Annotated in this window: 99 protein-coding genes, 1 tRNA gene and 2 pseudogenes (2 of these 102 only partly in view); 64 read left to right on the top strand and 38 right to left on the bottom strand. The window is 69.5% G+C overall.

Going from position 1 to position 115343, the window contains the following annotated elements:
- The 8 genes in view from KALB_RS37920 to KALB_RS37885 are tightly spaced (at most 7 nt apart) and all read left to right on the top strand, a layout consistent with a single transcriptional unit that may run on beyond the window.
- Positions 1–690, top strand: the 3' portion of a protein-coding gene (locus tag KALB_RS37920) for an MCE family protein (protein WP_025360901.1). 411 nt of this gene lie to the left of the window's left edge; only the last 690 of its 1101 coding nucleotides appear in the window; its start codon lies off the left edge, out of view; the stop codon is at positions 688–690.
- On the top strand, positions 687–1694 hold the full coding sequence (locus KALB_RS37915) for an MCE family protein (RefSeq protein ID WP_025360900.1): 1008 nt from the start codon (positions 687–689) through the stop codon (positions 1692–1694). Before KALB_RS37920 ends, KALB_RS37915 begins: the two co-directional genes overlap by 4 nt.
- A 7-nt stretch (positions 1695–1701) precedes the next feature.
- Entirely contained in the window at positions 1702–2688 is a 987-nt protein-coding gene (locus KALB_RS37910; RefSeq protein ID WP_051912844.1) for an MCE family protein, read from the top strand.
- Complete coding sequence (locus KALB_RS37905) at positions 2685–3809, top strand: MCE family protein (RefSeq protein ID WP_025360898.1); 1125 nt, start codon at positions 2685–2687, stop codon at positions 3807–3809. The genes KALB_RS37910 and KALB_RS37905 overlap by 4 nt, the downstream gene beginning before the upstream one ends.
- Positions 3806–4801, top strand: a complete 996-nt coding sequence (locus KALB_RS37900; protein ID WP_025360897.1) for an MCE family protein — start codon at positions 3806–3808, stop codon at positions 4799–4801. Before KALB_RS37905 ends, KALB_RS37900 begins: the two co-directional genes overlap by 4 nt.
- Position 4802: 1 nt before the next feature.
- A complete protein-coding gene (locus tag KALB_RS37895) occupies positions 4803–6056 on the top strand; it encodes an MCE family protein (RefSeq protein ID WP_025360896.1) in 1254 nt (417 codons plus the stop codon).
- Entirely contained in the window at positions 6032–6601 is a 570-nt protein-coding gene (locus KALB_RS37890; RefSeq protein WP_148309811.1) for an Rv1363c family protein, read from the top strand. The genes KALB_RS37895 and KALB_RS37890 overlap by 25 nt, the downstream gene beginning before the upstream one ends.
- A complete protein-coding gene (locus tag KALB_RS37885) occupies positions 6598–7080 on the top strand; it encodes an Rv1363c family protein (RefSeq protein ID WP_025360894.1) in 483 nt (160 codons plus the stop codon). Before KALB_RS37890 ends, KALB_RS37885 begins: the two co-directional genes overlap by 4 nt.
- Here KALB_RS37885 and KALB_RS37880 read toward each other — a convergent pair.
- On the bottom strand, positions 7025–8260 hold the full coding sequence (locus KALB_RS37880) for a Bcr/CflA family multidrug efflux MFS transporter (protein ID WP_025360893.1): 1236 nt from the start codon (positions 8258–8260) through the stop codon (positions 7025–7027). The two genes, KALB_RS37885 and KALB_RS37880, sit on opposite strands and share 56 nt — an antisense overlap.
- A 341-nt stretch (positions 8261–8601) precedes the next feature.
- The gene (locus KALB_RS37875; RefSeq protein WP_025360892.1) at positions 8602–9258 is read right to left on the bottom strand and encodes a PadR family transcriptional regulator; all 657 of its coding nucleotides are present in this window, start codon (positions 9256–9258) and stop codon (positions 8602–8604) included.
- Positions 9259–9445: 187 nt separating this feature from the next.
- Here KALB_RS37875 and KALB_RS37870 point away from each other — a divergent pair, with 187 nt between their 5' ends.
- The 12 genes from KALB_RS37870 to KALB_RS37815 all read left to right on the top strand — a co-directional run bounded on the left by KALB_RS37870 (position 9446) and on the right by KALB_RS37815 (position 23784).
- Positions 9446–10330, top strand: coding sequence for a hypothetical protein (locus KALB_RS37870; RefSeq protein ID WP_025360891.1), 885 nt, complete (start codon positions 9446–9448; stop codon positions 10328–10330).
- A gap of 5 nt (positions 10331–10335) precedes the next feature.
- The gene (locus KALB_RS37865; RefSeq protein ID WP_025360890.1) at positions 10336–12213 is read left to right on the top strand and encodes a HAMP domain-containing protein; all 1878 of its coding nucleotides are present in this window, start codon (positions 10336–10338) and stop codon (positions 12211–12213) included.
- Complete coding sequence (gene pgsB / locus KALB_RS37860) at positions 12213–13394, top strand: poly-gamma-glutamate synthase PgsB (RefSeq protein ID WP_025360889.1); 1182 nt, start codon at positions 12213–12215, stop codon at positions 13392–13394. Before KALB_RS37865 ends, pgsB begins: the two co-directional genes overlap by 1 nt.
- Positions 13388–13870, top strand: a complete 483-nt coding sequence (locus KALB_RS37855) for a poly-gamma-glutamate biosynthesis protein PgsC/CapC (protein ID WP_025360888.1) — start codon at positions 13388–13390, stop codon at positions 13868–13870. The genes pgsB and KALB_RS37855 overlap by 7 nt, the downstream gene beginning before the upstream one ends.
- 159 nt (positions 13871–14029) lie before the next feature.
- Complete coding sequence (scoE, locus tag KALB_RS37850; RefSeq protein ID WP_025360887.1) at positions 14030–14899, top strand: (3R)-3-[(carboxymethyl)amino]fatty acid oxygenase/decarboxylase; 870 nt, start codon at positions 14030–14032, stop codon at positions 14897–14899.
- Positions 14896–15378, top strand: a complete 483-nt coding sequence (locus KALB_RS37845) for an FcoT family thioesterase (RefSeq protein WP_025360886.1) — start codon at positions 14896–14898, stop codon at positions 15376–15378. Before scoE ends, KALB_RS37845 begins: the two co-directional genes overlap by 4 nt.
- A 5-nt stretch (positions 15379–15383) precedes the next feature.
- Positions 15384–16871 carry an AMP-binding protein gene (locus KALB_RS37840; protein ID WP_025360885.1) on the top strand — a complete coding sequence of 496 codons (1488 nt, stop codon included), beginning with the start codon at positions 15384–15386 and terminating at the stop codon, positions 16869–16871.
- A gap of 10 nt (positions 16872–16881) precedes the next feature.
- Positions 16882–17106 carry a phosphopantetheine-binding protein gene (locus tag KALB_RS37835; RefSeq protein ID WP_025360884.1) on the top strand — a complete coding sequence of 75 codons (225 nt, stop codon included), beginning with the start codon at positions 16882–16884 and terminating at the stop codon, positions 17104–17106.
- Positions 17099–20902 (top strand): AMP-binding protein, encoded by a 3804-nt coding sequence (locus KALB_RS37830; RefSeq protein WP_025360883.1) that lies wholly within the window; start codon positions 17099–17101, stop codon positions 20900–20902. Before KALB_RS37835 ends, KALB_RS37830 begins: the two co-directional genes overlap by 8 nt.
- A 20-nt stretch (positions 20903–20922) precedes the next feature.
- A complete protein-coding gene (locus tag KALB_RS37825; protein ID WP_025360882.1) occupies positions 20923–21975 on the top strand; it encodes an ABC transporter substrate-binding protein in 1053 nt (350 codons plus the stop codon).
- Positions 21976–21981: 6 nt separating this feature from the next.
- Positions 21982–23007, top strand: coding sequence for a FecCD family ABC transporter permease (locus KALB_RS37820; RefSeq protein ID WP_042221227.1), 1026 nt, complete (start codon positions 21982–21984; stop codon positions 23005–23007).
- A gap of 3 nt (positions 23008–23010) precedes the next feature.
- Complete coding sequence (locus KALB_RS37815) at positions 23011–23784, top strand: ABC transporter ATP-binding protein (RefSeq protein WP_025360880.1); 774 nt, start codon at positions 23011–23013, stop codon at positions 23782–23784.
- Positions 23785–23944: 160 nt separating this feature from the next.
- Here KALB_RS37815 and KALB_RS37810 read toward each other — a convergent pair whose 3' ends face one another.
- Positions 23945–24643, bottom strand: a complete 699-nt coding sequence (locus KALB_RS37810) for an NUDIX hydrolase (RefSeq protein ID WP_025360879.1) — start codon at positions 24641–24643, stop codon at positions 23945–23947.
- 83 nt (positions 24644–24726) lie between these two features.
- Between KALB_RS37810 and KALB_RS37805 the strand changes: the two genes are divergently transcribed.
- The 4 genes from KALB_RS37805 (at position 24727) to KALB_RS37790 (ending at position 28128) form a co-directional block, all read left to right on the top strand.
- Entirely contained in the window at positions 24727–25725 is a 999-nt protein-coding gene (locus KALB_RS37805; RefSeq protein WP_025360878.1) for an SPFH domain-containing protein, read from the top strand.
- Positions 25722–26603: an NAD(+)/NADH kinase gene (locus KALB_RS37800; RefSeq protein ID WP_025360877.1), complete on the top strand. Its 882-nt coding sequence runs from the start codon at positions 25722–25724 to the stop codon at positions 26601–26603. The genes KALB_RS37805 and KALB_RS37800 overlap by 4 nt, the downstream gene beginning before the upstream one ends.
- Positions 26604–26672: 69 nt before the next feature.
- Positions 26673–27224, top strand: a complete 552-nt coding sequence (locus KALB_RS37795; protein ID WP_025360876.1) for a cysteine hydrolase family protein — start codon at positions 26673–26675, stop codon at positions 27222–27224.
- A gap of 7 nt (positions 27225–27231) precedes the next feature.
- Positions 27232–28128 carry a GlxA family transcriptional regulator gene (locus KALB_RS37790; RefSeq protein ID WP_025360875.1) on the top strand — a complete coding sequence of 299 codons (897 nt, stop codon included), beginning with the start codon at positions 27232–27234 and terminating at the stop codon, positions 28126–28128.
- A 151-nt stretch (positions 28129–28279) separates the two neighbouring features.
- Here KALB_RS37790 and KALB_RS37785 read toward each other — a convergent pair whose 3' ends face one another.
- The 4 genes from KALB_RS37785 to KALB_RS37770 form a co-directional block, all read right to left on the bottom strand.
- Positions 28280–29128, bottom strand: coding sequence for an oxidoreductase (locus tag KALB_RS37785; protein ID WP_025360874.1), 849 nt, complete (start codon positions 29126–29128; stop codon positions 28280–28282).
- A gap of 97 nt (positions 29129–29225) precedes the next feature.
- Positions 29226–30302, bottom strand: a complete 1077-nt coding sequence (locus tag KALB_RS37780; RefSeq protein WP_025360873.1) for a C45 family peptidase — start codon at positions 30300–30302, stop codon at positions 29226–29228.
- 54 nt (positions 30303–30356) lie between these two features.
- Entirely contained in the window at positions 30357–33410 is a 3054-nt protein-coding gene (locus KALB_RS37775; protein ID WP_025360872.1) for an ATP-binding protein, read from the bottom strand.
- Between the two features lie 17 nt (positions 33411–33427).
- Complete coding sequence (locus KALB_RS37770; RefSeq protein WP_025360871.1) at positions 33428–34183, bottom strand: alpha/beta fold hydrolase; 756 nt, start codon at positions 34181–34183, stop codon at positions 33428–33430.
- Between the two features lie 94 nt (positions 34184–34277).
- Here KALB_RS37770 and KALB_RS37765 point away from each other — a divergent pair, with 94 nt between their 5' ends.
- The 3 genes from KALB_RS37765 to KALB_RS37745 all read left to right on the top strand — a co-directional run bounded on the left by KALB_RS37765 (position 34278) and on the right by KALB_RS37745 (position 42507).
- Positions 34278–35585, top strand: coding sequence for an aminotransferase-like domain-containing protein (locus KALB_RS37765; RefSeq protein ID WP_025360870.1), 1308 nt, complete (start codon positions 34278–34280; stop codon positions 35583–35585).
- A gap of 209 nt (positions 35586–35794) precedes the next feature.
- Positions 35795–41224: a hypothetical protein gene (locus tag KALB_RS37750; RefSeq protein WP_148309810.1), complete on the top strand. Its 5430-nt coding sequence runs from the start codon at positions 35795–35797 to the stop codon at positions 41222–41224.
- Positions 41225–41319: 95 nt separating this feature from the next.
- Entirely contained in the window at positions 41320–42507 is a 1188-nt protein-coding gene (locus KALB_RS37745) for a hypothetical protein (RefSeq protein ID WP_148309809.1), read from the top strand.
- Here the strand turns inward: KALB_RS37745 and KALB_RS37740 are convergent, their stop codons facing one another.
- Positions 42508–43455, bottom strand: coding sequence for a GlxA family transcriptional regulator (locus KALB_RS37740; RefSeq protein ID WP_025360865.1), 948 nt, complete (start codon positions 43453–43455; stop codon positions 42508–42510).
- Between the two features lie 92 nt (positions 43456–43547).
- Between KALB_RS37740 and KALB_RS37735 the strand changes: the two genes are divergently transcribed.
- Positions 43548–43988, top strand: a complete 441-nt coding sequence (locus tag KALB_RS37735; RefSeq protein ID WP_025360864.1) for a hypothetical protein — start codon at positions 43548–43550, stop codon at positions 43986–43988.
- Here KALB_RS37735 and KALB_RS37730 read toward each other — a convergent pair.
- Entirely contained in the window at positions 43974–44408 is a 435-nt protein-coding gene (locus tag KALB_RS37730; protein ID WP_025360863.1) for a MarR family winged helix-turn-helix transcriptional regulator, read from the bottom strand. The two genes, KALB_RS37735 and KALB_RS37730, sit on opposite strands and share 15 nt — an antisense overlap.
- A gap of 84 nt (positions 44409–44492) precedes the next feature.
- Between KALB_RS37730 and KALB_RS37725 the strand changes: the two genes are divergently transcribed.
- Positions 44493–44864: a nuclear transport factor 2 family protein gene (locus KALB_RS37725; RefSeq protein ID WP_025360862.1), complete on the top strand. Its 372-nt coding sequence runs from the start codon at positions 44493–44495 to the stop codon at positions 44862–44864.
- Positions 44861–45328, top strand: coding sequence for a hypothetical protein (locus KALB_RS37720; protein ID WP_025360861.1), 468 nt, complete (start codon positions 44861–44863; stop codon positions 45326–45328). Before KALB_RS37725 ends, KALB_RS37720 begins: the two co-directional genes overlap by 4 nt.
- 4 nt (positions 45329–45332) lie before the next feature.
- On the opposite strand, the gene KALB_RS37715 is transcribed toward KALB_RS37720, so the two are convergent.
- The gene (locus KALB_RS37715; protein WP_025360860.1) at positions 45333–47021 is read right to left on the bottom strand and encodes a S8 family serine peptidase; all 1689 of its coding nucleotides are present in this window, start codon (positions 47019–47021) and stop codon (positions 45333–45335) included.
- A gap of 258 nt (positions 47022–47279) precedes the next feature.
- On the opposite strand from KALB_RS37715, the gene KALB_RS37710 reads away from it, so the two are divergent.
- Together KALB_RS37710 and KALB_RS37705 are read left to right on the top strand one after the other, a co-directional pair.
- Positions 47280–48764, top strand: a complete 1485-nt coding sequence (locus tag KALB_RS37710; protein ID WP_025360859.1) for an AlkA N-terminal domain-containing protein — start codon at positions 47280–47282, stop codon at positions 48762–48764.
- Positions 48749–49252: a methylated-DNA--[protein]-cysteine S-methyltransferase gene (locus KALB_RS37705; protein ID WP_025360858.1), complete on the top strand. Its 504-nt coding sequence runs from the start codon at positions 48749–48751 to the stop codon at positions 49250–49252. The genes KALB_RS37710 and KALB_RS37705 overlap by 16 nt, the downstream gene beginning before the upstream one ends.
- On the opposite strand, the gene KALB_RS37700 is transcribed toward KALB_RS37705, so the two are convergent.
- From KALB_RS37700 to KALB_RS37690, 3 genes are read right to left on the bottom strand one after another with little or no spacing between them, the layout of a single operon-like run.
- Positions 49224–50114 (bottom strand): DMT family transporter, encoded by an 891-nt coding sequence (locus KALB_RS37700; RefSeq protein ID WP_025360857.1) that lies wholly within the window; start codon positions 50112–50114, stop codon positions 49224–49226. The two genes, KALB_RS37705 and KALB_RS37700, sit on opposite strands and share 29 nt — an antisense overlap.
- Positions 50115–50124: 10 nt before the next feature.
- Complete coding sequence (locus KALB_RS37695; protein WP_025360856.1) at positions 50125–50922, bottom strand: helix-turn-helix transcriptional regulator; 798 nt, start codon at positions 50920–50922, stop codon at positions 50125–50127.
- 41 nt (positions 50923–50963) lie between these two features.
- Positions 50964–51914: a helix-turn-helix transcriptional regulator gene (locus KALB_RS37690; protein ID WP_338033829.1), complete on the bottom strand. Its 951-nt coding sequence runs from the start codon at positions 51912–51914 to the stop codon at positions 50964–50966.
- On the opposite strand from KALB_RS37690, the gene KALB_RS37685 reads away from it, so the two are divergent.
- Positions 51913–52746, top strand: coding sequence for an NAD-dependent epimerase/dehydratase family protein (locus KALB_RS37685; RefSeq protein ID WP_025360854.1), 834 nt, complete (start codon positions 51913–51915; stop codon positions 52744–52746). The two genes, KALB_RS37690 and KALB_RS37685, sit on opposite strands and share 2 nt — an antisense overlap.
- 4 nt (positions 52747–52750) lie before the next feature.
- On the opposite strand, the gene KALB_RS37680 is transcribed toward KALB_RS37685, so the two are convergent.
- The 4 genes from KALB_RS37680 to KALB_RS37665 all read right to left on the bottom strand — a co-directional run bounded on the left by KALB_RS37680 (position 52751) and on the right by KALB_RS37665 (position 57946).
- Complete coding sequence (locus KALB_RS37680; protein WP_025360853.1) at positions 52751–53695, bottom strand: hypothetical protein; 945 nt, start codon at positions 53693–53695, stop codon at positions 52751–52753.
- Complete coding sequence (locus KALB_RS37675) at positions 53692–55980, bottom strand: ATP-binding protein (RefSeq protein ID WP_025360852.1); 2289 nt, start codon at positions 55978–55980, stop codon at positions 53692–53694. Before KALB_RS37675 ends, KALB_RS37680 begins: the two co-directional genes overlap by 4 nt.
- Positions 55977–57176: a hypothetical protein gene (locus KALB_RS44610; RefSeq protein ID WP_025360851.1), complete on the bottom strand. Its 1200-nt coding sequence runs from the start codon at positions 57174–57176 to the stop codon at positions 55977–55979. Before KALB_RS44610 ends, KALB_RS37675 begins: the two co-directional genes overlap by 4 nt.
- Positions 57177–57259: 83 nt before the next feature.
- The gene (locus KALB_RS37665; protein WP_025360850.1) at positions 57260–57946 is read right to left on the bottom strand and encodes a Crp/Fnr family transcriptional regulator; all 687 of its coding nucleotides are present in this window, start codon (positions 57944–57946) and stop codon (positions 57260–57262) included.
- A gap of 140 nt (positions 57947–58086) precedes the next feature.
- Between KALB_RS37665 and KALB_RS37660 the strand changes: the two genes are divergently transcribed.
- Positions 58087–58608: a Pycsar system effector family protein gene (locus KALB_RS37660; protein ID WP_025360849.1), complete on the top strand. Its 522-nt coding sequence runs from the start codon at positions 58087–58089 to the stop codon at positions 58606–58608.
- 4 nt (positions 58609–58612) lie between these two features.
- Here KALB_RS37660 and KALB_RS37655 read toward each other — a convergent pair whose 3' ends face one another.
- Together KALB_RS37655 and KALB_RS37650 are read right to left on the bottom strand one after the other, a co-directional pair.
- Positions 58613–59320: a Crp/Fnr family transcriptional regulator gene (locus KALB_RS37655; RefSeq protein WP_025360848.1), complete on the bottom strand. Its 708-nt coding sequence runs from the start codon at positions 59318–59320 to the stop codon at positions 58613–58615.
- Between the two features lie 78 nt (positions 59321–59398).
- On the bottom strand, positions 59399–60004 hold the full coding sequence (locus tag KALB_RS37650; RefSeq protein WP_025360847.1) for an SRPBCC family protein: 606 nt from the start codon (positions 60002–60004) through the stop codon (positions 59399–59401).
- A 111-nt stretch (positions 60005–60115) separates the two neighbouring features.
- On the opposite strand from KALB_RS37650, the gene KALB_RS37645 reads away from it, so the two are divergent.
- The gene (locus KALB_RS37645; protein ID WP_201772077.1) at positions 60116–61078 is read left to right on the top strand and encodes a D-2-hydroxyacid dehydrogenase family protein; all 963 of its coding nucleotides are present in this window, start codon (positions 60116–60118) and stop codon (positions 61076–61078) included.
- On the top strand, positions 61075–61740 hold the full coding sequence (locus KALB_RS37640; RefSeq protein WP_025360845.1) for an HAD-IA family hydrolase: 666 nt from the start codon (positions 61075–61077) through the stop codon (positions 61738–61740). The genes KALB_RS37645 and KALB_RS37640 overlap by 4 nt, the downstream gene beginning before the upstream one ends.
- On the opposite strand, the gene KALB_RS37635 is transcribed toward KALB_RS37640, so the two are convergent.
- On the bottom strand, positions 61703–64378 hold the full coding sequence (locus KALB_RS37635) for a helix-turn-helix transcriptional regulator (protein WP_025360844.1): 2676 nt from the start codon (positions 64376–64378) through the stop codon (positions 61703–61705). The two genes, KALB_RS37640 and KALB_RS37635, sit on opposite strands and share 38 nt — an antisense overlap.
- A gap of 100 nt (positions 64379–64478) precedes the next feature.
- Here KALB_RS37635 and KALB_RS37630 point away from each other — a divergent pair, with 100 nt between their 5' ends.
- Positions 64479–65252: an SDR family NAD(P)-dependent oxidoreductase gene (locus KALB_RS37630; protein ID WP_025360843.1), complete on the top strand. Its 774-nt coding sequence runs from the start codon at positions 64479–64481 to the stop codon at positions 65250–65252.
- A gap of 1 nt (position 65253) precedes the next feature.
- Here KALB_RS37630 and KALB_RS37625 read toward each other — a convergent pair whose 3' ends face one another.
- Positions 65254–66222: an aldo/keto reductase gene (locus tag KALB_RS37625; protein WP_025360842.1), complete on the bottom strand. Its 969-nt coding sequence runs from the start codon at positions 66220–66222 to the stop codon at positions 65254–65256.
- Between the two features lie 87 nt (positions 66223–66309).
- Between KALB_RS37625 and KALB_RS37620 the strand changes: the two genes are divergently transcribed.
- The 3 genes from KALB_RS37620 to KALB_RS47970 all read left to right on the top strand — a co-directional run bounded on the left by KALB_RS37620 (position 66310) and on the right by KALB_RS47970 (position 69002).
- Positions 66310–67170, top strand: a complete 861-nt coding sequence (locus KALB_RS37620) for a helix-turn-helix transcriptional regulator (protein ID WP_025360841.1) — start codon at positions 66310–66312, stop codon at positions 67168–67170.
- 564 nt (positions 67171–67734) lie between these two features.
- Positions 67735–68847, top strand: coding sequence for a Fic family protein (locus tag KALB_RS37615; protein ID WP_158510882.1), 1113 nt, complete (start codon positions 67735–67737; stop codon positions 68845–68847).
- A complete protein-coding gene (locus KALB_RS47970; RefSeq protein ID WP_158510881.1) occupies positions 68844–69002 on the top strand; it encodes a hypothetical protein in 159 nt (52 codons plus the stop codon). The genes KALB_RS37615 and KALB_RS47970 overlap by 4 nt, the downstream gene beginning before the upstream one ends.
- 9 nt (positions 69003–69011) lie before the next feature.
- Here the strand turns inward: KALB_RS47970 and KALB_RS47245 are convergent, their stop codons facing one another.
- The 3 genes from KALB_RS47245 to KALB_RS37600 all read right to left on the bottom strand — a co-directional run bounded on the left by KALB_RS47245 (position 69012) and on the right by KALB_RS37600 (position 74061).
- Complete coding sequence (locus KALB_RS47245; protein ID WP_148309808.1) at positions 69012–70196, bottom strand: tetratricopeptide repeat protein; 1185 nt, start codon at positions 70194–70196, stop codon at positions 69012–69014.
- Positions 70197–71467: 1271 nt separating this feature from the next.
- Positions 71468–72247, bottom strand: coding sequence for a transposase (locus KALB_RS37605; RefSeq protein ID WP_081789710.1), 780 nt, complete (start codon positions 72245–72247; stop codon positions 71468–71470).
- A 44-nt stretch (positions 72248–72291) separates the two neighbouring features.
- The gene (locus KALB_RS37600; RefSeq protein WP_338033828.1) at positions 72292–74061 is read right to left on the bottom strand and encodes a DNA/RNA helicase domain-containing protein; all 1770 of its coding nucleotides are present in this window, start codon (positions 74059–74061) and stop codon (positions 72292–72294) included.
- 238 nt (positions 74062–74299) lie between these two features.
- On the opposite strand from KALB_RS37600, the gene KALB_RS37595 reads away from it, so the two are divergent.
- Together KALB_RS37595 and KALB_RS37590 are read left to right on the top strand one after the other, a co-directional pair.
- Entirely contained in the window at positions 74300–75061 is a 762-nt protein-coding gene (locus tag KALB_RS37595) for a hypothetical protein (protein ID WP_025360836.1), read from the top strand.
- Positions 75058–76191, top strand: a complete 1134-nt coding sequence (locus KALB_RS37590; RefSeq protein ID WP_025360835.1) for an XRE family transcriptional regulator — start codon at positions 75058–75060, stop codon at positions 76189–76191. The genes KALB_RS37595 and KALB_RS37590 overlap by 4 nt, the downstream gene beginning before the upstream one ends.
- A gap of 814 nt (positions 76192–77005) precedes the next feature.
- Here the strand turns inward: KALB_RS37590 and KALB_RS46045 are convergent.
- A pseudogene (locus tag KALB_RS46045) lies at positions 77006–77819 on the bottom strand (IS5 family transposase).
- 824 nt (positions 77820–78643) lie between these two features.
- On the opposite strand from KALB_RS46045, the pseudogene KALB_RS50355 reads away from it, so the two are divergent.
- A pseudogene (locus KALB_RS50355) lies at positions 78644–79809 on the top strand (IS30 family transposase).
- 146 nt (positions 79810–79955) lie between these two features.
- Here KALB_RS50355 and KALB_RS37575 read toward each other — a convergent pair.
- The 7 genes from KALB_RS37575 to KALB_RS37545 form a co-directional block, all read right to left on the bottom strand.
- Positions 79956–80561 (bottom strand): hypothetical protein, encoded by a 606-nt coding sequence (locus KALB_RS37575; RefSeq protein ID WP_025360833.1) that lies wholly within the window; start codon positions 80559–80561, stop codon positions 79956–79958.
- A gap of 30 nt (positions 80562–80591) precedes the next feature.
- Positions 80592–81182, bottom strand: a complete 591-nt coding sequence (locus tag KALB_RS49660) for a very short patch repair endonuclease (RefSeq protein WP_420811815.1) — start codon at positions 81180–81182, stop codon at positions 80592–80594.
- A 140-nt stretch (positions 81183–81322) separates the two neighbouring features.
- Positions 81323–82630: a DNA cytosine methyltransferase gene (locus tag KALB_RS37565; RefSeq protein WP_081789708.1), complete on the bottom strand. Its 1308-nt coding sequence runs from the start codon at positions 82628–82630 to the stop codon at positions 81323–81325.
- 80 nt (positions 82631–82710) lie between these two features.
- Entirely contained in the window at positions 82711–85578 is a 2868-nt protein-coding gene (locus tag KALB_RS37560) for a Z1 domain-containing protein (RefSeq protein WP_025360830.1), read from the bottom strand.
- Positions 85575–86573, bottom strand: coding sequence for a PD-(D/E)XK motif protein (locus tag KALB_RS37555; protein ID WP_025360829.1), 999 nt, complete (start codon positions 86571–86573; stop codon positions 85575–85577). The genes KALB_RS37560 and KALB_RS37555 overlap by 4 nt, the downstream gene beginning before the upstream one ends.
- A complete protein-coding gene (locus KALB_RS37550; protein ID WP_025360828.1) occupies positions 86570–88075 on the bottom strand; it encodes an ATP-binding protein in 1506 nt (501 codons plus the stop codon). The genes KALB_RS37555 and KALB_RS37550 overlap by 4 nt, the downstream gene beginning before the upstream one ends.
- A gap of 322 nt (positions 88076–88397) precedes the next feature.
- Positions 88398–88472 (bottom strand) — tRNA-Arg (locus tag KALB_RS37545).
- 68 nt (positions 88473–88540) lie between these two features.
- Here KALB_RS37545 and KALB_RS37540 point away from each other — a divergent pair.
- The 3 genes from KALB_RS37540 (at position 88541) to KALB_RS37530 (ending at position 90908) form a co-directional block, all read left to right on the top strand.
- Positions 88541–89353, top strand: coding sequence for an alpha/beta fold hydrolase (locus KALB_RS37540; protein WP_025360827.1), 813 nt, complete (start codon positions 88541–88543; stop codon positions 89351–89353).
- Positions 89354–89457: 104 nt separating this feature from the next.
- On the top strand, positions 89458–90381 hold the full coding sequence (locus KALB_RS37535; RefSeq protein ID WP_025360826.1) for a cation diffusion facilitator family transporter: 924 nt from the start codon (positions 89458–89460) through the stop codon (positions 90379–90381).
- A 107-nt stretch (positions 90382–90488) separates the two neighbouring features.
- Entirely contained in the window at positions 90489–90908 is a 420-nt protein-coding gene (locus tag KALB_RS37530; protein ID WP_025360825.1) for an SsgA family sporulation/cell division regulator, read from the top strand.
- Here KALB_RS37530 and KALB_RS37525 read toward each other — a convergent pair.
- The gene (locus KALB_RS37525; RefSeq protein WP_025360824.1) at positions 90883–92301 is read right to left on the bottom strand and encodes an APC family permease; all 1419 of its coding nucleotides are present in this window, start codon (positions 92299–92301) and stop codon (positions 90883–90885) included. The genes KALB_RS37530 and KALB_RS37525 overlap by 26 nt on opposite strands.
- A 117-nt stretch (positions 92302–92418) precedes the next feature.
- Between KALB_RS37525 and KALB_RS37520 the strand changes: the two genes are divergently transcribed.
- Positions 92419–92724 carry a hypothetical protein gene (locus KALB_RS37520; RefSeq protein ID WP_025360823.1) on the top strand — a complete coding sequence of 102 codons (306 nt, stop codon included), beginning with the start codon at positions 92419–92421 and terminating at the stop codon, positions 92722–92724.
- 108 nt (positions 92725–92832) lie between these two features.
- A complete protein-coding gene (locus KALB_RS37515; protein WP_025360822.1) occupies positions 92833–94023 on the top strand; it encodes an ROK family transcriptional regulator in 1191 nt (396 codons plus the stop codon).
- Positions 94024–94396: 373 nt separating this feature from the next.
- Here the strand turns inward: KALB_RS37515 and KALB_RS37510 are convergent, their stop codons facing one another.
- Both KALB_RS37510 and KALB_RS37505 read right to left on the bottom strand, forming a co-directional pair.
- Positions 94397–95113, bottom strand: a complete 717-nt coding sequence (locus KALB_RS37510; RefSeq protein WP_025360821.1) for a DUF305 domain-containing protein — start codon at positions 95111–95113, stop codon at positions 94397–94399.
- A gap of 3 nt (positions 95114–95116) precedes the next feature.
- Entirely contained in the window at positions 95117–95959 is an 843-nt protein-coding gene (locus KALB_RS37505; protein WP_025360820.1) for a thioredoxin-like domain-containing protein, read from the bottom strand.
- Positions 95960–96118: 159 nt separating this feature from the next.
- Here KALB_RS37505 and argS point away from each other — a divergent pair, with 159 nt between their 5' ends.
- The 6 genes from argS (at position 96119) to rho (ending at position 104867) form a co-directional block, all read left to right on the top strand.
- The gene (argS, locus tag KALB_RS37500; RefSeq protein ID WP_025360819.1) at positions 96119–97786 is read left to right on the top strand and encodes an arginine--tRNA ligase; all 1668 of its coding nucleotides are present in this window, start codon (positions 96119–96121) and stop codon (positions 97784–97786) included.
- Between the two features lie 4 nt (positions 97787–97790).
- Complete coding sequence (gene lysA, locus KALB_RS37495; RefSeq protein ID WP_025360818.1) at positions 97791–99221, top strand: diaminopimelate decarboxylase; 1431 nt, start codon at positions 97791–97793, stop codon at positions 99219–99221.
- Positions 99218–100519, top strand: a complete 1302-nt coding sequence (locus KALB_RS37490; protein WP_025360817.1) for a homoserine dehydrogenase — start codon at positions 99218–99220, stop codon at positions 100517–100519. The genes lysA and KALB_RS37490 overlap by 4 nt, the downstream gene beginning before the upstream one ends.
- Positions 100516–101586: a threonine synthase gene (gene thrC, locus KALB_RS37485; protein WP_030110710.1), complete on the top strand. Its 1071-nt coding sequence runs from the start codon at positions 100516–100518 to the stop codon at positions 101584–101586. Before KALB_RS37490 ends, thrC begins: the two co-directional genes overlap by 4 nt.
- Positions 101583–102470 carry a homoserine kinase gene (gene thrB, locus KALB_RS37480; protein WP_025360815.1) on the top strand — a complete coding sequence of 296 codons (888 nt, stop codon included), beginning with the start codon at positions 101583–101585 and terminating at the stop codon, positions 102468–102470. Before thrC ends, thrB begins: the two co-directional genes overlap by 4 nt.
- Positions 102471–102830: 360 nt before the next feature.
- Complete coding sequence (gene rho, locus KALB_RS37475) at positions 102831–104867, top strand: transcription termination factor Rho (protein ID WP_025360814.1); 2037 nt, start codon at positions 102831–102833, stop codon at positions 104865–104867.
- A 126-nt stretch (positions 104868–104993) separates the two neighbouring features.
- Here rho and KALB_RS37470 read toward each other — a convergent pair whose 3' ends face one another.
- Both KALB_RS37470 and KALB_RS37465 read right to left on the bottom strand, forming a co-directional pair.
- Complete coding sequence (locus tag KALB_RS37470; RefSeq protein WP_025360813.1) at positions 104994–105488, bottom strand: hypothetical protein; 495 nt, start codon at positions 105486–105488, stop codon at positions 104994–104996.
- Between the two features lie 121 nt (positions 105489–105609).
- Positions 105610–106029 carry a hypothetical protein gene (locus KALB_RS37465; RefSeq protein WP_148309807.1) on the bottom strand — a complete coding sequence of 140 codons (420 nt, stop codon included), beginning with the start codon at positions 106027–106029 and terminating at the stop codon, positions 105610–105612.
- Positions 106030–106266: 237 nt separating this feature from the next.
- On the opposite strand from KALB_RS37465, the gene rpmE reads away from it, so the two are divergent.
- From rpmE to prmC, 5 genes are all read left to right on the top strand, one after another.
- Complete coding sequence (rpmE, locus tag KALB_RS37460) at positions 106267–106479, top strand: 50S ribosomal protein L31 (protein ID WP_025360811.1); 213 nt, start codon at positions 106267–106269, stop codon at positions 106477–106479.
- A gap of 416 nt (positions 106480–106895) precedes the next feature.
- Positions 106896–108236: a sensor histidine kinase gene (locus KALB_RS44605; protein WP_148309806.1), complete on the top strand. Its 1341-nt coding sequence runs from the start codon at positions 106896–106898 to the stop codon at positions 108234–108236.
- Positions 108233–108871 carry a response regulator transcription factor gene (locus KALB_RS37450; RefSeq protein WP_025360809.1) on the top strand — a complete coding sequence of 213 codons (639 nt, stop codon included), beginning with the start codon at positions 108233–108235 and terminating at the stop codon, positions 108869–108871. The genes KALB_RS44605 and KALB_RS37450 overlap by 4 nt, the downstream gene beginning before the upstream one ends.
- Positions 108872–108884: 13 nt before the next feature.
- The gene (gene prfA / locus KALB_RS37445; RefSeq protein WP_236650105.1) at positions 108885–109970 is read left to right on the top strand and encodes a peptide chain release factor 1; all 1086 of its coding nucleotides are present in this window, start codon (positions 108885–108887) and stop codon (positions 109968–109970) included.
- Positions 109963–110844, top strand: a complete 882-nt coding sequence (gene prmC / locus KALB_RS37440) for a peptide chain release factor N(5)-glutamine methyltransferase (RefSeq protein ID WP_025360807.1) — start codon at positions 109963–109965, stop codon at positions 110842–110844. The genes prfA and prmC overlap by 8 nt, the downstream gene beginning before the upstream one ends.
- A 160-nt stretch (positions 110845–111004) precedes the next feature.
- Here prmC and KALB_RS37435 read toward each other — a convergent pair whose 3' ends face one another.
- A complete protein-coding gene (locus tag KALB_RS37435; RefSeq protein WP_025360806.1) occupies positions 111005–111598 on the bottom strand; it encodes a serine/threonine kinase C-terminal domain-containing protein in 594 nt (197 codons plus the stop codon).
- Between the two features lie 64 nt (positions 111599–111662).
- Here KALB_RS37435 and KALB_RS37430 point away from each other — a divergent pair, with 64 nt between their 5' ends.
- The 5 genes from KALB_RS37430 to atpB all read left to right on the top strand — a co-directional run.
- Positions 111663–112490 (top strand): tetratricopeptide repeat protein, encoded by an 828-nt coding sequence (locus tag KALB_RS37430; RefSeq protein ID WP_025360805.1) that lies wholly within the window; start codon positions 111663–111665, stop codon positions 112488–112490.
- Positions 112491–112501: 11 nt separating this feature from the next.
- On the top strand, positions 112502–113149 hold the full coding sequence (locus KALB_RS37425; RefSeq protein ID WP_025360804.1) for an L-threonylcarbamoyladenylate synthase: 648 nt from the start codon (positions 112502–112504) through the stop codon (positions 113147–113149).
- Between the two features lie 181 nt (positions 113150–113330).
- The gene (locus tag KALB_RS37420; RefSeq protein WP_025360803.1) at positions 113331–114494 is read left to right on the top strand and encodes a glycosyltransferase family 4 protein; all 1164 of its coding nucleotides are present in this window, start codon (positions 113331–113333) and stop codon (positions 114492–114494) included.
- Entirely contained in the window at positions 114491–114955 is a 465-nt protein-coding gene (locus KALB_RS37415; RefSeq protein WP_025360802.1) for a Cg1360 family ATP-synthase-associated protein, read from the top strand. Before KALB_RS37420 ends, KALB_RS37415 begins: the two co-directional genes overlap by 4 nt.
- 334 nt (positions 114956–115289) lie before the next feature.
- Positions 115290–115343, top strand: the 5' end (the start) of a protein-coding gene (gene atpB, locus KALB_RS37410) for a F0F1 ATP synthase subunit A (protein ID WP_025360801.1). Its footprint extends 729 nt past the window's final position; 54 of the gene's 783 nt are visible here — the first part of the coding sequence; the start codon lies at positions 115290–115292; its stop codon lies off the right edge, out of view.

Below are 115343 nucleotides of genomic sequence, written 5' to 3'. Positions count from 1 at the left end.
GAGCACACCCTGGACCTGCTGCGCGCGGTCGAGCCCGCCAAGCTCGACTCGGCGCTGACCGCGGTCGCGGGTGCCTTGCGCGGCAACGGGTCCAAGCTCGGTACGGTGCTCACCGACCTGGACGGCTACCTCGGTCGGCTCACGCCCAGCCTGCCGCAGCTGCACCAGGACCTGGACGAATCGTTGCCAGTGCTGCGCACGTACACCGACATCACCCCCGACCTGCTGCGCATCGGCGGCAACCTCGGCGCCACCAGCGACACGCTCGTGGCCAAGCGGGCCCAGTTCGCCGCGTTCCTGGTGTCGCTGACCGAGTTCGGCGACCACACCGCCAAATTCCTTGGTTCTGTAGAACGTCCGTTCGTCAGTGCGTTGGATGTGCTGTCGCCGACCACGCGGCTGTTCGCCCGCTACTCCGCCATGTTCTCGTGCCTGTTCCAGGGACTGGACGTCAACCGCGCGCTACTGGAGAAGGCCGTCGACGACCGGGGCGTCAACGTGGTGCTCGCACCGAGCTTCGGCGCTGAGCCGTACCACTACCCCGACGACCTGCCCGTGGTGCGCGGCGGCACCGGCCCCGACTGCCACGGCCTGCCAGACAACCCCGTTGGCGGTCCGGAGATGTCGCGCCCCGCCGGTCCGCGCCCGCCGCTGGCCGAGATCCTGTTCGGCAAGGCGGTGCCGAGGTGAACACGGGCCTGAAGCTGGTCGCGTTCCTGTCCGTCACGGCACTGGCCACGGCGCTGGTCGGCGCCCTGCTCTCCGGCGCGGCCGTCACCGGGCCGGTCACCGGCTACCGGGCGGTGCTGTCCGACGCGGGCAACCTCGGGCCGGGCGACCGGGTGCGGGTCGCGGGCATCGACGTGGGCTCGGTGCAGGACCTGGCCGCGCGACCGGACAACTCGGTGCTGGTGGAGTTTACCGCGCTCAGTTCCTTCCCGCTGATGGTCGGCACCAGGGCGGCGGTCCGCTACAAGAACCTGGTCGGCGACAGGTACCTGGAGCTCGCACAGGGGGTCGGTCCCGACGAGCGGCTGCCTGCGGGCGGCACGATCCCGCTCGCGCAGACCACGCCCGCGGTGGACCTGGACACACTGTTCGACGGGTTCAAGCCGCTGCTCGCCGCGTTGTCCCCGGACCAGCTCAACGCCGTGTCCGGGGAACTGGTCGCTGTGCTGCAAGGACAGGGCGGCACCGTAGAGGCCCTGCTGGGCTCGATCGCCTCGGTCACCGCCACGCTGGCCGACCGCGACCAGGTGATCGGCCGGGTGATCGACAACCTGAACTCGGTGCTGGGCACGGTGCACCAGCGGGACGGGGAGCTGTCCCAGCTGATCGTCGACCTGCAACGGCTGGTCGGCGGCCTGGACGCCCAGCGGGACCAGATCGGCGCCGCGCTGTCCCACGTGGACGAGGCCAGTGCGCGGACCGCCGAGCTGCTGGCGCAGACCCGTCCCGCGCTGCGCGCCGACATCGACCAGCTGGGCAGGCTGGCCACCGGGCTCAACGCCAACCGGGACACGCTCAACTCGGTGCTGGCCCAGCTGCCCGAGGCCTACCGCGACCTGGCCAGGACAGGCGCCTGGGGCAGCTTCTTCAACGTGTACCTGTGCGGGTTGCGGATCAAGCTGGGCGACTCGCTCTACACGCCGATGATCAGCAGCGGGGTGCCCCGCTGCCAGCCGACGAGGTGAGGCGCGGGTGGTGAAGGCCTTCGGCGAGCGCGATCCGGTGCGGCTCGGAGTTGTCGGCACGATCGTGCTGATTGTTGTGCTGGCTCTGGCCCTGAGCGGAGTCGCCTGGCGCGGCGGCAGGCAGTACACGGCCCAGTTCGGCGAGGTCGGCGGCCTGCGGGCCGGTGACCCGGTGGTGGTCTCGGGCAGCAGGGTCGGCCGCGTGGACGAGCTGGTCCTGCGAGGAGACCACGTGGACGTCACGTTCTCGGTCACCGACGCGAGGGTCCGGCTCGGCGAGCAGACCGGCGCCGCGATCAAGGCCGTCACCGCGCTGGGGCGCAAGGAGTTGGCGCTGCGCCCGTCCGGTCCCGGCGAGCTGTCGGCGCCGATCCCGACCGCACGAACGATCGTGCCGTACGACCTCACTGAGGCCTTGTCCGATCTCACCAGCACCACGTCGAAGATCGACACCGGGCAGCTCGCCACCGCGCTGGACACCCTGGCCACGACCTTCCAGCACACCCCGGCTCCGTTGCGTGCCGCAATGGCTGGCCTGAGCCGCCTGTCCAGCACGATCAGCTCGCGGGACGGCTCGCTGCGTGAGCTGCTCACGCACGCCAACGGGGTCAGTTCCGTGCTGGCCCAGCGCAACGGCGAACTGGTCAAGGTGTTCGGCCAGGGCGCTACCCTGCTCGCCGAGCTGAACCGGCGCTCCGCCACGATCCGCTCCCTGCTGGCCGACTCGGTGGCCGTGTCGAACCAGGTGGTCGGGCTGGTGCAGGACAACAAGGCACAACTAGAGCCCTCGCTGCGCCAGCTGGACGACTTGCTCAAGTTGTTGCAGGACAACAGGGACCACGTCGACCAGATCCTCAAGCAGGCCGGGCCGGTGATCCGCGAGTTGGGCGAGTCGGTGGGCTCCGGCCCGTTCACCGACACCTACGTGCACAACATCATCCCGACCAACCTCGTGCCGCTGCTGCCCGAACTGCTGTCCCGGGGGAGCAGATGACCTTGTACCGGTTCACCGTGCTGGGCGTCGTGCTGTCCCTGCTGACGTCCACCGCCTACCTGGTGCTGCGCCCCCAACCAGCCAACACCGCCGCGCTGCACTTCGAACGAGCGGTCAACCTGCACCCCGGCGACGACGTACGCGTGCTCGGCGTGCGGATCGGCCAGGTCACCTCCGTGCGGCCGGAGGGCAGGCAGGTGCGGGTGGACGTCAGCTACGACGCACGGCAGCGCATCCCCGCGCAGGCCAAGGCGGTGATCGTGGCGCCGAGCCTGATCAGCGGGCGGTTCGTGCAGTTCGCCCCGGCCTACACCGGAGGACCGGCGCTGGCCGACGGCGCGGAGGTGCCCACCGCACGAACGGTCGTGCCAATCGAGTGGGACCAGGTGGAGCGCGAGCTGACCGGGCTGGCCCAGGCGCTCGGCCCGACCGGGGCCAACCAGGACGGGGCCCTGTCGCACGCGGTGGACACGGCAGCGGCGAACCTGTCCGGGCAGGGCGGCACCCTGCGCAAGACGATCACCGACCTGTCCGCCGCGGCGGCCACCCTGTCGGCCGGTGGCAAGGACTTGTTCGGCACCGTGCGCAACCTGAACTCCTTCGTCGGCGCCCTGAACGCCAGCAACCAGCAGGTGCGGTCCTTCGCCACGCAGGTGGCGGCCATCAGCAGGCTGCTGGACGAGAACAAGGCGCAGATCGCCGCCGCGATCAAGGCCGTGGACACCGCGATGGCCGCGATCACGCAGTTCCTGCACGACAACCACGACAGAATTAGCACGACCGTTCGTTCACTGGGCCAGGTGACCCAGGTGCTGGCCGAGGACCGCGAGCAGTTGGCGGCGATCCTGCACTCCGCGCCGACCGCGCTGGCCGACACGTACAACACCTACGACCCCGAGCTGAAGGCGTTCGCCGCCCGGCTGGCGCTCAACCAGACCCAGGACCTGGCGGGGTTCACCTGCACGCTGGTGTTCTCCCTCGGCGGCACGCCCGAGCAGTGCCGCTCCGCCCTGGACCCGTTGCTGCGCCTGCTGAACACGCCCACCGTCCCGGTCGCGGCCAACCCGCTGGCCAAGCCCGCGCAGGACCTCACCGGGCTGTTGCTGGGCGGTGCGCGGTGAGGCGGCCCGCGTTGCTGTGCGCCCTGCTGCTGCTCGGCGGCTGCGGACTGGGCGGCCCGCCGGAGACGACCGTGCTCGTGGAGTTCGGCGACGTGGCCAACCTGGTGGTCAACTCCGAGGTGAAGGTGGACGACGTCACGGTGGGCTCGGTGCGGCGCATCGAACTGGACGGCTGGCGCGCCAGGCTCACCCTCGGCCTGAGCACCGTGGCCGGTCTGCCGCGCAACGCCACCGCGAAGATCGGCCAGAAGAGCCTGCTCGGCGCCGAGTACGTGGAACTGGCCGCGCCCAGGGACGAGCCGCTGACCGGCACCCTGCGCGACGGGGACCTGATCCCGCTGGCCCGCACCACGCGCTACCCCGAGACCGAGGAACTGCTCGCCGGGCTCTCGCTGTGGCTCAACGGGGGCGGGCTCGGCAACATCAGGACGATCACCGCAGAGGTGGACAAGGCGTTGTCCGGGCGGGAGAAGAGCGCCAGGGACCTGCTCGACCAGGTGCGCCGCTTCGCCGATGGCCTGGACCAGCAGAAGGCGGCGATCGTGAAGGCCATCGAGGCCCTGGACGCCCTGAGCGCGCCGCTGGCCCAGCAGCGCGAGCAGCTCGGCGCGGCCCTGGACCACCTCACGCCCGGCGTGCGGGTGCTCGCCGAGCAGCGCGACCACCTCACCGACGCGCTCAACTCGCTCGCGAATCTGTCCACAGTGGCCACTCGGGTCGTCGGCGAGTCCAAACAGGACCTGGTCGACAATCTCACCGCGCTGCAACCGATCCTGACCAAGCTCGCCGACTCCGGGGACGCGCTGCCCCGCTCCCTCCAGGTGGCCGCCACCGTGCTCTACCCGTTGGACAAGCACAAGCAGGTGTTCCGCGGGGACTTCGCGAACCTGTTCGTGACCCTGGACCTGTCCCTGCCCACGCTGGGGCACAGCCTGCTCGGCGGGGCGTTGCAGGCGGTCAACCCGCTGCTGGCACCGATCGGAGGTCGGTGAGGTGTTCACCCGCTTGGTCAAGGCACAGCTCGCGGTGTTCTCCGTGCTGGCCGTCACTGCCGGTGTCGTGGTCGGCCAGGACTACCTGCGGTGGGGCGAGGACCAGTTCACCGTCACGGCCGACTTCGCCGACGCCACCGGCCTGCACGCCGACGCGCCGGTGACCTACCTGGGCGTGCAGGTCGGCCGGGTGCGCTCGCTGGAGCTGCGCGAGGACGGGGTGCGCGCGGTGTTGTCGATCGACGCGGGCGCCAAGATCCCCAGTGGTGCGCACGCGGCGATCCGCGGTCTGTCGGCGGTCGGCGAGAACTACCTGGACCTGAGCCCGGACGGTCCTGGGGAGGAGGATCTGGTCGAGGGCAGCCGGATCCCGATGGACAACACCAGCGCGCTGGCCTCCTCCGCCGAGCTGCTGTCCAGTTTGGACCGGCTCTCCGCCTCGGTGCCCGCCGACCGGCTGCGCACCGTGCTCACCGAGGTCAACGCCGCGTTCCAGGACTCCGGCGAGGACCTCGGCAGGCTGCTGGACTCCTCAACCCTGTTGCTGCACCAGGCAGCCGCGGACATCGGACCCACGCGCGGGCTGATCAACGGGCTCGGTCCGTTCCTGGTCAGCCAGCGCGGACTGGATGGCAGGCTGCGCTCCTTCACCAGGGACCTCGCCTCGTTCACCGACCAGCTCAGGCTCAGCGACGCCGACCTGCGTACGCTGATCGACAGCGGCCCGCCCCTGGCGGCGGAGTTCGGCCGGATCGAGGACCAGCTCGGCCCGACCCTGCCCGTGCTGCTGGCCAACCTGATCTCCTCCGGCCAGGTGGTGCGCACCTACCTGCCCGGTGTGGAACAGGTTCTCGTGCTGTACCCGGCGCTGTCGGCCGCCGTGCAGAGCGTGCTGCTGCCGCACCGCGACATCGGCGCGATCGGCAACGTGTTGCGGCTCAACGTCAACGACCCGCCGCCCTGCACCACTGGATACCTGCCCAACCCGCAGCGGCGCGATCCCGCCGACACGAGCAGGGTGGCCGCACCCACCGACCTGTACTGCAAGGCCGCACCTGGGGACCAGCGCGTGGTGCGCGGCGCGCGCAACACGCCCTGCCTCAACGCGCCCGGTCGGCGCGCGGCCAGCCCGGCCGACTGCCTCGCCGGATATGACAGCACGAACGGTCGTTTTCTTTCCCCCGACGGGTCAGCGCACCGGTTCGGGGAGCACCAGGGAGAGGAGTTGGGATGGCAGAGCCTGATGGTGAAGTAGCCCTGCAAGAACCCGAGACACCAGAACCCGAACCGCAGGACCCCGCACCGCGGGGCCGACCGAACTGGCGGGCGCGGGCCGCTTTGGCGGCGCTGTGCCTCGTGGTGGCCGGGCTGACCAGCCTGGGCACCGTGCTGTGGCTCCAGGTCGGTGACGCCAACGCGGCGGAGCAGACCCGGCTGGCCGCTGTGCAGGCGGCGCGCCAGGTCGCGGTGAACCTGACCACGGTCAGCAAGGACAGCGCCCAGCAGGACGTGCAGCGGCTGATGGACTCGGCCACCGGCTCGTTCCGCGACCAGTTCGGCGAGCAGGCCGAGGTGTTCCGCAAGGTGTTGCAGCAGGCCGACGTCACCTCGCAGGGCACCGTGCGGGAGGCCGGGGTGAGCAGTGCGGACGCCGACTCGGCGGTGGTGCTGGCCGCGGTCTCGGCCACCGTGAAGAACACCGACGCGCCGACCGGCGAGCAGCGCCAGTACCGGATGCGCATGCACCTGACCAAGGACGGGGACCGCTGGCTCGTCTCGGACCTGGAGTTCGTGCCGTGACCAAGAAGAGGTGGGCCGCCGCGGGCAGTGCCCTGCTGGTGACTGGGCTGTGCGCGGTGGTCGTGCTGCTCTACCAGCGCCAGGCCCAGGCCAGCGCACTGGACACGGCCCGCGACTCGGCGGCCGAGGCGGCCAAGACGCGGCTGCCGCAACTGCTGTCCTACGACTACCACACGGTCGACCACGATCTGGAGACCGCGCGGGCCGCCACGACTGGCAGCTTCAGCGCGGAGTTCGCGGCCCTGGCGAGCAAGGTCGTCGCCCCGGCAGCCAAGGACCAGCAGATCGTCACGAAGACCACCGTGTCGGACAGTTCGGTGATCAGTGCTCAGCCGGACCGCGTCGTGCTGCTGGTGTTCCTGGACCAGGTCACGCAGAGCAAGTCCGAGCAGGCGTCCCGTGTGGACGGTGCGCGGGTGCGCGTCACCCTGCAGCGGGCTGACGATCAGTGGCTGGTCGCCGAGCTGACCCCGGTGTGATCCGCCGACCACGGGCCAGCACCAGGAAGACCAGCACCGCCGCGGTGGCCAGCGAGGCCATCACCAGCGCCATCGGCAGGGCGCTCGCCGCACCGCCGGAGCCCACCAGCGGGGCGGCGAACCCGCCTGCCAGGAACTGGAGCACACCCAGCAGGGCCGAGGCGTTGCCCGCGGTCTCGGGGTGGTCGGCCAGGGCGAGGGCCGTGGCGTTCGGGAACACCACGCCGATCCCGCCGGACACCACGACCAGCGCGGGCAGCATGACCGGCAGCCCGATACCCGTCACGGCGGCAACCAGCACGCCGAGGCCGCCCAGCAACACCGTCACCAGCCCAGCGACGAGCAGCCGTCGTGCGGACTGGAAACGCACCAGCCAGGCGTTGACCTGGCCGAAGACGATGATCGCCACCGCGTTGCCGCCGAACACCAGGCTGAACAGCTGCGGGGACATGCCGTACACGTCCTGCAACACGAACGAGGAACCCGAGATGTAGGCGAACAACGCGGCGAAGGCCAGCGCGAGCGACAGGGCGTAACCGAGGAAGACCCTGTCCCGCAACAGGTCCCACATCGTGCGCAGGGTGGCGGTCAGGCTGCCGGGGCGCCTGCGTTGCGGGGCAAGGGTTTCCGGCAGGCCCAGCGCGCTGGCGACCAGCAGCACCAGGCCGATCGCGCCCAGCGTGACGAACACGCCCCGCCAGGACACCCAGGACAGCAGCTGGCCGCCGATCACCGGGGCCAGCACCGGAGCGGCCCCGTTGACCAGCATGAGCAGGGAGAAGAACCGGGCCAGCTCGGGCCCCTCGTACAGGTCACGGACGGCGGCGCGGGAGATCACGATGCCGGCCGCCCCGCCGAGCCCCTGCACCAGCCGCAGGGCGGACAGCGCCTCGGCCGAGGGGGCGACCGCGCAGAGCAGCGAGGTCAGGGTGAACACGGCCAGGCCGGTCAGCAGCGGGCGCCGCCGCCCCAGCGTGTCCGACAGGGGACCGGCGACGAGCTGGCCGAGCGCGAGGCCGAGGGTGCACGCGGTGAGCGTGAGTTGCACCTGGGACTGACCCGCGTGCAGTTCCCCCGCCATCGCGGGGAAAGCGGGCAGGTACATGTCGATCGACAGCGGTCCGAACCCGGACAGCGCACCGAGGATCAGCACGAACCTGGCCGTGCGCGCCCGTGACATGCCCACCCCTACTCGTCCTCGCGGCGGACTCCCCGCAGCTCCTGCTCGGCCCGCGCCATACGGCGCTCGACCCGCGGCAGGCGGTTCACCACGCGCATGCCGGTGCGCATCACCGTACCTGCCAGCCAGCCGTGCACCCCGGGTTTGTGCGCTGTCGCACGGTTGTCCAGGTACTTGCGCGACCTCGAACGCGTACTCGTGCTCCTCGTAGCCGCCGACCGCCGTCGCCAGTGGTTCACCACTAGTTTGGGCACGAACGAGTCTGTGGCACGGCAGGTGAGCGTCCCGCAGTGCTGTGTTTGCGCCCACACCGCGTCCCGGTGGTCATGATGTGAACGGCGTCACCGAGCAGGGTGATCGGCTCTGGCCGCCCGCGCCGATCGGTGTCTTGGTTCCCCCTGCGCGCGCAGCCACTGCTCGTCCCAGGTCAGGCTGCCGCTCGCCAGGTCGGCGAGCACGGCGGTGACCCAGTCCAGTTCGAACACCAGCGCAGCGCGTTGGTACTCCGATTCGAGTGCAAGAAACATTGGCAGCCAAGCGACTTCTTCTGACTTTTCGTCCATTCGGGACAGCTTTGTGCGCAGCGCGGCGGCCCGTCTGTCCAGCTGCTCGCGCACGTCCTGAGGGGTGAGCAGCGGGATGAACGCGATCGCCGCGGGGAACTCCGGGAAGTCCCTGCCCGGTGTGGCCAGCACGTCCAACATCCACTCCCGCCACACCACGCGCCCTTGCTCGGTCAGTGCGTAGAGCGTGCGCTCGGGGCGGCCCGGGTCCTGGGCCGTTCGCGCCGCGTGGACCAGTCCGGCCTTCTCCAGCCGCTCGATCGTGCGGTAGAGGCTGGCCCGCTGTCCGACGTTGACCACCTCGTCCTTGCCGCGCTCTTTGATCAGCTGCTGCATCCGGTACGGGTGCAGTGCGCCCTCGCCGTACCTCTCGGCCTCCCCGAGCAGGCTGAGTACGGCGAGCGCGAGCGTGGAGCGGTTCCTGCGGTGGTCCATGGTCACCAGGGTTCTAGTTGCCGGGCAACTAAGCAATGGTTGTCATCCGGGTGCCGACCCGTTGCCGGGTTCTGGCGAGCGATGCTCACACATTTGGGAGGAAACTTACATTTGCTGGCGCGGCGACGCTGAGTGCCCGACTGTGTGCGGCGTGTCGTCACGTCGCGGAATTCTGTGGACAGCCGGAGTGGGTGCTTTTGCGCTGGTCGCGGCGGGTGTACTGGTCGTGTCGACGCCCGCGCGGCAGGAGCAGGGGCCATCGGTCTCGGACCGGATCGACCTGGCCGAGTCGATCGGGCGGTTCGTGCAGGATCAACCACAGGACTCCGGCTACCAGGCACCCACCCAGCACGAGCGCGGTGTGGTCGCCGACGGGGTGCGTGCCGTGCTCGGCGGCCATCCGGCCGAGGCGCCCGACCTGCTCTCACCGGTGGGCTACTCACTGCGGCAGGTGGTCGACACCGGAACCGGCCGCCCGCTGTACGAACTGTCCGACACCAGTGGCAGTCGGCGCGGGTGGGGCCGGGTGCTGGTCGACACGGACCCGGCCGCACGCACCGGCATCGAAGTGCCGCACCCGAAGGCCGACCTGGACAGCGAACTGCTCGGTGTCGGCCTGTTCCGCAAGGTGCCCGGTTCGGTGCTGGTGGTGGCGGGCGCACACCGCAGGGCCGCGCCGAACAAACACGCCGACATGGCGCACGTCACCGACAGTGTCTTCGAGGCGGTCCACGAAGTGCTTGCCGCACAAGGAGTTCCCGTCGTGCAGCTGCACGGCTACGCCAACGACTCCGCGCCGGACAACGACATGGTGGTGTCCTCCGGCCCCACCCTGCACGGTCCGCTGGCCGACCGCGTGGCCAACGCGCTGGAGACCGCGGGCTACGCCATCTGCCGACCGTGGGTGGCCCGGTGCCCGGGGCTCGAGGCCACCACGAACGCGCAGGCCCAGTGGTCGGCCGCACACGGGGACGAGTTCGTGCACGTGGAAGTCGCCAGGGAGAACAGGGATTCACCGCAGGACCGGGATCGCGTCGTGGCCGCATTGGCCCAAGAGCTGAATGGCAGGTGAGTGGAGTGCGCGCACCCTGGATCGCCGGTGTGCTGGTGTTCGGACTGCTGTCCGTGGCGACTGGCCTGCTCATGGGGCAGTCCAGAGACAGTTCGCCGGTGTCCCGCGTGGTGCTGGACGCGCGTACGGAGAGCACCGCGGTCGCCGCGCAGGCCGTGGCCCGTTCGCTCAACGGCGGGCTCGGGAGCCTGGCGGAGATCGCTACCATCGCAGGCGAATCCCTGCAGCAGCGGGGAAAGGTCTCGCTCAAGGCGTTCGAGCACCGGGCCTGGCGTTCGCTGTACGTGGTGGAGCGGGCCACTCGCGTGGTGCTCGCCGAGGTCGGTGATCCCGCGGAACCCGCCGTGCTGGGGGATCCCATGCCCGCCGAGCCCGGCATCCGCCGCGCGCAGTCCGCCAGCACGCACGACATCCTGCAGTACGTGCCGCTCGACAAGGAGCGCCTGCTCGTCGGGCACCTGGATTCCGCCCGGCTCGCCGAGCAGCTGGCCGTGGCGAGCGGCGAGGGTGCCTGGCTGGTCGACAGCGCGGGCGGGGTGATCGCCACGACGAACACCGGGAGCGCGCCGCCACAGCTGGTCGACGGCTTCTCGGGCGGCCGGGTCCAGGAGATCGGCGGCCGATTAAGGGTGGCCTCCTGGGCTTCGCTGCCCGGCAAGGCACCCGCTTCCAGTCTGAATTGGACAGTGGTGTCCACCAAGGCCGTCACCGCGACCCCGGCACTGCCGGGCGACCCCCGCTCGCTGGCCCTCCTGCTCGCCGCCGTGCTCGGCGTGCTGACCCTGCTCGTGTTCGCCTGGCTGCACTGGGCTCGGGCGCGAGGTGAGGCCGGCTACCTGACCGCGGTCCTCAACCACGTGCGTGACGGCGCTGAGGTCTTCGGAAAACCATTCCCGCACAACAGGATCGCGTGGACCACTGGCGTTGCTGCCTTTCTCGCCTACGCCGCGGTGGTCGCAGTGATCGCGACTTCACTGCCCAGGGAGGAGATCCCGGGCAGTGTGGCCAGCGAGCAGCAGAGCAGGACGACGCTCGCGGCCCGTCAGGTGCAACGCGCGCTGGACAGCGGTCTGTCGGATCTCAGCGCCGTGTCCTCGGGCATCAAGGCGCTGCACGATCCCGGAACGGCCGAGCGGCTGCTCAAGCAGCTCGTGACCACGCGGCCCCGGTACGCGGGCGTGGTCTACCTGTCGCCGCTGGGCGAGGTTCGCGCCAAGGCTGGTGATCAGGTCGACTACGCGGCGATTCCCGTCACTGACAAGCCTTCCGTGCAGGTCGCGCCGGCACAGGGCGTGCGGCCGAAGGTGCTCGTGGTGCTGCCGAGCCCCGAGGGGCGGCTGATCGCCGAGCTGAAACCGGAGGTGCTGATCCGCCCGCTCAGCTCGGCCGGGCCGGGCAACACCTGGCTGGTCGACGGCGAGCGCAGGGTGATCGGCGCGACCGGCGGTTTCACGGCGTTCGAGGCCCTGCCGCGAGCCGACCTGGAGCAGGCGGCGAAGCTGGCCCACCAGGCGGGAGCTGGTTCCGTGGCGGGAGCGGTCGATTCGGAGCGGCATGTGCTGAGCTGGGCCCCCCTGCAGGCCAAGGAGTTGGGCCTGTCCGTGCTCACCGACCGCGCGGAGAGCTCGCTCGCGTTGCCCAGCAACGCCCAGCGTGGCGAGTTGCTGTTGCTGGCGGCCCTGGTCGCCGCGCTGACCGTGGTGATCTTCGGCTGGCTGCTCGCGGTGGTGGTGAGCCCGCTGTCCGAACTGGTGCGCTGCGCCCGCAGGCTGGCCCGCGGCGAGACCGGCGAGGTGATCCTGGTGCGCAGACAGGACGATGTGGGGGAACTCGCCCGCGACCTGGAACGCGCCCGCCGCGTCCTGATCACCCGGAGCAGCTGATGTTGTTCCTGTACGAGGTGTTCACCGCCACGCTGGTCGTGTTGCTGGCGGCCGGGATCGTCGAGCAGCGCGGGCACGAGCGCAACCTGCGCGCGATTCCCACCCGCGTCGTAGTGAACGGCATCCGTGGCAAGAGTTCCATCACGCGGCTGTGCGCCGGGGCACTGCGTGGCGGTGAACTCCGCGTCGTGGCGAAGACAACGGGCACGGCGGCGCGCTTCATCCACCCGGACGCGGACGAGGAACCGGTCTACCGCAAGTTCGACATCGCCAACGTGGTCGAGCAGATCGGCATCGTGCGCCGGGCCGCGAAGCTGGAGCCGGACGTGCTGGTCATGGAGTGCATGGCGGTGATGCCCGCGTTGCAGGAGATCAACCAGAGCAAGCTCGTGCAGGCGGGCATCGTGGTGATCAGCAACGTGCGCGAGGACCACCTGCAGGAGATGGGCCCCACCCTGCCCGACGTCGCGCGCTCCCTGTCCCGCTCCATGCCCGTCGGCGGCATCTGCGTCACCGCGGAACAGGACCTGCTGCCCGTGCTCCAGGAGGAGGCGGACCGCCGCTCGTGCGTCCTGCTCTCCGCGGACCCGGACTCGATCACTGACGAGGACATGGCGGGCTTCACCCACCACACCTTCCGCGAGAACGTCGCCATCGCGCTGACCGTTGCCGAACACCTTGCTGTGCCTAGGGAACTGGCCATCAAGGGCATGTGGGCCGCGCCACCGGACCCGGGTGTGCTCACCGTCGAGCCGTACCAGTTCGGGACGAAGACCCTGCGTGTCGCCAACGTGTTCGCCGCCAACGACCCGCGCTCCACCGTGATGAACGTGCGCGAACTGCTCGCGCGGGGCGAGATCCGCCCGCCGGTCTTCGCGCTGATCAACTGTCGTCCCGACCGCGTGGAGCGCAACGGCCAGATGGGCGAGATCGTGCCGGAACTGTGCTCCGACAAGCTCTTCGTCATCGGCCACCCCGCCCGCTCGGCACTGGCCAAGGTGCCAGCCGACTGGCCAGGCGAGGCGCACGACCTCGGCGGAGCCGGCCGCCGCGTCGAGGAGATCGTGCAGTCCATTGTGGACCAGGTCGAGGACGAGGCCTGCCTGATCGCCATCGGCAACATCCACGGGCAGGGCGAGGTCCTGCTGGAACACCTGCGCCGAAGGGGAAAGCCATGCTGACCACTGCGGTGACCGCCGAGGTCGCGGTGCTGGGCATCGCACTGGGACTGGTCTTCTCGCTCGGCTGCTACCTGGTGTCCAACCTCTCGCCCGGTGGCATGATCACGCCCGGCTGGCTCGGCCTGGTGCTGGTGTCCGACCCGCGCCGCATGGCCTTGATCGTGCTGGTCACCGTCGCGACCTTCGTCGGGACCAAGCTCGTGCAGAAGCTCGTCATCCTGTACGGCAAGCGCCTGTTCGCCGCGGTCCTGCTGCTCGGCGTCTTCCTCCAGCTGACGGTGTTCCTGGTGCTGTTGCACGACTGGCCGTTCCTGTTCTCGCACGGCACGCTCGGGTTCATCGTGCCGGGCCTGATCGCGTACCAGTTGGTGCGCCAACCCGTCGGCGCGACCCTGTTGGCCACCGGGGTGGTGACGCTGCTGTCCTACGTCGTGCTGCTGTCCGGGGTCCTGCTGCGCGTGCTGCCGCACACCTGACCCCCGCGAGTCCCGCTCAGGGGAGCGTGAGTCCCGCTCGCCGACCGCACTCTTGATCACCATCCGTGTCCGTTATCTTTTCGTTACCTCCTGATCGGAACTGGATCGGGCTACCTCGCGACCACCTTGGCAACTGACGGTCACGAAGAGGGGTGGCGCATGAGGGTTTCGCCGCAGGGCGGCATGGGCGTCGTGGTGGAGGGCTTCGAGGCCGCGACCGCCACCGCCGAGGAGATCGCCGCGGTCACGGCGGCCGTCTACGCCGAGAAGATCGTCGTGCTGAAGGGGCAGGAACTGACCCCGAAGCAGTTCCTGGCGCTGGGCGAGCGTTTCGGCGAGCCGGTGACCTACTACCAGCCGATGTACCGCCACCCCGAGGTGCCGGAGGTCTTCGTGTCCTCCAACGTGCCCAGTGACGGCGCGCAGGTGGGGGTGCCGAAGACCGGCAAGTTCTGGCACGCCGACTACCAGTTCATGCCACAGCCCTTCGCGATCACGCTGATCCACCCGCAGGTGCTGCCCCAACACAACCGGGGCACGTACTTCATCGACATGTCCAAGGCGTACCAACGCATTGGCGCCGAGCTCAGAGCGGCGGTCGCGGGCACGCGTTGCCAGCACAGCGCAAGGCGCTACTTCAAGATCAGACCCACCGACGTGTACCGGCCGCTGTGGGAGGTCCTGCGGGACGTCGAGCGGGAGACTCCGCCGGTGACCTGGCCCACGACCCTCACCCACCCGGTCACCGGCGAGACCGTGCTCTACGTGAGTGAGGGCTTCACCTGTGCCATCGAGGACAGCGAGGGCAGCCCGCTGGACCCCGAGCTGATCCAGCAGCTGCTGGCCGCCTCGGGGCAGTTGGACGACACGTTCGAGCACGAGAACATCCACCTGCAAACCTATGAGCAGGGCGACCTGCTGATCTGGGACAACCGCAGCCTGATCCACCGCGCGCTGCACACCACCACCCCGGAACCGGCCGTGTCGCACCGGGTGACCGTGCTCGACAGGTTCGGGCTGCACGCGTGAACGGCCTGCTGGAACGGGTTCTGCTGCCCTACAAGCAGGACTGCTCCTACCTGAGATCGGCGGAGATCACCGTCGAGAGTGGACTCGCCACCGGGCGTGGCCGGTTCGAGATCCCGCAGTCCTGCTACATCGAGGACACCGGGCACTTCAACTCGGTGGAGTTCAACATCTGCTACAACCAGTTGGTCTACTACGTGATGGCCAGCGCGGTCCGGGACCGCCTGATGCCCGCGTTCACCTCCTGGACCCTGCAGGACTACTGGGACCGCCAGCTGCCCAACATCCTGATCACCTCGTTGAGCAGCAAGTTCAAGCGCCCCATCGACCCACGCTCCTTCTCCGGCGAGGTCGGGTTCACCCGGATCACCCAGCGCTCACTGCTGATCGCCGAGACGGCCTGCCGCTTCTGGGACGACAACGGGGGCCAGGCCAGCGGGGAGATCACCCTGGCCATCCTCAACCCGCCGCAGGGCGGCTGATCCCGGTGCACACCCTCGCCGAGGTGCTGGACACGCACGCCCGTACCCGTCCCGACGCGATCGCGCTTGTCTTCCGCGACAGGCAGATCAGCTACGCCGAGCTGCGTGCGATGAGCAACCGGGTCGCGAACACCCTGCTGGCACGGGGAATCAGTCGTGGATCGCGGATCGCCCACCTGGGCAAGGATTCCGAGCACTTCTACGCCCTGCTGTTCGGCGCGGCGCGGATCGGCGCAGTACTGGTCCCGATCAACTGGCGGCTGGCCGCAGCTGAGGTCGAGCACATCCTGCGCGACTCCGGTGCGAGGCTGCTGTTCGCCGACCATCTCGACGGCGTCAAGCTCGCCGAGCTCGAACAGTGGTGCGCGGCGGCTCCCGAGGGTGAGGTGTCGATCGCAGTCGGCACGGATGCCCCTGTCGTGCAGATGTACACCAGTGGCACGACCGGGCTGCCCAAGGGAGTTGTGCTCGCACAGCGCAGCTTCTTCGCGGTGCGGGACTTGTTGGCCAAGGCGGAGTTGGACTGGATCGACTGGCGTGCGGGGGACCGCAGCCTGGTCGCCCTGCCGGGATTCCACATCGGCGGCCTCTGGTGGGCAGTGCAGGGCTTCACCGCGGGCATCACCAACGTGATCATGCCTGCCTTCACCAGCACCGAGGCCGTGGGGCTGATCAGGGAACTGGGCGTCACCACGACCTGCATGGTGCCCTCGATGCTCCGCTTGGTGGCCAACGAACCCGGTTCGTCCACTGAGGACTTCGCCTCGCTGAGGAAGGTCGTCTACGGCGGGTCGCCGATCTCGGAGACCCTGCTCGGGCAGTGCATGGCGGCCTTCGACTGCGAGTTCGCCCAGATCTACGGGCTGACCGAGACCGGGAACACGGCGGTCTGCCTGCCGCCGGAGGACCACCGGCTCGGCGGGCCTCGGCTGCGGGCGGCGGGCAGGCCGTATCCGGGGGTGTCCGTCCGGGTGGCCGACCGGACGGGCAACTCCCTGCCGGTAGGCGAGGTCGGCGAGGTGCACCTGTGCAGCCCGGCGAACATGCTCGGCTACTGGAACAACCCTGAGTCCACTGAGGACACGCTTGTGGCGGGCTGGGTGCGCACGGGCGATGCCGGATACCTGGATGGGGACGGCTACCTGTACATCCACGACCGAATCAAGGACATGATCATCGTTGCCGGGGAGAACGTGTACCCGGCCGAGGTGGAGAACGTCGTGTGCCGACACAGCGCGGTGGCCGAGGCGGCGGTGATCGGCGTGCCCGACGACCGCTGGGGCGAGGCGGTGCACGCCTTCGTAGTGCTGAAGCCCGAACACGCCGTGACCGCCAGGGAACTCGCGCAGTTCGTGAACGGTTCGCTGGCCGCGTTCAAGGCCCCGCTGCGCTACGAGTTCGTGGACGACCTGCCGCGCAACCCCAGCGGCAAGATCCTGCGCAGGCAGCTGCGCGACCGCTTCTGGCGGGGCAGATCCCGCCTCGTCAACTAGGAGGCACGCGATGGCCGTGACCGAAGCGAGCGCGCGCGCCGATGTCGCCGAACTGCTCTACCTGGAGCCCGGCGAGCTGGACGACGGGCTGAATCTGTTCGACGCCGGGCTGGACTCGGTGCGCATGTTGACGTTGGTGGAGCGGTGGCGGGAGCACGGCGTGGAGGTCAGCTTCGTGGACCTTGCCGAGCACCCCACGTTCGGGCAGTGGTGGGCACTGCTGTCGGATGCCTAGGGCCTTCACCGCGGCACAGCAAGGGATTTGGACGGCCCAGCAGCTCGACCCCGAAAGCCCGGCGTTCAACACTGGCGAGTACGCGGACATCGCTGGGCCGGTCGACACCGAGGTCTTCGTCCGGGCGCTGCGCGCCGTCGTGGGTGAGGTCGAGGCACTGCACGGCGAACTCGGTGCTGTGCCGGTCTTCGACATGTCGTTGCAGGAGGCGGAGTCCTGGATGGCCGCCGACATGCTTCGGCTGCACGAAAGGGACTTCGGCCACGCCCTGTTCCGGGTCGGCGCCGACCGGGTGTTGTGGTACCACCGTGTGCACCACTTGGTGCTGGACGGCTACGGGGTGTCGCTGGTGGCCCGCCGGGTCGCAGAGGTCTACACCGCGCTCGTACGAGGTGAGGACGTTGCCCCGGCGCGGTTCGGCACGCTGCGAGCGGTGCTGGACGAGGAGTCCGCGTACGAACGGTCGGAGCAGTTGGCTGTCGACCGTGCGTTCTGGGTGGAGCGGTCGACCCCTGCGGTGAGCCTGTCCGAGGGGACCGGCCTGCCCGCACGGTACTTCCACCGGCACTGGGCGCATTTGTCCGATGTGGACACGCTCCGCTCGGTGGCGAAGGAACTCGGCGTGACTTGGCCGGAGCTGGTCTTCGCCGTGGTAGCCGCGTACCTGGCTGGGCGTACGGGTGCGGGCGAGGTCGTGCTGGGCATGCCGGTGATGGGCCGGATCGGGTCCGCCTCGCTGCGGGTGCCGTGCACGGTGCTCAACGCGGTGCCGCTGCGCGTGCGGGTCGATCCGGGTGACGGCCTCGCGGTGCTCGCCGGGCGGGTGGCCGCCGAGCTGCGGGCGGTCCGGCCGCACCTGCGGTACCGGTACGAGCTGCTGCGCAGGGACGTGGGCCTGCTCGGCGGGCGGCGCAGGCTGTTCGGGCCGGTGGTCAACGTGATGCCGTTCGACTACGGGCTGCGCTTCGACGGTCGGCGGGCCACCGTGCGCAACCTGTCGGCGGGCCCAGTGGAGGACCTGTCCATCAATGTGTACGACCGTGCGGACGGTTCGGGCCTGCTGCTGGCGTTCGACGCCAACCCGAGCCGGTACACCGAGGAGGAGCTGCGCGGGCATGCCAGCGGTGTGCTGGACCTGTTGTCGCGGGCGCTCGACGGGCCCGAGGCTCCGTTGCTGGCCGCTCCCGAGGTACTCGATGGCGACCCGCTGCCCCAGGTCACTCCGGTGCTGGACCTCATCGCGGCGCACCGGCACGGGGTCGCGATCGAGTCGGCGACCGGTGACATCGGGTACCCGGAGCTCGTGTCCCGGGCCGGGCAGGTCGCCGCGGGGCTGATCGCCTCCGGTGTCGGTCGGGGCTCGATCGTGGGCGTGCGCATGGAGCGAGGCGTGGACGCGATCGTGGCGATCCTCGGCTTGCTGTCGGCCGGTGCCGCGTACCTGCCGATCGATCCGCACGGTCCGCAGGAGCGGACAGCCCTGGTCCTGGCTGACGCCTCGCCCGCTGTCGTGATCACCGAGCTGGCTCCGGGCGCGGAGGAGGCGTTCGTCCGCGCGGAGCCGGAGGACCCGGCGTACGTCATCCACACCTCGGGATCAACGGGGATCCCCAACGGGGTCGTGGTCAGCCACCGGGCATTGGACAGCTTCGTCGCCGCGGCGACCGAGCGGTACGGGATCACCAGTTCCGACAAGGTGGTGCAGTTCGCGGCGCTGCACTTCGACGCCAGCGTGGAGGAGATCTTCCTGACCCTGTGCGCAGGCGGCACGCTCGTGCTGCGCGAGGGCACCGACATCCCCGAACTGCTGGGGCTGTGCGCCGAGCGCGCGGTTACGGTGCTGGACCTGCCCACCGCGTACTGGCATGAGCTGGCGTACGCCCTGTCGATGGGCACGGTGAAGCTGCCGGAAACTGTACGAACGGTCGTGCTGGGCGGCGAGGCGGTGCTCGCGGAACGGGTGGAGCGCTGGCACGCGGCGGTCGGCCCCTCGGTGCGGCTGATCAACACCTACGGGCCGACCGAGGCCACGGTGGTGGCGACCACGGCCGACCTCACCGGGCCGGAGACACCCATCGGCCGCCCTCTTGCCGGGGTGCGGGCCAGCGTGGTCAACGGCGAACTCGTGCTGTCCGGTCCCACTGTGGCCAGCGGCTACCTCGGACGGCCCGAGCTGACCGCCGCCAGGTTCGGCCGCGATGGCTACCGGACCGGTGACCTGGTGCGGCTCGACGCCGACGGCCAACTGCACCACGTGGGGCGGGCCGACGACCAGTTCAAGATCAGCGGGCACCGGGTGGACCCGGGCGAGGTGGAGAGCGCGCTGTGCGGGCATCCCGCCGTGCGGCAGGCGGCGGTCGTGGGGCAGGAACTGCCCTGCGGCGCACGTCGGTTGGTGGCACACGTGGTCGCCGACCACCCGCGGCCGACCGTCGGCGAACTGCGTGCCTACCTGGCGGCACACCTCCCGGCCGCGGTCGTGCCGGGCATCGTGGTGTTCACGGCGAGCCTGCCCACCACCAGCACCGGCAAGATCGACCGCGCCGCCCTGCGCTTGGAGCAGACCGGTACGGCCGTTGACGGCGCACTGACCGAGCGGGAGCGCGAACTGCTCGCCGTGTGGCGGGAGGTGCTCGGTCGTGATGATCTGTCCACAACGGACGATTTCTTCGAGTCGGGCGGCCAGTCCCTGCAGACGATCCAGGTGGCCAACCGCGCCGGAGTCGAGGTGGGGCTGGTGTTCCAGTACCCGACCGTCGCCGAGCTGGCAGCACACCTGGCTGGCGGGGGCCGAGGGTTCGCGCCCAGCTCGGTGACGCTCGAACCCGATGTGCTGCCCGGAACAGAGCGGGCGGACCGTGTGCTGCTCACCGGGGCGACCGGGTTCGTGGGCAGGCACCTGTTGGCGGACCTCGTGGCGCGTACCGAGTCGGAGATCATCTGTCTGGTCCGGGACCCCGCAACAATCTGCACGAACGATCGTGTACGAGCGGTGCGGGCGGATCTCGCGGCACCGAGGCTCGGGCTGAACGACTCGCTCTGGCGCGAGTTCACCGGGCGCCGCAGCGTGATCTACCACAACGGGGCCGCGGTGAATGCCCTGCGCGGTTACGACAGTCTGCGCGCTGTCAACGTGGAGTCCACGCGAAGCCTGCTGCGTATGGCTGCGGAACTGCACTACGTGTCAACGCTTGCCGTGACGCCACCGGACTGTCCCGAGGCCTTCGTGGCGGCCCACGACGGGCTGCGCAGCGGCTACCAACAGAGCAAGTGGGCCAGTGAGCGACTTGCCCAGTTGGCCGCCGAACGGGGTTTTCCCGTGACCGTGTACCGGCTCGGGCGTGTCGTCGGGGAGACCCTCAACACGGCGGATCCGCTGTGGCGGCTGCTGATCGCTGGCATCCAGCTGGGCAGGCTGCCCAGGTTGCCGCTGACCGAGCTGTGGATCCCGGTGGAACAGGTAGCACGAACGATCGTGCACCTTTCCGTGAGCGGCCGGACCGGCGTGGTCAACCTGGACGGCGTGCGCGTGGACCTGGCCGCGCTGCCCGGCTGGATCCGGGACTACGGCTACCCCGTCACGGAAGTGCCGCTTGACCAGTGGCTGCGGGAGTTCACCGGCGACGAGACCGAGCGGGCTCTGTTCAGCGCCTGGGCCGAGCTGCCCGCGGCTGGTGGCGGAGCCGCGCAAGGTGACCGAACGATCGTGCACCGGAACCTGGACCACTGCGTGCGACTGGGACTGCTGTCACCTCCGGGAACCAAACCAGTGTTGCCCGCGACCAGTCACGAGTAACACCAACTGAAGGAGCCTCGATGTCCGCGAAGCGGTCCGCGATTGCGGTCCTCATGGTGGCCGCCACGGCGCTGGCCGCGGTGTCCTGCGGAACACCTGCCCAGCAGCCCGCGCAGACCACCGGCCCCGCGCTGGCCGCTGCCGCAGCCGGTCAGTACCCGGTGACCATCTCCAACTGCGGCAAGGACTACACCTACAGCAAGGCGCCCAGCCGGGTGGTGGTGATGAACGGCGGCTCGGTGGCCGAGGTGTCCTCGCTGGTGGCGCTGGGCCTCGGCGACAAGATCGTCGCCAATGCCCAGTCCTACGGTGCCTCCGACGAACCGGGCAGGGCCGAGCAGATCGCCAAGCTGCCCACCGGCGGCATCAAGCTCAACGACCTACAGGACATCCCGCGCGAGTCCATGCTCGGTCTGCGTCCCGACCTGGTGATCTCCACCTATGGCGGCGGTTTCGACCCGGCGGGCGGCTTCGCCAGCCGCGAGGAGCTGTCGGCGATCGGCGCGAACAGCTACGCCCCCGCGCGCAACTGCGGCGGTGCTGGTGCGGTGGACGGCACGCCGACCGTGGAGGACAGCTACGCGATGCTGCGCGACCTCGGCAAGATCTTCGGCGTGAGCGCGAAGGCCGACCAGCTGATCGCCGACTCGCAGAAGCAGATCGCCGAGGTGGCGGCCAAGGTCAAGGGCAAGCCCACGCCGAGGGTGATGCTGATCATCCCGGGCATGGCGATGGGTTCCGGTGACTTCAGCTCCATCGGCGCCAACGGGATCTGGAACGACCTGATCGCCAAGGCCGGTGGCGTGAACGCCTTCGGGGACAGCACCAAGCAGCTGTTCGCCAACCTGAGCAAGGAGCAGGTCGCCGCGGCCAAGGTGGACGCGGTGGTCATCGTCAACTACCACAACGCCAACCCGCAGGGCGACGCGGAGAAGCTGTTCGCCCAGTTCCCGCAGTGGCAGGCTGCCAAGGACAAGCGAACGATCGTGCTCTCCGACTCGATCTACCTGGGCCCGAACAACGCCACCGCCGTGCAGCAGATCGCCAAGACCATCCACCCCGACGCGTTCTGAGTCGACATGAGCAGGATCGCCCGCGCGACGCCACTGCTGGTCCTCGGTCTGGCGGTGGCGCTCGTGCTCGTCGTGCTGCTGGCCGTGGGCATCGGGTCGGTGCAGGTGCCGCTCGCCGACACCTGGCACATCGTGCTCGCCCACCTCACTGGCAGCGGTCAGGTCGATGACCTGGTCGCGGACCAGATCGTGTGGCGCATCCGGTTGCCCCGCGTGCTGCTGGCCGCTCTGTGCGGCGCCGGACTGGCCGTGGCCGGTGTGGTGTTGCAGGCGCTGGTGGCCAATCCGCTCGCTGATCCTTACGTGCTCGGCGTTTCCTCGGGATCTTCCCTGGGGGCCGCGCTGGTCTTCACGCTCGGCGCTGGTGCGCTGGGCGGGCTTGGCGTGTCCTCGGCGGCGTTCCTCGGCGCGATGATCGCCGTGGCACTGGTCTTCGCGCTGGGGCAACGCCGTGGGCGGCTCGCGCCGACCAGGCTGGTGCTCGCCGGAGTCGCCGTGGGCTACCTGTTCTCGGCAGCCACCAGCTATGTGCAGCTCAGTGCCGCCCCCAACGAGTTGCGGCTGCTGATGTTCTGGCTGTTGGGCAGCGTCGCGGGCGCGCAGTGGAGCCAACTGTCCATTGTGGCCGTCGTCGTGGTGGCCAGCGTGTTGCTGCTCGTGTTGTACGGGCGGCGGCTCAACGCCCTGCTGACCGGCGACGAATCCGCTGCCGCACTGGGTGTTGACGTGCGCAAGCTGCGCATCGGCCTGCTGCTGCTCGCCTCGCTGCTGACCGGCACGTTGATCGCCGTGTCGGGCGGAATCGGCTTCGTGGGCCTGATGATCCCGCACCTCGTGCGACTCGTGGTCGGCTCGGACCACCGGCGGGTACTGCCGGTGGCCGCGCTGTTCGGCGCCGTCTACCTGGTGCTGGTCGACCTGATCTCGCGCACCGTGGACAGCCCGAACGAGCTCCCGCTGGGCATCTTCACGGCCGCGTTCGGTGCGCCGTTCTTCCTGTGGCTGTTGCGCCGCAACAAATCGGTGGGGTGAGCGGTGGAACTGAACCTGGAGCGGGTCTGCGTGCGGATCGAGGGCAGGCCGATCCTCAGCGATGTCGTGCTGTCCGTGCCCGAGGGCTCGTTCGTCGGGCTGGTCGGCCCCAACGGCAGCGGCAAGTCGACCCTGCTGCGCACCGTGTACCGCTCGCTGAAACCCAGTTCGGGCGTGGTCCGCGTCGGTCCGGACGATGTGTGGCAGATGTCCGCACGTGTTGCCGCGCAACGAACCGCCGCCGTGCTCCAGGACGCCTCGGCCACGGTCGGGCTCACCGTCGCCGAGGTTGTCGCGTTAGGACGGACGCCGCACCTCGGGCTGTTCGACCGCGAGAGCGCCGTCGACGGGGACGTCGTCACCGAGTCCATGGACCGCACGGGGGTTCTCGCGTTCGCCGACCGTGCGTTCTCAACCCTGTCCGGCGGCGAACGCCAACGCGTGCTGCTCGCCCGGGCTTTGGCTCAACAGCCCCGTTTGCTCGTGCTCGACGAACCCACCAACCACCTCGACGTCCGCGCCCGGTTCGAGCTGCTCGACCTGATCGGCGAACTCGGCACCACCACGTTCGCCGTGCTGCACGATCTCGACTTGGCGGTGCGCAGCTGTGACCAGCTCGTGGTGCTCGACGCCGGCGCCATCGCCGCCGCCGGTCCCGTGCTGGCGGCGCTGACCCCCGTGGTGCTGCGCGAGGTGTTCGGCGTCGCCGCCTCGGTCGAGCGGCACGCGGACGGGGTCGTGCGCATCACCTACGAGGCCAAGCCGCTGGCCGACTAGGTTGGTCATGAAGGTGCCCTTTGAGACGTTGAACGTCGTGAAGGGCACCTTCATGACGTTCACCCCGGCCCGGACAGCGGCGGCTGGGTGGGCCGGGCGCGGCCCAGAGCGGGACTCGCGCTCCTCAGACCGTGACTCGCGGGGGTTGACGTCGAGCTGGTCAGCGGAGCATGGGTGGGTGCAGCAGGGTGGCCTCGCCGCGGCGGTAGAGCTGGGCGGGTCGGCCGCCGTCGCGCGTGGTGGTGTGGCCGGTGGAGGCGAGCAGCCCGGTCACACCCGTCACCTTGCGGTGGAAGTTGCGCGGGTCGATCGGCGTGTCCCAGACCAGTTCGTACACGCGGCGCAGCTCGGCCACGGTGAACTCGGTGGGGCAGAACGCGGTCGCCAGCGGGGTGTACTCCAGCTTCGACCGGGCGCGCTCCACGCCGTCACCGAGGATCCGGTGGTGGTCGAACGCCAGCGTGGCGGGCTTGCCCAGCAGGTCGGTGACCGGTTCCCACTTGGCGTCCACGGTGTCGGTGCCCGCACGCGGTGAGGGCAGGTCGGGCGCCAGCGCGAGGTAGGCGACCGTGACCACGCGCATGCGCGGGTCGCGCGCGGGATCCCCGTAGCTGGCCAGCTGTTCCAGGTGCACGCTGCCCACCGGCAGGCCGGTCTCCTCGGCCAGCTCGCGGCGTGCCGCGGTGTCCAGGTCCTCGTCCGGGCGCACGAAGCCACCGGCCAGCGCCCAGCGGCCCAGGTACGGCCGCTCGCCGCGCCGCACCACCAGCGCGCAGAGCCGGTCGGCCCGGATGGTCAGCACGACCAGGTCCACGGTCACCGCGAAGGGTGGGTACTTCTCCGGCTGGTAGTGACGCACGGCACCATGCTAGCCGCTAATCGTCATCTTGACGAAAACTGCCGCGCCTGCCTATCGTCACTCTGACGATAAAGGGAGGGGTCATGGCGGACATCAAGACCCGGTTCGGTTGGCGGCACCTGCGTGGTACCCCGGCGGCCTGTGTGCGGCACGTGGCGCAGGGCAAGCTGGTGCGGCAGGGCACGGGGCTGTCCTTCTGGTTCCGGCCGCTGAGCGCCGTGCTCTCGGAGATCCCGGTGGACGACCGCGAGCTGCCGCTGCTGTTCCACGCCAGGACCGCGGACTTCCAGGACCTGTCGGTGCAGCTCACGCTCACCTACCGGTTCACCGACCCGGAACTGGCCGCCACCCGCGTCGACTTCTCACTCGACCCGGACAGCGGCATGTGGCGCGGCGACCCGCTCAGCCAGGTCGGCGGGCTGCTCACGGAGTCGGTGCAGCAGCACGCCCTGGGGCTGATCGCCCGCATGCCGCTGACCGAGGCGCTGATCGACGGGGTGTCCGCGGTGCGGGACCGCGTGCGTGCGGGACTTGCCGAGGACGGCAGGCTTGCCGAGACCGGGCTCGCCGTGGTGGACGTCCGCGTGGTGGCCCTGCGGCCCGAGGCGGAGATCGAGAAGGCGTTGCAGGCCACCGCGCGGGAGAAGGTGCAGCAGGAGGCAGATCGGGCCACCTACGAGCGGCGAGCCCTTGCGGTGGAACGGGAACGGGCCATCAGCGAGAACGAGTTGCAGAACCAGATCGAGCTGGCCCGCCGCGAGGAGCAGCTCGTGGTGCAGCGCGGGGCCAACGCGCGCCGTGAGGCCGAGGAGGCCGCCGCAGCGAACCGCATCGAGACCCAGGCGCGGGCCGAGCGCGAGGAGCGGCTCAACCAGGTGCGGGCGCGGGACGTGCTGGCCATGGGTGAGGCGCAGGCCGCGGCCGAGGCGGCACGCCTTGGCGCGTACCGGGATCTGCCGACCGAGGTGCTGACCACCTTGGCGGTCAAGGAACTCGCCGCCAACCTGCCGAAGATCGACAGCTTGGTGGTGACCCCCGAGCTGCTCAGCCCGCTGCTGGCCCGGCTCGGGATCGGGCAGTGACCCTCACGCCGAGGGTCGTGCTGGTACACCGGCGCACCGAGCTGACCGAACTGCTGGCCAGGCACGGCACCCGGGGGCAGACCGAGTTCTTCCTGTCCAGCCGGGGCCGCGGCATCGGCGAGATCACCGAGCGGGACGCCGCGGTACGGGCCGCGATCACCGAGGTCTCGGCGGCGATCCCGCTGGACTGGCGGCGCGGGGTGGTGGAGCGCGCCGACCTGCCCCGGTTCCTGTTCGCCCCGGAGGATCTGGTGGTGGTCGTGGGGCAGGACGGCCTGGTGGCCAACACCGCCAAGTACCTGGACGGCCAGCCGGTGATCGGGGTCAACCCGGAACCGGACCACAACCCTGGGGTCCTGGTGCCGCACCCGCCGGGTGCGGTCGCCGACCTGCTGCGCGGTCAGAGGGGAATCGCGCAGCGGGTCATGGTGGAGGCGGTGTCCGACGACGGCCAGCGACTTGTCGCGCTGAACGAGGTCTACGTCGGGCACCGCAGCCACCAGACGGCCAGGTACCGGCTCAGCGTGGGCGGTGCCAGCCCGGAACGGCAGGCGTCCTCGGGCATCCTCGTCGGCACCGGGACCGGCGCGACGGGCTGGTGCCGGTCGGTCTGGCTGGAGCGGGGCGGGCAGGGTGAGCTCCCCGCCCCGCTCGACCCGGTGCTGGCCTGGTTCGTGCGCGAGGCGTGGCCCTCGCCGAGCACGGGTGTGAGGTGCACCCAGGGGCGGATCGAGGGGGAACCGCTGGTGGTGGAGGTGGAGTCGGACCAGTTGGTGGCCTTCGGGGACGGGGTGGAGGCCGACGCGATCGCGCTCGGCTGGGGGCAGCGGCTGACCGTGGGGCTGGCCGAGCGCAGGCTGCACCTCGTCACCGGGTGACCGGATCCGTCCGGTTGCTGGCGTGGTGGTGTCTGGTCGGGCACGGGGGTGTCGACCAGACTCCACCACGTGAACAGAGCGCTGATCGTCATCGACGTGCAGGAGTCCTTCCGCCAGCGGCCGAACTGGGCCGAGGTGTCCAACCCCGACATCGTCGGCAAGGTCAACCAGCTGGTCGACCTCGCCCGCGCCGAGGACGACCTGGTGGTGTGGGTGCTGCACAGCGAGCCGGGCACCAAGGACGTGTTCGACCCGGCCAGCGGGTACGTCCGGCTGATCGAGGGGCTCCAGCCGCGCGCGGACGAGCCGCTGCTGACCAAGACCTCGCACAACGCCTTCACCACGACCAACCTCCAGCAGACACTGACCGCGCGCGGCATCCGCGACCTGCGGATCAGCGGGATCCGCACCGAGCAGTGCTGCGAGACCACCACGCGGGTGGCCAGCGACCTCGGGTTCGAGGTCACCTTCGTCACCGACGCCACCGCGACCACGCCGATCGCGCACTGGCGGACCGGCGCCGTGCTCGGCACCGAGGACATCGTTGCCAGGACCGAGTACGCGCTGGCCGGGCGCTTCGCCTCGATCGCCACGGTGGCCGAGCTGACCGGGGTACGCTGACCAGATCGTGAGCAGAGTCGTCTTCCTGCTGGTGCCCGGGCTGCACCTGCTCGACCTCGCGGGTCCGGCGCAGGTGTTCGCCAGCGCTGCCGACCTCGGGCTGCCCTACGAGCTGGTCTACGTGTCCGAGCAGGCCCTCGTGCCCTCCGCACAGGGGCCTGCCCTGCACGCGGGCACGAGGTTGCCCGAACTGTCCACTGAGGACTTGCTGCTGGTGCCAGGCTGGCGTGCGCCGCGGTTGGCCACCACCGGCCCGCTCAGCGCGGCGACACTGGACTGGCTGCGCGCGCACCGGGGCACGATCGCCAGCGTGTGCGCGGGCGCGGATGCCTTGGGGCGAGCGGGTCTGCTCGACGGTCGGCGGTGCACCACGCACCACGAGTTGCAGGACGAGCTGGCTCGCCGCTACCCGGCCGCCACCGTGGTCCGCGACGTGCTGTACGTGGTGGACGGCCGGGTGGTCACCTCGGCGGGCATCGCCAGCGGCATCGACCTGGCGCTGCACCTGGTGGCCACCTGGCACGGCCCCGCGGTGGCGGCGAAGATCGCCCGCACCATGGTGGTCTACGCCCGGCGCAACGGGGACGAGCACCAGGCCAGCGCGTTGTTGAGACACCGGTCTCACATCAACGACACCGTGCACCACATCCAGGACGTGATCGAGTCGCGGGTCACCGACCGGCTGTCGCTGGCCGAACTGGCTCGGATCACCGGGTGCAGCGAGCGCACGGTGACCCGTTTGTTCGGCCGCGCAACGGGAATGACCCCGTTGCGCTACCAGCAGGCGCTGCGGGTGGAGCGGGCCGAACACCTGATCGGCCAAGGCGCCACGGTGGAGTCGGCGGCCCGTGCCGTGGGCTTCGAGGACGGCCGCATGCTGCGAAGACTTCGCGCGCGGACCTAGTACCGCACAGCGCGTGTCGGCGCTTCCGGGCTGGTGTGTCGGACGTTCCGGGACGGTGTGTCGCACGCGTGAAGCGCAAACATGCCGTACCGGAAGCGCCGACACGCGGTGCGCGAAGCGCCGACACGCGGGGGCTGGTGGTGCCGGGCCGTCACAGGGTCGGTGTGGCGCCGGCGAACTCGGTGGACAGGGCGAGCTCGCGCCACTGGGCGACCTCGGCGGCCACCTCCGCCAGCTTGGCCTCGATGCCGGTGACGGCCACGGTCCCCAGCGGCAGGCGGGCCGGGGGCTGCTCGACACCGGCGATGCGCAGGATCGCGGCGGCGGCCTTCACCGGGTCGCCCTCCTGCGTGTGGTTGGTGTCGTCCGCCCAGTCACGGGACGCGCCGGAGCTGGCGGCGTAGTCCCCGATCACCGACTCGGCGCGGTGCAGTGAGCTGCCGTCGAGGAAGTCGGTGCGGAACGGGCCGGGCTCCACCAGCGTGACGTGCACACCCAGCGGGGCGAGCTCCAGGCGCATGGCCTCGCTGAGCCCCTCCACGGCGAACTTGGTCGAGCAGTACACGCCCCAGCCCGCCCAGCTGACGAAGCCGCCGATCGAGCTGAGGTTGAGCACCCGCCCCGAGCCCTGCGCGCGCATCACCGGCAGCACGGCCCGGGACACGGCCATCAGCCCGAACACGTTGGTGTCGAAGACCGCGCGCGCCTCGGCCTCGCTGACCTCCTCCACCGCGCCGACCAGTCCGCGACCGGCGTTGTTGACCAGCACGTCGATCCGGCCGAACCGGCGCACCGCCTCCTCGGTGGCCTGCCGGGCCCGCGCCTGGTCGGTGACGTCCAGCGCGATCGCGAGCAGGCGCTCGCCGTACCCGGGCAGCGCCTGCTCGACGGCTCGCGGGTCGCGGGCGGTCGCCACCACCGAGTCGCCGCGGTCCAGCGCCTGCCTGGCGATCTCCAGCCCGAAGCCGCGGGACGCGCCGGTGATGAACCACGTGGTCATGACTTGCTCCTCGCATCCGGTTGTGTGCCACCGAGATTGCTCGGTGGCACACCGGAGGACCAGGCCCGCCCGTACCGTAGGACCGGCAGTACCAGGCTCAGCGGCCCGCGCCGAACACGATCTCCTCGCTGTGCCGGTCCGCGCCGAGCCAGAACCGCACGGACATCGTGCGCGCGGGCAGGTCGAACACCGTGCGCCACAGCGTGCACCACGGACTGTCCGGAGTGGACGGAACGGCGACCAGGTCCAGCGACTCGCGCACCGGGTCGCCGAGGTGCTCGGTGAGCGTGCGGAGTCGTTGGTAGGTCAGGAAGGACTCGGGTGTGTCGGCGGGCAGCGCGGACACGTCGGGGTGCTGGTGCAGCGGGTGGTTGGTCACGCACAGGGGGCCGTCGGCGACCTCCACCACGTGCTCGGAGTCGTGCGCCCCGCGCTCCCAGACGAAGGCGGCACCGCTCGCGTCGGCGACCAGGTAGTGGCAGCGCAGACCGTCGTCGTACTGCTTGGCGCCCAGCAACGCGCGCTTGGCCTGCTCCACGTCCTCGCAGGTGTCGAGCAGGAACCGCACCAGCTGGATCAGCGACAGCCCGGCCTTGGGGCCGCCGCCGGGCGCGGGCCGAGCGTTCTCGATGTCCCCGATCAGCAGGGCCACGGCGAGCCCGCTCTCGTTGATGCCCTCGGTCGCGCCGTCCAGGTTGGCCATGGTGAGCACGGTGGAGGCCAGGCCGTCCTCGGGCACGGTCGTGATCACGTACGGGCGCGAGGCCCACGGCGGCTGCTCGCTCGGCCGCGGCGCCTCGCCCTGGATGACCTGCTCCATCTGGTCCTCGGCCAGGGTGAAGAAGTCGTAGTTGCGGCCCAGCGTGCTCTTGCCGTCGAACACCGCCGAGCAGCCCGACCACGAGGGCAGCGTGCCCAGCCCGTCCAGGGCGAGGTCGTCCCGGCTCGGGTCGAACCCGGCCTGCTCGGCGATGCCGGCGGTGCGGGCCAGGTGCTGCGGCCAGTTCCGCTCGAACCAGGTGCGCCGGGCCGCGCCAACCGCGGGGTCGATCGGCACCGGACGCACCGGGGGCGCCTGCCTGGCCAGGGCACGGCCGATCTCGTACTGGCTGCCGCGCAGCACCACGTGCCGCACGGCCATGAAGTCCTCGGGCGAACCCGCTGCGAAGGTCATGCCACCGACTGTGCCAGCCCCCGCTGACGGATCACTCGCCGAGCGCTGACGTGATCACGCACCCAGCGCGGACAAGGCCAGCACCCGCTCCTGCGACATGGTCAGCCCCTCCGCGCGCGCCGCCGTGAAGGCCTCGACGCCGAGCAGGGCCACGGCCCGCGCGGCGATCCTGTCGGCCACGGGGTCCCCGGCGATTCCGGTGCCGCGCAGACCAGTCGCGGCGCCAAGCAGTTGCGCGGCGAGCAGCCCGTCACCGCGGGCCAGCGCCAACCGGGCCAGCGCCTCGGCCACGCCCGCGAGCAGCCGCTGGTCGCGGTGCACGGTCTGGTCGGCCAGCGCCTGCCGGAGCCAGTGCGGCACCTGTTCGGGCTCGGCCACCTTGGTCATGCCCACCAGCAGGTGCGCGCGAGCCAGGTCGAAGGCGAAGCCGCCGGTCGGGCAGTGCTCCAGCGCCACGCCGAGCCAGCGCCGGGCCTGCGCCGGGTCGTCCTCGGCGGTGGCCAGCTCGGCCAGCCCCGAGTAGGCGTTGATCAGCATCTCCGGCGAACCCATGCGGTGCGCCAGTTCCACCGAGCGCGCGCAGTCGGCGCGGGCCTGGTCCAGGTGGCCCGCCCGCAGGTGGCACTGCGCCCGCTTGGCCAGCATCTCCGCGGTCTCCTCGACGGCGCCGAGTTCCCCGCACAGCGCGATGGCCTCGTCCATCAGTTCCACCGCACGGTCGTGCTCCCCGCGCCAACTGGCCAGCGGGCCCAGTTCGGCCAGCGCCTGGGTCATGCCCCAGCGTTCGCCGATCGCCCGGAACCTCGCCAGCGAGGTGGTCAGGCTGGCGGTCCCGGCGTCCACCGAGCCGTGGGCAAGCTGCCCGAAGCCCTCGCCCATCGCGCGCACCGCCTGGCTCCACGGATCGGTGCCGATCACCGCCGCCACCTGGCCGTTGACCAGGCTGGGCCGCTCGTCCGGCGGCCCGGACACCATTGCCCAGATCACGGTCAGGATCGGCCTGCGGTGCGGGCTGTGCCAGGAGGCGGTGAGCGCGTCGACCCGGTCCACGTGCTCGCGCAGCGCCAGGTCCTCCGGGGCGGCGCCGACCGCGCCGAGCACGCACAGCACGTACTCCTCGACCATGCCCTCGGGTGGGCCGGTCAACCGGGCCAGCAGGTCCCGACCCAGCTGGGCGCCCTCGGCGCGCCGGCCGCGCAGGTGCCAGTAGGCCGCCAGCGCGCCCGCCAACCGCAGTGCCAGCACGGGATCGGCGTCCATCGCCCAGCGCAGGGCGCAGATCAGGTTGTCGTGGTCGGCATCCAGCCGCTCCAGCCACCGCACCTGCTCGGCGCGCAGCAGGTGCGGCTCGGCCGTCTCGGCCAGGTCCAGGAAGCACTCGGCGTGCGCCCGCCGCACCCGCTCGGTGTCCGCGCCCAGTTGCTCGGCGCAGAACGCGCGGATGGTCTCCAGCATCCGGTAGTGCTCCCCGGACACCTCCACCAGCGACTTGTCCGCCAGGCTGGTGATCAGCTCCAGCACCGCCCCGCCGCACACCCGCTCGGCCGCGGCCAGGGTGGCGCCCCCGGCGAACACGCTCAGCGCCGCGGCGAGCCCGCGCTCCTCGGCGTCGAGCAGGTCCCAGCTCCACTCCACCACGGCCCGCAGCGTGCGGTGCCGCGCCGCAGCCGTACGGCTTCCCTTGGACAGCAAGGAGAATCGGTCGTCCAGTCGTTCCGCCAGTGTCCGCAGCGGCAGCGCGCGGACCCGCGCCGCGGCCAGCTCGATCGCCAGCGGCAGGCCGTCCAGTGCGGCGCACACCCGGATCACCTGCTGCACCGACTCCTCGTCGAGGGCGAAGTCCGGCCGACCGGCCCGCGCCCGGTCGAGGAACAGGCGTACGGCGGGAAAGTCCTTGGCCCGCAACAGGTCTGTGCCCGGCTCCGGGGCGTCGAGCCGGGGCACCGCGTACAGGGCCTCGCCGGTGATGCCCAGCGGTTCGCGGCTGGTGGCCAGCACGCGCAGTCGGGGACAGGCCGCCAGCAGCCGTGCCGCGAGCGCCGCGACGGCGGCCACCAGGTGCTCGCAGTTGTCCAGCACCAGCAGCACCGAGTTCTGCGCCAGCACGGCGATCATCCGCCGTACCGGGTTGCGGTCCTCGCGCACGCCCAGCGCGGTGAGCAGGGCCTGCGGGATGTCGGCGCCCTCGTACAGCGCCGCCAGCTCCACGAAGCAGACCTGCTCCTGCCCGCAGGCGGCCTCCACCGCCAACCGCGTCTTGCCGGTACCGCCCGGCCCGGTCAAGGTCACCAGCCGGTGTTCGGCCAGCAGCGCGCCGACCCGCGCCAGGTCCTGTTCGCGGCCGACGAAACTGGTCAGCTGCGCGGGCAGCGGGGCGTAGTCCACCGGCTCGCCACCGAGCACGTCCAGGTGCGCGCGGGCCAGTTCCTCGGACGGGTCCGCGCCCAGTTCCTCGGCCAGCGTGCGGCGCGCGTCCTCGAAGGCCACCAACGCCTCGGCCTGCCGACCGGTGGCCGCCAACGTCCGTACCTGCAAGATGCGCAAGCGTTCGCGCAGCGGGTTGGCCTCGATCAACTCGCGCAGCGAGGGCACCAGGTCGCGGTGCTCGCCGGTGGCCAACCGGGCCTGCGCCTGGTCCTCCAGCGCGACCAGGCGCAGCTCCGCCAGACGGGCCGCGAGCGGTGCGGCACCGGGCACGTCGGTGAGGGCCTCGCCGCGCCACAAGGCCAGCGCCTCGGTGAGCGCGCGCAGGGCGCCATGCGGATCACCGGCCCGCAGTGCGCGACCGCCCGCCTCGGCCAGCGTGGTGAACCGGTGCACGTCCACGTCCTCCGGGGCCACGGCGAGCCGGTACCCGGCGGGGGAGAACTCCACGGCCGTCGCGCCGAGGTGCTTGCGCAGCCGGGACACCTGCGACTGCAAGGCGTTGGCGGCACCGTCGGGCGGGGCGTCCGCGTACAGGCCGTCGATCAGCCGGTCGGCGGGCACGACCCGGCCCGCGTCGGCCAGCAGCAGGGCCAGCAGCGCGCGCACCTTGGGGCCGCCGAGGTCGATCGGGGTCCCGTCCTGGAGCCGGGCGTGCACCGGGCCGAGGATCCCGAACCGCATGCCGCCATGATCCCACGTCAGGCCGCCGGACGTGCCTCGAGCAGCAACTCCGCCAGCGCCGCGTCGAACTCGGCGGGCCGCTCCAGGTTCGGCAGGTGGCCCGCTCCATCAATGACCGCCAGCCGCGAGCCCGGGATGCGCTCGTGCAGCAGCTGTGCGTCGGCCAGCGGGGTGAACTCGTCCTCGCTGCCCACCACGACCAGGGTCGGCACGGTGATCTCCGCCAGCATGTCCACGTAGTCGGGCCGCTCCGCGCGACCCCGCAGGGCCGCGGCGGCACCCTGCACCGGGGCGTTGCGCATCATGTGCAGCACGTGCTCCCGCACTGCTCGCGGTGCCTGGGCCGCGACCATTTTCGGCAGCAGTTCCCGCGCGTACTGCTCCATCCCTTCTCGGAGCAATCTGTCCGCCAGATCGGTGCGATTTTTCCGGCCCTGCCCCGTCTCGGCCGGTGCCGAGGTGTCGGCCAGCACCAGCCCGGCCAGCCGCTCGCGGAACAGCCGATGGAACTCCAGCGCGATCTGCCCGCCCATGGACAGCCCGGCCAGCACCACGCGGTTCACCCCGAGCCGGTCCAGCAGGTCGACCAGGTCGCCCGCGAACACCTCCAGCGGGGTCTTCGCTGCTGGGGTGGGGTTCTCCCCGTAGCCACGCAGGTCGGGGGCGAGCACCCGCCAGCCCTGTGCGCCGAACCGCTCGACCTGGGGCCGCCACATCGACCGGTCGAACGGGTGGCCGTGCACCAGCAGCAGGGTCGGTTGAGATTCCGTCATTGTTCCTCCCTTGACGGACTCACGGTATTCCGCGCACAATCTCGGTGCAATAAAAAGAATGCACTCGGTGCAATTTTTCGCAGGGGAGAGCGTCGTGCAGGACTATCGCGTGATCGCCGACCGGGTGGCCGCCGACATCGCCGCGGGCAGGATGGTCGCCGGTGAGCGGCTGCCGCCGCAGCGCCGGTTCGCCCGCGTGCACGGCATCGCCTCGTCCACCGCGGCCCGGGTCTACGGCGAGCTGGTCCGGCGCGGGCTGGCCGTCGGCGAGGTCGGCCGCGGCACGTTCGTGCGGGCTGCCGAGCCCCCGCCGCCCACGGCGCTGGCCGAGCCCGCCAGCGGGTTGATCGACCTGACGCTGAACTTCCCGCTGCTGCCCGAGCAACCCGCCCTGCTCGCCGCGAGCACCGCAGGGCTGTCCTACGCCGAGTCGATGACCCCAGTGCCCGTCACCGGCACACCCGCCGCCCGCGCCGCCACGTCCCGGCTGCTGGCCCGCGCCGGGTGGAGCCCCGATCGATCGGCGATCCTGTTCGCGGGCAACGGGCGGCAGGCCATCGCCGGGGCCGTGTCCACGCTGGTGCCGGTCGGCGAGCGGCTCGGCGTCGAGGCGCACACCTACCCGCTGGTCAAGACGATCGCCGCGCGGCTGGGCGTGCGGCTCGTGCCGCTGGCGATGGACGAGCACGGCCTGGTCCCCGAGGCGGTCCGCGACGCGCCGCCGCTGCGGGCGATCTACCTGCAACCGGCGCTGCACAACCCGCTCGGCGTGACGATGCCCGAGTGGCGTCGCGCGGAGTTGGCGGTGGTACTGCGCGAACTGGGACTGTACGCGATCGAGGACGGGATCAACTCGTTCCTCTGCCCCGACCTGCCGCCGCTGGCCGCCAACGCGCCGGACCGGGTTCTGTTGCTGGACAGCATGTCCAAGCGGATCGGGCCCGGGCTGACGCTCGGCTTCTGCGTGGTGCCACCGGATCTGGCCGAGCCGGTGGCCACGACCCTGCGCGCGGGCGGGTGGGCCGCGTCCCGGTTCCCGATCGAGGCCGTCACGCGCTGGATCGATGACGGCACGGCCGAGACCATCGCGCGGGCCAAGCGGCTGGATGCCCTGGCACGTCAGGAGATCGTCGCGCAGCGGCTCACCGTGCGCGCCGACCCGCGGGCCTACCACTGCTGGTGGGAGCTGCCCGATCAGTGGCGCGCGGAGACCTTCGTGGCCGCCGCGGCCCGGCGCGGGATCGCCGTCACACCCGCCGCGGCCTTCACCGTGGGCTCCGGCCACGCCCCCAACGCCGTGCGGCTGGCGATCTCGGGTCCAGGCAAGGAAGTGCTGGCCCGTGCCATGGACGTGCTCGCCGCGCTGGCCGCCGGTGCCCCGGAGGACGCGGGGTTCGAGTGAGGTGCAGCTCATCACAGCAGCTCAAATGCTATCCATTGTGGACTTTGTCGATATAGTGTCTATGTTTGGGTGAAATGCTTGTCCTCGCAAGTTGAATCTTGACTGAGGCGGGTGCTCGTTGCTCCAGTCGAGTGAGAAATGTCCTTCGCTGTCGGGTGATGCGCCGCTACTCCACCGAGTGGAGTGTCGAAGGTGTAAAACTCCGTTCCGTGACAGAAGTGTCCTTGCGGCTGCGCAAATGGTTGAACACCCTTTCAGATCGTGACCTCAGTGTTGTTCTCTCCATGAGCGACAAGCTCCGTTCCGGGGCTCAGCTCCCACCTGCAGAGGGTAGGAACAAGGCCGCATCGAGGCGCGAGTTGATCGCTGCGCGTGCTTGGCTGGCCAAGGCCATCACACCGCAGCTCAACGGTGTCGCAACCAGTTCGCTGGGATTCGCGGCGAAGCTGCTGACCTATGGTTACGGGTTCCCTCAGGAGGTTGTCAACAACCCTGACCTCGAGGGTCTCGGCAGTATGCTCACCGCACTGGGGCGACCGCTCGGACAACTCGCCCTCTTCGGCTTGTTGCTGGACGAACAGGCAGCCAGTCCCCTGGCTAGGCAACACCGTGCTGCACTCGACGAACTGGTCGCGGCTGCGGAACACAGGCAGCTGCCTGAACCTGGAGCACATGCTGAGCCTGCTGAACGGCTGGAGGCACCCGCCGATCTCGATGTTGTAGCTCTTCAGGTGGGTGCGGTACGTGAGCTCGCTGGGCTGCTCGCGCGACAACTGCGGGGCATTGCCGATCAGGTCTTTGCTGGACGTGCCGCTGCTGAGGCCCCCGCGCCACTGTTGGCCGAGTACGCAAAAGCTCGTGATGCGGTGGTGCGCGACCTAGGTGCCGTTGATGACGGCGGCTTCGAGCAGTTTGACGCGAGGCTGGCCCAGCTAAGGGAAGAGCGTGCCAGCCGCCTCCACGAACAGGAGACCAGGGCTCGACGAGCTGAAGAGCTGCGCGAGCAGATTCGTTCGATGGAGGGCTTCATCGCCAGTACAGCCGAGGATCGGCGCGCCCCCCTGGAAACTGCTGTGCAGGCGCTTCGGGATGAACTCGCTGAACTGGCCCCCATGGACCACCGCCCTGATCTTGCGGACTCGGTGACCGAAGTTGTCGGCCTGCTTCGGACACCAGCTGCCGCGTCCCTGTCCAACTCGGAACATCCGTCCGCGCCCGACGATTCGCGGGAACACGTGGATGAGCCCGGCGCATCCGCTGAGCAGCAGCTGCAACCGGAACAGCCAGCTCCATCGCAGTCCGAGGCCGCCCGGGAGCCTGTGGCTGAGCCGGAGCCGGCGCTCGTCCCGGACCTAGCACTGGGATTTCCCTGGGAGGAGGGAGAACCGCCACTTGTCGTGGCGCTGATCGCTGCCGACCGAATCGCCGAAGCGTACTGGGTCACCAAGCTGTCCGGTGAGCCCGACCGCCGTGCGACAGTGTTGCAGTTCGCCACGGCGGCCTACAGCACGCAGAACAATGATGACGCTACCGCCGTGCTGGCCGACTACGAGCGTGCCGGTGCCTCCCTTGAAGGTGACCCTGAGGCTGCTGCGTTGGCCGTCTCCGCCATTCTGCGCGCAGGCCTGATTGCGGGCTGGGGGCCTCAGCTCCTGTCCGCGCTTCGAACTGAACTGACGCTGCTTGGCCCCTGGGCTGACTTGGTCGACGCCTCGATCGACGCAGTGCGCCAGGGATACCGAGTCGATCGGGACGGCGTTCCGCTGCCCAGCAGCGACGCCGACCAAGCACGTGCCGAACTCGGGGTGCGTGCCGATGCATTGCTTCACGAGTTGCCTCTGCGTACCAACACCTACCACCGGGCGACCAGGGTGCTGCAGCGCTTGACGCGGGAGGGGCAGCCGCTGCACCGGGCATTGCAGGCGGTGAGTAGGTGGGCCAACAAGACCGGCCCGCAGGAGAACGTGTCGAAGTGCCTGCACGAACTGAGTGCTCCGGGAGCCATTGACGCGATGATCGAGCAGGCGGACGCCGCGATGCGTACGCCCAAGCAGGCGCGCGAAGCGATCTACGCAACCGCCCTGCGGTCACTGGTCCGCGACATCGAGAAGGTCCGTGCTCTCGTGCACGAAGCGGATGTCGTTGCCCGCAGGCTGACATCGGGGGAGACAGACGACAGCGGCGTTGCGCTTGCATTGTCCCGCGCGCTCGCAGAACTGCAGTCTGCGCAACCACTATCGGGATTGGTCGGTGCAGCCCTGTCGCTGTTGCACCGTTGGCTGTCCGATCCGGACAGGGCGACATCGTCCGGTTCGCTCACCACAAGTAGCTCGGCCGACGGGTATTCCGGACCCAACATCGACGTCCTGCTTACCCTGCACGATCTACCGCGCGATGTGAACGGGCTGCCTGACGCGTCGGACACGAAGACACCCGAAGTGCTCGCCAGGCTCGTTTCACCAGCTGACCCGTCAGAAGCAGTGGACGCCTACTGCCTACGGGGCGATCTGCGTGCGGCCCGGAGAGTGTTGGAGCTGACTGAGGAAGGCCTGTGGTCCACCTCCAGTGATGTTTCCTCGATGAGTGACGCCATCAGTGCCGCTGCCGAGACATGGCGACGCCAGCACCACATGGCGCACACCAAGGCTCGCGATCTGTTCGCCCGCATCCGTACGCAGAACCTGCTCGACCAGACCGAGGAGACAACGGTCGGCGGTCGACTGGAAGCACTGTCAGCGGTCACCGACTGGGGGTTCGATCTCGCCGCAGCAAAGGTGGAGTCCCTCATCGAAGAGCTGGATGGCAAGCAGCGACAGCGAATCGAGGAGCTGCATACCGAGCTGGGTACGACATCCGTCGAGGTGGCGGACACGGATCGTGAGCGGATCCTCGGACTGCTAGCCGACGGTGACACCGTGACGGCCACGGAGTTTTTGGCCTTCGTACGAGCTGGCAAGCCGCTGCCCGCACATGTCGAGAAGACCGCGGAGGAGCTGAAGGCGTTCGCTGAACTATTGGCGGAGCACTTCACCGGTGGACCCGAGACAGCGGCTGGTTGGGCGGAACTCGCTGCTGGAGGCACACAGCTCAGCGAGCTGGGCAGCAACGGGGTCGCGGCGTGGGACGTCCTACGTGACCACCGGATGCACACCGGTGACAAGATGCCCACCGTCGTCCGCAACATCATGCGTGCCCTGGGGGTCACCAGCACCGATCAGCCGAAGGAGATCGACAAGCACAACGGTCGCGGCTACCGCAAGTTCCGAGTGCAGGGTGGATCGACCGGGTCCTACGTGGCAGCACTAGGCTCGGCAGCGTCCGAGTTCATGGTGACGGTGTTGGTGGAGGAACTGCGCGGTCGCCAGATTCTCGAGGTGCTCAGGCAACAGGACAGCGGACGTGCCAACGTGGTGTTGTCCCTGCACCCGCTCGACCTCCAGAGCAGGCGCGCACTGGCTGCGCAGGCGGTCACCAGTGGGGTGCAGGCACTGGTCATCGACCGTGCGGTGATGGGTTGGGTCGCGGCCACGGCGCCAGGGTCCTGGCAGGCGACGCAGCGTGTAACTCTTCCGTGGACCACACTCAACCCCTATACGCCGTTCGTGGCGGGACTGGTGCCTCCGGAGGTCTTCGTCGGCAGGCACAACGAGATGTCAGAGGTGAGCGATCCCGCTGGCGGTCTGTTCGTCTACGGTGGACGGCAGTTGGGCAAATCAGCGTTGTTGCGTAGGGTTGAGGCCATATTCCGCGACGGCGAGTCCAGGCACGCGATCTACTTGGATCTCAAGGGGCGCGGGATCGGTGAGGCCGAGCCAGCTGAACGGATCTGGCAGGAGTTGGCGGTCGAACTCAAGGCGCACGGCGTGCTCGATCGCAAGGTTGGCGCCGATCCCGGTGCGGACACCGTGGTGTCACTGGTCAAGACGTGGTTGGCGGCTGACCAGTCGCGCCGTTTGCTGCTGCTCGCTGACGAGGCTGACGCGTTCCTCACCGCGGATTCCCGTGCGGTGCCCACCCCTGGAGGCGTGGCGCACTTCCGTAACGTGCTGCGCCTAAAAGAACTCATGGAGTCCACCGAGCGGCGGTTCAAGGTTGTCTTCGCTGGCCTGCACCAGGTGCAGCGATTCGGCAACCTGTCCAATGTGCCGCTGGCACACGGGGGCCCAGACATCCTGGTTGGCCCGCTTGACCCACCTGATGCCCGGCACCTCGTGGTGGAGCCGATGGCGGCACTGGGCTACTGCTTCGAACGCCCAGAACTCGTCTGGCGCCTGTTGTCTGCCACCAACTACCAGGCCAGCCTGATCCAGATCTTCTGCGAGCAGCTGGTGCAGGCCCTGCAGGGCAGGGTGGTCAAATCGCGGGCGCTGCCTGTGGTCGTGACTGAGAGCGACGTGGACGCCGTGGCCGCGAGCGACCGGGTGCGCGAGCGTATCGCCGAACGCCTGCGCATCACCATCAACCTGGAAGACCGGTACCGCGTTCTCACGCTGGTGATCGCGCTGCACAGCCTGAACGACGACTTCGGTGCCGACTACGCCCCTGAGCAGCTGCTCGCATGGGCTCGTGAGCACTGGCCCGCAGGCTTTGATGATCTGACAGCGTCCCAGGTGCGCATATACCTCGACGAAATGGTCGGTTTGGGCTTGCTGATCAGGCTCTCCGGCCGGCGCAGGTATGCCGTCCGCAGCCCCAATGTGGTCAACATGCTGGGCACCAGGGCAGACCTCGAGCGCGAGCTGGACGAGACCGACTTCGACCTGCCATACGAGTACAACCCCAGGGATGCCCGTAGGCTGCTGGGCGTCTTCGAAGGACGGGAATGTCGCAGTCCGCTCACTGATGGACAGCTTTCTGAGCTCATTGCCAGCGGTACGCCCTCGGTGGTCACCGGTACGGCCGCGCTGGGAGTCGACCGTGTGCCCGACGCACTGCGCAACTATGCCGAGATGCGTGGCAGCCAGGTAGAAGTGGTTGACACAGCCACTGGCGTGACGAAGGCGGTGACTGCGGCAGCTCGCCGGAACAGGACGACGGTCCTGGTCGCCGACTTGCGCCGCCGGTCGCTGCACGAGGTCACTATGGCGGCTGACCGGCTGAGTAGGTCCCAGAGCACCTCGGTGGTGCTCGTTGACGTTGACATCGCCTCTGAGGTCGCCGAGAAGTTGGGGTGCGAACCCGTTCGCCCCGCACGGTGGACCAACAGCAGTCTGAGGAGCTGGCCGGAGTGCCCGTTTGACGTGCCGGTCGCCAGGGACAAGGTCATCAGGTCTACCGGTGGGTGGCCGGAGCTGGTTGAGCGGTTGATGGGCAAGGTCAACAGTGGCACCACGCAGGCACACGCGCTTGAGTGGATCCACCGTTCGCTGGCCGATCAGAGCAGAGCCGAGGAGCAGCTCCGCGCATCCGGACTGGATGCTGCACTGCTGGGCCGGCTCGGCAGCTACGTCGACTACTTCGAGCCCGGTGAGTTCGTCTCACCTGCAGATGTAGGGGCGGCGCTCGAACTGGATCTGTCCGAGGTCATCGAGCTGCTCGCCGAGCTCGCAGCTACTGGGGTACTCGACGAGTCACCCGAGGGCGTCGCACTCGATCAGGTAACGCACCGCTGTCTGGCGACCGTGCGCGGCGGACGGTGAACGTGCTTCCCTGGCGTTTGTCCGTCCTACCCGGTCCACGATCTCGCTTGGACGAGCTCACTTCTGATCTTAACCGTGGCCTGAGCTGCGTGTGGATGGTGCCTGACGAGATGGTGGCGCGAGGTGTCGCAGATGAGCTGCTCAACGAGCTCGCCGCGCGGCCGGACACCATCAGGTCCCTGCCCCGTACAGGGGCGCCTGTGCGTGTTTCGGCGGGAGATGACGGATGGGGCGAGCCAGATCTGGAGGAGCCCATTCAGCTCGGCGCACTTGCTGGCGACTCCGTCGCGGACCGGCTGGTCGAGCAGATCAGCTGTGGCAGTGGTGATCACCGCGATCCTATCGTCGACCTGGCCGAGGCTGCCGAGTTGCGCGGTCGCGTCATCGTTGTGTCGGGGTGGGAGGAGAACCAGCCACACGAAGTGGGCGCACTGCTGGCGAGGTTGCCGGCCTTGGTCAAGGAGCGGGGCATCGCGCCTGCGGATCGGCCCCGTGTACTCATAGCCGCACGTGAAGGTGACCTGCCGGAGACGGTGTTTGACGGCCTCGACTCGTTCACCACCAAAGTTCACTGGTGGTGGGGTGCGGTGCGCAGACTGGACACGGCCTTCGTGGTGACCTCGGTCAGGCGGGGATACGGTGCTGGACTGCGCGAGTTGGCGGCCACCGAGGTGATCACCGAGATCGCCGGACCGGATCTGGTTCTCGCCCAGGCACTCGCCACCGGATGGAACGGACTTCGAGCGACCCTGCTGGACGCAGTCATGGACAGTGTCGGTGACACCGGTTGCTACTTGCCATCCTCAGCAGGAAGCTTGCGACAGAGCGGGAACCGGCCACCCCGCCAGTTGCGTGAGCCGTGGTCCCGAGGTCTGGCAGACCTGTGGGAGGGGCGGGTTCGGATCAGTCCAGTGGCCGCTGAGCTGCGTCGACAGCCGAACGTGCTTGACGAGATGGTGTGGCGCGGCCAGCACCGGGCCTTCACCCCGCTTGTGGACGATCATCGCGGTCGATTGGAGAAGGCATTCCTCGCCCGCGCCAGCAAATCGGTGCTCGCCGAGCTTAACCCGGATCGAGGACAAGACCCGCGTGCGGGCCGGGTCGTGCTGGAATTGGGAGGCATGGCCTGGGCCGTGGCGACCAACCGGGTTCGACTCCCCCATGCCGCCCGGAAACTGCTGTTCAACCTGCGTGACACACGCAACGCGCTGGCCCACCTCAGACCGCTGTCCGACGAGGAGATCGACACGCTGGCTCAGCTGTTGGTAGAAACCGAGATCTGATCAGGTCGCTGGTGACCGGAACGCGCGGCGGTAGGCGTGCGGGCTGGTGCCGACCAGTCGCCGGAAGCGGTCGCGGAAGTTCGTGGCCGAGCCGAAACCGACCTGGTTCGCGATCAGGTCCACGGAGTGCGCCGTGGTCTCCAGCAAGTGCTGCGCGCGACGCAACCGCGCGCGGCACAGCCACTGCAACGGGGTGGTGCCGGTCTGTTCGCGGAACCGCCGGTTGAGCGTGCGGCTGCTCAGCGCGGCGTGCCGGGCGATGTCCTCCAGGGTCAGCTCCTGCTGGAGGTTTTCCTGCAACCAGGCCAGGAGCGGTTGCAGGGACGCACCGTCGGGCGCGGGCTCCTCGTGCACGATGAACTGCGCCTGACCGCCGTCGCGTTCCAGGGGCATGACGGCCAGCCGGGCGCTGTCGGCGGCCACCGCCGAGCCGTGGTCCTGGCGCACCAGGTGCAGGCACAGGTCCATGCCCGCGGCGGCACCGGCCGAGGTGAGGATCTGCCCGTTGTCCACGAACAGCACGTTCGGGTCCACCTCGACCAGCGGGTACCGGCGCGCGAGTTCGGCGGCGCCGAGCCAGTGCGTGGTGGCGCGCAGGCCGTCGAGCAGGCCGGTGGCGGCGAGCACGAACGCGCCGGAGCAGATCGAGGCGATGCGCGCGCCCCGGTCGGCGGCGGCCCGGATCGCCGCGATGACCTCCTCGGGCACGGGCCGTGCCACGTCCTCGACCCCGGGCAGCACCACGGTGTCCGCGCCGACAAGCCCCGCCAGACCCCAGTCGGCCAGCACGGAGAAGCCGCCCGCGCGGATCTGCCTGGTCGGCGCGCAGACCCGCACCTCGTAGGCGGGCCGCCCGTCGGCCAGCCGGGTCCGTCCGAACGCGTCGTTGGGCACCGCGAGGTCGAAGGCCACCACCCCGTCCAGCGCCAGTACGGCCACCACGTGCATGACCCGACGGTAGCCCGCGTGGCGAGAACTCGGCGACAACTGTCGTTCCTGCCACTTTCCGCACGATCGTGCGAACAGTCATGCTGGCGACCGTGACCAAGCTCTTCCTCATCGTCCACGTGCTGGCCTCCGTCGTGTTCATCGGACCGGTGACCGTCGCGGCCAGCCTGTTCCCGCGCTACGCCCGGCTCGCCGCCGCCGAACCCGACGGCGGCCACACGGCGGTACTGCGCCTGCTGCACAGGATCAGCCGGGTCTACGCGGTGCTGGGCGTGGCCGTGCCGGTCTTCGGCTTCGCCACGGCCGGGGCCATGCACGTGACCGGCGACGCGTGGGTGATCGTGTCGATCGTGCTCACGGGGGCCGCCGCCCTGCTGCTCGGGCTGGTGGTGATCCCGGCGCAGGCCAGGGTGCTCGGCGGTGAGCCGCCGGTCTACTCCCGGCTGGCCATGAGCTCCGGGGTCTTCGCCCTGCTGTGGGCGGTCGTGGTGGTCCTGATGATCGTGCGGCCCGGTTCGTCAACCGGCGTCTGACACGTTGTCCCGCAGGCGGTCCAGCAACCGGGCCAGGGTGGCGACCTCCTGCTCGTCCAGCCCGGAGCGCAGCTGCCTGTCGTGCGCCAGCGCGGCCCCGCGCAGCTGGTGGAACAACTGGTCCCCGCGTGCGGTGAGCCTGACCAGGTGCACCCGCCGGTTGTCCGGGTCCCGCTCGCGGGTGATCAGCCCGTCGGCCTCCATCGCGTTGAGGTGGTGGGTCAGCGTGGCGCCCTGGATGCCCACCGCCTCGGCCAGTTCGCGCTGGTTGCCCACCTGGCGGGTCTTCAGCGCGAGCAGCACCTGCCACAGCGCGGCCGAGCCACCGGCCCGGCCGAGCCGCTCGTCGAAGGCGCGGCTGACGGCCTTCGCGGTGCGCGTGAGCACGATGCCGATCGGGGTGGCGCTGGGGCGGGGCACCAGCCGAGGGTAGCGCAGCCATCTAACTACTTGACGTCTAACGATTAGATGCCTAACGTTTGTGGTGTCGAAGGGGAGGACGCCATGACCGTCGAACAGGACATCCGCGAGCTGTCGCGGCGCTGGACCGAGGCCGAGCAGCGCGGGGACGTGGCCGCGCTGGAGGCGCTGACCACCGAGGACTTCACCATGGTGGGGCCGCTGGGCTTCGTGCTGGACAGGCAGCAGTGGCTGCACCGGTACGGGTCCGGCTCGCTGGTGACCGAGTCGCTGAGCTGGCAGGGGGAGCGGGTCCGCGAGTATGGGGACACCGCGGTCGCGATCGGCCTGGTCGACCAACGGGCCAGCCACCAGGGCAACCCGGCGGGCGGGCGGTTCCGCGCCACGCAGATCTCCGTGCGCCGCAACGGGAACTGGGTGCTGGCCGGGTTGCAGTTCAGCCCGGTGCGGTCATGAGCCGCAAGCTGGCGCCGCCCTGGCGCAAGGCGCTGATGGTCCTGCACCTGGTGAGCTCACTGGGCCTGCTGGGGGTCGACCTGTGCGTGCTGGCGCTCGGTGTCGCCGGATCACCGGGCGGCTCGCTGCTGGGGCACTACCTGTTGGTGCCGCTGGCTTTCACCAGCCTGATCACCGGCGTGGCCCAGGGGGTGCTCACCCCGTGGGGGCTCTTCCGGCACTGGTGGGTGACGCTCAAGCTGGTGCTGATGGTCATCGGCACCGGCCTGTCCCTGTTCGTGCTCACCCCCGCGCTGGACAGCGGCGGCCCCGAGGTCGTCCGGGACGCCTCGGGGCCGTGCGTGGTGCTGCTGGTGCTCACGGTGTTGTCGGTCTACAAGCCGTTCGGCCGGATCAGGCGTGTCACGAAAGTGCCGTATGGGACATCTAGTGTCGCGAACGGCACTTTCAAGACACAGCCGTGAGTCTTCAGAAGCCGTAGATCTGCCACTTGAAAGTGGTGCTGCCGGACGTGCCGCTGGCCTCCTTGGCCGTGACGGTCACGGTGCTGGTGCCGCCCGCGGTGGGTGTGCCGGTGATCTTCCCGCTGGTGCTGATCGTCAGCCCGGCGGGCAGGCCGGTGGCGCTGAAGGTCAGCGCGCCGCCGTCACTGGCGGTGGCGCTGATCTGTAGGCCGGAGATGGCCCAGCCCTTGAAGCCCCACTGGTCGCCGGGGTTGGTGACGGTCACCGTGCTGGGGATGGAGCCGTCCAGCGCCTTGAGCGTCTTGGTGGCGTCGGCCAGGCCGGTGCCGCAGCCGCCCGAGCAGGTGCCGGGCAGGGCGCGCACGTTGTCCTTCATGACCTGCTCGACCTGGGCCGGGGTCAGCTCGCTCTTCTTGCCGAGCATCAGCGCGGCGAGCCCGGCGATGTGCGGCGCGGCCATGCTGGTGCCCATGTAGGGCTTGTACGTCTCGGAGCCCGGCGTGGTCGCGCCGTCGTTGAGCGTGGACAGGATGCCGTTCTCCGGGGTGGTCACCGTGCCGGGCGTGTCGGTGGAGCGGCGCGTCTCGCCGCCGGGAGCCGCCAGGTCCACGACCTTGCCGAAGTTGGAGTAGAACGCCTTGTCCCCGACCCGGTTGCTGGCCGCCACCGAGATCACGTTGGCGCAGCTGGAGGGCTGGTAGTTCGCGGCGTCCGCGTTGTTGTTGCCCGCCGCCACGACCACGGTGGTTCCGTTGCGCACCGCGGTGTTGATGGCGTTCTGGTAGGTGCTGCTGCACGAGCCCGAGCCGCCGAGGCTCATGTTGATGACCTTGGCCGGGGTCTTGTTCGCGGGTACCCCGGACACCGAGCCGCCGGAGGCCCACACGATCGCGTCGGCGATGTCGGCCAGCGTGCCGCCGCACTTGCCCAGCACCCGCACCGGCTGGATCTTCGCGTCGTAGGCGATGCCCGCGACGCCCTTGCCGTTGTTGGTGGACGCGGCGATGGTGCCCGCCACGTGCGTGCCGTGCCAGGAGGAGTTGTGCTTGGTCTCGTTCTGCCCGCACTCGTTGTCCCGGGTGGTGTAGTCACCGGGGTCGCTGGGGTCCGCGTCACGGCCGCTGCCGTCGTTGGCGTTGGTCGAGTCGGAGATGAAGTCGTAGCCCGCCACGATGTGGCTGTCCACGTCGGAGTGCTTGACGTAGCCGGTGTCGATCACGGCCACGGTCACCCCGGAGCCGGTGGACTGCGGCCAGGCCCCCGGCAGGTTCATGCCCGCCTTGTCCTCGAACAGGTCCCACTGCTTGGCGTACTCGGGGTCGTTCGGGTCCGCCGCCACGGAGGTGGCGTACATGCGCTGGTCCACGTCCACGTAGGCCACGTTCGGATCGGCCTTGAGCTCGGCGATCATGCGTGCCGTGGTGGCCGCCGAGGTCCGCGCGCCCAGGTCGAGCAGGGCGCCGCCGGTGGCCAGCCTGCGCGTGAGGCTGGGCTTGAGGCCGAGGTTCGCGCCGAGCCGGGTGGCCGTGTCCACAGTGGAGCTGTCGGAGGGGGCCTGCTTGTAGCCCACGATCAGCCGCTGGTGCTCGCCGGCGGTGGGCGCGGCCTCGGCGCCACCGGCGAGTGCGAGGCCGCTGGCGGCCAGTGCCGTGGCCGCGAGCGTGGCGATGCCGACACGTCTGAGTGAGTTCATGATTGACTCCGCGATCGTCCGCAGGGGTCCGCCGAAATGAACTCGGTGCACAGGGTGAATTCGTTCCGGCGGTGACGTGGTCAAACCCTGACCCGCTGACGTGGCAAAGTCAAGAGACCTTTGTGCTGTCCGCGTTGCATTTGCCGGGTGCGGGTAAACAGTTTTCGCCCTCTGTTTCGATCAATTTTCCGGAGTCGATCTCACGCTGATGTCGTTTTTCCGCCAGTACGCGCCGCTGGCAGGGGCGATGCTGGTGGCGTGCATGAGGACTTCGAGCGCTGCGTACGAGCGGTGCAGGCCAAGGACTCCCGCTTCGACGGGTGGTTCTACACGGCTGTGCTGACCACCCGCATCTACTGCCGGCCCAGTTGTCCCGTGGTGCCGCCCAAACCCGAGAACATGAGCTTCTACCCGAGCGCCGCCGCCGCGCAGCAGGCCGGGTTCCGCGCCTGCAAGCGCTGCCGCCCCGATGCCAGTCCTGGTTCGCCGCAGTGGAACGAGCGCGCCGACGTGGTGGCCAGGGCGATGCGGCTGATCGCCGACGGGGTGGTGGACCGCGAGGGCGTGCCGGGGCTGGCCGCCCAGCTCGGTTACAGCGTGCGCCAGTTGCAGCGCCAGCTGCTCGCCGAGCTCGGGGCCGGACCGCTGGCACTGGCCAGGGCGCAGCGCGCGCAGACCTCTCGCCTGCTGATCGAGACGACCATGCTGCCCATGGCCGAGGTCGCCTTCGCCTCCGGGTTCGCCAGCGTGCGTGCTTTCAACGACACGGTGCGCGAGGTCTTTGCCGTGACACCAACGGAACTGCGTGCCCGGGGCAAGCCGACCAACACGCAGGGCTCGCTCACGCTGCGGCTGCCGTTCCGCGCTCCGCTGTGCCCGGACAACCTGTTCGGGCACCTCGTGGCCACCGGTGTGCCCGGGGTCGAGGAGTGGCGGGGCGGGGCGTACCGCAGGACCCTGCGGTTGCCGCACGGCCACGGCATCGCCTCGCTGCGGCCCATGCCCGACCACGTGGAGTGCAGGCTGAGCCTGACGGACCTGCGCGACCTGTCCACGGCCATCGCCCGCTGCCGCTGGCTGCTCGACCTGGACGCCGACCCGGTGGCCGTTGACGAGCTGCTGCGTGCCGACCCGGCGCTGACCTCCTTGGTGGACAAGGATCCTGGGCGGCGTGTGCCACGCACGACGGACCCGGACGAGTTCGCGGTGCGCGCCGTGCTCGGGCAGCAGGTCTCGACCAAGGCGGCCCGCACCCACGCCGCCAGACTCGTGCGGGCACACGGTGAGCCGGTGCAGGACCACGGCGGCGGGCTCACCCACCTGTTCCCCACCCCGGCCGCGCTGGCCCAGCTCGACCCGGAAACCCTTGCCATGCCACGGTCCCGGCGCAGCACGCTGATCACGCTGGTGCACGCCCTGGCCAGCGGCGAGATCGAACTCGGCGCGGGCAGCGACTGGCAGCGGGCTCGCGCGCAACTGGCCGAGCTGCCCGGGTTCGGCCCGTGGACGGTGGAGACGATCGCCATGCGGGCGCTCGGTGACCCCGACGCGTTCATCCCCACCGACCTGGGAATCCGTTACGCGGCAACCGAACTCGGGCTGCCGACCGGCCCGGCCGCCCTCACCGCGCACGCCGCGGCCTGGCGCCCGTGGCGGGCCTACGCCGTGCAGTACCTGTGGGCGACTGGCGATCACCCCATCAACCACCTGCCAGGAGAGGACTCACCGTGCAGCACACCGTGATCGACAGCCCGTACGGCCCGCTGACCCTCGTCGGCGACCAGGACGGTGGCCTCAGCTGCCTGTACATGGAGAACCAACGGCACCGCCCCGACCAGAGCAGGTTCGGCGAGCTCGTGGACACCCGGCCGTTCAGCGCCGTGGTCGAACAGTTGGACGAGTACTTCGCCGGGCAGCGCACCGAGTTCGACCTGCCGCTGGCGATGCGCGGCACCCCGTTCCAGCTCAGCGTGTGGCACGCGCTCACCGAGATCCCCTACGGGGAGACCGCCACCTACGGGGAACTCGCCCAGCTGCTGGGCAAGCCCGGCGCCTCGCGCGCGGTGGGCCTGGCCAACGGCAAGAACCCGATCGGCATCATCGTGCCCTGCCACCGGGTGATCGGCTCCACCGGTGACCTCACCGGCTACGGCGGCGGGCTGGAGCGCAAGCGCGCACTGCTGGAGTTCGAGTCCGGCAGGCTCACGGGCGTGCAGACGGCTCTGCTGTGACGGCTCGGTCGGCGGCTCGCCCCGTCGCCAGCAGCGAACCGCACAGCACCAGCGCGAAGGCGGCGGCCGTGCTGCCGGTGACTGGTTCGGCCAGGACCAGCGCACCGGCGGCCACCGCCACGACGGGGTTGAAGTAGGTGAAGACCATCGCCCGCGAGGGGCCCGCCTCGCGGATGAGTGCGAAGAACAGGACGAAGGCCGTCGCGGTACAGATCAACGCCAGGCCGAGGACCGCGGCGAGGGCTTGGCCGCCGGGCGGGGACGCGGGCCAGGTCAGGATCGCCACGGGGCTGTAGACCACCGCGGACACGGCCAGGCTGAGCGCGGTCAACGGGATGCCGGGGAACTCGGTCAGCCTGCGCGCGACGATGATCGGCGCGATGGCGTAGCCGAGGGCGCACAGCAGCACCTCGGCGATGGCCCACGCGTCGCCGCCGGACAGGTGCGGCCCGGCGAGTAGCGCCACTCCGCCGAAGCCGATCAGCAGGCCGGTCCACCGCCTGGGGCCGATGCGCTCGCGGTCCCCGGTCAGCGGGGCCAGCAGCGCCCCGATGATCGGCACGGCGGCGATCAGCAGGCCGGTGGTGGAGCTGGGCAGTCGCTTCTCGGCGTCGGCCAGCAGCAGCCAGGGCCCGAGCACCTCGGTGGCGGCGAAGGCCAGCAGCGGTCGCCAGTGCCCGCGCAGCAAGGAGATCGGGGCCGAGCGCAGGCACAGCGGCAGCAGCACGGCCGCGCCGATCGCGGTGCGTGCGAACACCAGCACCGGTGCGGGGACCTCGGCCACCGCCACCTTGATCATCAGGTAGGGCAGGCCCCAGATCACGGCCATCAGGCCGAACAACACCCAGCCACGTCGCGTCATCCGCCCAGCGTCACCGGGAACGGATCACCCAGTCTTGAACGCTGTTGCGGTACTGGCCCGGCGTGACCCCGGTCACGCGCCGGAACCAGCGGGTGAGGTGGGCCTGGTCGGCGAAGCCCACCAGCGCGGCGACCTGCGCCGGGCGGTGGCCCTCGTCCAGCAGCCGACGCGCGCGGGCGACCCGGTGCTGGGCCAGCCACGCGTACGGCGGGATACCCACGGCCTCGCGGAAGGCCCGAACCACCTGGTAGCGCGACAAACCCAGGCCCTGGGCCAGCTCGTGCAGGGTCGGCGGGTCGACCAGTCGGTCACCGAGCAGGGCCTTGACCCTCGGCGCTACACCCGCGGCCACCGGTTCGTCCTTTGTGGACACCGCGTGCCGCCGGGCGAGTTCGCCGAACAGCCAGACGAGCCGTGACTGCGACTCCAGGTCGTCCTTGCCCGCGCTGAGCGCGTGGTGCAGTCGGCGCAGCCCCGCGGCCAGTTCCGGGTCGTGCAGCACGGGTTCGCGGAAGTGCGGCCGTTCGGGCAGCACCGGGTAGAACGCGCGGTAGGCGAAGCCCTCCGGCACGGCAGGACCGCTCGTGTGCGTCTCCTCGGGCTCCAGCACGACCAGGCTGCCCGGCCCCGCGTAGCAGTTGCCGCCCCGGTAGCGCATCACCTCCAACCCACCCGACATCACGCCGACCGCGTACTCCTCGTGCGCGTGCGGGGCGAAGCTGTGCCGCACGAACCTCGCCGTGAGCAGGCTCATCGCCCGCCCCGGCTCACTGTGCACATGCGCCCACTCGGCCCGTTCGGATGCCATGAAAGTGCCGTTCGCGGCACTAGATGCCGCATACGGCACTTTCATGGCATGTTCGGGGTGAGTTGCTGCAACCCGATCACGCGTAGCAGCGCCAGCTTCTCCGCCGACTCGCTACCCGGCGGCGCCGTGTGCAGCACCAGCCGCTGGTCCTGCGCCGGGGTGAGCAGCACCTCGCAGTCCAGCCACAACTCGCCGACCACGGGGTGCACCAGGCGTTTGCGGTCCTGGTGCCGTACGGCCACGTCGTGCTCCTCCCACAGCCGCGCGAACAGCGGACTCGCCGCCAGCAACTCCCCGACCAGTGCGCGCACGGCGGGGTCGTGGCAGCGTCGCGCGGCCACGGCGCGCAGATCGGCCGCGTGCGCGCGTGCGGCCCGCTCGCGGTCCTCCGGCGCCATGCGCTGCACCTGCGCGGGCCCGGTGAAGAACATGCGGTACAGGTTGCGCTGCTCCACGGGCAGTGCGCTGAAGTCCACGAACAGCGCCTGGCACAACGGAGTCCAGGCCAGTACGTCACCGAGTTCGCTGAGCACCATCGCCGCGCTGTCGGTGAGCCGGTCCAGCAGGTACAGCACCCCGGGCCGCACGTGCCGGGACACCGCGGTCCGCTCCGGCGCGGGCTCACCGGCCAGCCGGAACAGGTGGTCCCGCTCGTCCTCGGTCAGCCGCAGCGCCCTGGCCAGCGAGGTCAGCACCTGCCGGGACGGCCGGGGGCCGCGAGCCTGCTCCAGGCGGGCGTAGTAGTCCGCCGACATGCCCGCGAGCAGGGCCACCTCCTCACGGCGCAGCCCCGGCGTGCGGCGGCGGGCCGAGTCGGGCAGCCCCACCGTGCCGGGGCCCAGCCGCTCGCGGCGGGTGCGCAGGAACGCGCTGAGCTCGGCTCGGTCCATGCCCCGATCCAACCAGTCCCGGCCCGCGCCAGCCAGGGAGTGCCAGTCCTTGGACCAGCCGGTCCTTCTCCGCCGCAGCCGCCCCGGCCAGGCTCGGTGCATGAGGATCTTCCTGACTGGAGCCAGCGGACGGGTCGGCAGCCGGACCCTGCCCCGGCTCAACGCGTACGGGCACCAGGTGCACGCCCTGGTCCGCGACCCTGCCCAGGCCGACGGGGTGCGTGCCGCGGGCGGCCACCCGGTGGTCGGCGACCTGCTCGACCCCGACAGCTACCGGGCCGCGCTCGAAGGCAGCGACGCCGTCGTGCACCTGGCCGCTGTCGTGCGCGAGCCCGAGGCCGAGCGGGTCCACCGCGCCAACCACGAGGCCACACTGCTGCTGGGCAGGGCCGCGCTGGACGCCGGGATCGGCCGGTTCGTCTTCGCCAGCACCACTCTCGTCTACCCGGGCGGGCTCGGGCGGCCCGCCACGGAGGACACCCCGCCGGACCCGCAGCCGGAGTGGGGCGCCTACCCCGTGAGCAAGGCGGCCGCCGAACGCGCGCTGCTGGAGCTGCACCCCGGTGTTCGCGTGCTGCGACTCGCATTCGTCTACGGCGAAGGGGATCCGCACCTGGCCGAGTCCCTCACCTGGGCCAGCCACTGGCCGTCCCACAAGCGGTTGCACACCGTGCACCATACCGACGTGGCCCAGGCCGTGCTGCGCGCGCTGCACGCCCCCGGCATCGACGGGCGCACCTACAACGTGGCCGACGAGTCGCCCGTCACCGCCTGGGAGTTGCACGCGCTCAACGGTGTGCCGTTCCCCGAAGGCTCGCCGGACCCCGCCGACCCGTGGCACGGCATCAGCGACACCACGAGGATCCGCGCGGAGCTGGGCTTCCGCCCGCTGTACCCCTCGGTGTGGTCGGCGCGGGAAGCGGGCGCCCTGTAGGAGCTCAGGTCGGGTGCGAACCGTTGCGGCTCGCGCCGACCGGTTCCCTGATGTTCTCACCGAAGACCGAGGGGCGCGATTCGTCGGTGCCCGACAGGACGTTGTGGATCGACGTCCGCAGCCACTGCAAGGAGGTGCGCACGTGGTCGTCGACCTGCCAGCGGTCCAGGGCACCGGACTCCAGCAGTCGGGTGACGAAGTCGAACAGGGCCTTGCGATGGCTGTCGCGGCCGTTGAACAGTGAAGTCACCACGCTACCGATGTCGTCGGGCCTGATGGCCAACTGGAGCGCGAACTGGTTGAAGTCGCCCGAATTGATGATGGCGTGGAAGTGCGCAACCCGCCGGTTCGTCTCGGCCTGTTCCAGGCTGGGGGCGTCCATGGTCAACCTGACGAAGGCGCGCACGGCGAGTCCGAACTCCGTGCCCAGCGTCCGGTCGCCCAACGCCTCGTTGGCGGCTGCCTCAGCGGCTTCCGACTCGCCGATTCCGTAGTTGCGGGTCACTCCGCGCAGGCGGGCCAGCAACAGCGGGGTGACCGCCTCCCGGATGTCCGTGATCCCGTCCCGGACCACCTTGCAGGCTTCGCGCACGCACCAGATCAGGTCGATCGTGGCGCGGAACGCGAACATGTCCCCTTTGCTTGGCAGTTCCGCTTCGATCTGCGTCACGTGCTTGGCGAGATCGACCTCGTACAGCGTGCGAAACCGGTGACGGAGGAGCTCGCGGGTGGTGGGCTGGTGGCGCACCGAGTGCTCCACCAGCTCTCCCGAGTCCAGCACGAAGACCCGGGCCACCCGTGAACTGACCGGCGGCATGCCGACGAGCAGTTCGAGCCGTCCGACCGGGCGGTCGCTGAGGATCGGGGTGTAGTACGAAGGGCGAACGGGCTCCGACCCCTTGCCTTCGCTCTCGGTCTTCGGCTCGTCCTGTATTGCTTCGCCGTTCATCGCGCGTTCTCCCGTGCGGTTGACCTGCTGACTGCCGCCTGCAGCAACTCGGCGGCGTCATCCCTGAGCGGATCGGACCAGTCCAGGCGCAGCCTGGTGATGAGGTGGTTGAGCAGCCGTGCGTCGTTGTCGCGTTCGACCAGGTGCGGGACGAACCGCACCAGCGCGTCGAGGCACTCCGGGTCGCGTTCACCCGCGCGGATCCAAGGACCGAACAGGTTCTTCGCGACGTAGTCCGCCCGCCTGCCGCGCAACGCCCAGCGCAGTAGGTAGGCGATCGGTTGGACCAGCTTGGGCTCGGCGTCCTGGAGCGCGAGCAGCAGTGGCCACCGTTCCCTGTGCCTCGGCATCAGGCGCTCGTCCCTGCCGACCGAGTGCGCCAAGAGGTCCAGGTCGATGCCGTGCATGTCGATCAGATGCAGGATGGTGCACCACGCGAGTTCGCGCAGACTCTGGCGTTTGCTGAGCGTCCAGTCCGCCAAGCGATCGAGCAGCGGCAACACCTCGCCGAACGCGAACAGGTTGGCGAGGCTGAACGCGGAAATCCACACCAGAGAACGGTCGTCGGTCTCGGCGAGCACTGATCGCTGTTCGGAGGGAGTGCCCAGAACGCGCAACTCGTCCAGTGTCGTGTCCAGGAACCTGCGGCCCAGGTCGTAGCCCAGTGCGGCAGCGGCCGTCCACTTCTCAGCCTCCCTGCCGGAGCGCCGCCAGTAGCGCAGGCGATCCCGCACCGCCTCGGTCACCCGTTCGTCGCGTGCTGCCTGGTCCAGTGCCACTGCGGCGAACAGTCTGCGCTGGTGTTGCCTTTTCCCCTTCGCCCGCGCACCTCGTTGGATCATCTTGTCGAATGCGGAGTGGAAGTCCAGCGCGCAGAACAATCCGGCGCTCTGCGCAGCGCGCACCCAGATCATCGATTGCGGGTGCTTGCTCAGTTCCAGCAGCCAGGTGATCAGCGCGTTGTGCACCTCGTGGTGCTTCTGCCACACGTAGCTGAGCAACACTACGGGGAAGCGGTCGTCGTGGAAGCAGACCAAGTCCTGAGGCACGCGGACGTGCCCGATGCAGAGTTCGCCGTCGACGATGCCTGCGCGTGATGCGGCGAGTTGGTATTCCTGGTCCCCGGTGAACGCCGACCTCCGCTGTGGAGCGGTCTGAGTGGAGACCACCTCCATGAACAGGTTTGCGAGCTTTTCACCCCAGTGGGAGACGATGTCGTACGAAGTCTCGTTGAGCACGGCGAGCGAGATGCGGAACGCGGCCAGGCGCAGTGCGTCTAACTGGTCGTCCACCTGTCCAGGAACGACCAGCACTGCGAACCACTCGCGTACCTGGTCGTGCACTGCGAGCGCTGCCTGTCGCTCCAGCCCCGCGAGGTCGATTTCCCTGCGCCCGAACTCGGCGAGCAGCTTGGCCATCTGCACCGTCTCACTGGGCCGTGGAGCCGGACCGCGCGCCGCCAGCAGTCGTGGCGTTTCCGCCATCGCGGTGAGCAGGTCCTCCACGCCCTCTTCGTCATCCTCTCGCACTTCCTCACCGATGTGGCTGCGCAGCAACGCGTCGCCGTCGGGCGGCGGACACTCGATCGCGTAACCGCCGAGTGCGTCCCCGCGGAGCCGGTCGGTCTCGATGATCAGCACGCAGGTGCACGAGTGCTTCTGCAGCAGGTCTCGTACCATGTCCAACTGCGCCTCGGTCGGCGGTGCGGCGGAGCGGTCGAGAAGTTCTGCGACGTATCCCCGCCCCTGTTCGACGTGCTTGTCGGTGAGCGCTGTGATGCTCTGTCTCGAATCAAGTCGGTACACCTTGCCGTCGGCGGATTCGTCCAGCAGCCGCAATGCCGTGGTGGCGCGTCCGGTTCCGGGCAAGCCGTGCAGGACGATCAGGCTGCGGTCGGACAGAGTTGAGCGCATCAGGTCGTAGCCGGGCACGGGAACGTACCGCGCTCGTACCCACTCGAGCACTTCCTCGCGCACGGAACCCGAGCTCAGTGCCAGTCCTTGGCCCACCGAGAATTCGTAGCGGTCCCCGATGTGCTGCTCGTGGATGATCGACTCGCGCAGGAAGGCCATCGGCCCGTCGGTGCTCAGGTTGCGTTGTCCGCGACGGTAGGCGTCCTTGAACGCCCAGTCGTCCTGTCCGAGGGGGTTCTCCGTCCAATCCCCCGTCCTGTTGTCGTTGCCGCTCTGCTGAGCGCCCTCGGCCGCGGCCTTCTGCTGCCCTGACTCGGGCGCGGGCTCGCTGGAGGCCGCGGGCGTGCTGGGTGCGCTCTCCTCGCCGCTCATCGGGCCTCACCGGTGCCGTACTGGTTCATCGTGCCGAACACCTGTGTTCCGACCTTGGCCCGGTTCATGTAGACGTGCGGCCCACCCTGCGCGGACGGCGGCGGGTCGACGTGGCGCCGACGCGGTGAGGTGGCCGCGACCGGCGGCATGGAGTAGCCGGGCACCCGCACCCAGCCGCCCGCGCCACGCACGTACGAATTGGGAGAGACCTTCCGCCCACCCTTGCTGACCACCTGCTGGTACACCTGCTCGGACACGCTGACCACCAGCCGGCTCGAGTGCGCCGCGTCGAGCGTGCGATGGGTGAGGTCGGAGTCGGCGAGCTCGAGGGCCTGAGCTGTGTCCCTCATCGCGACGCCGAGGTACACCGGCTGGTCCAGGAGCTCACGGAGTTGCTCCAGACAGACACCGAGGGCCTTGGTGTACTGCGATTCGTTGGGTACCACGATGACGATGCTGTCCTCGATCTCGTCCACCTGGCCCTGGACCGAGGCAAAGGAAAGGTTGACCGCCTCGTGCAGGGCGTCCACGTCCTCGGCGATCGCCGCCAGCACGAGACCGCGCGGTGCCTCGGAGTGCTCGCGAAACGCTCGGGCGAGACGCTCCGGCGCCACACGGGGTACGCGGACCCAGGCCGCGCCCTCGAACCCCTTGGCCTGGTCGCGGACGTGCACCTGAACGAAGTCCTCAGGGCGCAAGGAGGTATGCCGCTGCCGCACGATAGCCTCGAAGACCCGCGCGGAGATGATCAGCGAGAGGTTGGCGTCCTCGTCAAGGTCCAGCGCGGTCCGCACCTCGGAGCTGTCGAGCAACCGCTGCGTGGTGACCACCTCCCGTCCGGCGAACCCGTTGTCCGCCGGCGTGGCACCTCCGTGGTGCATGGCGACTCGCAACCGCAACCTCGCGTCGGGCACTCGTCCGTCGTTGTACCGCTCGAGCCAGTCGTCGAGGGCTCGCACGAACTCGTCGACCACGAGGGGCGCCGGTTCCTCGTTCGGCAACAGGGCGAACTCACTGTCGCCCGCCTGCTGCTTCTCCCAACAACTCCGGTCCAGCCCGACGTCCTCGGCCGCGTCGTTGAGCGCCTCCAGCAGAGCTCGCTGATTCGCGTGTTGCCGCTGGTCGTCGCCCTGGCTGTAGCGCGACGCGTCCACCGCCAGGAAGAAGTTCCACCTGAAGCCCTTGGTGCGTGACAAAGCGTCCCTCCTGGTAGTGGCCACCGAGCACCCTCGGTTCGATGGCGTTCACTGTGTGGCACTTCCCCGAAGCGGACCCCGTACTAGTACGGGATCTCGGCCGAAATCTCGGCGAATCGGCGTAACCGCTCCATGTCGGTGACTACCGTCCGTCGATAGGACCGGTGCACCAGCCCGGCTCGTTGCATCGTCTGAAGCGCCTTCTCCGCGGTGCGCGGAGCGACGCCGGCCAGCGAGGCGATCTCCGCCTGGCTCAGCGGCACAGGCGAGTGCCCATGCTTTCTGTTGATCTCGATCACTACTCGCGCCACGCGGATCGGAGCCGGACAGGCGACGAACTCCGCGCGTCGATCGTTGGCCCACCGCAGGCGTTCGCTCACCGCTCTGGCCAGTGCCACACCCGCCTCCGGGGTGTGCTCCAGGAAGTCCACGAGCTGCTTGCTGTGGATCAGTCGGGCGTGCACCGGTACGCAGGCGATCACGTTGGCCGACCGGCGGCGGGCCTCCAGCACCGCCATCTCCCCGCACAGGTCGCCCGCACCCCGCACCGCGAGCAGCACGTCCTGTCCGAACTCCGTGTTGACGACGACCTTCACACAGCCCGACAGCAGCAGGACAGTGAACAGTCCTTCCTCACCCTGCCTGATCACCGTCTGCCTCGACCGGTACCTGACCGGGGTGCCCAGGCCGAGCAGGGCCTGCCGGATCCGGTCGTGAGTGCGGCCGAGCAGGCTGTCTGCCGGCCACTGCCGGTACGAGGTGCCTCCCACGTCTACGAGTTCCGCACAGGCGGGCGCCGCGGAACCGGTACTAGGACGGGATTCGCCGTGGCAGAAGCCGTATTTCCACCTGTTGTGCGGCAGGCGCTCGCCGCAGTCTGAGTTCCTCGACGCCAGTGAGGAGCAGGGACATGACCGCAGCACAGCCCGAACACGGCACCGACGAGGGCCTCGGAGTGGCGCTGACCACCGTCGCCTCGTTCCAGGGAGCTGTGCAACACGCTGACGACAAGATCCGCACCATCGCCGCTTTGCTCGGCACGCTCGCGGCCTTCGTCGCCGCGCAGCTCGCCCTGTTCGCCAAACCCGCCTACGGGGTCACCGACAACGCGTTGGTGATCGTGGCGCTTTGCGCGTTCGTGCTGTCCAACGCCGCGGCCGGACTGCACCTGTTCCGCGGGCTCACACCGCGCACGGGCATTCCCGAGCACCCGAACAGATTCGCCTTCCCCAGCGTGGCGGTCCACCCCAGCGCGACCTGCTGGGTGCCGGAACCGGTCGCCGCCCAGCGCGAAGACGCGCTTCGCTTGGCGCGCGTGCTCGCACGGTTGGCGATGGCCAAGAATCGTCATGTGCGCTGGGGCCTGCTGTGGACCGCGGGCGCGTACTTCAGCTCCCTGGTCATGCTCGTGGCGTTCTTGGTTTCCCGGTGAGCCATCAGGACGCGAGGTCCACGCCGGCCATGGCGCGCAGGGCTGGGTAGTCCCGGATGGTCGTGCGCCGGTAACCGGTGGACAACACCTCGTCGTGGCGCAGCGCAGCCAGCGCCTTGTGCACGGTTGGTTCCGCTGCGCCCACCAGCGCGGCCAGTTCGGGTTGAGTGAGCGACACGCCGATCACCACACCGTCTGAGGTGGTGCGCCCGTACCCCTCGGCGAGTTCGACCAGCACGCGGGCCAACCGGACCCTGACCTCACAACCACTGAAGTCCACCCGGCGCCGTGTGGCCCAACGCAGCTTCGTGGCCACGCTTTTGCTGATGGCGAGAGCGGCGTCGGAGCGGCGAGCCAGGAACTCGTGGAAGGAGGCCTGCGTGATCACCCGCAGCCAGACCTTGCCCACCGTGGTGACGGTCGCCGAGCGAGGCTGGTCGTCCAGGCTGCCGAGTTCACCCACGAGGTCACCACCGACCCGGATGGCGAGCAGGGCCACCCGACCGTCCTGCGCGGCGGCCGTCACCTTCACACACCCGTTCACCAGCAGCAGGACGTGGTTGGACCGCTCGCCCTCGTGTAGCAGGACTGTGTTCGCCGTGACCACCCGTGCGGTTCCCAGCGCGAGGAACTCGGTGCTGGCGGCCGGGGAGAGCTGGGCGAGCAAGCTACCTCCGGGCCAGGATCCGACCTGGCTGCCACCACCGCCCATGTGCACCACCTGACCAGTCGCCCACTCGACACTGCAGGTGATCGACCTCGACGTCAATGCGCCGTGCGGGCGTGTCTGTCAGCTCAGGTCGGGTGCGTACTGCCCGAGCGCGGCCTCGGCCGCCGCGGCGATCTCCTCCAGCGTCGCGGTGCCCGTGGCCGCCGCCACCCACAGCTGCACCGACCGCTTGGAGAACTCCTGGCCCTCCAGCGTGGCGGCAGCGGCGAACGGGTCCTCGGGCAGGGTGCCCGCGAAGTACTGGCCCAGTGTGAGGAACGCGCCGTCCCAGCCAGGCCCCACGTAGAGCGAGCCCGCCGGGCTGCCCGCGAGCTCCACCGGCACGGTGTGCTCCAGCACCAGTTCGGTCCGCTCCTCGCCGGTGGCCCGCAACCGCACCCGCACCACGCTGGTCGGCCCGCCGTAGGTCACCTCCAGCAGCTCGGGCCGCTCGCAGCGACGGATCTCGCCGCCCGCGTTGCCCTCCAGTTGGAAGCTGCCGCCCACCCGCAGGTCCCCGCTGATCGGCAGGAACCAGCGCCGCAGCCGCTCGGGGTCGGTCAGCGCGTTCCAGACCCCGGCCTGCCCGGCCCGGTACTCGCGAGTGATCACCACGCTGACCGTCCCGCCCGGGTCCGCCGTCACCTGGCGGTGTGCCTCCGCCAGCTCCCGCTGGATGTCGATCATTGCTTCCCTCTTCCGCAGCTGCCGATTCCAGTGCACGCCGAACGCGCGCATCCCCGGTGCTCACAGCATGTGCGAGGATCGCGGTGATCGCAGGGGAGAGGGGACCCGATGCTGCGCTGCGTCGTGCTGGACGACTACCAGGACGTCGCCCTGGCCATGGCCGACTGGTCGAGGCTGGCCGAGCGGGTGGAGGTGACGGTCCTCCGCGAGCACCTGGACAGCGAGGACGCGCTGGTCGAGGCCCTGAGCGGGGTCGAGGTCCTGGTGGTCATGCGCGAGCGCACCCCGCTGACCGGTTCGCTGCTGGCCCGGCTGCCCGGGCTGCGGCTCGTCGTCACCTCCGGCATGCGCAACGCCTCGATCGACCTCGCCGCCGCCGAGCGGCAGGGCGTCGTGGTGTGCGGCAGCGCCAGCCGTTCCGAACCCGCTGTGGAGCTGACCTGGGCGCTGATCCTCGGGCTGGCCCGCAAGCTGGTGCCGGAGAGCACGGCGCTGCGTGCGGGCGGCCCGTGGCAGAGCAGTGTGGGCGTGGACCTCGCGGGCAGCACGCTCGGCCTGCTCGGACTTGGCAAGATCGGCACCCGGGTGGCCGCGGTCGGCGCGGCCTTCGGCATGGACGTGCTGGCCTGGAGCCAGAACCTCACCGAGGACCGGGCCGCCGCCGCGGGCGCCCGGCTGGCCGCCAGCAAGGAGGAACTGCTCGCCGCCAGCGACTTCGTGTCGATCCACCTCGTGCTCGGCGAGCGCACGCGCGGGCTGGTCGACGCTGAGTCGTTCGTCCACATGCGACAGAGCGCGTACCTGGTCAACACCTCGCGCGCGGCCATCGTGGACCAGGCCGCACTCGTGGACGCCCTGCGCGCCGGGCGGATCGCCGGGGCCGGGCTGGACGTGTTCGAGGTCGAGCCGCTGCCCGCGGACCACCCGCTGCGCAGCCTGCCCACTGTGCTGGCCACCCCGCACCTCGGCTATGTGACGAAGAACAACTACAGCGCGTACTTCCGCGAGGCCGTCGAGGACATCGAAGCCTTCCTCGCTGGTGCGCCGATCCGAGTGCTGGGAGCCGCCAAGTGATCTGTTCCGTGCAGGCCCTGCTGTTCGACATGGACGGCACGCTGGTGGACTCCACCGCGGTGGTCGAGCGCGCGTGGCGGCGCTTCGCCCGGCGGCACGACCTGGACTTCGCCGAGATCATGGCTTCGGCACACGGAAGGCGCTCCAGCGAGACGATCCGCCAGCACCTGCCTGATGAGGCCGACATCGCGGGGGAGACCGCGCGCATCGACGAGGAGGAACTGGCCGACCTGGACGGGATCCTCGCGGTGCACGGGGCCGCCGACCTCCTTGCCCGGCTGCCCGCCGACCGGTGGGCGCTGGTGACCTCGGCGAGCCTCGAACTGGCCACGCGCCGGATGGCCGCCGCCGGTCTGGACCTGCCGCCGACCGTAGTCACCGCCGAGGACGTGAGCCTCGGCAAGCCCGATCCGCAGGGCTACCTGCTCGGCGCGCGGCGGCTGGGTGTCGCGCCCAGCCAGACCCTGGTGTTCGAGGACGCCGACGCCGGGCTGCTCGCCGGGCTCGCCGCCGGCGCCTCGGTGGTGGCGGTCGGCGGCAACGCGGGCGCCGCGGCGGAGGGACTGGTGCGGGTCAAGGACTTCCGCGAGGTGCAGGTCACCGTGCGGCAGGACGGGCTGGAGATCAGCGTGCCAGGCTGGCCAACTCGCCACGGGAGCTGATGCCCAGCTTCGGGTACGCCTTGTAGAGGTGGTAGGCGACCGTGCGTGGGCTGAGGAACAGCTGGGCCGCTATGTCCCGATTGGACAGTCCCTGTGCGGCCAACTGGCTGATCTGCAACTCCTGCGGGGTCAGCTCGGCGAACACGTGCGAGCGGGCTGCCTGCGTCACCGTCGCACCGGACGCGCCCAACTCGGTGCGGGCTCGGGTTGCCCACGGGGTGCAGCCCAGCTCCTCGAACACCTGCAATGCCGCGTTCAGGTGCGCGCGGGCGTCGTTCTTGCGCCGTGACCGACGCAGCCACTCGCCGTAGACCAACTCGGTGCGGGCGCGCTCGAACGGCCTGCTACGTGGCTCGTGCCGTTCCAGGGCGTGCAGGAAGTGTTGCTCCGCCTCGGAATCCGACGTGGTCAGCGCGTGGCAACGGGCCAGCAGCGCGTCGATCCACGGCTGGCGCAGGGTTCTCGCCCACCTGGCGAACAGCGCCAGCGGTTCGGCGGCGTCCTGCGCACGGCCGAGCCGGACCGCCGCCTCGACCAGGTCCGGCACGCAGCGCACGACGGCGACCTGGTGCCGAATAGGTCCATTGAGGACGGTCAGTGCCCGGTCGAAGGCGTCCTGGACCCGGCCGTGACCGAGGTCCAGCAGCACGAGCGCGGCCTGCGCCCAGGTGCTGCCCGCCCGCGAACCGGCCGTGGCCGAGGCGTCCAACCCGGCCTGCTCGGCAAGGCGGCGGCACTGCGGCTCGTCGCCCTGCACGGCGGCGAGCAGGGCCAGTGCCCCGGCCGAGTAGCTGATCCACAGCGGCTGGTCGGTGTCGCGGGCGATGCGCATGCCCTCGGTGCCGTTGACCAGCGCCTCGCGGTGCTCACCGAGCAGCACCTGGGCCAGGGTGAGCAACCCCAGCCCGGCGGGCAGCGCGAAGACCTCGCCGCGGGTGCGGGCCCCTGCCACCAGCGCGGCGGCGATCTCCGCGCACGCCTCGTCCCGCGCCGCCGTGAACGCCCGGCTGGCCACCTCCACCATGCCGCGCGGCTCACCTGCCGCCTCCGCCAGAAGTCCTTCCACAGCGGGAAATTCGCTCGTGTCCCGGTCCAGCACCTCCGCCGTGCCCCAGCGGGCCAGCCAGGCCACCGCGGTCAACGGCCCGTCCGGGGCGTCGAGCCGGTCCACCGCCTCGGCGATCAGCCGCCGGTCGGTGCCCCCGGCCCACACCGCGTGCAGGGCCCGCATCCGCAGCCAGAACGCCCGCTCCGGGTCCTCGGCCGTGGCTGCACTCTCGCCGAACAGCTCGTACGCCCGCGCCAACTCGCCCTGCACGAAGTCCGCACTGGCCCGCACTTCCGCCAGCCGCGAGCGGACGCCCGGGGCGGTCACCTCGCGCGTGGCCCGCTCCGCTCGCGCCCGCGCCCAAGCCAGCTGTCCACTGTGGACGCCAGCCTCACAGGCCAGCGTGATCCGCCGGATGGCACTGTCCGTGTCGGTGCTCAGTTGCGCTGCGCGTTCGTAGCCCGCTGCCGCCGCCGCGTGGCCCTGCCTCAGCAGTGCGCGGCTCGCCGCCGCCTCCAGATCTTGCGCCACCGACTCGTCCGGGCCGGTCGCCGCCGCGGCCAGGTGCCAGGCCCGGCGGTCCACATCGCGGTGCGTCGCCGCGAGCGCCCCGTGCACCGCGATGCGCTGGCTCAGCTGCTCGCCCTGGTACACGGCCGCGCGGATCAGCGGGTGGCGGAACACCAGCGTGCCACCCTCCAACCGCATAAGCCCGAGCTCCTCCGCCGGGTGCAGGTCGGCCGCGCCCACGCCCAGTTCCCCGGCGGCCCGCAACAGGGTGGGCAGGTCCCCGGTGTCCTCGGCGGCGGCGATCAGCAGCAGGGTGCGAGTCGCCGCGGGCAGGCCGCGGACCTGGTGGTGGAACGCGTCGAGCACCCGGCTGGTCAGCGGCAGCGGACCCAGGTGGGTGCCCTGCGCGGACACCAGCGCGGGCAGTTCGCGCAGCGCCAGCGGGTTGCCGCCGGTCTCGGCCACGAGCTGCTCGCGCAGGCCCGCCGGCAGCACCGCCCCGGTGTCGGCCAGCAACTCCGCCGCGCTCCGCTCGTCCAACCCGGTCAGGCACAGCTCCGGGATGCCCGCGCTGACCAGCGCCCCGGCGTGCTCGCGGACCGCGAACAGGATCGCCACGCCCTCCCGGTCCAGCCTGCGGGCCGCGAACAACAGGGCCTCGGCCGAGGCGCGGTCCAGCCACTGCGTGTCGTCCACCAGGCACAGCAACGGTTCGCGCACAGCCAACTCGGCCAGCAGGGACAGCACGCCCGCGCCGATCATGAACCGGTCGCCGCCACCCGTGCCCAGCCCGAACGCCCCGGACAGGGCACGCCGCTGCGGGGCGGGCAGCGCCGCCACCCGGTCCAGCACCGGTCTCAGCAACAGGTGCAGTCCCGCGAAGGGCAGTTCGGCCTCGGACTCGACGCCGGTTCCCCGCAGCACCCGCATGTCCCGTGCCTGCTCCGCGGCGTACTCCAGCAGTGCTGACTTGCCGATACCCGGCTCACCGCGCAGCACCAGCGCCGCGCTGGTCCCCGCCCGCGCCCCGTCCAGCAGGGCCCGGACCGCCCGCTGCTCCTCGTGCCGCCCGCGCAACATGCCGGGACGATACCTAGGCGAGTACTGATACCGATGCTGATTCGGTCAGCCGCCGAGGCCCATAGCGTTCTCCCCAACAGCACGAACCGAGGAGAACGAGATGTCGCTTCAGGACAAGAACGTGATCATCTACGGCGCCGGCGGCTCGATCGGCTCGGCGGTGGCGAGGACCTTCGCCGCCCAGGGCGCGCGGCTGTTCCTGGCCGGACGCAGCCGGGAGGGCCTGGACCTGGTCGCCAAGGAGATCGACGCCGAGGTCGCCGTGCTGGACGCGCTGGACGAGCAGGCCGTGGACGAGCACGCCAGGTCCGTTGCCGACTCGGCAGGTGCCATCGACGTGTCCTTCAACCTGGTCTCCGGCGGGGACCTGCAGGGCATCCCGCTGACCGACATGACCACCGCCGACTTCACCCGACCCGTGCTGACCCGGCTGACCAGCAACTTCATCACGGCACGGGCCGCCGCTCGGCACATGGTCAAGCAGGGCTCCGGGGTCATCCTGGCGCTCACCAGCGGCTCCGCGCACGGCAGCCCGATGATGGGCGGCACCGGCCCCGCCGACGCCGCCACCGACACCTTCGTGCGCAACCTCGCTGCCGAGATCGGGCCGTCCGGGGTGCGGGTGCTCGGCATCTGGACCGCGGGGCTGCCGGAGACCCTGTCCCCGGCGAAGATCGCCGCGCACAGCGGGGCCCCGCAGATGGACGAGGCGGCCTTCCAGGGCCTGCTGGGCCACCTCGACCAGATGCGCATGACCCGGCGCTCGCCCACCCTGGCCCAGGTCGCCGCCACCGCGGCCTTCCTCGCGTCCGACCACGCGGGCGCGATCACCGGCACCTTCGTCAACGTCACCAGCGGGAGCTTCCCGAGCTGACTCAGTCGATCGGCGACATGTCCGCGTACCGGTCGCCGACCGCCGGTGCCAGCGCCGTGAGCCGGTGCAGCTGCTGCTCCGTCAGCTGCACCGACTCCGCCGCGATGTTCTCCTGTACCCGGGAAACCCGCTTCGTACCGGGGATCGGCGCGATGTCCTTGCCCTGCGCCAGCAACCAGGCCAGTGCCACCTGTGCCGGGCTCGCACCGACTTCCCCTGCCACCGCGACGACCTCGCCGACGATGTTCAGGTTCTGCTCGAAGTTGCCCGCCGCGAACCGCGGGTGTGTGCGCCGGATGTCGTTGTCCGCGAACTGGTCCCTGGACTGGATCGAGCCGGTCAGGAATCCCCGGCCCAGCGGGGAGTACGCCACGAAGCCGATACCCAGTTCGCGCATCGTCGGCAGGACCTGCGCCTCGGGGTCGCGGGTCCACAGCGAGTACTCGGTCTGCACCGCCGTGATCGGGTGCACCGCGTGCGCCCGGCGAATGGTGGCCGCCCCGGCCTCCGACAGCCCGATGTGCCCGATCTTGCCCTCTCGCACCAGTTCCGCCAGCGCGCCAACCGTGTCCTCGATCGGCGTGTTCGGGTCCACGCGGTGCTGGTAGTACAGGTCGATGTGGTCGGTGGCCAGCCGTTTCAGCGAGCCCTCCACCGCCGTGCGGATGTTCTCCGGCGAGCTGTCCAGCCGGTACTGCCCGCCCGCCGGGTGCGAGAGCATGCCGAACTTCGTCGCCAGCACGACCTCGTCCCGGCGACCGGCCAGCGCCCTGCCGACCAGTTCCTCGTTGCGGTACGGCCCGTAGATCTCGGCCGTGTCCAGGAAGGTCACGCCCAGGTCCAGTGCCGTGTGGATGGTGCGGATCGCCTCGCTGTCATCGCTGTTCGCGCCCGTGTAGAAGGCCGACATCGACATGGCGCCCAGACCGATCCGCGAGACGTCCAGGCCACCGAGTGAGATGTGCTCCATGCGGCCGACGCTAGTGCTGATCACACGGCGCAGCATGGGTGTGACACGGCCACCCTCAGCAGCGCGAACGCGCCTACCATTGGGTGCATGCCGGACCCGAACGCGCTGGGCGCCTTCCTGAAGGCGAGGCGCGCACACGTCAAGCCCGAGGAACTCGGCCTGCCGCGCGTCGGCGCCCGACGCGTGCCCGGCCTGCGCCGTGAGGAAGTCGCCTCCCTCGCCGGGTTGAGCGTGGACTACTACACGCGCCTCGAACAGGGTCGCGAGCTGCACCCCTCCGCCAGCGTTCTCAACGCACTGGCCCGGATCCTGCGCCTGGGCCAGGACGCGCAGCGCTACCTGTTCGCCATCGCCACACCCGGCCCGCGCGGGGCCACGAGCCCGCGGCAGATCAGCGCGAACCTGCTGGAGCTGGTCGAGGAGTGGACCAACCACCCCGCCGTGCTGCTCGACGACTGCCACCAGGTGCTCGCCGCCAACCAACTCGGCCGAGCCCTGTACGGCGGCCACCCGCACAGCGACAACCTGATGCGGCTGCTGTTCCTCGACCCTGACGGACGCACCTTCTTCCGCGACTGGAAGCAGATCGCCGCCTCCTCGGTCGCCGGGCTCCGCGCACTCACCGGCCAGGACCCGCACAACGCCGAACTCATGGCGCTCATCGGTGAGCTCACCGTGCACAGCCAGGAGTTCCGCCGCCTCTGGGACAAGGCCGAGGTCCGCCACAAGACCACCGGCCTGCTGCGCGTGCAGCACCCGATCGTCGGCGAACTCGACCTGCACTACGAATCCTTGCGTCCCAACGGTGCCCCTGACCTGCTGCTCAAGGTCTTCCGCGCCGAACGCGGATCCGTCATGAGCGAGAAGCTCGCCGTGCTCGGCAGCCTCACCGCGGCGGAGCCGGTTCAGCCAACTGGGTCCGACTCCGCGTCCGCTGGCGCACACTGACCTGGTTGTTGTGGGCCGATCTCCCGAATTTCAGGTGTTCGTTCCTGTCGAGTGAAATCCTCGTGTGGTTGTTGTGCGAAGTTTGCCAACCCCTGGCTTGTCCGATCAACGGATTCGGGCTCGCCCATTCGTGTGACGGGGTTGTGCGGGGCAGGGGCAATTGGGGGTTTGGCCGGTGAAGTCCCTGCTGATCGCAATGCGCGTGAGCCGGGAGCGAGGTGCTCGCCGTCCAGGTCGGCGCCGTCCTGAAACCGAGGATGACCAGGTCGTTCGGGGTGTGAGCGGGTGTGGACCGCCAAGTCCTCTGGTCGCTGTGTGATAGGTGTTGGCGCCTCTGGGCCGAGGAGTTGATCTTGAAGGCCGACATTTGAATACTTGCGGCTGTTGGGTCAGTTCGTACAGTCTCCCGGTATGAAGGAGAGGACGCCCACACCCGCAGGGTTGTGGTTTCCCATCGAGGCGCCCGATCTACCTCGAATGCCCGAGGAACGCCTGGTTGAAGGCGCGTTCCTACCACGACCTCTCCCTTCCGACCTGGCACTGGCATCTCGGACGCACCGCGAATTGGCCAGTGCCGAGCAGGCGCTGGGAAGGCTGGACGAGGCGGCTCACCGGTTGCCCGACCCCAGGATTCTGATTCGGGCCACGCAGATCCGTGAGGTGCAGAGCTCGGCACACCTGGATTCCGAACAGGCCGGACTGCTGGAAGTGCTGCTCGTGGACCTGCCCGGCGTCCACCCGAAATCCTCCATGGAGCCGGTGCTCGACGCGTACCTGAAAGCCAGCAAGTTGGGCTTCGAGGCTGTTAGCTCGGGTGCCGCGGTGGACATCGAGTTGCTCGTGGGTATCAGCAGAGCGTTCGCCGGTGAGCAGGCCGTCATGGCCGTCGATGACGTGATGCGCCACGAGCCCGGCTGGTTGGGCACCTCGGTGGCCGACGCCGTCCTGCTGACCAGTCCCGTGCAGCCGGACATGACCGCGGCGTTAGCGCAGTGGGAGACCTGGGCCGTCGGTGAGTGCACGTTGCCCCTGGTCGGCAAGCTTGCGCTCGGGCACTACCAACTGGAGGTGCTGCAACCGTTTCGCTTCGGCAACGGCAACATCGCCAGGCTCTACGTCGGACTCGAACTGTGCCGGGCCGGTGTGCTGCGTGGTCACTTCCTGCCCATCTCGGTGTGGCTGGACCGGCACCAGGACCGGTACCGCACGCACATCCGGCGCGTGGTGGACACTGGGGACTTCGAGCCCTGGCTCGTCTTCTTCGCCGAGGGCGTGCGCGAGGCGAGCCTTGGCCAGGTCCGGCTGGTGCGGTCGCTGGAAGCCACCCGGGACGACCTGTTGCGCAGGCTTGCCCGGCCCGGCAGCAGCCGCAACACCGGTGCGATCCGTGCCGTGCTCGCCGGACTGCTGGCGAATCCGGTCACCAACAACAACCAGATATCCAAGCGCCACCGCATGTCGGTCAAGGCGGCCACGGAGATCACCAAGCGATTGCTGCAGGAGGGATTCGTGGAAAACCTGGACGCCAAGACCTACGGCAAGGTCTACGTGGCGCGCGACTACCTGCGCTTGCTCACCCTGAACGACCCGCCACCACCGCAACAGGACAGTGAGGCATTCGAAGACCTCACGGAGTTCGGTGGTGAGAGCCCACTCGGCCCGCTATCCGGAGGATGACCGTCATGTTCCGCCTGTCCGGCTCGCCCCGCCTCGGTCGCCGTGGACGCCACCGCTTGACACGCACGGCCCGTCCCACGCTGTTGTATTTGCTGGTCCTCGCCGTGTTGATCAATCTGGTGGTGCTGGTCACCCACCACTTCCGTGCGCGGTAGCGCCACCGGTTACTGCGCTGTCCCATCCGCGGAGCTCGGCAGCGGCAGGCCGTCCTGGGTGCTGAGCAGTGCGCGGACCCGGTCTGCCGCCTGGTCGTCCACGTCGACGAGCAGCGCCAGCGCCGTGCTGAAACATCGCCTGGCCCGGCTGAACTGGTTCTGGCGCCAGTAGATCCTGCCGAGCGCCACCGCCACGTGAGCGTGTTCCACGGGTGCGGGCTCGGGCATGGCGCGGAAGGCCCTGTCGGCCCGCCGCAGGTACTCGACCGCGGAGTCGGACCTGCCCGCAGTGATCATCGTCAGGCCAACGGCGTGCAGAGCGTGAGCGTGTCCGCGGAGGTCGTTGCGCAGCTGGCACTCGGCGATCAGTTCGAAGTAGACGTCCAGTGCGCGGTGCAGGCGTCCCCAATCGCGGTACACCACGCCAAGCGCGTTCACGGCTGCGACTAACCGGTCGTGTTCCCCCAGCCTGCGCCAAATCGCCGTGGAACGGATCCGCTGTTCCTCTGCGCGTGCGAAGTCGCCTGCCTGGGCTGCGCACGCGCTGCTGAGGTCAAGCAGTAATCCCAACGCATGCGGATTGCGTGAGTGGATCGCGGCGTTCTCGCCCGCGCGTGCGAGCCTGTCGCGCCATTCCGCGTCGTTCAGCAGAGCGGGGGTCACCGGTACCAGCGACCACAGCCAGGACGCGAGGCGGATGGCGTCCTCGCCGTCACCGTCTTGGACGGCGACCGCCAGTGCGGCCAGCAGAACCGCACGGTGGGTCACTAACCACGTGATGGCGTCCGCCCTGGTGTCGATTGACTGATGTCCCGTCCGTCGCTGTGTCGATCTGGGCCGGCGCTGTCCCTGCTCCTGCAGGAGAGCAGTCGCGTGCTCAACACCAGCCGACAAGTGGGTGACCAACTGACGACGACTCTGGGTGTCCACTCGTTCTGGGGGGGCAAGACCGGATTGTGATGCCAATTCCGGTGCCGGGCGCACCCAGTCGTGCTCTGTCCTGATGAGCAAACCAGCCGCGAGCAGACCGTCGATCGCGGTCCTCGCGTCGGCAACGGGGAGATCGGCCATCACTGCCAGCAGTTCGACCGACAGGGCCTCCGCGTCCGCCGCGGCGAAGCAGTCGACGACCCTGGCTCCGGCTGGGCCAAGCGCAGGAAGGTCGCGGTCCCGTCCAGCGTGTTCGTCGCTCACCAGCTACAGCTCCTCGGCCTGGCCTGCCTCGTGACACTGCGGCGTACTGACGTCGGCCCAGGATGCCTCCCGAGTTCTGCCCTCGTGTGGCTCGCAGTCCCATCATGCGCGACCGATCCGGATCCCGGAACATCGGAGCTCGCGCAACCGCCCGAACAGCCCCGTCGAATCGGAACTACCGGCTCCAGCCAATCGAGTGACGGCCTCGCTCGAACGGGTGGTGGGCAATTCCCTCGTCGCACTAGTTGATCATGGCAGTTGTTCGGGGGACAGACTAGCCCTGCCGGTCTACCGTCCTCGCTTCGCCACGAGCAAGTGGTCAGACTTCTGACGGAAAGTGGGGGCGTTGTTACGCATTGTGTTTTGCGCTGATGTTGAGATGCTTGCCGCTGCCCGTGACCGCCTGTCCGAAGTGGAGGGACCGCTCGGCGACCTTGGGGCCGCTTGGCTGTCCTCCAGGCTCAAAGTTGTTCTGCCGCAACAACTTCGATGCCCCGTCCAGCCTGCCGCGAACAAGTCCTGTGTGGACCTCGACGTGGCCGCCGAGCCCGAGGCGACCGCGCGGGAATACGTGCCCCGCCAATCTGTCAGGTGGAGCGCTCGCCTTCCAGTCAGGCGGAAAATCCCGCCCAATGTGCCGATGTCCGCCTTCAGCGAATGAATTGCCGAACTCCCCCCGACTTTGTTGCCCCTTGACCTGGCGCGAGGCTCCGTCGCAAGCGTGATCGAACCTCTGGTTGGCAGGGGGCCGTGAAGCCTGCTTGACCTGATGCGAGGCTCCTTGCGAACTATGACGGAGGCCCTGCTCACCTGCAGCGAGCAGGGCCTCCGTCATACGAGTGCCCCCGGTGCGACCCGTATTCCATCCACGCGTAGCCATTCCTGCCGTGGACTGCTGGATTCCGCCACGGTTGACGTCGTTCGGCACCGTCGCTCGGGCGGTGGTACGCGGTGAATGCCGAGAAGATCATTATCGGGTTGACGCCATCACGGGCCGACGGCCTGGCCTGTGTTGTGTGCGGAGCCGACTACCTCCACGTCCCCCGTGTGTTGTCGGTCGGCCGGTCAGCCATCGGCTCGCAGGTGTTCGCCTGTCAGGCACGGCCGCGAGTTCGTCCTCGGCAGCTTACTGTCACCGGTTTCGGGCTTGGTGCCGCTACAACCTGGTCTGGCGTCAAACTGCTGACTCAGGACGCTAAAGGTTGTCCCGTATTGATCAAGAGTGTTGGCGGGCATGGGTGACAGCGGCCTTGTCTGCTGTCGGGGGCCGCTCAGGCCGTCATGGACAGATTGCGCATCTGCGCGATGCCTCGGGTGGCGTGCCAGACACCGTCGCGTTTGCGGCGGCAGTTGCGCAGGATGTTCCAGGACTTCATGTGTGCCAGGGCGTGCTCTACCCGTGCGCGGACGCTCTTGTGGACGGTGTTGAGGTCTTCTTTCCATTGCGGCAGCGGTGGTTGTCCCTTGCGGGGCCTGCGGTAGGGCATGATCACCCCTGGGTTGCCCTGGTAGCCGCCGTCCGCCAGCACGTTCGCGCCCCGGCACTGCTCATCGACGCCGGAGTCGGTGTAGGCGCGGCAGTCGTTGCGGTTGCCCGGCGTGGGTTCGCCGACCGCGACCACCAGGCGGGTATTGGCGTCGATGACGACCTGCATGGTCACCGAATAGCGGTAGTTCTTCGACGAGGCGGACATGCCGCGGTCGTGGGTGGGCACCAGCGTGCCGTCCACGATCAGCACGGTGTCCGGGCCGTGCTCGCGGGTCACCGGCGCGAGCGCCAGCAGCGGCGCCAGGTGATCCACCACGCGGTTCGCGGCCGACTTCGAGATCCCGAACAACAGCGCGACCTGCCGAAACGTTAGATTCGTCCGGTAGTACACCGCCACCAGCAACACCCGATCCGCCAGCGACAAGCCCCACCGCCGGCCGGTGCCGGTCTGCTCACCACCCCGACGGGCCACGATCCGCACGAGCTTGCGAAACACCCGCACCGACACGCCCGTGAACACCGGCACCCACTCCGGCCGGTCCGCACTGATCACCTGCTCCACATCACGATCATCGATCTTGCCGAGACAGCGTTACGGGACAACCTTTAGGACGCCATCTCCTCCAGGAATGCCTGGGTTTCGGGATCCGTCGAGCACACCGCCGTGCCGCGCATGCCCCGGGTGAGCAGCACCTTGTAGGTGTTCTTGACCAGCGCCGCAAAGTGCAGGTCGCCCGCCCTGCGCAGGTCGGGGTCCTTCGACAGCTCCCGGATCGCGACCCAGCGGCCGTCCCGGCGGACGAGGTCCGGACCGAAGATCACGCCGGACCAGTCGTACTCGAAGCCCTGCGCGGTGTAGATGCAGCCGACCTGGCCGAAACCGCGCTCGTCGGTCGCCCAGTAGTCGGACTCCGGCACGTCAGGCACCTTCGGCTTGGCATCGGCCTTCGCGTTCCACGGCCGCCGCCAGTCGCCAATGACCACGTCCTCCACCAGCCGTGGGGCCTCGCCCTCAGGCTGGACGGGGTTGCTCCACTTCCAGCAGTACCCGGCCGCGAGACGGCCAGTACCGTCCTCGGCCTGCTGCGCCAGCACCCACTTCTCCAGCTGGGCCGGCGACGGCGCCGAGGTCACGGTGATGCCCTCGTCCAACGGCCCCGCGATCTTGCTCCACGGGATCGGCGGGCCCACCTCCCCGCCCAGGCCGAGCAGCCGGGCGACCCAGGTGTCGTACGAGACGGAGCCGCCGCACCGCAACTGGTCGTGCAGGCGGACAACCTCCACCTTGCATCCCGCCGCCTCCGCGGCGGCAGCGATGTCGGCCTCCGTTCCCATCTCGCCAGGCCGGACGACCTGGTTCTCGTCGAGTAGGAACACCGGTACGGCGGCCACGGCGAGGAGTTCGTCGATCTGCCGGCGTGCCTGGTCCCGGGCCTGCTTGGGCGTGAAGCGGCTGACGCTGTTCTCCCGGATGCGATGCGCCTCGTCGCAGACCAGGACCTGAAGGGAGGACGGGTCGGCGGTCATGAAGGAGTTGAAGTACTTGAACGTTCCCTGCAGACGCGTGCTGCCCTTGCCACCGTACTTGCGCATCGTCTTGGTGAACGCCTTGGACCCGGTCGCATGGGCGACCTCGACTCCGCGCCGGGCGAGCTCGGCGACCAGGCTCAGCGCGATCACACTCTTGCCCGAACCAGGGCCACCCATCACGATCACTGCGGTGCGCGTCATCGCTGCCTTCGACCTGACCACGGCGTCGAGAACGATCTCGTAGGCAACCTTCTGATCGTCCAGCAGCACGAACTGCTTGCGGTCCTGGAGTTCGGCCGCCACGTGCTTCAGGAAGGCCTTCGTCGGTCGGTGCTCGAACGTCAGGAAGTCGTCGCCTGCGGTCCGGTTCACGTCTCGCCTGCAACCGACGCCGAGGACGGAGCGCAGGTGGTCGACCAGCTTCGCCCGCTCGTCCAATGTGAACAGCCGACCGTAGTCGTCGATGCGGTCGCTGGCGACGTCGGCCCGCCGGGCGTTGTGGAGGTAGGCGATGCCGTGCACGGTCCGCGGCCGATCCGCCAGCGCGGGCGTGTGGTCGAGGAAGTACTGGCAGTAGCAGCGGACCTGCTCCGCCGGGTGCAGCTTCCTGCCGAGGCCCGGCACGGTGACCACGGACTCCAACAGTGCCTCGGCGCGCGACCACTGTTTCAGCTCCACGAACACATAGCTGGTCTCGTCGGTTCGCGGGTGAATTCCGCAGAGGACGACGTCGATCCGCATCTTGCTGTGCGGAAGTTGATGCTCCAACAGCACTTCCACGTCGCCGAGACCGGCGTCGACCAGGTCCCGGAACAGGACGGGCAGGCTGTTTTGCCAGGAACGCACCTCGGCGGCGCTTGCGCGCGTGCCTGCATACCTGGCCTGTTCCCGCAAGTGCTCGATGAGTTGTCCTGCGTCGGATCTTGCGAGTAGGTCCGACACGCTGCCACGAACGAGAGCCACTTGATCCCCCAAGTCGGTGTAGTCGACAAGACTAGTGCCTGGGTTCGGTCGATCACGCGGAGACACGCTATCGGGTTCATTTTCGGACGGAAAATTCTGTCAAGGAGTAGGCTTTGTTGACATGGATGAGCGTGAGCAGGTGGTGTCGCTTCTCGGTCGTGCCGGCGTGCTCGCGGCGATCCGGTGGGCATACAGGTCGGCGTACGGCGAGGTCTGGCGTGACTTCAACCCGCAGGGTGGCCATGACCAGGGCTGGGTCGGCATCACCGCGCACAAGCTGCTGATCGACCGGCTGGACAGGGTTTTCCAGGCCGAACGGTTCGCGGTTCAACCGGGGGAGAGCCACGTCGGCCGCGACGTGCTCGCCGACGGAATCGCGGACAGCGACTTCCAGAGCATGCCTGTGATCGAGCCGAGCACGGTCGTGCACGCCGACCTGAACAACTCGCCGGGCTGGATGCTCGGCGACTGGCGCTGGCTGATGGCGTCCTTTGAGTACGGCCGGATCGATCACATCCGATGGCCCCAGCGGAGCGAGACCAAGGGGATGGTCGCCCGCCAGCCGTCCGCCGGTGGCGACGACGGCCTCTTCTCCCTCGCGGACCTGCCGGACCTGCCACCGTTGGAGAGTCTTGAGGACGCCGAGCGGCTGTTGCGCCGCACACTCGTCCTGGCACACGCCATGGATCTGGAGACCGGCGAGACGCAACTGTTCCTCGGCCGTAGCCGGTGGAACTTCGACAAGGCCGACCCGTGGGTGTGGCGGCACGACCTGTCCGTGCCGCCGCCGTCAACCAGCGTGCTGCCGGTCGACCCGGTCCCGGACGACACGGATGTCCCGGGCGCACAGCGGCATCTACCTCGTGCTATTGGTGAGGCATGAGTGATCGGCTCGATGATGTCGCCGTGTTCTTCGACGGTGACCGTCTGACACTTGCCCGTCAGCTCGCCGGGTTGCGCAAGAACGCCCTCGCCGGGTTGATCGGCAAAACACCGACCGCAGTCGCCGCGTACGAGAGCGGGTTGAAGAAGCCCGCCCCCGCGACGATCGCGGCGCTGTCACTCGCCCTCGAGGTCGAGCCGGCTTTCTTCACGGCACGGCCGCGCACGATGGTCGTGGCCACCACCCCGCACTTCCGTTCGCTCCGCTCGACCAGTCAGATCTCCCGCGACCAGGCGGCTGCCTACGGCAGGCTTGCCGTTGACATCTCCACCGTAATCGAGCGACATGTCGAGTTCCCGGTCCGGGACCTGCCGAGCTGCCCGGTTCCGGTCGACGCCGTCGGCCGGCTGCCCGAGGAGGCCGCCGCACTGGTCCGCCGGCGCTGGGACCTGCCGAAGGGGCCTGTCGGCCATCTTGTCCGACTGGTCGAGAATCGTGGCTGCCTCGTCGTGTTCAGCCCGATGGGCAACGCCACCGTCGACGCGTACTCGTTCGACACGCCGCAGCGGCCGGTGATGCTGCTCAATCCGATGAAGGACGACTACTACCGGCAGCGGTTCGACGTCGCTCACGAGCTGGGGCACCTGGTCATGCACGTCGACGCCGAGCCCGGCGGGCGGACCGTTGAGGACCATGCCAATCGGTTCGCCGCCGAATTTCTCATGCCGACGGAGGACATCGTTGACCAGTTGCCGAATCGGGCCGACTGGCGTCGGCTCGGCGAGCTCAAGCAGCACTGGAACGTGAGCCTTCAGGCGTTGCTGTACCGGGCCAGAACACTGCGGGTGATGAGTGACGCCACCTACCGCAACGCCATGACCACCGTCACCAGCCGTGGTTGGCGCAGGCGGGAACCCGGTCCCCGGCCGCTGCTCGAGCAGCCTTCGCTGCTACCCAAGGCCGTCGAGCTGCTCACCGATCAGGCCGACGTAGACGAGCGGGCGCTCGCCGCCGAGTGCCAGGCCCCGCTGGGGCTGTTCCGCACGGTCGTGTCCCGCCTGCCTGAGGTGACTGCGCTCCGGCAGCCTGCGGGTAGTCCGGTCATGTCGCTGCTGAGGAGCTCGGACTGAGCGCCTTGCCCTGGCCGGCTTGGGTTGTCCGACTCCGGGTGGCGACTCGTGCCGCCACGCTGAGGGTGGCCTGTCGACCTCGAATCTGGCGCGAACAGCGACCTGCGTGTACCCGTTCGTCAACTGGTTATCAGTCCTGAACGAGGTGCCAACGTCGGCTGGTAGGCCGAGCGACCCGGGTGCTGGAACAAGATCGAGAGTCTTGTCTGGGCACCGCCCAGCAGGCTGGCGTTGACACAGCCGCCGCGGCCACAAGCAGCGAATCGGCTGACAGCGCGATCCACAGTGACGTCGCGACCGTGTCCGGTATCCCGGATACGGAATGGTTGGTGGCCACCAGACGGGCGAAGGAGAAACAGAACCTATAGCCCCACCAACGCCAGATCGCCCACTCCATCGGACGCCACCTCAGCAGGGAGTGGATCGCAATTGGCAAGCGGGCAGCACAGGGGTTGAATGCGAACTGTACACCGAAAAGATCGCGGCGGCGGCTTGCATTGCACAATTGGATGAGTCGAACCGGCGCATCCGAGCACGACAGGCATTTTACCGCGTTCCTCGCGCTGAATATGACCGACGCACTAGAGAGGTTGCTGTGGTGGCTGTTCGAGACCGTCCGTGGGCTGGCTTCCGACTGACTGGATACTCGAGATCGCCGATGGGTGGAACCATGTCTGAAACAGAAGAAAGGCTTGCTCGGAATGTGCGTCCCTGGCGCGACGCTTGCTACATTCATGCAGGGGAACGTCTGGAGTTAGTTGATGATTCGCGCCTATGGAAAAATTAAGCTAAATCGTCGAGGTAAGAGCCTGTCTCATGTGGTGTTCTTGGTCAGCATTTTGTGGAAGGTCAAGGCTACGGCCAGGGTGAGGAAAGCGCAGCAGTGGTTGGCTTTGTGCTCGTAGCGGATGGTCAGGCGGCGGTAGCCGACCAGCCAGGCGATCGACCACTCGATGGCCCACCGGTAGCTGTTGAGTTTCTCGCTGGACTCGATGAACTTGCGGGCGATGCGCGGGAGGATGCGCCGGACACGAAGCCAGGCGCGCCGGTCGGCGAGGTCATATGCCGTGTCAGCGTGCGGCTTGGCAGGCCGAGCGCGGCGCGGTCCCCGGCGCGAGCGGATCGGAGGATAGCCTTGACCAACGGTGTGAGGACTTCATGATCGTTGGTGTTGGCCGTGGAGACCCCCGCGGCCAGCGGCAGGCCACCGCAGTCGGACAGGGCGTGGATCTTCGAGCCCGGTGTGCCCCGGTCGACCGGGCTGGGCCCGGTCATCGCGCCTTTTTTCGCCCGCACCGAGGCCGCGTCCAGCACTGCCCGTGACCAGTCGACCAGGCCTTGGCTGCCCAGTTCGTCAGGCTCGCGCGGTGCGGGCGTCGCCTCAGTCTGGCCGTGGTCCAGTCGGTGAACCGGCGGTGCGCGGTCGGGACGGTGCCCCCGAACGGGGGCGGCAGATCCCGCCAGGCACAGCCGCTGGTCAGCACGAACACGATCGCGGTGAACACCACGCAGTCATCCACCGGTGCCGTACCGCCACCCTGCGGGTGGGTGGTGAATGAGCGGATCCATGGCTGGGCCAGCGTCCACAACTCGTCGGGCACCAGCCGCTGCGGGAGTTTGTCCACCACGACCCATCATCATCACAGCAACCCACCAACACGCATTTCGAAAGGCACCCGAAGGCGGTCTATCTTCGTGAGGACGCTCTGCTCGATGCAACCTCCTGGTTCTTCGCGGATCGCGTGTTCAGGCCCCAGTGCCGCGAGCTACTGGCCGCTGATCTCGCCGGACTGGACGACCGGGCAGCATGGGGTGGGCGACCGAGAGAGAACGGCTGCAACGGGTGCCGGCGGATATTGACCGGCGGCAGAACTCGATCCTTCGGCAAGCGCAGGACGGCGATCCGGACGCCCATTCACCAAGACGCTGCGACGCAAGTTCAACGAACTCGAAGCCGAGAAGAATGCTGCTCTCGCACTACTCGACCAGTTCGATGAAGCCGAGCCGGTCTGACCTGTCGCCCAGGACATCGCACTGCTCGACGCGCTACCCATGCTGGTATTCAACCGGGTCAAGGCCCCCGGGGCAACTGCTCCGGAAGCTGTTCGAGACCACCCAACTCGCCATCCCCATGCGGCCGGACAGCGACCTGGTGACCATCACCATCAAGCTCCCCGCCGGCCGCATCGACGAGATTGTTGATGTAGGCCCGACCACACAAGCGCCCGTAACCAAGGTGGTTACGGGCGCTTGTGTAGATGCTGAAGTGCCCCCGGCAAGGCACACAACAGATGGGAACAGCTTCGATCAGCGGTTCGGTGAGGGGACGGCTGATAGTTGAACACCGTCGGTCACTTGATCGGAGTTGTCAACGGTTCGCTGATCTTGACACCGGGCGGACTCTTAGGTTCTAGTGCTTGTCGCAACACTCCTGATCATGAAGGGCGTGTTGATGGCGAGACGAGGTCGAAAGCGACGGCCGGAGCTCGAGTCGGAGTACTGGCAGTTGATCATGTCCGGCGTGGGCACCGTCGAGGCACGCAAGATCGTAGGCATCGGCCGCAAGACCGGCTACCAGTGGCGAGCGGAGAACGGCGGGTTACCGCCAGCACGAGTAGCCGAGGACGCCCGATCCGGCCGGTACCTATCCCTGCTGGAACGACAGCGAATCGCCACCCTACGACGCGACAGCTTGGGCCCTCGGGCGATCGCCCGTCTCCTTGGCCGGTCGCCATCCACGGTCAGCCGCGAACTCAACCGCAACATGCTCTCCCGCGACCGCTGCTACGACGGCGACCTGGCCCACGCGCGAGCACGGCAACGCGCGCGCCGGCCACGCCGCAGTCGACTGATCACCGACACGGACCTACGCGAACTCGTGCAGGCCAAGCTGGAGCTGGAGTGGAGCCCAGAACAGATCGCCGCATGGCTGCGCACCGAGTTCCACGACCACCTCAGCTGGCATCTCTGCCACGAAACGATCTATTAAGCGCTCTACCACGGCGGCCGCGGCGGGTTGAGCCGCCAGCTGACACGACGGCTGCGCACCAGGCGTCCCCTACGCAAACGGCGCCGTCGCCCCGACCAGCGGCGTAGCCGGTTCATCGCGTCGACCCAACTCATCGACCACCGCCCGCCGTCGTCCTGGACCGTTCCCGGATCGGGGACCGGGAAGGCGACTTCATCCTCGGCAGTGGAAGCCAGTCCGCCATCGCCACCCTCGTGGACCGGGCCAGCCGCTACCTGATGCTCGTTCATCTCCCGATCAACCGCACTGCGGAGTCCCTCCGCGATGCGTTGGTCGGAGTGCTGGGCGACCTGCCGGCGGCACCTGCCGGCGGCCGCACGGTTGACGCTGACTTGGGACCAGGGATCGGAGATGGCCTACCACGACGAGATCGCCCCGCTGCTGCGTGACAGCGTGTACTTCGCCCACCCGGCAAGCCCGTGGCAGCGCGGCACGAATGAGAACACGAATGGCTTGCTGCGTCAGTACTTCGACCTGTCGGTTCACACAGAAGCGGACCTGCGCGCGGTCGCGGGCCGGCTCAACCGCAGGCCCGGAAGACGTTGGGGTGGCGGACGCCGGCGGAGGTGTTTCACGCTGCTCTGGCATGATGGACGAGGCCGCGTTACGACGACCGCTGGAATCCGCCTTGTCATGAGCTGCCGACGCCACAGAGGACCCAGTCGAGTTCCTGGCGTGGGCGTCGGCTATGAGCTCGCGGAGTCGTGATCCGCTTGCTGGCTGGCAAGACTGAGCTTCAGCTCGCGGGGGTGTCCTCCCAGCGCCGATACACGTAGGCGAGGTCAAGTTCGCAATGCGCGGCGATCTTCTGATGCAAGCTCTTTTGGCTGTCGCTCACCGTTTTCCCATCCGTCAGGTAGGCTACGATCAACGGCCGGGAGGTCGAGCCTACGGCTTTGTTCACCGCCGCCCACAGCAGGTCCCTGAAGGTTCGAGGTCGTCCCCAACAGACGTATCGGCGTTCGCGACCGTCCGTGATCAGGCAGTGCATCGGCTTCTCTCTTATGCTTTCGGACAACACTGTCCAGGAGTTGCCGAGAATCTCCGTGATGAATTCGCTCGGGGGTGCGAGCCGCCTGCTCGCGTACTTGGCGTACGGCCCGAAGTTTTCTAGCGCCCGCGCGTACTCCTTGAGTGGGCCGTCCTTGAGCCAGACACGCATTCCCTCAGCGGTGTAGTAGTCAGCCAACTTGCCGCCGATCGAGGGATCCTCCACCCAGTGCCGGTAATGCGTGGTCTTCTGCCGGACGGGGACGTCTTCCCAATCGAGTGAGTCCGCCTGCCTGTAGAGCTCGCGGAGCACGGACTCCCGGATTTCCTGGGGCACGGGTATTTCGGGCATGAAGCTGACCTTACCCAGGTCTGCGCGATCTCAGAGCGCTTCGCTGAGCACGCTCGCGACGCGATCGGCGGCAGACACCGGATCCTCGTGCTCCCAGCAGCGGACGACGGTCCAGCCATGGGTAGCGAGCGCCTGGTTGGTCTCGGCGTCGCGTTGCCGGTTCTCCGAGATTTTCGTTCGCCAGAACTCCGAGTTCTTCGTCGCCGGGCGATAGTGCTCTGGACACCCGTGCCAGTAGCAGCCGTCGACGAAGACCGCGACCCGAGCCTTCGGGAAAACGATGTCGGCGGTACGTCGCAGTGTCGGCACAGGTCGCACCGATACGCGATAGCGCAGACCACGAGCGTGAAGGAGCGCCCGAAGCTGGCGCTCGGGCGTGGTGTCGCGGCTGCGGTTGCCTCGCATCGACGCCCGTACCTCGGCGGATGATGCCCAAGACTCGGGCGGTAGCGCCTGGTCGTGAACAAGCCCCTGGGACCGAGCAAGATTCCAGCCGCCTGCCAGGTTGGCGGCTCTGGTGGTGTTCGTGACCGGCCCCAGCGATCGGCTGACCGGCTGGCCACCAACGGTCCACCTCAGGTACGCGTGGACTTTGTTGTCACGTGTTAAGGGTTTCAGCACGATTGAACCGACTGCGGTTCCTCCGGTCTCAAGCCGTACCGCACGCCTGTGGTGACCGCCGGCTGCCTTGTCCTGTTCGGACTTGACCGCCGCCCTCGACCTACCTGCTCGAGGCTTCCAGGCTTGTGCGGGAGGAACAGTCACGCGCGATTCTCGACGTCGTCCAACACCTTCGCCACCGCATCGGCGAAGACCTCGCCGAGCAACACCGGCACCGCGTTGCCGAGCTGACGCATCTTCTCTCCTCGTGGTCCGCTTAGCTTCCAGCTGTCCGGAAAGGTCATGACCCTGGCCGCTTCTCGGACCGTCATGTACCTGTGTCGGTAGCGCAACCCCGACGGAGGACGCGGGCCCGTGATGCGGGTGTCGGTCAGCATGACGGACTCGCCCCCAGGCACGCCGTGGACGCCCGCTTTCACAGTCTTCGCGGGACGGTCGAGCAGGTTGGGTGTGTGGCCTGGGTAGATCCGCCCATCAGGCCAGCCGACGTGATCGATCGGCATGTCGTCATATTGCACGCGGTCCAGTCGATCCCAGGAAACCGCCGGCAACGGCTTCTCGTCGTTGTCCAGCCCGGCGATGGCGTCGCGCAAAGTACGCCACGGCTTGAACTCGCTCTCCTCGTCGCCGAGCGGGATCTCGTCCTGCAACCCGGCCATCACGTGATCGCGCACGTGCTTGGCGACCTTCGGGTGACGAGCCCAGTACTCCCCGCTGATCAGCGACTGACGCAACGCGCGTTCGGAATGGGTTGCCTTGACTGCGTCCCGCAGGATCGTCTCGTCGATGTCGAGATCCCCCCGGAAGGCGACGATGATCACTCGGTTCCGGATCTGCGGAACGCCATAGTCGGCGGCGTTGACCTCGAACTTGTACACCCGGTACCGCTCGTGCGACGCCGCCTTGGTTTGCTCTTGCTTGGCCTTGAGGATCGCGTCGTGCTGCAGCCAGCTGGCTTCTGGGTCTCGCTCCTCGAACGGGAACTCCAGTTCACGGAGGATGTAGTCGAAGTAGGGCTTGAAGGAGGGGCGCAGCAAGCCGCGGACGTTCTCGCAGATGACAGCCTTCGGCTGGATCTCCCGGATGGCTCGGAACATCTCTGGGAACATGTTGCGCTTGTCCTCGTCGCCCTTCGCGACGCCGCCGAGACTGAACGGCTGACAGGGTGGTCCGCCCGCCAAGAGGTCGACTTCGCCCTGTAGGTAACCCATTTTCAGGTCCCGCACGTCCCCCTGGACCAGCGGCCAGGGTTCGTCTTCCCCCGGGATCCGTTCCTCTTCGCCGCGCGGGACTGCCCCGTTCGCCTCGAGGGTGTCGCAAGCATGCTTGACGTACTCGTTGAGCAAGAGCGGTCGGAAGCCCGCGCGGTGTACGGCCATGGCCAGGCCACCGCCACCAGCGAACAGTTCGACCGACTTGCGTCGCATCGGCGTCCGCTCGTCCGGCATGGTCGGATCCTACCGTGCCGGATGCGGCGGATTTCGGAGGCTGTCGGCTCGTGTCTTGCTTGCCGCGCGGGGGATCCCACTCACCTGTCGACGATCGCGTAATGCGGCTTGTCCGGCGATTTCACACGGTAGACGAGCGGTCGGTGGTCATCGGGGATGGCGGCGTCAGGAAGCTGGAGCATGAGCGCCATCACGAGTCGCTTCGGGTAGCCGTCGTCCGCGATGTCGTTCTTCTTCAAGTCGTCGTTGCTCATGACCGGATAAAGGATTACGCAGCCGGACCTCGCGGTCCTTCCGGGGAGCTCGTCGATCGCCTGGCGGTGAAGGCTCTCGGAGTTTCCGCGGATGCTGATGTCGTGCTCGACCTTCCGGCCGTGGACGGTGAACATGCCGACACCCCTGATGTTCATGGGCTTCCGAGTCTTTCGCTGCGGCAGCATGACGTCCCAGTGGTCGATGACCTCATCGGACAAGGTCGCGATCCACGCGAGATCCGGTGCGAAGGTGTCAGGTGTTGCCCATGTGAGGCTGCGGAGGACATTGACCATCACCTGGTGCGAGACGGTGCCGGTCAGCGCGTCGAAGCTGCGGGTCCCGGCGCGCAGTGTGGTCAATGTCGCGGCTGCCTTGAGCAGCGGCACGCACGCGTCGATGTTCTGGTCAAGCGCATCCTGATCATCGAGGCTCGGGTAGCCGGAGCTGGGCTCCTTCGTCTTGGTTCGCTTCTGGACCAGCTCTGCGTTGTACATCTTGTTTGGTGCCGTTGGCCGCAGACCGTGCCTCATCACCAGTGGCTGGACATGCTCTGGGGTGATGGTCGGCCGCCCATCGGCCATGTCGGCGTACTGGCGAAGCTCTTTGCGGAAGTGTTCTTCATCACGACACGCGGCCTCAAACGCGTCCCGCACCTTCTTCGTGACGAAGAGTCGGACCAGGTCGCGGTATCCGGGCCGGAATCCGAACCAGCGACCCATCTGCATCAACGCCTCGGCGTGGCCAACGCCGCGGGAGTAGTAGGTCACCGTAAGTCCCTCGACGGTGAATCCTCGTGCGAGCTTGTTGCCACCAATGAGGACTCGCCAAACGGGCCGTTTGTCGAAGTCGAGATCCTCTTGTTCGATGTCCGTCTCGCTGTTGACGACCAGTACCGGGTTTGCGTTGGGGGCGATCTTGCGCGCCGCCTGGCCGATGTACTTCGCCACTTCCTCGAACAAGCTGGGTGTCGGCACGTCGGGCTTGAGCGCTGCGGAAACCGGGCTGAAGTCGTTCACGAACAGGTCCTGAAACCGCTTGTAAGCACCACCGCTCAGGTAGCCGGCGCTTTGCCACATCGCCTGGATGTCCTGGGCGTTGGCCTTATGGCCGGACTTCCGCATCGTCTCGTGAACGAGCATCGTGTGGTGCCTGAACTCCTTGCACCCATGTGCTTCCCGGTAGAGCTTGATCGCTCCCGCGAGCACGAAGGAGTCGAGCGCTGCCTGCAGTTCTTTCTCCTCATCGCCCTTGCCGACGAGTCGGACGTGCGCCTTCTCCCCAGAGTTGGCGTACGTCTTCTCCTCATCTGGGATGGTTCGGTCCAGGTCGTGGAAGTCCTCTGCTCCCATGTAACCATCTGGCCGCGGCAGGGAGATGAGGTAGTCCTTCGGAAAGATGTCCTCAGCGTCATAAGGATCGACGAAGACGTTCGCGAAGGGTGTGGCCGTGTAGCCGACATACTGCACACGGGGCAGCATGCCGAGCAGGTCAGAAATGTGCTGGTTGATCGCTGTCCGTTTCTTCTTGTTCTCGTCCCACAGCTCTTGCCACTTCCGCTGGTCGACGGTGTTGACCGAGGCTTGGTCCGATTCGTCGTCGATGATGAGGGCCGGGATGTCCTCCAACTTGTCCGCAGTGTGCTTGAGGTCCTTGACCAGGTTCTTCAGCACGGACGAGTTCTTCTTGACGATGATTAGCCGAGCGTTGCTGGTGAAGAGGTTGTTCTTGTGCCACAAGGGCTGTGACTTGTCTTCGCGTTCAAACTCCAACGCCGGCAACCCTTGCTGCAGCTTTCGGTAGTCGAAGTTGCGGGTGGTCATGCGGTGGATGTCCGGGCGTCCGATGTCGGAGGGCCTTGCACCGTGGCTCACAAACCTGCCCCCGAGCCAGTCCTCGTCATCGAGGTAGTCGACGCGGTCGATCGCGCTCGGATCGTCCTCGTTAGCGCCGCGCAGGATGTTCTCGCGACCGACCAACTCCATGTCCAGACGCCGCTGTGTCTGTTCCCGCAGGAGGTTCGTCGTGCCGGTCATGACGATGATTAGGCGGTAACCGGCGTCGATGGCTTTGGCGATCACGCCGGTGAAGTTGGCCGTCTTACCGCTCTGAACGTAGCCGACCACCAATCCCTTGGTCTGTCCGGCTTCCTTTCGTGAAGGATTGATCAGCCGCTCGACGACATGGGTCGTCGCTGTGTCCAAATTGTCGAGCGCTTCCGCGTCCCAGCCACGTTGCGTTCGGAGGTACTCGAGGTAGTCACGCCAGTAGAAGTCCCGCTGCTGCTTGACTTCCGGCGTATACCACGGATCCCACGGGCCGGCGATGACGGTCGTGTTGTCGCCGCCGGAGGGCGGGAACTGCTTGTCAAAGACGTCCTTGGTCGAGTCGTCGAGTCCAAGTGCCTTGATTACAAGCGATCGGCGCTCGTCCGTGTTCGGCTGAGTACCGTTGGTCCACTCGTTTCCCGCCACCGAGGCGTTGTCCCATTTGATCAACGCCAGATGGAGGTCAAGGTGCAGCCTGTCGTTGACTTCGCTTCCAGCGATGTGCTCACGAAGCTTTTCCTCTGAGGCGTCGAGATTCGGGTCGATCTCCTCGGCTTCCAGGAGAGCGCGCCGGATGAGATTCTTCGGTGCGCCACCCTCCATCGCGCGCAACGCGTTGGTGTAGGCCAAGACGATAGGGTTGGTCATGTCGGTCCTTCACGCGCGATGGCGGTCGCGATGATCTTGGGCAGGTCCGGCGAGCTGTTCAGCCCGTCCAGGCTGATACGGTATCGGACGTCGACGATCCGATCGAGCCCGAACACGTTCGATCGGAGGGAGTCTGGAGTCAGCTTGGGGAATTGATCCGTGACGAGGTAAGCAGCGCTGTCCGAACGCGGTGTCCAGCGGGTGCCCAGTCGATCCCGGTACTCGTCGGACCATCCGGACGCCGCTAGCGCCTCCTCGAACTTGCCGGCGGCGGTGGATGAACCGACGGCTGCCCGGACGCTGTCAACTACCTCCGGCAGTGTGCGGCCCGCGTTTCCCGCATTGGTGATCTGGTGACTCACCAGCCACAAAGGCCGATCTTGGGTGGGCATGAGCTGAGTCAAGGATTCGATCCAGTGGGTACGGTGCTCACTGGTCGTCGTCTTGACCTCGATGTCGAGCTCGGCGAGCCCGAAGTCGTGTTCTTCTGCTTGACCACCGCGCCAGGCCTGGATCGCTTTTCTGGCTCCTAGTACCCGAACGAGCGTGGCCATCACCAGCAGCTCGCCGAACAGGCCGACTTCGCGCTCCCTGGACATCGTCTCTGGGGTGCGCAGCAGGGACGTCATCTTCTCCAATGTCGCCCTCAACGCATCCCCCGGCGACATGCCGGCTACCTGAACGCGGTCGGCCATTGAACAGAGAACCGGGTACGCGTCGCGGAACAACGCGGGGACGGTGACCACGACCTCGAGATACCGGACGCCGTCCCGCGTCGCGATCCGGGAAATGATGTTGCGCAGCCCCGTTTCCGGCGCTTCGGTCTTGACGTGGACCTCGATGCGAAGCCCGAGCTCTGGCTTCGCCGCGTGGATGAAGATGAACGAGCGCGGCGCGCCCTGAATGGGGATGACGGCGTTACCGCCGGTGGCGAGATACTTGTCGAAGCTCTCGACCGATGCGTGGCGCTTCGTGACAGCAGCGCTGGCTGTCACTGTCGCTCCGCCTGTACTGCGGTCGTCAGGATCTTCTGCCAAAGCTCGATGTTGTCCTTGTCCCTAGGCCCGAGGTACTCGCCCTCGAAAACATTCGCAACGAGAAGGTAGAGGAGCGATTTGATCAGCGGCACGTCGTTCAGTCCGGCGTGTTTGCCGCCGAGCAGCATCTGCCGGTACCGCCTGTTGAGCCACAGAGTGCTGGACTCCCGGTCCACCTTGAAGAACGTGTCGTCGGTGAAATCGATCCACTTGATCTCGATCGGCTTCTCACCGCGGATCCCAGGGATCTCCTTCTCGATCGTGGAGCGGACACGTGGCGGAAGACCCGTACCGGGATGGATCATAGGTGTGCGCTTGGCGGTACGGGCTTGAGATGTCCGATAGACCTGCTCGGCGGTGTCGAGGTAGCTATCGAGAGTGGTCCCGTCAGCCGCAGTCGCCGCAGCGGCGAGTCTCGCGAACTCAGGGCCGACTTGAACGCGGGACTTCTCCGGGTTCATCTGAAAGAGCCCGGTGACATCACCATCGATGTTGACTTCGACCCTCGCGAGTTGGAGTCGCCTGTCGGAAGCGTGTATACCTTCCCATCCGCCGGCTTGCAACAGACGGTCGCGGCGATAGAAGAATAGTCCCTGATGGCTGGATGGGGTGCCGGACAGTCGGAACTGTGGCGTGTTCGACCGTCCTGACCAGATGTGGCAGCGGAACGTCAGCTCGTAGTCGCCGGCCTTCGCCGTCAGCTCCTTGGGGAAGTCTGTTCGGCCCGATCGCGAGTATCCGAACGGGTTTAGGGGTGTCACCGGAACGGGTGAGCTGATGAAGGAGGCGTCGATGTCCTGAACCTCGATTTCAATGGTCAGTCGCCCGTCCTCGAGGAACCTGTGGAAAACCATGCCGAGGTGCTGGCACGCAGTCGTGATGGCCTTGTCGACGAAGGTCTCCACCCGCTTCCTGTCGTCTGACGCCGGGAACGCCACGACGTCGTCCCAGCGAATTACCGTGCCGCTGCCGGACATTGGGATGTGCCAATCCCGGTCGAACTCTGCGGCGGCAAACTCAGAAGCCACCTTTTCGCATTCGAACCCGCGTTTAGTCGCCTGATCAGGGCGCCACCGTCGCCCAACCACATCGTAGCCGCTGGCTCGAGACATCACCGTGAGGCTACGGGCCTGGCTGAACGACGCGGCTTTCAAACCAAGCCCGAAGTGGCCGAGGTCGCCGGTCTGGTACTCGCGGCGACCCCCGACCGTCATCGCCGCGTCGATCTTGTTCGGAGACATGCCCCAGCCGTTGTCGACGACGTACAGCGAGCGCAGACGGCCACCTGCCCGGACGATCCGGATCAACACGTGAGTCGCCGTCGCGTCGATGGCGTTATCGACGAGATCGGCGAGGGCTGTCTCCAAGGAGTGGTTCCGGCCCAGGGCTTCGAGTGCTCGCGGGTCAGGCGGCAGTTCGACGCTGCCGTCGGTTGGAATGTCCTGACTCCACTCAAGCACGGCTTGGCCCCCACTCCAGGTCCGAATCTGCGAGGCGTCGATCGGTGCTCTGGGTCGAGCTCAAGGTCGATCGCGTGCGCCGCTACGGTCTTGGTATATCCGACGGTCGGTCTAGCGTTACGGACCGACCCAAACGATGCTAGCTCGATCTGGCATCCTCCGAACGCAAAGTCGCTGAGGTCAGTGATGCAGCAGCGCGCCCTTGAACGTCCTGCTCGGTAAGGCGTCACAACGAGTCCACGCACCCGGCGTCTGTGCAGGCAGGACTTGTCCTATGAACGGCGAAGGCTCTTGACCATTGAGATCAAGAGCCTTCGCGGTGTGGTGCCCCCGGCAGGATTCGAACCTGCGCACCCGCCTCCGGAGGGCGGTGCTCTATCCCCTGAGCTACGGGGGCCCGTTGCTCAACGGGGAGAAGCTTAGCGCACTCGCCGGGGGTCTTCGCACCGCCTACCGTGAAGCGCCATGGACGCGGTGCGGGAGCGGTCGGTGTGGGCGGGCGGCGTGCGGCTGGCGGTGCGGGAGGAGGGGGATCCGGCGAGGCCGACTTTCCTGCTGGTGCACGGGTTTCCGGACGACATGTCGGTGTGGGACGGGGTGGCGGCGCGGCTGCGGGGTAGCGGTCACGTGGTGCGTTACGACGTGCGCGGGGCGGGGGCCTCGCAGGCACCGGACGGGCGTGACGGGTATCACTTGGACCGGTTGGTGGCGGATCTCGGGGCGGTGTTGGAGGCGACGAGCCCGACGGCGCCGGTGCACCTGGTGGGCCACGACTGGGGGTCGACGCAGGCGTGGCACGCGGTGACGGACCCGGCCTTCGCGGACCGCATCGCCTCGTTCACGACGATCTCGGGGCCGGATCTGGGGCATGCGGGGCACTGGCTGCGCAGGCCGAGCGTGGCGGCGGTCAACCAGGTGCTGCACTCCTGGTACATCGGGTTCTTCAAGTTGCCGAGGGTCCCGGAGCTGGTGTTCCGCAGCGCGTGGCTGCGCGGGCGGCTGGGGGCGGGTGAGCGGGATCTGCGCAACGGCCTGGAGTTGTACCGGGCGAACGTGGGGCGGCGCTGGCCTGCGCGCCCGACGGCGGTGCCGGTGTTGCAGATCGTGCCGACGCGGGATCCGTACGTGACGCCGCAGCTGGTGGCCAGCGCCGAGCGGTGGTGCGAGCGGCTGACGCGCAGGACGGTGCCGGTGGGGCACTGGGTGGTGCGCACGCATCCGGAGCTGGTGGCCTCCTGGATCACGGAATTCACCCAGCGCGTGAATCACGCCGCCTAGCCCGGAACCGGTCCAGTCTCCTAAGGTGACCCTTGCCTAGGTTGTACTCATGCGCATATCACTATATGTTGCTCGAGGGTGCGGCGAGTGAAGGGGACATCACGATGGGGCACGGACACGGGCACGGCCTGCCTGCCGACCAGGCGGCCAGTGCCTCGGGGCGCTACATCGGCAAGCTGTGGATCTCGCTGGGACTGGGCGCGACCTTCCTGGTCGTCGAACTGGTGGTGGGCCTGACCACGGCCTCGCTGGCGCTGATCTCCGACGCGGCGCACATGTTCACCGACGTGCTCGGCGTGGGCATGGCGCTGGCCGCCGTCCTGCTGGCGCGGCGGGCCACCAGGGACAAGGCGCAGACCTTCGGCATGTACCGCGCCGAGGTGCTGGCCGCGCTGGCCAACGCGGTGCTGCTGTTCGCGGTCGCGGCCTACGTGATCTACGAGGCGGTGGCCCGCTTCGCCAACCCGCCGGAGGTGCCCGGCCTGCCGGTGGTGCTGACCGCGGTGGTCGGACTGGTGACCAACTCGGTGGCCTTCCTGATGCTGCGCACCGGCGCGAAGGAGAGCCTGAACATCCGGGGCGCCTACCTGGAGGTGCTCTCCGACCTGATCGGCTCCTGCGGAGTCCTGCTCAGCGGTCTGATCACGCTGCTCACCGGCTGGCGCTACGCCGACCCGATCATCGCGGTGGCGATCGGCCTGTTCGTGCTGCCCCGCACCTGGGGCCTGGCCAGGCGTGCGCTGCGCATCCTCTTCCAGCACGCACCGGAGCGGGTGGACGTCGAGCAGCTGCGGGTGGACCTGACCGCGGTGGACGGGGTTTCGGAGGTCCACGACGTGCATGTGTGGACCCTCACATCGGGCATGGAAGTGGCCTCGGCGCACCTGGCCGTGAAGGACGGGGCCGAACCGGGGAACGTGCTGCTCCAGGCGCAGAAATTGTTGGCGGACACCTACCACCTGGAGCATGCAACACTGCAGGTGGAGCCCGGTGGGGCGACCCCCAGGTGCCGTGAGCTGAGTTGGTGAACACACCCGTTCGGGTGTCTTCTGGCAAAACCGCGTGGGTATCCACGGGTTGCTGCGTCCCACCTCTGTCACGGGATGAAGCGTGAGAGAGCTAGGGGATGATGAGGATGGGCAACGAGCGCAAGGTGATCACCGCCAAGGTCGAGTTCGGCTTCCTGGCGGCGCACGACTTCCTGGTCCCGCTGGAGGTCGAGATGAGTTACGACACCACCGACCCGTACGCCGTGGTCGCCTCGTTCCGGCCGGGCCGCGACGACTGCGTGGAGTGGGCCTTCTCCCGCGACCTGCTGGCGGACGGCCTGATCGGCGACGCCGGTGATGGCGACATCCGGATCAGGCCGTCGGTCAGCGACGTGGAGATGGTCGTGATCGAGCTGCGCTCGCCCTCGGGCCAGGCCCTGTTCGAGGCCCCCGCCGAGGCGCTGGCGGACTTCCTGGACGAGACCTACGAGGTCGTCATGCCGGGCAACGAGAACCTGTGGGTGGACATCGACGCCGAGCTCAGCCGGCTGACCTCGATGTCGTGAGGAACCGCTCGCTGATCTCCTTGGGGCCGAAGGGCCAGATCCGTTCGGCGCGGGCCCAACCGAGGAAGGCCGCGATGCCGACGACCAGCCAGCCCAGCGACATCAGGATCGCCAGCTGACCCGCGCTGTAGTACAGGAAGGCCCAGCCGAGCAGGGCGATCACCGCGGGCACCGGGTACAGCCACATCTTGTAGGGACGGGTCAGACCCGGCTGCCGCCTGCGCAGCACCACCAGGGCCGCGATCTGCGCCACCGACTGCACGATCACGATCACCGCCGTGAGCATGTTGATCACCGTGCTGAGGTCGAACAGCGAGCCGATCGCGGTGACCACCCCGAGCGCCAGCAGCGCCACGTGCGGGAAGTGCAGCCGCGCGTGCAGCCTGCCGAACACCGGCAGGAACAGCTTGTCCCGCGCGGCCTCGTAGGGCACGCGCGAACCGCCCAGCAGCCCGGCGAACACCGAGGCGAAGGCCGTCACGATGATCAGCACGGTGACGACGGTCGCCGCGGTACCGCCCCAGGTGTTCTCCACCACCAGTGACGCGACCGAACTCGACTTGGCCACCTCCTGCCACGGCACCACGCCCAGCACGCCCAGTTGCAGCAACAGGTACAGCGCCATGATGCCGATGATCGACAGCACGATGGAGCGGGGCAGCGTGCGCCCCGGCTCGCGCACCTCGGCGCCCAGGTAGGCGCTGGTGCTGTAGCCCAGGTAGTCGTACACCGCGATGATCAGGCCGGCGCCCAGCCCGGTGAAGAACGGCCCGCCCAGCGCGAAGCTGTCCGCCGGGTAGTCGAAGGCCAGCGAGGGCTGGAAGTGCGAGTAGGCCGCCGCGATCACCGCGAGCGTGGCGACCAGCATCACCACGAAGAACGTGGTGGTCAGCTTGGTGACCCCGCTGATCTTGCGGTACAGCAACAGCACGACCAGCCCGGTGACCGCGATGCCGATGACGTGGCCCAGGGTGTTGGCGTGCCCGTCGGCGTCCACCACGGCGGGCCACAGGTAGCCCAGGTACTGCACCAGGCCGATCACGCCGGTGGACATGATCAGCGGGATGAACAGCATGGCCGTCCACACGAACAGGAACGGCATGAGCCTGCCCGTGCGGTACTGGAACGCCTCGCGCAGGTACACGTAGGTGCCGCCGGCCCCGGGCATGGCCGCGCCGAGTTCGGCCCAGACCAGGCCGTCGGCCAGCACGATGATCGCGCCGATGATCCAGCCGAACACCGCCTGCGGGCCGCCCATCGTGGCCACCATCGTCGGGATGGTCAGGAAGGGCCCCACCCCGCACATCTGGGTCATGTTGATGGCGGTCGCCTGCAACGGACCGATGCTGCGTTCCAGACCGGCGACCTGTGGTGGTGCCGCGTTCCCGGCCATGCCAACCCCTCCCTGCCGTAATTAGGAAAGGTTCTTAACATAAAGGCGGCGTGAGGGGAACACGCCGAGGAGCAACGCCCGCGAACTCGTGACCTGATCTTGCGGCATCCTGGGCCGGTGGGTCGGGGGCTGTTGCCGGAACCGTGGTTGGTGTTGCCCGAGGAGCTGCGCGGCGACCTGGAGTCCGAGCTGGCCGCCGAACTGGCGGCCGGACACCCGCTGCACGGGCACCGCGTGGGCGCGGTCGCCCGCTGCCCCGACTGCACCACCGCGGTGTTCACCGTGGCGCGGGGCCGCCAGGTCCGCTGGGGCCTGGTGGTGCTGAGCTGGTCCGGACGGCCGGAGGGCTTCCCGCTGCCCGTCACCGAGCTGTTCGCCTCCTTCGGCCAGTTGCGGCGCGGCCTCGCCGATCACCGGCATTGACCGCCTTCCGGGGCACCGCCTCCTACGATGGTGGATTCGAAGGGCTGCGCGCCCACTGTGACGGAGGCAGGCGGCTTGAAGGCTCCACAGGTTGGCACGCCCGCGAGCATGCGGGAGCTGAACCAGCGGATCGTGCTGGACCGGTTGCGCAGCGGTGGGGCCGCCACCCGGCCGGGGCTGGCCAAGGACACCGGCCTGTCCAAGCCCACCGTCGGCCAGGCGCTGCTGGACCTGGAACAGGACGGGCTGGTCCGGCCGATCGGGCGCACCTCGGCGGGCCCCGGCCGCTCCGCGGTGCTCTACGAGGCGGATCCCGCCGCCGGGCACGTGCTGGGCGTGGACATCGGTCGCGCGCGCATCCGGCTGGCCGTGGCCGACCTGGCGGGCACCGTGGTGGCCAGGGTGGACGAGCCCAACCGCTGCCGCTCGGCCAGCGCGCTGGTGCGCACCGTGCACGAGTTGGCCAGCCGCACCGCTGAGCAGGCAGGACTCGGGTTGTCAGACCTGGTGGCTACCGTCGTGGGCAGTCCGGGTGTACCGGACCGCAGCAGCCGGATCCTGCACTACGCGCCGAACCTGCCGGGCTGGGGGCGCCGGGGGCTGCTGGACGAGCTGGAGGAGGTGCTGGGGCCGAGCCTGTTGGTGGAGAACGACGCGAACCTGAGCGCGGTGGGCGAGCGGGACCGGGGCGCGGCACGCGGGGTGGACGTGTTCGTGTGCGTCAACGTCGGTACCGGTATCGGCATGGGCATCGTGCTGGACGGCAAGCTGTTCCGCGGCGCGCACGGGGCGGCGGGCGAGGTCGGCTACCTGCCCTACGGCTGGACCGGTGAGGACGAGGGCGGCTGGACCCCGTCCGCGCCCGGCCTGCTGGAGGAGGCCGCGGCGGCCAACTCCGTGGTGGCGCTGGCCCGTGAGCGCGGGCTGACCGGGGCACGCTCGGCCCGCGAGGTGTTCGCGCTGGCCCGTGCGGGTGATGCCGGGGCGCTCGGGGTGGTGGAGCAGGAGGCGAGGCGGCTGGCCTTCCTGGTGGCCTCGGTGTCCGCGGTGATCGATCCCGAGCTGGTGGTGCTCGGCGGCGGCATCGGCGCGAACACCGAGCTGCTGACCGGTCCGATGGAGCAGGCCCTGCGCCGGATCGGGCCGCTGTTCCCGCGCATCGTGCCTGGTGAGCTGGGGGAGGACGCCGTGCTGACCGGGGCGATCGCCACGGCGCTGAGGGCTGCTCAGGAGATCGTGTTCGACCGGCGTGGCGGCCAGGCGGTGACGCAGCGCAGCGAACTTCTGGTAACCGACTGACTGTTCACTCGTTTGGCGGAAGGCAAGTCCCGGTCTGGTGGCATAGCGTAACGACACCTCCTTCGGAGGAAGGGTCGCAAGGGGAGTTGAGGGAACAGGACGGGGGTCTGGTTCCCTCCGCCATGTGGGGCAGGTGCCGCGCCGTCACCGCCTGCCCCACATGTGCGTTCCACCCCAGAACCCGCGAGTCCCGCTCTCCCGCAGCCGAGTCCCGCCCAGCCGTTGGCGAGTCCCGCCGTGCCAGGTGAGCGACAGCGGGACTCGTCGGCCCCAGAGCGGGACTCGCGTGCCGGAGAGCGGGGTTCGCGTGCCGGAGAGCGGGGTTCGCGTGCAGGTGAGCGGGACTCGCGCCGGAGGGGGGGGCGGAGCCAGCTCAGTTGCCGGGCAGGGCCTCGACGCCGCGAGCGGTCATCAGCTCCTTGAGCGTCTTCACCTCGGCCGCCTGCGAGGCGAGGATGTTCTGCGCGAGCACCCGCACCGCGGGCACCCCGGAGTGGTCGGCCGCGAACTGGGCCATCGGCGCGCCGCCCTCGTGGTGGCGCAGCATCAGTTGCAGGAAGTACGAGTCCAGCGCGGCACCGGACAGGGACTGGAGCTTGCTGATCTCCTCGGCGCTGGCGTAGCCGGGCATGTGGTCCACCCCGCCGCTGGGCATGGCCGAGGCCATCGTCATGCCCGCCATGCCGTGCGAGTCCGGCCCCGCCATCCACGCCATGTACTTGCCGGTGGGCGGCTGCTCGGGCTGGCCCCACAACATCAGCCAGCCCTTCATCCGCCCGACCTGCTCCAGCTGGGTGGACTGGATGTCGAAGGCCAGCTGCCGGATCGCCGGATCGGCCGTGTGCTCGCGGGCCCAGTTCGCCAGGGTCACCGCCTGCAGGTGGTGCACCGACATGTCCTGGGCGAAGCCGACCTCCACCGAACCGGATCCCGGGTTGTTGGTGGTGTCCGCGCCCGGCAGCCGGACCAGCAGTCCCACGGCGGCACCGAGCAGCAGGATCGCCACCGCGGCGGCGGTCATCACCAGCACGCGCGTGCCGGGGCCTACGGGCGGGGCCAGTTCCTCGGTCTCGTCCTCGGTGATCTGCACCTGTCAGCCGTTCGGTTTCGTGGTCGAGGTCACGACCGGGGGAGTGGTCATGGCACCGCTGGGCTGCCGCTGGTCGCCGTTGTTCGTGGCGCCCTGGCCCGACATGGGCACCGCGTCCGGGCCCGGCTTGCTCGGGTCGAAGGCCGGCGGGTTGGCCGGGTCGAACTGGCCGGGGCCAAGCGCGTCGCAGCTGGCCCCCACCTCGGGGTAGGTGTACTGGTTGCGCAGCAAGGACTTCACGAACTCGTCGATGCGCGGATCGTTGACGTCGTCGACCTTGAGCTGGTGACCCCAGGACTGTACCGACACCGGGTGGTCCAGGCCGGGGTAGGGCGAGAGCATCAGGAACTGCTTGCCGTTGACCTTCTGCTTGAGCACGTCGAGCTGGGACCCGCTGACCTCGTCGGGGTTGTAGGCGATCCACACCGAGCCGTGCTCCAGCGCGTGCACCATGTTCTCGCTGCGCACCGCCTTCGGGTACACGATGCCCATGCAGTCGGCCCAGAACCCGTCGTGCGGTCCGCCGAAGGGCGGGGCCTGGTCGTAGGCCACCCGCTGGGTCGGCTGCACGTGCAGTCCGGAGGGGTAGTCCTTCTTCACCACACCGGTGATCTTGTCGGACGGGTCCTTGTTCGTGTCGGAGGGCGTCCACTGGGCCAACGCCGCCTCCTGCTCGTGCTTGGCGTTGAGCTGCACGTAGGTGTAGCCGAACACGCCCGCGGCCAGGACCACCAGCACCACCACGGCGATGATCGTGCCCCAGGGCTTGCCCTTGCCCGCGACCAGCGCGGCCTGCGCGGATCTGGCGGACTTGCCGCCCTTGGTCGTCTTCCTGCCGCCAGCCATCTCGCCCCTGATTCGTGTCGTGGAACACACCCGGAACCCCAGTCGGCCGCCAGCGTAGCCACCCAGTTTCAGAGTTGGCTCAGACCAGCCGCGTTCCACCCTGTGGTACACCCCTTACCCGTTCGCTAGCTGCGGATACGCTTGCCTAAAATGCTGCGGGTGACTCCCGCTGTGCTCGCCGAACTCGTCCGTTCCACCGCCGTCGAAGTCCTGTCCTCCCGAGGGCTGGACACCGGTGTGCTGCCCGCGGCGGTGACAGTCGAGCGCCCGCGCAACCCCGAGCACGGCGACTACGCCACGAACCTGGCCCTGCAGATCGGCAAACGGCTCTCGGTCTCCCCACGCGAACTGGCCGGGTGGCTGGCCGAGGCGCTGGCCGCGGACCCCTCGGTGGCCGGGGTGGACGTGGCCGGTCCGGGCTTCCTCAACCTGCGGCTGGCCGCCGACGCGCAGGGCGCGATCGTGGGCACGGTGCTGGCCGCGGGCCGGGAGTACGGCCGCGCCGACAAGTACGCGGGCACCACGATCAACCTGGAGTTCGTCTCGGCCAACCCGACCGGGCCGATCCACCTGGGCGGCACCCGCTGGGCCGCGGTGGGCGACGCGCTGGGCCGGGTGCTGGCCGCACAGGGCGCCACCGTCGTTCGTGAGTACTACTTCAACGACGCCGGGGCGCAGATCGACCGGTTCGTGCGCTCGTTGATCGCCGCGGCCAAGGGCGAGCCCGCCCCCGAGGACGGCTACGCGGGCGGCTACATCACCGACATCGCCGCCGAGGTGCTGCGCCGTGAGCCCAGCGCGCTGTCCCTGCCCGAGCAGGAGCGGCACGAGACCTTCCGCTCGATCGGCGTCAACCTGATGTTCGACGAGATCAAGCAGAGCCTGAAGGACTTCGGCACCGAGTTCGACGTCTACTTCCACGAGGACTCGTTGCACCGCTCCGGCGCGGTGACCAAGGCCGTGGAGACGCTGAAGGAGACCGGACGGCTCTACGAGTCCGAGGGCGCCTGGTGGCTGCGGTCCACCGAGTTCGGCGACGACAAGGACCGGGTGGTCATCAAGAGCGACGGCAGCACGGCCTACATCGCTGGGGACATCGCCTACTACCAGGACAAGCGGGCCCGCGGCGCGGACCTGTGCATCTACATGCTCGGCGCGGACCACCACGGCTACATCGCGCGGCTCAAGGCGGCCGCGGCGGCCTTCGGCTACGAGCCGGACAGCGTGGAAGTCCTCATCGGACAGTTGGTGAACCTGGTGTCCGACGGCAAGCCGGTGCGGATGAGCAAGCGCGCGGGCACCGTGATCACCCTGGAGGACCTGGTCGACGCGGTGGGCGTGGACGCGGCCCGCTACTCGCTGATCCGGTACTCGGTGGACTCCTCGGTGGACATCGACCTGGACCTGCTTCGCAAGCACACCAACGAGAACCCGGTCTTCTACGTGCAGTACGCGCACGCCCGCGTCAGCGGGGTGCTGAAGAACGCGCAGGCGCTGGGCATCGAGCTGGGCGAGGCGGCCGACGCCGACTTCGCGCTGCTGACCACCGAGCGCGAGGGCGCGCTGATCCGCACCCTGGGCGACTACCCGGCCGTGCTGGCCACCGCCGCTGAGCTGCGCGAGCCGCACCGCGTCGCGCGCTACCTGGAGGAGCTGGCGGGCTCCTTCCACAAGTACTACGACGACAAGGAAGGCAAGGTCCTGCCCAAGGGCGACGCCGAGGTCTCGCAGCGGGCCGTCCCGCAGCTGCACCTCTACCGCGCCGTGCGGCAGGTCCTGGTCAACGGTCTTGAGCTGCTGGGCGTGAGCGCCCCGGAACGGATGTAGGCACATGCGCGCACACCCCGCAGGACCCCGGCACGCCGACGTGCTGGTGCCCGCGAACACCGCGGGCGCCCGGCCGTCCACTTCGGACGACCTCGCCCAGCTGCACCCCGGGGTGTGGCCGCGCAACGCGGCCCGCCGCGCCGACGGGGTGGTGGAACTGGGCGGGGTGGACGTCCGCGAGCTGGCCGAGCAGTACGGCACCCCGCTGTTCGTGGTGGACGAGGACGACTTCCGCTCCCGCTGCGCCGAGCACGCCGCCGCCTTCGGTGAGGCGGGCGCCGTGCACTACGCGTCCAAGGCCTTCCTGTCGCTGGACGTCGCGCGCTGGGTGGCCGAGGAGGGGCTGGGCATCGACGTGTGCAGCGGTGGCGAGCTGGCCATCGCCCTGCGCGCGGGCTTCCCCGTGGAGCGGATCGCCTTGCACGGCAACAACAAGTCGGTGGCCGAGCTGACCGCGGCCGTGCGGGCCCGGGTCGGCGCGGTCGTGGTGGACTCCTACCTGGAGATCGCCCGGCTGGACCAGGTCGCGCGGGAGCACGGGGTGCGCCAGCCGGTGCTGATCCGGGTCACCGTGGGCGTGGAGGCGCACACCCACGAGTTCATCGCCACGGCGCACGAGGACCAGAAGTTCGGCTTCTCCCTGGCCGGTGGGGACGCGGCCGAGGCGGCCCGCCGGGTGCTCAAGTCCGAGGGGCTGCGCCTGGTCGGCCTGCACAGCCACATCGGCTCGCAGATCTACGACGCGGACGGGTTCGAGATCGCCGCGCACCGCGTGGTCGGCCTGCTCGCCGAGCTGCACGCCGAGCACGGGGCCGACTCGCTGGCCGATCTGTCCACTGTGGACCTCGGTGGCGGACTTGGCATCGCCTACACCCCCGACGACGACCCGCCGCCGCCAGCGCGCCTTGCCGAGCAGCTGCGCGAGATCGTGCGCAGGGAGTGCGCGGCGGCCAACCTGCCGGTGCCGCGCATCGCGGTGGAGCCGGGGCGGGCCATCGCGGGGCCGGGCACCGTCACGCTCTACGAGGTGGGCACCACCAAGGAGGTCGTGCTCGGCGGTGGCGCCCAGCGGCGCTACGTCAGCGTGGACGGCGGCATGAGCGACAACATCCGCACCGCGCTGTACGACGCGGTCTACGACTGCCGCCTCGTCTCGCGCACGGTGGAGCCGGAGACCGGTGCCGCGCTGAGCCGGGTGGTCGGCAAGCACTGCGAGTCCGGTGACGTCGTGGTGCGCGACTGCTGGCTGCCCGCCGACCTCGCACCGGGCGACCTGCTCGCGGTGGCCGCGACCGGGGCCTACTGCTACGCCATGGCCAACGGCTACAACCGGCTGCCGCGGCCCGCGGTGGTCGCGGTCAAGGACGGCCGGGCGCGGCTGATGCTGCGCCGGGAGACCGAGGACGACCTGTTCCGGCTGGAGGCTTCACTGTGACGACGGGAAAACCGATCAAGGTCGCGATGCTGGGCTGCGGGACCGTCGGTACCGAGGTCGCCCGGCTGCTGCGCGAGCAGCGGCACGACCTCGCCGCGCGCATCGGCGCCCCGGTCGAGCTGACCGGCATCGCGGTGCGCAGGCCCAACAAGCACCGCGACGCCCCGCAGGAGCTGCTGACCACCGACTCCGCGGCCCTGGTCGAGTCCGATGTGGACGTCGTGGTCGAGGTGATCGGCGGCATCGAGCCCGCGCGCGGCCTGCTGCTGTCCGCGCTGCGGGCGGGCAAGTCCGTGGTCACCGCGAACAAGGCGCTGTTGGCCGAGCACGGCCCCGAGCTGTACGCGGCGGCCGACGCCTCCGGCGCCGACATCTACTTCGAGGCCGCCGTGGCCGGGGCGATCCCGCTGCTGCGCCCGCTGCGCGAGTCGCTGGCCGGTGACCGGATCACCCGCGTGATGGGCATCGTCAACGGCACCACCAACTACATCCTGTCGGCGATGTCGGCCACCGGCTCCGGCTACGGGGAGACCCTGGAGGAGGCCAGCCGCCTCGGGTACGCCGAGGCCGACCCGACCGCCGACGTGGACGGGTTCGACGCGGCCTCCAAGGCGGCGATCCTCGCCTCGCTGGCCTTCCACACCCGGGTCACCGCCTCCGACGTGCACCGCGAGGGCATCGCCTCGGTCACCGCCGCCGACATCGCCGCGGCCACCGTGCTGAACCGGACGGTGAAGCTGCTGGCCATCTGCGAGCGGGTCACCGGGCAGGACGGGGCCGAGGCCGTGTCCGTGCGCGTGCACCCGGCGATGATCCCGGACGGCCACCCGCTCGCCTCGGTGGGCGGGGCGTTCAACGCGGTGTTCGTGGAGGCCGACGCGGCCGGTCAGCTCATGTTCTATGGCCAGGGCGCCGGGGGAGCGCCGACCGCCAGCGCCGTGCTCGGCGACCTGGTGGCGGTGGCGCGCAACAAGGTCGCTGGCGGGCGTGGACCGCGCGAGTCGGCCTACGCCGAACTGCCCGTGCGGCCGATGGGGCAGGCCAGCACCCGGTACCACATCAGCCTGGACGTGGCCGACCGCGCCGGGGTGCTCTCGCAGGTGGCGGCCGTGTTCGCCGAGCACGAGGTGAGCATCGCCGCGGTGCGCCAGGAGGGCCGTCCCACCGACGCCAGCCTGGTCGTGATCACGCACGCGGCCACCGACGCCGCGCTGCGGTCCACTGTGGACAAGATCGCCGGGCTGCCCGTGGTCCGCGAGGTCGTCAGCGTGATGCGTGTGGAGGGCGAGGAGTCATGATCACTGCGGTGAGGCCCGGCTGGCCCGGGATCATCAACGCCTACCGGGACCGCATCCCGCTGCCCGAGGGCGTCGAGGTGGTCACCCTGCACGAGGGCGGCACCCCGCTGGTCGAGGCCCGGCACCTGTCCGAGCTGACCGGCTGCCGGGTGCTGCTCAAGGTGGAGGGCGCCAACCCGACCGGTTCCTTCAAGGACCGCGGCATGACCACCGCGATGACCCTGGCGCTCGCCAACGGGTCCAGGGCGGTGATCTGCGCCTCCACCGGCAACACCTCGGCCTCGGCCGCCGCCTACGCCGCGCGCGCCGGGCTGACCTGTGCCGTGCTGGTGCCCACCGGCAAGATCGCGCTGGGCAAGATGGCCCAGGCGGTGGCACACGGTTGCCGGATCCTCCAGGTGGACGGCAACTTCGACGACTGCCTCGAACTGGCCCGCAAGACCTCGGCCGAGTACCCGATCACGCTGGTGAACTCGGTGAACCCGATCCGCATCGAGGGCCAGAAGACCGCCGCCTTCGAGGTGTGCGACGTGCTCGGCAGGGCACCGGACGTGCACGTGCTGCCGGTGGGCAACGCGGGCAACATCACCGCGTACTGGAAGGGCTACCAGGAGTACGCGGCCGACGGGGTGATCCCCGCGCTGCCCAGGATGTTCGGCATCCAGGCGGCGGGCGCCGCCCCGCTGGTGCGCGGCGAGCCGGTGCCCGCCCCGGAGACGATCGCCACCGCCATCCGGATCGGCAGCCCGGCCTCCTGGGGTGGGGCGGTGGCGGCCCGCGAGCAGTCCGAGGGCCTGTTCGAGGCCGTCAGCGACGAGCAGATCCTCGCCGCCTACAAGCTGCTGGCCTCCCGCGAGGGCGTGTTCGTCGAGCCCGCCTCGGCTGCCAGCGTCGCGGGCCTGCTGCTGACCTCGGCCGACGGCAGGCTGTCCAGGGGCTCGCTGGTGGTCTGCACGGTGACCGGGCACGGCCTGAAGGACCCGGACACCGCGCTGCGCGGTCTGCCCGAAGTGTCCGTGCTGCCGGTGGACCCGGGCGCGGTGGCCAGCGCGCTGGAGTTGGGGTGAGGGCCTTCCGGGTCGTGGTGCCCGCTTCCACGGCCAACCTGGGCTCCGGGTTCGACGCGCTGGGCATGGCACTGGGCCTGTACGACGAGGTCGAGGTGCACACCGCCCCGAGCGGGCTGGCCGTGGAGGTCAGCGGTGAGGGCGCCGGGCAGGTGCCCTGTGACGAGCAGCACCTGTTGGTGCGCGCGCTGCGGGCGGCACTGCGGGCACTGGACCACACCGTGCCAGGTCTGCTCCTGCGTTGCACCAACGCGATCCCGCACTCGCGCGGGCTCGGCTCCTCGGCCGCCGCCGTGGTGGCCGGGGTTGCCGCGGGCTACGCCCTGGCCGGGCGCGAACTGGACGAGCAGGCGCTGCAACTGGCCGCCGAGTTCGAGGGACACGCTGACAACGCGGCGGCCAGCCTCCTCGGCGGGCTGGTCCTGGCGTGGAGCGAGGGTGAGCAGGCCGACCGGTACCGGGCACTGCGGTTGGACCCGCACGCGGGGCTGCACGCCACGGTGTTCGTGCCCAGCCAGGAGTCCTCCACCAAGACCACCAGGGGGCTGCTGCCCGCGCAGGTGCCGCACGCCGACGCGGCCTTCGCCGCGGGCCGCACCGCGCTGGCCGTGCAGGCCCTCACCACCCGCCCTGACCTGCTGCTGGCCGCCACCGAGGACCGGCTGCACCAGGACTACCGGGAGCCCGCGTGGCCCTGCACCATCCGAGTGGTCCGGCAGCTCCGTTCGGCTGGTGTCGCCGCCGTGGTGTCCGGCGCGGGACCGACCGTGCTGGCCCTGACCCGGGACGACCAGCCGCTCCCGACGGGGCTGGACGCGGAGGGCTTCCTGGTGAAATCCCTCAAAATCGACCTGGACGGCGTACGGGTTGCGCCGATCGGCTGATCTCGCCGGACACCTGCGGGGACGGCCCGTGCGCCACGCCGGTCCAGGTTGTTGCGAGGTACGCGTGCTGCGTCTACCCTCAGGGCAGATCAGTCACCGGGCGCACGGGCGCCGGTGTCGTGCTCGGGCGCTCGTCCCGGGTCGCATCTCCTGTCGAGAGCCGTACCTCGCACTGTTCGTGCGGAGTCGAGTTCGAGCAGGACCCGGCCGCTGTGGTGACCGACAAGTCCCGTGTCCGCGGACTCGCCGCTGGTGTTTCGGCGCCTCCGCTCTCACCGGACGACCAGTGCCGTTCCGCGTCCCGTCGGACGGCACCCGCTGGTTCGCGTAGGAGGCGCGGGCCGGTCAGGAAGGACATGTGTGAGCAACACCGAGCTCTTGGGCAGTGACGCGGTGCCCGCCGCGCAGGGTTCCCAGCAGGACTCCGCTCCTGCGCCTCGTACCGAATCCAAGGAGACCCCGCTGACCACCCAGTCGAACGGCACCGCGCCGCGTCGCCGTGCCGGTCTGTCCGGCATGGTGCTCGCCGAGCTGCGCGAACTCGCTGGCGAGCTGAAGATCGGCGGCACCGCGGGCATGCGCAAGGGAGACCTGATCGCCGCCATCAAGGAGCGTCAGGGCTCCTCCTCCGGCCGCGGGGAGACCGCCGAGTTGCCGCTGGCCGGTGTGCAGACCGCGAGCAAGCCCGCGCGCCGCACCGCCGCCGAGAAGACCGCCCCCAAGCCCGCCGTGCAGGCCGAGGCCGCGCCCGCCCCCGTCGTGGAGAAGGCCGCCGAGCCCGCGCCCGCCGCCGAGGCCAGCGCGCCCGCCGCCGAGCGCCCGGCCACCGAGGAGGAGGGTGGCCGCCGGGGCAACCGCCGCCGTCGCGCCGCCAGCCGTCCCGCGGGCAGCCCGGAGGGCGCTGAGCAGGGCGAGCAGCGCCAGCAGGGTGACCGCCAGCAGGGTGAGCCGCGGCAGAACGAGCGCCAGCAGGGCGAGCAGCGCCAGCAGGGCGGCGAGTCCCGCCAGGAGCGTGGCGAGCGCGGGGACCGCGGTGAGCGGGGCAACCGCGGCGACCGCGGTGACCGCCAGCGCGACCGCGGCGACCGCCAGCAGGGCGGCAACCGCAACGACCGCCAGAACGACCAGCACGACGAGGACGAGGACGGCACCGGCCGTCGCGGTCGCCGGTTCCGCGACCGCCGCCGCAACCGGGGCTCCGAGCGTCCCGAGCGCGGGCAGGGCGGTGGCGACACCGAGGTCCGCGAGGACGACGTGCTGCTGCCCGTGGCCGGCATCCTGGACGTGCTGGAGAACTACGCCTTCGTGCGCACCTCCGGCTACCTGGCCGGGCCGAACGACGTCTACGTGTCGCTCTCCCTGGTGCGCAAGTTCGGCCTGCGCCGCGGCGACAACATCACCGGTGTGGTGCGCCAGCCGCGCGAGGGCGAGCAGCAGCGGCAGAAGTTCAACCCCCTGGTGCGGGTGGACTCGATCAACGGCATGGAGCCGGACAAGGTCAAGGGCCGCCCCGAGTTCACCAAGCTCACCCCGCTCTACCCGAACGAGCGGCTGCGCCTGGAGACCGAGTCGCACATCCTGACCACCCGCGTGATCGACCTGGTCATGCCGGTGGGCAAGGGGCAGCGCGCGCTGATCGTGTCCCCGCCCAAGGCCGGTAAGACCTCGGTGTTGCAGGCGATCGCCAACGCGATCACCACCAACAACCCCGAGTGCCACCTGATGGTCGTGCTCGTGGACGAGCGGCCCGAAGAGGTCACCGACATGCAGCGGTCGGTGCACGGCGAGGTCATCGCCTCCACCTTCGACCGCCCGCCGGGCGACCACACCTCCGTGGCCGAGCTGTCCATCGAACGGGCCAAGCGCCTGGTCGAGATGGGTCACGACGTGGTCGTGCTGCTGGACTCGATCACCCGACTGGGCCGCGCCTACAACCTGGCCGCCCCGGCCTCGGGCCGCATCCTGTCCGGTGGTGTGGACTCCACCGCGCTGTACCCGCCCAAGCGCTTCCTCGGCGCCGCGCGCAACATCGAGGGTGGCGGCTCGCTCACCATCTTCGCGACCGCGCTGGTGGAGACCGGTTCCACCATGGACACCGTGATCTTCGAGGAGTTCAAGGGCACCGGTAACGCCGAGCTCAAGCTGGACCGCAGGATCGCCGACAAGCGGGTCTTCCCCGCCGTGGACGTCGACCCCTCCGGTACCCGCAAGGAAGAGCTGCTGCTGCCGCCGGACGAGCTTGCGGTCATGCACAAGCTGCGCCGCGTGCTGCACGCCCTGGACAGCCAGCAGGCGATCGACCTGCTGCTGGACCGGCTGCGCAAGTCCCGCACCAACATCGAGTTCCTGATGCAGGTGGCGAAGACCACGCCGGGCAGCAACGGCAACGAGGACTGAGTGGCCCGAGTGTCATGAAGGTGCCGTTCGAGACATCAGATGTCTCGAACGGCACCTTCATGACAGGACCACACAGCGGTGCCCCGGCCTCCACCAGGCCGGGGCACCGCTGTTTCCTCCCCCGGATCAGGTGCTGGGGCGCGCCGCCGGGGTCCAGCCCCGGTAGTTGCTGAAGTAGTTCAGGCCGCCCTGCGACTTGGTGACGTGGCCGATGGCCCCGTTGACCGAGGTGGCGTAGAAGCCGCCCGCCCCGTCGGAGATGCCCACGTGGCCGTAGGCGCTGATGTTCCAGTACACGAAGGCACCCAGCGGCGGGCTGTAGTTGCCCGGGTGCTGGGGAGCGCCGTTCCAGTGCGCGTTGGCCGAGGCCCAGACCCCGGTGGTGCCGTAGGAGTTCTCGGCGGCCTTCTCGCAGTAGTGCTCCCACCCGGTGCTGCCGAGGTGGCTCTGGTACCAGGCGACGGCTCCGGCTGGGGTCCCGTCAGCGGCGCTGGCGGGGGACAGGACGGATGCTTCCGCCGCAGGGGCCGCCGAGGCGCTGAGCGGAACGACGGCGAGTGCGGTGACGGACAGGGTGGCCACCGCGGCGAGCTTGGCGGCCCTCGTCAGGAAGGTGTTCACGGGCGGTCTCCTCAATGGGTGAATTACTGACCAACCGGTGAGCACGCTAAGTGCGCGTTCGGCTACCGCGCACCGGGTCTTTCCTGGATCGGAAGCCGATGGTGTGAGTCACGCCGCACGATCAGACCAAAGTTGGTAGCCGGTCCCGGCTTTCCTCGGGGCGTGGGCCCCGGGCCCAGACGCACAGCGCCACGGCGGCGGCGGTCGCGGGCAGGCCCACCGCCACGGCCAGCCCGGTGGGCACGGCCAGCCAGGACAGGCCGATGCCCAGGGCCAGCACCGCGAGGGGGTAGAGCCAGCTCAGCACCCGGCGGACCGGCTTGCGCCAGGAGCGCACCCCGCCCGACAGCACCAGGGTGACGGCGGCCGCCGCGCCGAACACCTCGGTGGACATCGGGAGCTGGCCGCCGGCGATGCCGAGCGCGAGGGAGGCGGTGCCGGTCAGCCCGGCCACGGAGGCCACGAACAGCACGGGAACGGCGAACCACAGGGGCAGCGGCAGCGCGCGCCCCGGCTCGCACAGTCCTGTTCCAGGCAGCACCCGACCAGTGTCGCGCGTCACCACCACGGTCGGTAGCCGGGGTCGGCGGGCGGCAGTGACCTGCGGTGGGCGGGGGCGGTAGCGCGACGAGCGGTCGCCGGGAACAACCGGGTGACCTGGGGCGTTGCAGCCAGAGCCAGTCGATCTGGCAGAATTACCGGTCGAGTCCGGCTCCGGTTCACCCCGCGCACGACAGCACGGCGGGGACCCGGCGGCCACCACTGAGAGGACAAGACGTTGAAGAGCGGTATCCACCCCACGTACGTGGAGACCTCGGTGACCTGCGGCTGCGGGAACACCTTCACCACGCACAGCACCAAGACCTCCGGCGCCATCCACGTCGAGGTCTGCTCCAACTGCCACCCGTTCTACACGGGCAAGCAGAAGATCCTGGACACCGGCGGCCGCGTGGCCCGCTTCGAGGCGCGCTACGGCAAGCGCCAGAAGTGAGCCGGGCCCGCTAGGGCGCAGCAAGCACGAAGGCTCCCCCACAGCCGCCGCTGTGGGGGAGCCTTCGTGTGTGTGCCCCGGTCCGGCGCCTGGGGGTCGCGGCGGACCGGGGCCCTCGGTCGCGGGGAGTGCCGCGAGCGAGGAGAGAAGCCGTGCCGACGTCGACTGGGGGCTATCAGCGCCGACACGGTGTTCACCCAGCGGGGGCTCTCCCGATCCCCGTGGGGGTTCTTGCTGGGACCAAGACTGCCCGGCCGACCGGGGGTCGCTCATCGTCAATTTTGGGTAATCGAATCCAGCCCTTCGGGCGCTAACGCCCGCGCGGACCCCTCCGATAGTTGAATCGTCCATCAGGCGAGCCGTTCTCCCGCGGTCGCCGTGGACTGGCAACGGGACGCTTCGGCAGGGGGCTGACCATGGCATGTCCTGAGGTGCACGCGCAGATCGCGCGACGGAGCCGGGCGCTGTCCGGTTCCAGGATCATCGTGTTGGTCGCCGTGCTGGTGACCGTCGTACTGAACTTGAACCCGATTCGGCAGATCGTGCCCGTCTTCCAGGTCCAGTCGCTGCTCACGCTGGGCGCCGCCGCGATCACCGCGGGCGCCGTCCTGCTGGCCTACCTGGTCGCCAGGATGGACGCCAGCCGTGCGATCAACGGGATCGCCGCGGCCATCGGCATCTACGGCCTGCTGGTCATGCCCGCGACGGTGGTCGCCTTCGGCACCGGCCCGGCCGCCCAGTTCACCCAGCTGGTCAGACTGCTCGGCTGCGCGGTGTTCCTGGTGCTGATGGGCTTCGCCGCAGGGCCGGGCCAGCCGCGCTGGACCGCCGGCTGGCGGGCCGCCCTGCTGGGCTCGCTCGTGACGCTGAGCCTGGCGGCGGTGATCACCTCCATCCCGGCACTGGACGTGCTGACCAGTTCGCTGGTCCCGTCCGTCGTTGTGCTGGTCGGCTGGTTCCTGCTGGCCGTGCACTACCTCGCGCTCGGCCTCTCCCGGCGCGCGCCGGAGCTGTACCGGATCGGTATCGGCGTGGCCGTGATCGCCGCCTCCCAGGTCATCCGGATCTCTGGCGGGGACCTGGTCCTGGCCGGGTCCACCAGGGTGCTGGGCTCGCTGCTGATGTTCATGGCCCTGTCGGTGAAGCTGCGCCAGGTCATGCAGGCGGCCGTCGAGCGCGCCGCGGAACGCGACCACGAGATGCAGAACGTGCTGGCCGGTCTGGACGGCATGACCCACGTGCTGCCGCACACCGGCCAGCAGGAGCGCGAGCTGCTCACCGAGGCCCTGCGCGAGGAGATCACCCGGCTGCGCGGCCTGCTGGACCGCAAGGTGGACCTGCCCTCCTGCGCCGTCGAGCCGGTGCTGAGCCGGCTGGTGGCCATGCGCCGCTCCTCGGGCCTGGACGTGTCCCTGGACGTGCAGCCCGACCTGCGTGCCGCCATGCCCGCCTCCGCGCTGGCCCAGGTGGTGACCAACCTGCTGGCCAACTGCGAGCGGCACGCGCCGGGCGCCAGCGTGCGGGTCAACGCCCGTGCCGCCGACGGCAGGGTGCGCATCGACGTGCAGGACGACGGCCCCGGCCTGCCGCCCGAACTGCGGCGACGTGCGTTGACCAGAGGGGTGCACGACTCCTCGCGCGGCGGCAGTGGTCTCGGCCTGTACGTGAGTTCGCAGCTGGTCGCCGACGCCGGTGGCTCGCTGGAGCTGCTGCCCACCGAGGCGGGCTGCCACGCCAGCGTGCAGGTGCCCGCGTGACCGGGCCGATCCTGATCGTCGACGACCACGCCGTGGTGGCCACCTCGCTGGCCCTCGCCCTGCGCAGCCAGGGCTTCGACGCGATCCGCTGCCCGGTGGGCTCGGCGGCGGAGGTCCTGAGCTCGGCCCGCCGCGAGCAGACCGGCCTGGCGCTGGTCGACCTGGACCTGGGCAACGGCCTGTGCGGGGCCGAGCTGGTGGGCCCGCTGCGCACGCTGGGCTGGCGGGTGCTGATCGTGACCGGTACCGAGGACCGCGCCGCGATCGCCGCCGCCGTGGTCAACGGGGCGGTGGGCTGGGTGTGCAAGTCGGCGCCCTTCCCGGTGCTGGTCGACGCGGTGCAGGCCGCCGCGGCGGGTCGCACCGTGCTGTCCGCGGCCGAACGGGCGGAGCTGCTGCGGGTGCACCAGGGCGCCAGCGCCGTCACCGAGCTGCTGGGCCGGCTCAGCGGGCGGGAGCGCCAGGTGCTGGACCAGTTGGTCGCCGGGCACCGTGCCGCGCGCATCGCCCAGGAGTTCGTGGTGTCGGTGGCCACGGTGCGCGCCCAGATCCGGTCGATCCTGTCGAAGCTGGAGGTCCGGTCCCAGCTGGAGGCCGTGGCGCTGGCCCGATCGGGTCGAGTTGGAGCTCATTAGGCAAACTGTTCGGGTGACCACACCCGTGCCAGAGGCCCTTGAGGCGTTGCTCGCCGAACACGTCGAGCTGGAGCAGCGGCTTGCCGACCCGGCCGTGCACGCCGACCAGGCCGCCGCACGCAAGCTCGGCAGGCGCTACGCCGAGCTGACCCCGGTCGCCAAGGCCATCCGCGAGCTGGAGCAGACCCGCAACGACATCACCGCGGCCCAGGAGCTGGCGGCCGAGGACGCGGCCTTCGCCGCCGAGGCCGAGTCCCTGGCGGCCCGGCTGCCCGAGCTGGAGGAGCGGCTCACCGAGCTGTTGCTGCCGCGCGACCCCAACGACGGCTCCGACGTGGTGATGGAGGTCAAGTCGGGGGAGGGTGGCGAGGAGTCCGCGCTGTTCGCGGGCGACCTGGTGCGCATGTACCTGCGCTACGCGGAACGGCACGGCTGGAAGGCGGAGGTGCTCGACGCCACCGACTCCGACCTGGGCGGCTACAAGGACGCCACGATCGCGATCAAGACCAAGGGCGGGGCCGAGGTGGACGGGGTGTGGGCCCGGCTGAAGTTCGAGGCCGGGGTACACCGTGTGCAGCGGGTGCCGGTGACCGAGACCCAGGGCCGCATCCACACCTCGGCCGCCGGGGTGCTGGTCTATCCCGAGGTCGAGGACGTCGAGATCGAGATCGACGAGAACGACCTGCGGGTGGACGTGTTCCGCTCCTCGGGCAAGGGCGGGCAGAGCGTCAACACCACCGACTCCGCGGTGCGCATCACGCACCTGCCCACCGGCATCGTGGTGTCCTGCCAGAACGAGCGCTCGCAGTTGCAGAACCGGGCCCGCGCCATGGAGGTGCTCAAGTCCCGGTTGCAGGCGCTGGCCGAGGAGAAGGCCCAGTCCGAGGCCTCGGCAACGCGGCGCAGCCAGGTGCGCACGGTGGACCGCTCCGAGCGGATCCGCACCTACAACTTCCCGGAGAACCGGATCTCCGACCACCGGGTGAACTACAAGGCGCACAACCTGGACCAGGTGTTGCAGGGCGACCTGGACGCGCTGCTGGACGCGCTGGCCACCGCGGACCGGGCCGAGCGGCTCGCGGCGGCGGGCAATGGCTGACGTCCGGCACCGCCGCCCGCTCCGCCTGGCGATCATGGACGCGGAGCGCATCCTGGCCGGAGCGGGCATCGACAGCGCCCGCATCGACGCCGAGCTGATCGCCGCGCACGTGATCGGCGTGGACCGGATGAAGCTCCCGCTGGTGCCGCTGGTCGACCCGCAGGTGGTCGACGGCATCGGCAAGCTGGTGCACCAGCGGGCCAAGCGGGTGCCGTTGCAGCACCTGATCGGCTGGGCCCCGATGGGCGCGCTGAGCCTGCACGTGGGCCCCGGCGTGTTCATCCCGCGCCCGGAGACGGAACTTTTGCTGGAGTGGGGTTTGCGCCAGCTCCAGGGCGTCGAGCGGCCGGTGGTCGTTGACCTGTGCACCGGCTCGGGGGCGCTGGCCCTCGCCGTGGCCAACGCACGTCCGGACGCCGTGGTGCACGCCGTGGAGAAGGACCCGCAGGCGCTGGCCTGGGCCCGGCGCAACGCCGACACCCGTGCCGGTGCGGGGGACCGGCCGATCCGGTTGCACGCCGGTGACGTCACCGACCCGGGCCTACTGTCCGAACTGGACGGTTCGGTGCAGCTCGTGCTGTGCAATCCGCCTTACGTGCCAACGGGAACGCCGGTACCGCCCGAGGTCGCCGAACACGACCCCGCGCAGGCCGTGTTCGGCGGGGCCGACGGGCTCGACGTGATCCGGCACGTGGTCACGTGTGCGGCCCGCCTGCTGCGACAGGGCGGCGCCGTGGCCATCGAGCACGACGACACCCATGCGCGGGCCGTGCCGGAGTTGCTGGCCGCCCGCAGAGTGCTCGGTGAGGTCGCCGACCACGAGGACCTGGCAGGCCGCCCGCGCTTCGCCACCGCCCGGTTGGTGCTCGGCTGAGCGGGACTCGTCGTCGTCCGGGCGGGACTCGCCGCCCCCAGAGCGGGACTCGCCGGTGGTTTGCGCGCGACACGCCGGTGGTTGGCGCGAGTCCCGCTCTGCTGCACGCGAGTCCCGCCCACCGGTGCGCGAGTCCCGGCCACCGGCGTGCGAGTCCCGGTCAGGAGGTGGTGCCGGACAGCATGGCGTCGAAGATCGGCTTGGTCCTGGTCCACTCGCTGGCCGGTGCGGAGGCGTACACGTCGTACTGGACCCCGCTGCCCTGCCAGTACAGGATCTCCACGTGCCGGGGCTGACCGTCCAATGTGTACGTGAACTCCCAGCGCACCGCTGACTTGCCCGTGAAGTCCTGGCGTGCCAACAGGATCCGCTTGTACGCGGGCTGGTTGGTCCAGGACTGCTGCTCGTAGCCGGTGAGCCAGGCGTACAGGTCCCCGTCGGCGGCAACGCCCTGGTAGCGCACGAACCGCCCGCCGGCCCCGCCACCGGCCGGGTCGTCGGCCTGGAACCCGTTGCGGATCGTGCTGATCCGCCAGCCCTCGGGGATCACCGTGTGCAGCCCGCTGGGGCCGTCCACGCGCTGGTAGCCCGCGGGCGGACCAGCACCGGTGGGGGTGGCCACCGGCTCCGCGGTGCCCGCGACCAGGGTCGAACCGTGCGCCAGGAGCAGCGTGCCGCCGACCAACGCGGCCGCCACGAGGTACCCGCCCGCCATGATCAGCGCCAGCGGTAGCGGTCCTCGGTCGTTCGGCACTGTCCACCTCGTGCAGACGCGGCAGAATGGCTGTCGGGACCACTGTAGCCAGGGGAGCGCCACGATGAACCTCGCTGGGCCGAACGGGTGGCGAGCCACACGTGAGTGGAAGGACATCTCCACCAAGTGGCGACTGGTGCCCGACGGGCTGCGCTCCAGCCGCCCCGAGGACCCGTTCGCCCGCGGCTGGGTGGCGCTGGAGGCCGGTGAGCTGGGGCAGGCCGAGGACCTGTTCCGGGAGGCGGTCCGCCAGCGCGGGGACGGCAACGACTACGTGGCGCTGGGCGACGTGTTCGTGGCGCGGCGGGACTGGTCGGGGGCCGCCGACCAGTTCGAGCGGGCGCTGCTGGTGGCCCCGCTGTCCGTGCTGGCGATCCTGGGCCTGGCGATGGTGCGGGCGGCCACCGGGGCCGCCGACACCGCCATCGCCGAACTGGAGGTGCTGGCCCGCACCCGGCCGGGCGACCCCGTGGTCGGCTACTACCTGGCGCTGGCGTTGATCGCGCGCACCGTGGAGGTCCGCACCGAGGGCAGGGGCGGTCAGCTGGTGATCTCGACCCAGTACCAGCTGGACACCTGCGACTGGCTCGCCGGGCGGGTGCTGGCCAGCGGCACCGAGGACGCCCAGCTGATCGCCGCGGCCAAGGCCCTGCAGGCCGAGGTCCGGCAGGGCCGCGAGCTGGTGTGGAGCGAGCAGCGCCCGACGCTGGTGCTCGCGGGACTCGTGCTGCTGCTGGGCGTCGTGCCGGTGCTGCTCGGCGGACTGCTGGCCAACGTGCCGCTGCTGGTGGCCGGGCTGGTGCTGGGCACCGGGCTGGTCTTCTGGCTGTTCTACCGGTACCGCCAGCCCGCCTGGCAGGTCGCGCTCGGCACGATCACGGGCAGGGCATAGCATCCCCTGGCGTGAGCACGATCTACGACTGCAGTCGACAGGACAGCCGCGAAGCCGGACTGGCCGCCGCGGCGGGGGCCATCCGCTCGGGACGCCTGGTCGTGCTGCCCACGGACACCCTGTACGGCATCGGCTGCGACGCGTTCGACGCGGCGGCGGTGCGTTCCCTGCTCTCCGCCAAGGGCCGTGGCCCGGACATGCCGATCCCGGTGCTGGTGGGCTCCTGGACCACCATCGACGGGCTCGTCTTCTCCGTGCCCACGCAGGCCCGCCAGCTGATCGAGGCCTTCTGGCCGGGCGCGCTGTCGATCATCCTTCAGCACGCGCCCTCGCTGAACTGGGACCTGGGCGACACCCGGGGCACCGTGGCCCTGCGCATGCCGCTGCACCCGGTGGCCATCGAGCTGCTGCGCGAGGTCGGCCCGATGGCGGTGTCCTCGGCCAACCGCTCCGGCTATGCCCCGGCGACCACCGTGGCCGACGCCGAGTCCCAGCTGGGCGACTCGGTCTCGGTGTACCTGGACGGCGGCACCGTGGACCACGGGGTGGCCTCCACGATCGTCGACCTGACCGGTCCCGAGCCGCGCGTGCTGCGTGAGGGCGCGGTGACCTTGGCACAGCTGAGCGAAGTCCTCGGGACCCAGGTCGAGCTGGCCTGAGCCGTCGGCCGGAGAGCGGGACTCGGCTGCGGCAGAGCGGGACTCGCCGGGGTTTGGCGGGGCCGAGCGATGATCAACTAGCCCGTTGGCGGGCGGGTGGGCGGACAGCGGTAGCGTTGCGGGCACAGCCGCCGAACAGGTGGCGGCACTTGACTCGGAGCGACAGGACCACCCCGTGGGTATCTCACCTGTACTCCCCTCGGCCGGTCTGACCCCCGTCCGGGAGTACCTGCTCGTCGGGCTCACCGCGGCCGCGGTGACCTTTCTGCTGACCAGCCTGGTCCGCCTGGTGGCCATCAGGATCGGCGCGGTGGCCAAGCCGCGCGCCCGCGACGTGCACGTGGTGCCGATCCCGCGGCTGGGCGGCGTTGCGATGTACGCGGGCGTCGTGGCCGCGATGCTGCTTGCGCACCAACTCCCGGTGCTGAGCAACTCCTTCACCTTCTCCCGGGACCCGCTCGCGGTGCTGGTGGCCGGGGGTGTGATCAGCCTGGTCGGTGCCCTGGACGACCGCTTCGAACTGGACTCGGTCACCAAGCTGGCCGGTCAGGTGACCGCGGCGGGCATCCTGGTGCTGCTCGGCGTGCAGTGGCTGGCCTTCTGGGTGCCCTGGGACACGCAGAACGGCAGCCTGGGCTCAGTGCTCGTGCTGGGGCCCAACCAGGGCGCGGTGCTGACCCTGCTGCTGACCATCACGATGATCAACGCGATGAACTTCGTGGACGGGCTGGACGGGCTGGCCGCAGGGATCGGCTTCATCGCCGCCGCCGCCACCTGCGCCTTCTCCCTGGGCCTGCTCGCCCAGTCCGGCGGGGACGTGCACCTGTACCCGCCCGCCCTGATCTCCGCCGCGCTGGCCGGGGCCTGCCTGGGTTTCCTGCCGCACAACTTCAACCCGGCCAAGATCTTCATGGGCGACTCCGGCTCCATGCTGATCGGCCTCATGCTGGCCGCTGCCAGCACTTCCGCCTCCGGTCACCTCAACTACTCGGTGGTCGGCCCGACCGACCTGATCGCGCTGCTGACCCCGATGCTGGTGGTCGCCGCCGTGCTGTTCGTGCCGCTGCTCGACCTGATCATGGCGATCATCCGCCGCACCAGGAAGGGCCTGAGCATCGGCAGCGCCGACAAGATGCACCTGCACCACCGGTTCCTGGAGATCGGCCACTCGCAGCGCCGGGCGGTGCTGTTGATCTACCTGTGGGCCGGGCTGCTCGCCTTCGGCTCGGTCGGGCTCGCGCTGGTTCCCAACACTGCCATCGTTGTCATCTGCATCGGGGCAGGTCTGTTGCTCGCGCTGCTGATTTCGGCCATCCCGCGGTTGCGTACCATGCGGGTGCGATGACTACCGACGAGAAGTCCCTCCCGCCCCTCGACTCGATCGAGGGAACTGTGCTGCGCTACGCCCACGGGATGCGGCGCTACGCCCTGCTGCCCACCTCGGTCGTGGCGGTACTCGCCATCGCCGTCTGCTCGGTGATCGCCGGGCTGGCCGGTGCCATCGCCGCCGTGCTCGGCTCGGTGGTCATCATCGGCGGCGGCATGCTGGTCCTGTTCGTGATGCGCAGGACCGCGGCCCAGCCGCCCATGGTCGTGCTGGCCGCCGCCCTGGCCACCTACATGGGCAAGTTCGTCTTCCTGCTGGCCTTCGGGCTGGCCTTCAAGGGCACCTCCCTGTTCGACTCCAAGCTGTTCGCCTACTCCGTGCTGGCGACCCTGGTGGTCTGGACGGTGGGCGAGGTCATCGGCTTCCGCAAGACCAAGGTCCTGACCCTGATCACGGGTGCTACGGGACCTAAGTCCTGACTTTCCGAACTGGCCAGTAGCCGTAGTACGGGTGTTCTGAGACGCCTGCTACAGTTCGCCTCGATGGGGTCAGGAACCTGACCGTCCCGGGAGGCCGAGGGGACGGACGGGAAGGCTGCACCGTCATCTCCCACCTCAGTCCAGGTCTACCGCGACCGGTCTGGGGCTGGACGACAGGCATGGACACCCCTGTGGAGTGCCCACGGTGCCTGACGTCCTGAAGCCGGGGGGCCGCCTCCTTGTACCTGACGTGTGTCGGGTACGTTAAGTCCTGATCGTGACGATTCCCCCAGTGGTGTGACACGCCAGCGTGGGAGAACCGGAAGGAGCCCAGGTGGGCGCGCTTGTGGTGGCCGAGGGTGGCGCGCAGTTCGTGGCGCCCGGCCCG

Origin of the sequence: Kutzneria viridogrisea DSM 43870 (assembly GCF_000525635.1) — a bacterium.
Taxonomy (GTDB): Bacteria; Actinomycetota; Actinomycetes; order Mycobacteriales; family Pseudonocardiaceae; genus Kutzneria; species Kutzneria viridogrisea.
This window is presented reverse-complemented; position numbering and strand designations above follow the sequence as displayed.

What these genes read in the sequence shown, in the direction of transcription:
- KALB_RS37905 (WP_025360898.1), top strand. Translation starts at nt 2,685, where the DNA reads ATGACCTTGTACCGGTTCACCGTGCTGGGCGTCGTGCTGTCCCTGCTG.
- KALB_RS37890 (WP_148309811.1), top strand. Translation starts at nt 6,032, where the DNA reads ATGGCAGAGCCTGATGGTGAAGTAGCCCTGCAAGAACCCGAGACACCA.
- KALB_RS37880 (WP_025360893.1), bottom strand. Translation starts at nt 8,260, where the DNA reads ATGTCACGGGCGCGCACGGCCAGGTTCGTGCTGATCCTCGGTGCGCTG.
- KALB_RS37875 (WP_025360892.1), bottom strand. Translation starts at nt 9,258, where the DNA reads ATGGACCACCGCAGGAACCGCTCCACGCTCGCGCTCGCCGTACTCAGC.
- pgsB (WP_025360889.1), top strand. Translation starts at nt 12,213, where the DNA reads ATGTTGTTCCTGTACGAGGTGTTCACCGCCACGCTGGTCGTGTTGCTG.
- KALB_RS37855 (WP_025360888.1), top strand. Translation starts at nt 13,388, where the DNA reads ATGCTGACCACTGCGGTGACCGCCGAGGTCGCGGTGCTGGGCATCGCA.
- scoE (WP_025360887.1), top strand. Translation starts at nt 14,030, where the DNA reads ATGAGGGTTTCGCCGCAGGGCGGCATGGGCGTCGTGGTGGAGGGCTTC.
- KALB_RS37835 (WP_025360884.1), top strand. Translation starts at nt 16,882, where the DNA reads ATGGCCGTGACCGAAGCGAGCGCGCGCGCCGATGTCGCCGAACTGCTC.
- KALB_RS37830 (WP_025360883.1), top strand. Translation starts at nt 17,099, where the DNA reads ATGCCTAGGGCCTTCACCGCGGCACAGCAAGGGATTTGGACGGCCCAG.
- KALB_RS37825 (WP_025360882.1), top strand. Translation starts at nt 20,923, where the DNA reads ATGTCCGCGAAGCGGTCCGCGATTGCGGTCCTCATGGTGGCCGCCACG.
- KALB_RS37820 (WP_042221227.1), top strand. Translation starts at nt 21,982, where the DNA reads ATGAGCAGGATCGCCCGCGCGACGCCACTGCTGGTCCTCGGTCTGGCG.
- KALB_RS37805 (WP_025360878.1), top strand. Translation starts at nt 24,727, where the DNA reads ATGGCGGACATCAAGACCCGGTTCGGTTGGCGGCACCTGCGTGGTACC.
- KALB_RS37785 (WP_025360874.1), bottom strand. Translation starts at nt 29,128, where the DNA reads ATGACCACGTGGTTCATCACCGGCGCGTCCCGCGGCTTCGGGCTGGAG.
- KALB_RS37780 (WP_025360873.1), bottom strand. Translation starts at nt 30,302, where the DNA reads ATGACCTTCGCAGCGGGTTCGCCCGAGGACTTCATGGCCGTGCGGCAC.
- KALB_RS37775 (WP_025360872.1), bottom strand. Translation starts at nt 33,410, where the DNA reads ATGCGGTTCGGGATCCTCGGCCCGGTGCACGCCCGGCTCCAGGACGGG.
- KALB_RS37770 (WP_025360871.1), bottom strand. Translation starts at nt 34,183, where the DNA reads ATGACGGAATCTCAACCGACCCTGCTGCTGGTGCACGGCCACCCGTTC.
- KALB_RS37745 (WP_148309809.1), top strand. Translation starts at nt 41,320, where the DNA reads ATGGTGCCTGACGAGATGGTGGCGCGAGGTGTCGCAGATGAGCTGCTC.
- KALB_RS37740 (WP_025360865.1), bottom strand. Translation starts at nt 43,455, where the DNA reads ATGCACGTGGTGGCCGTACTGGCGCTGGACGGGGTGGTGGCCTTCGAC.
- KALB_RS37725 (WP_025360862.1), top strand. Translation starts at nt 44,493, where the DNA reads ATGACCGTCGAACAGGACATCCGCGAGCTGTCGCGGCGCTGGACCGAG.
- KALB_RS37720 (WP_025360861.1), top strand. Translation starts at nt 44,861, where the DNA reads ATGAGCCGCAAGCTGGCGCCGCCCTGGCGCAAGGCGCTGATGGTCCTG.
- KALB_RS37715 (WP_025360860.1), bottom strand. Translation starts at nt 47,021, where the DNA reads ATGAACTCACTCAGACGTGTCGGCATCGCCACGCTCGCGGCCACGGCA.
- KALB_RS37700 (WP_025360857.1), bottom strand. Translation starts at nt 50,114, where the DNA reads ATGACGCGACGTGGCTGGGTGTTGTTCGGCCTGATGGCCGTGATCTGG.
- KALB_RS37695 (WP_025360856.1), bottom strand. Translation starts at nt 50,922, where the DNA reads ATGGCATCCGAACGGGCCGAGTGGGCGCATGTGCACAGTGAGCCGGGG.
- KALB_RS37685 (WP_025360854.1), top strand. Translation starts at nt 51,913, where the DNA reads ATGAGGATCTTCCTGACTGGAGCCAGCGGACGGGTCGGCAGCCGGACC.
- KALB_RS37690 (WP_338033829.1), bottom strand. Translation starts at nt 51,914, where the DNA reads ATGCACCGAGCCTGGCCGGGGCGGCTGCGGCGGAGAAGGACCGGCTGG.
- KALB_RS37680 (WP_025360853.1), bottom strand. Translation starts at nt 53,695, where the DNA reads ATGAACGGCGAAGCAATACAGGACGAGCCGAAGACCGAGAGCGAAGGC.
- KALB_RS37675 (WP_025360852.1), bottom strand. Translation starts at nt 55,980, where the DNA reads ATGAGCGGCGAGGAGAGCGCACCCAGCACGCCCGCGGCCTCCAGCGAG.
- KALB_RS37660 (WP_025360849.1), top strand. Translation starts at nt 58,087, where the DNA reads ATGACCGCAGCACAGCCCGAACACGGCACCGACGAGGGCCTCGGAGTG.
- KALB_RS37655 (WP_025360848.1), bottom strand. Translation starts at nt 59,320, where the DNA reads ATGGGCGGTGGTGGCAGCCAGGTCGGATCCTGGCCCGGAGGTAGCTTG.
- KALB_RS37650 (WP_025360847.1), bottom strand. Translation starts at nt 60,004, where the DNA reads ATGATCGACATCCAGCGGGAGCTGGCGGAGGCACACCGCCAGGTGACG.
- KALB_RS37635 (WP_025360844.1), bottom strand. Translation starts at nt 64,378, where the DNA reads ATGTTGCGCGGGCGGCACGAGGAGCAGCGGGCGGTCCGGGCCCTGCTG.
- KALB_RS37630 (WP_025360843.1), top strand. Translation starts at nt 64,479, where the DNA reads ATGTCGCTTCAGGACAAGAACGTGATCATCTACGGCGCCGGCGGCTCG.
- KALB_RS37625 (WP_025360842.1), bottom strand. Translation starts at nt 66,222, where the DNA reads ATGGAGCACATCTCACTCGGTGGCCTGGACGTCTCGCGGATCGGTCTG.
- KALB_RS37620 (WP_025360841.1), top strand. Translation starts at nt 66,310, where the DNA reads ATGCCGGACCCGAACGCGCTGGGCGCCTTCCTGAAGGCGAGGCGCGCA.
- KALB_RS47970 (WP_158510881.1), top strand. Translation starts at nt 68,844, where the DNA reads ATGACCGTCATGTTCCGCCTGTCCGGCTCGCCCCGCCTCGGTCGCCGT.
- KALB_RS37595 (WP_025360836.1), top strand. Translation starts at nt 74,300, where the DNA reads ATGGATGAGCGTGAGCAGGTGGTGTCGCTTCTCGGTCGTGCCGGCGTG.
- KALB_RS37590 (WP_025360835.1), top strand. Translation starts at nt 75,058, where the DNA reads ATGAGTGATCGGCTCGATGATGTCGCCGTGTTCTTCGACGGTGACCGT.
- KALB_RS37575 (WP_025360833.1), bottom strand. Translation starts at nt 80,561, where the DNA reads ATGCCCGAAATACCCGTGCCCCAGGAAATCCGGGAGTCCGTGCTCCGC.
- KALB_RS37565 (WP_081789708.1), bottom strand. Translation starts at nt 82,630, where the DNA reads ATGCCGGACGAGCGGACGCCGATGCGACGCAAGTCGGTCGAACTGTTC.
- KALB_RS37560 (WP_025360830.1), bottom strand. Translation starts at nt 85,578, where the DNA reads ATGACCAACCCTATCGTCTTGGCCTACACCAACGCGTTGCGCGCGATG.
- KALB_RS37540 (WP_025360827.1), top strand. Translation starts at nt 88,541, where the DNA reads ATGGACGCGGTGCGGGAGCGGTCGGTGTGGGCGGGCGGCGTGCGGCTG.
- KALB_RS37535 (WP_025360826.1), top strand. Translation starts at nt 89,458, where the DNA reads ATGGGGCACGGACACGGGCACGGCCTGCCTGCCGACCAGGCGGCCAGT.
- KALB_RS37530 (WP_025360825.1), top strand. Translation starts at nt 90,489, where the DNA reads ATGGGCAACGAGCGCAAGGTGATCACCGCCAAGGTCGAGTTCGGCTTC.
- KALB_RS37525 (WP_025360824.1), bottom strand. Translation starts at nt 92,301, where the DNA reads ATGGCCGGGAACGCGGCACCACCACAGGTCGCCGGTCTGGAACGCAGC.
- KALB_RS37515 (WP_025360822.1), top strand. Translation starts at nt 92,833, where the DNA reads ATGCGGGAGCTGAACCAGCGGATCGTGCTGGACCGGTTGCGCAGCGGT.
- KALB_RS37505 (WP_025360820.1), bottom strand. Translation starts at nt 95,959, where the DNA reads ATGGCTGGCGGCAGGAAGACGACCAAGGGCGGCAAGTCCGCCAGATCC.
- lysA (WP_025360818.1), top strand. Translation starts at nt 97,791, where the DNA reads ATGCGCGCACACCCCGCAGGACCCCGGCACGCCGACGTGCTGGTGCCC.
- thrC (WP_030110710.1), top strand. Translation starts at nt 100,516, where the DNA reads ATGATCACTGCGGTGAGGCCCGGCTGGCCCGGGATCATCAACGCCTAC.
- KALB_RS44605 (WP_148309806.1), top strand. Translation starts at nt 106,896, where the DNA reads ATGGCATGTCCTGAGGTGCACGCGCAGATCGCGCGACGGAGCCGGGCG.
- prmC (WP_025360807.1), top strand. Translation starts at nt 109,963, where the DNA reads ATGGCTGACGTCCGGCACCGCCGCCCGCTCCGCCTGGCGATCATGGAC.
- KALB_RS37430 (WP_025360805.1), top strand. Translation starts at nt 111,663, where the DNA reads ATGAACCTCGCTGGGCCGAACGGGTGGCGAGCCACACGTGAGTGGAAG.
- KALB_RS37415 (WP_025360802.1), top strand. Translation starts at nt 114,491, where the DNA reads ATGACTACCGACGAGAAGTCCCTCCCGCCCCTCGACTCGATCGAGGGA.